Raw genomic sequence first — 113,489 nt, 5'->3', positions numbered from 1 at the left:
CGCCTCCATCTCCTGCACGGACGCGATCTCGAAGTCGCATCCCGCCTCGCGCAGCGTGCGCAGGACGCCGGCGTGGGTGTTGCACTTGGTCGCGTAGAACGGCCGTACGCCCGGGAACGCGGCCCGGAAGGCGGCGAGGGCGGCGACGATGCGGTCCGCCCGCATCTCCAGCACGGGTCCCGGCCGCGTGCCGGCGCGGGGTCCGATGAGGAGGCGGGGTGAGGGCTGGCGCAACGGAGGCCCCTTACTCTAAGTGGTCTCATCAACGCGGAGCGTGCGCTACTCAGTATGCACCGGTCTGGCGGAAAGGTCGATGAATCGTCGGTGAGCTGCGCTTATATGCATTCGGGGCGCCCCGTGGGGCGCCCCGGAATGTGGTGTGCGGAGCCGCTGACGTGGACTCTTTCACCATCTTGAATAGATCTTGCACCCTCGGGAAGTTGACTTTGAGTATCCACTTCCCATCTGTGAGTACAGATCGGTAATCTCTCAGCGGTTGTTGTCGAACTCGCCGTCCTGCACCGAGTTCACGAACTCGGTCCAGTGCGCCGGGTCGAAGAAGAGAGCGGGACCGGAAGGGTTCTTGCTGTCGCGTACGGCAACGGCTGTGTCGAGGACTGCGACCTCGACACAGTTGTTGCCGCCGTTTCCGTTGCTGCGGCTGCTCTTTTTCCAAACGGCAGCGTTGAGATGGTGCGCTGGCATGCCATGCACCCCCCTTCGATATGCGATTGTGCGTGCAACGTCCCCTACGCGCGCAGGAGACTTTCGATCATCTTAAGGCTCAGGCGGGGGTCCAATGCCCGTGCGCTCAGTCGCTCGAACTCCGCACGGTAACGAGCGACCTCTGAATGTTGCTCTTCGTAGAGGTCGCCCGCAAGACCCTCTAGGTAAACTACATCCAAATGAGTGGTCTCGGAGAACTCCAAAAGCGCAGCTGAACCCCCGAGGAAGGGATGTTCGCCGGCGTCGAAGGGCAAGATCTGCAGCGTCACGTTCGGTGATTTAGCGATGTCGATGAGATGCCGGAGCTGTTCGTCCATGACGTCGGGGCCGCCTACCGAGCGTCGGACGACCGACTCGTCGATGATCGCGACGAGCTGCAACGGGTTGGTGCCGGTGAGCCGGTCCTGCCGCTTGAGCCGCAGCGCGACCCGCCGGTCGATGTGCTGCGGGGAGTCGGTAGCCCGGCCCGTACGCATGAGCGCCCGGATGTACGCCTCCGTCTGCAGCAGCCCCGGCAGGATGATCGGCTCCCACGCGCGCAGGGACGACGCCTCCGCCTCGAGGCCGACGAAGTTTCCCGGCCGCATGATGTCCCGGTAGTCCGTCCACCAGGTCTTCTGGCGGGACGAGCGGGCCAGTTCCATGAGGGCCTCGCGATACTGCTCGTCCTCCACGCCGTAGAGGCTGAGCAGGTCGCGGACGTCGCGAGGGGTGACGGCGACCCGGGCCGTCTCGATCCGGGTGACCTTGGCGGCGTGCCACTCGAAATGCCGCGAGACATTTTCCTGGGTGAGTCCGGCGCGCTCCCGGCACCGTTTCAGCTCGGTGCCCAGACGGCGTCGGCGCAGCGTGGGTCCTTCGTCTGTGGACACCCTGACTCCCTCGATCTTGCGGCCTCGACGCCGGTCGGCATCGGCCCGCGATCCATCGTAGACAAGGCCGATGCGATTGCGAGTCTAGTACTTCTTGCATTGACCTCGGAGCCAGGTACATGATGCACCGGACAGCGAGTTATTGCCTCTGTACAGGCAGTTGTTGCCTGTCGGCTAATCGGGCCGATGTGTCAAAGGAGTCGCGGCGTGCTGGCTGACCAGTTCTTCCTGATCGCGCACGAGGACCGGACCGGTCGGTCCCGTCTGCACCCCCGGGCCACCGGCCTGGGCCTCGCCGCCGCCCTCCTGGGCGAGCTGATGCTCGAGGGGCGGCTCCGGATCTTCGACGGTGAGCTCTACATCGAGAGCCGTCAGCCGCCGCGGGACTCGCTCTCGCATTCCGTTCTGGAACTGCTCATCGCCCAGCCGCAGCACCGCGAGGTGCGGACCTGGCTGGCGTACCTGTCGCAGGACGCCGCCGACCGGGTGGGGGAGCGGCTCATGCGGGTGGGCGCCGTCGAGTCCGTGACCCGCCGCCGCATGCTGAGCACCCAGACCTTCTATATGCCGAACAACGAGGTGCAGCGCAACGCCGCCGCCTGGGCCCCGATGCGGCTCGCGAACATCATGGTGCGCGGCCTCGAGATGTCCACCAGCGACCGGCTGCTGGCCGGCCTGGTCGTGGCGACCGGCCTGACCCGGCACGTGCTGTGGGACTTCGAGGTGCACCGGCACGCCCTGACGCAGCTTCCCACCGCCATCGGGACGCTGCCCGAGGACTTCCGGCAGTTGATCGAGCAGACCGAGGCGTCCGTCGGCTCGGTGCTCGCCGTCGGTCGGCGGTGAGCGCCGTCGGCCGTCACCACCGCCGGCGGGACAACATCGATCAATGGGCTGGGAGGCTCTTGATGGCGAGCAAGGACGTGTCCGAACCCGATATCGTGTCCACCGCACTGGCGCGGAATCGGCTCGGCGTCCCGTCGGTGGTGTTCTTCGGTGTTGCCGGAGCGGCCCCGCTCACCGTCGTCATCGGCGCCATCACGACGATCTACGCGGTCGTCGGCAACACCGCGGTGCCCGTCGTCTACCTGGTCGTGGCGGGCATCCTGTCCATCTTCACGGTCGGCTTCGTCGCCATGAGCCGGCACATCGTCAACAGCGGGGCGTTCTACTCGTACATCAGTCACGGGCTGGGGCGGGTCCCGGGCGTCGGCGCGGCGTTCGTGGCGCTGCCCGCGTACGCGATGATGCAGACCGGCCTGTTCGGGCTCTTCGGCGTGGTCGCCTCGGGGGTCCTCGACGGGCTCGGCTTCACGGTCGGCTGGTTCGCCTGCGCGGTCGCGGCCTGGGCGCTGGTCGCCGTGCTCGGCCTGCTCTGGGTCGACCTCAGCGGCAAGGTGCTCGCCGTCCTGCTGGTCGCCGAGATCGTCATCGTGCTCTTCTACGACCTCGTGATGGTCGCCAACCCGGCGGACGGCTCGGTCTCCTTCGCCACGCTGTCCCCGGTCCAGGTGTTCACACCCGAGGTCGCCGCCATGATGGTGCTGGCGATCGCCGGCTTCGTCGGCTTCGAGGCGACCGTGGTGCTGTCCGAGGAGGCGAAGGATCCCAAGCGGACGATCGCGCGGGCCACCCACTGGGCCGTCATCCTCGCCGGCCTGCTCTGCGGGCTGTCGGCCTGGGCCATGTCGGTCGGCGCCGGCCCGGACAACATCGTGGCCGCGGCTAAGGCGGAGGAGACCGACCTGGTCTTCACGCTGGTCAGCCCGCACGTGCCCGAGGCGCTGATCAACGTCGGCTACGTCCTGTTCATGACCAGCATCTTCGCCGCGCTGCTGGCCTTCCACGCCGCGGTGGCGCGCTACCAGTTCGCGCTGGGACGCGAGGGCGTGCTCCCGCGCGCCTGGGGATACACCCATCCCCGTACGGGCGCGCCCATGGTCGGCTCGCTGACCCAGAGCCTGCTCGCGATCGGCGTGCTGGTCGTCTACCGGATCACGGGAGCCGACCCGCTGGTCTACCTGTTCGCGTGGCTGACCGTCGTCGGCGGCCTGGGCGTGCTCATCCTCATGTGGAGCGCCTCCGCCGCCGTGATCGCGTTCTTCGTCCGGCATCCGCACCAGGAGAACGTCTGGCGCGCCAAGGTCGCGCCGATCATCGCCTTCGTGCTGCTCAGCATCATCCTTGCGGCGACCGTCTACGGCCTCGGCGACCTGTTGCAGGTGGAGCCAGGCTCGATGTTCCACTGGCTCTTCCCGACCGGGTACGCCGTCTTCGCCGTCGTCGGCTTCATCTGGGCGGTCGTCATGCGCGCGGCGCGCCCCGAGGTGTACGCGGCGATCGGCCGCGGCGCGGACGGCGGCTTCATCGCCGACGCCCCGCGGCTCAAGGGTTCCCACACCGAGCCGATCAGCGCCCGTGCCATCCTCGCGGCCGCCCGTGAGCAGCAGCCCGGGCACCAGAACCTGCCGATGCCCCGGGCTCCGGAGCCGCCGACCCTGCGGGACGTGCGGGAGACCCCGCCCGACCAGTCGCAGTGGGAGACGCCGCCGGAGCCTTCCCGCTGGCAGTGACCGCAGCCCTACCGGAGAACACGCCGAACCGCCCGCCGGACCTTCAGGAGAAGAGGAGGAGGTGCAGAGGTGCCGGCCGATCCGTCCGCCCCCCAAGAGCGCGGATCCGGCCGAAGCGGCGGGCGGTGCCGGCGTGCTCAGGCGGCCTGCGGGAACTGGTAGATCCAGAACTGCTGAGCGTCCATCATCTCCGCCTCGCAGTTGCCGGAGAAGCGCTGCAGCATCAGCCGGATGACCCGGCCCATCTTGCGCCGGTCGTCGTTGTGCTGGCAGAAGTCGAGCCCGATGATGCCGTTCTGCGCCGCCGCGAACAGGTACATGGCCTCGACGAGGTCGGAGAACGACGCATTGGCGCGGCCGGAGGGCAGCACGGCCACGAAACCGCAGTACCAGATCTTGCGCTGGGCGTAGAGCTCCGGCCAGCGCCGCTCGAAATACTGCGGTGAGATCAGCGGCATCGCGTCCAGATCATTGGTGTACGTCGACAGCCCGCACAACGTGCCCTCGTCGTCGAGACTCAGGTACTTCTGCACCCGGCCGTCGCGCATCACGTCCTCGAACTCGTGGCGGTACATCAGGTGACGCTGGACCGCGAGCGCGTTCAGGCCGCGGAACGACTCCTCGTACATCTTCCACGCGTACTCGATGAGCTCGTCGTCGTTGATCTGCTCGACAACCTTGATGACCATGCGATGCTCCCCGATGTGCTGATGGTCGAGGCCACCCGTTGTTCCTGGCACTCAAGCCGATCGATGGGCTTCTGAACACAGCGTACGGAGCGTGTTTGTCAGATTACAAGGCGTGATTTATGCCAAGGTCAACGTGTCCCGAAATGACATTTTCGCGTGATCCACTGGCCGGCTGGGCCGTAGTTCCCGCAGGTAAGGGCCCGGCAAGCGATCGAGCGCCCGCCGCGGGCGCACCGGGGTGGCCCTCGCCGCGATGTCGTCCATGACACCGAGTTCTGGACTCGTGTCTGATTTCGATCAGCCTTGTCGATCTCGTCTGAGGGGCCGCCGGACCTCAGGGATCGATAGTGGACGATAGGGTGGCCCCGAGATCCGAGCGCCGGAGGTTGTCGACGATGCGAACTTCCCGGAGCGGGGCGCGGCTGCTGGCCGCCGCCTGCGCCGCCGTCACCCTGCTCCTCCCCGCGGTGGCCGCCACCGCCGCCCCCGCCCGCGATGCCGGGGGCACCCAGCCCGTGTACGACTACACCCAGGCGATCCGCGAACAGGTGTGGGTCCAGACGCCGGTGGACAGCGACGCCGACGGTCAACCGGACCGGGTGGCGGTACGCATCATCCGCCCCCGGACCGAGGACGGCCGCAAGGTACCGGTCATCTTCCAGGCGAGCCCCTACTATGCCGGGCTCAACGACGTACCGAACCATGACGACATCGACCGCGACGGCGCCGCCGCCCGGCGCAGCGCGTCTCCCGGCACCGACCGCGCCGCCGAGACGATCGTCTTCTCCGGATACCTCGACAACTACTTCGTGCCCCGGGGCTACGCGGTCGCCTTCGCCGACAGCCTCGGCACCGGCGGGTCGACGGGCTGCCCCACCTCGGGCGGGCGCAACGAGACGCTCGGCATGAAGGCCGTCGTCGACTGGTTCAACGGCCGCGCCCGCGGCTTCGACGCCGCCGGCGCCCCCGCCCGCGCCTCGTGGTCCACCGGCCGCACCGGGATGATCGGCGTCTCCTACAACGGCACCCTGCCCAACGCGGTGGCCTCGACCGGCGTCCGCGGCCTGGAGACGATCGTGCCGATCGCGGGCATCTCCAGCTGGTACGACTACTACCGCGCCAACGGCGGCGTCGTGGCGCCCGGCGGCTTCCAGGGTGAGGACACCGACGTCCTGGCGAAGGCGGTGCTGACCCGGGAGCACCCCGAGGTCTGCGCCGATGTGATGGCGGGGCTGGAACGCGATCAGGACCGGGAGACCGGCGACTACAGCGCGTACTGGGCCGAGCGGGACTATGTGCGCGATGCCGGCAAGGTGCGGGCGAGTGTGCTGCTCGTGCACGGCCTGCACGACGACAACGTGCGTACGCAGCAGGCCGGGCAGTGGTGGGCCGCGCTGGCCCGCACCGGCGTGCCGCGCAAGATCTGGCTGCACCAGGCCGGCCACACCGACCCCTTCAACGTCCGCCGCGACGTCTGGCTCGACACGCTGCACCGCTGGTTCGACCAGTGGCTGTACAAGATCGACACCGGCATCATGCGGGAGCCCCTGGCCGACGTCGAGGTGGCGCCCGGCCAGTGGCGTACCGCCGCGACCTGGCCCGTCCCGGGCACCCGGCCCATGACGCTGGCGCTCGGCGGGCCCGCGGCGGACGGCCGCCCCGGCACCCTCCAGCCGTGGCCGGCCCGCCCCGGAGCGCGGCAGTCGTTCGTCGACGACCCGGCGCGCACGGCCGAGGACCTCGTCGCGGACGAGCTGACCACCGACCCCAACCGGCTCGCGTACCTGTCCGCACCGCTGACGACGGAGGCCCGGCTCTCCGGCACGCCCGAGGTCGGCGTCCGGGCGGATCTGGCCGGCAAGTCGCCGTACCTCACTGCGCTGCTGGTCGACTACGGCACCGCCGACCGGTACGCGGGGATACGCACCGTGCCGGGCCAGGACTGCATCGGCCCCGGCATCCCCGAGGATCCGGGCTGCTTCAACCGCCGCGAGTACGCCACGCAGTCCACGCCGCTGGAGATCGTGAGCCGTGGCTGGCTCGACGTGCGCAACCGCCTCTCGCCGTCGCGGACCACGCCGATCGAGGCGGGCCGGCCCTACACGTTCCGCTGGAACCTGCAGACCGAGGACCACGTGTTCGCGCCGGGGCACCGGATCGGGCTCGTGCTGATCTCCACCGAGCGCGACCACACGCTGCGCTACCCGGCCGGCACCGAGGTCGGCGTGCGCCTGGGCGTCTCCAAGGTGGTCCTGCCGCTGTCCCGCTGACTGCCCCATCCGCGCTCTACCCGCTGCGCCGTGCCCGTCCGGGCGCGGCGCAGCGGCCTTTCGGGCAGCCTACTTTCTCCTCAAACGACAAAAGTTAGACATGCGCACCAAGAAAGTTCTGGTGTGACCGTCGATCGTGGACCACGATATTCACGTCCCTGAATCGAGCCGGTAACACCAGTTCGAAGGAGCAGCATGGTCCGTCCCCTCGTCCTCGCCCTGGTCGCCGGCTGCGCGGCGGTCGTCGCCCAGCCGGCCGCCGCGTACGCCGCTGACCTGCCACCCCAGGAGCCCGGCGTCACCCTGCGTACGTTCGACACCCGCGTACCCCTCACCGAGATCTGCACGCTGAAGCCCGGCCAGACGCCCAGCGTCGACAAGCTCGTCCCCACCGTCGACCTGCGGACCGCCGGCGACTTCGGGTTCGAGGACAACTTCGTCGCCCACGTGCTCGGCAACCTCGACGTCCCGGCCGACGGCTCGTACACGTTCCGGCTCACCAGCGACGACGGCTCCCGGCTGGCGATCGACGGCACCCGCGTGGTCGACAACGACGGGCTGCACGGTGTCGAGTCGAAGGACGGGACCGTCACGCTGACCGCCGGGTACCACTCGCTGTTCGCCGAGTACTTCGAGGCCGGCGGCGGTCAGCAGCTCACCCTCTCGTGGCGGCCGCCGGGCGCCGACGACTTCTCGCTCGTGCCGAGCTCGGTGCTCAGCACCGATGCCGGGGTGGTGCGGGTGACCGCCCCCGGGCAGAAGCAGTGCGAGGGCCAGAACGACACCCCGGGCGACGGGCTGCCGCTCGACGCGGTCAACCCCGGCTACACGCTGACGGACCTGCGTCCCGACGGGTTCCAGCCCCAGGTCTCGGCGATGGCGTGGATGCCCGACGGGCGGATGGTCATCACCACCTGGGGCGGCAGCGACAAGACCGACGGCGAGGTCTACCTGCTGGACCACGTGACCGGCCGGACCGACCCGAGCCGCGTCACCTACCGACGAGTCGCCGGGGGTCTCAAGGAGCCGATGGGCATCGCCGTGGTCGACGGCCTCATCTACGTGTCGCAGAAGCACGAACTCACCGAGCTGCGCGACACCGACGGCGACGACGTGGCCGACCAGCGGCGCACCGTGGCGACGTGGCCGTTCGGCGGCAACTTCCACGAGTTCGCGTTCGGCCTGCTCTACCAGGGCGGCGACTTCTACCTGAACCTGTCCGTCGCCATCGACTACGGCGGCGCGACGACCAACCCGCAGCCGGCGGCGAACCGGGGGACGAGCATCCAGGTCAATCGGCGCACCGGCAAGATCACCTACGTCGCGGGTGGCCTGCGCACGCCCAACGGCATCGGCTGGGGACCCGGCGGCGGCCTGTTCGTCGCCGACAACCAGGGCGGCTGGCTGCCCGCCTCCAAGCTCGTGCGGATCAAGCAGGACCGGTTCTTCAACCACTACACCAACCCGGCCGGCCCGTTCGACGCCGAGGCGGTCACCAAGCCGGTGCTGTGGCTGCCGCAGAACGAGATCGCCAACTCGCCGAGCACGCCGGTGCTGCTCAAGCAGGGGCCGTTCCAGGGGCAGATGCTCTTCGGCGACGTCACGTACGGGGGCCTGCAGCGGGCGTACCTGGAGAAGGTGCACGGCGAGTACCAGGGCGCGGTCTTCCGCCACACCCAAGGGCTCGAGTCCGGCGTCAACCGCACCACGATCGGGCCGGACGGGGCGATCTACATCGGCGGTCTCGGCGCCGACGGCAACTGGGGCCAGGCCGGCAAGCTGCGGTACGGCCTGCAGAAACTCACCCCGAACGGCACGACCGCGTTCGACATGAGGTCCGTGAGCGCCACCCGGACGGGCTTCGTCGTCGAGTACACCAAGCCGCTGTCACCGGAGACGATCGCCAACCTCGGCGCGGCGTACCAGGTGGAGCAGTGGCGGTACGCGCCGACCCCCGCGTACGGGGGACCGAAGGTCGACGAGCAGAAGCTGACGGTCACCGCCGCGAAGGTCTCCGCCGACCGGCGGAAGGTCACCCTGACCATCGACGGCCTCCTGCGGGACCGGGTCGTGCACCTGCGGTCGCCGCGGCCGTTCAGCGCGGCGAGCGGCGAGCAGCTGTGGAGCACCGAGGCCTGGTACACGCTGAACGCCATCCCCGGCGCGCAGCCCGACCAGGTCTTCTACGAGGCGGAGGAGGGCCGCCGCCAGGGCGGTGCCGGCCTCGGCACCGACCACCGCGGCTTCTCGGGCGTCGGCTTCGTCGACAGCTTCGGCACCCTCAACGCCTCCACCACGCTGCACGCCGACGTGAGCAAGGCGGGGGAGTACGAGGTCGGGCTGCGCTACTCCAACGGCCCCAACCCGTTCCAGGGCGACAAGAGCGTCAGCGTGTACGTCAACGGGCGCAAGATCCGCCAGACGGTGCTGCCCACGACCGTGACCTGGGACGACTGGGCCACCAAGACGGAACGGCTGAAGCTGCGCCGCGGTGACAACACGATCGAGTACAGGGTGGACACCGGCGACACCGGGCACGTCAACCTGGACCTGGTCACCGTGCGCCGGCCGGGGGAGCGCATCACGCTCTTCGACGGCACGAACCTCACCGAGTGGCAGCACACCGACGGCCGCACGGCGAGCTGGCCGCGCCTGCCCGGCGGCGCGATGGAGGTGTGCTGCGGCGACCTGCGCACCCGCCAGGCGTTCGGCGACTACCGCCTGCACGTCGAGTTCAAGGTGCCGTTGCTGCCCCCGGACGTCACCGGCCAGAACCGTGGCAACAGCGGGGTCTACCAGCAGGAACGCTACGAGGTCCAGGTCCTTGACTCGTACGGCGACAGCACGCTCGACACCAACGAGGCCGGAGCCATCTACCTGCAGAAGGCCCCGGACGTCAACGCCGCGACCCCGCCGGAGACGTGGCAGACCTACGACATCGACTTCCGGGCGGCCCGCTACGACGCGACCGGGACGAAGACCGCCAACGCCCGGATCACGGTGGTGTGGAACGGTGTGAAGGTGCACGACGACGTGGAGATCACCGGGCCCACCGGCGGCAGTATCGCCGAGGGCCCGGCGACCGGGTCGATCCGCCTGCAGGACCACGGCAACAAGGTCCAGTACCGCAACATCTGGATCGAACCGGCGAACTGAACGAGGCGAGGACGCCCGTCAGAGCGTGCCCTGGCGGGCGTCCTTCCACAGATCCACCGAGGCCGTGCCGCCCTCCAGGATCTTCTCGATCGTGGTCAGCTCGTCGGCGGAGAAGGCGAGGTTGTCCAGCGCGGCCACGTTCTGCTCGAGCTGGTGCACGCTGCTCGCCCCGATCACCAGCGAGGTGACCCGTGGATCCCGCAGCGCCCAGGCCAGGGCCAGCTGGGCGAGGCTCTGCCCGCGGCCCTGGGCGACGTCGTTCAGCTCGTTGAGCCGGGCGACCATCGCCTCGTCGATCGTCTCCGGGTCGAGCGACTTGCCCTGCGTGGCCCGCGACCCCTCCGGGATGCCGCCCAGATACTTGCCGGTGAGCAGCCCCTGCGCCAGCGCGGTGAAGCCGATGACGCCGGCGCCGACCTCCTCGGCGGCGTCGAGCAGGCCCTCGGTCTCGATCCAGCGGTTCAGCATCGAGTACGACGGCTGGTGGATCAGCAGCGGAGTGCCGAGCTCGCGCAACAGCGCCGCCATCCGCCGGGTGTGCTCGGCGTCGTAGGAGGAGATGCCCACGTACAGCGCCTTGCCGGCGCGCACGGCGGCGTCGAGGGCGGAGGCGGTCTCCTCCAGCGGGGTTGTGGGATCGAACCGGTGCGAGTAGAAGATGTCGACGTAGTCCAGGCCCATCCGGCCCAGCGACTGGTCCAGGCTGGCGAGGACGTACTTGCGGCCGCCGCCACCCTGGCCGTAAGGGCCGGGCCACATGTCCCAGCCGGCCTTCGTCGACACCACGATCTCGTCCCGGTACGCCCGCAGGTCCTCGCGCATCAGGCGGCCGAAATTGATCTCCGCGGCGCCGTACGGCGGCCCGTAGTTGTTGGCCAGGTCGAAGTGGGTGACGCCGAGGTCGAACGCCCGGCGGACGATGGCCTGCTGCTGCTCGTACGGCCTGTCGTCGCCGAAGTTGTGCCAGAAGCCGAGGGACAGCAGGGGCAGGTCGAGGCCCGAGCGCCCGGTGCGGCGGTACTGCATCTTGCCGGAGTATCGGTCGGCAGCCGCGAGGTAGCTCAACTCCGGCCGTCCCGGACCGCCGCCTTCACGGTCTGCACGTCCCGCTTGGTGCTGTCGACCGCCGCGGTCGGCGCCGGCGGGACCGCCTGCTCCACCTGCTTCTTGCCCAGCAGGGCGGCGACGCCCGCCACGGCCAGCACCACCGCGGTGACCACGAGCGCGGCCACCCAGGCCGGCATGGCCAGCGCCAGCAGCGCGCCGACGGTCAGCAGCAGGGTGGAGACGCCGTACAGGGCCAGGACCCCGGCGCCGCCCAGCATCCCCGCGCCGGTCCCGGCCCGCTTTCCCTTCTCCACCATCTCCGTGCGCGCCAGCGCCAGCTCCTCGCGTACGAGGGTGGAGACCTGCTCGCTCATCCGGCTGACCAGCTCCGCGGTCGACGCCTCGGCGGACCCGTCCAGCCGCATCCGTGTATCGGTCATGGTTCACCACTACCCGAGGTCAGAGCGGATATGCGGTGCGAAAGCCTCAAGTGCCCCGGCTGCCTGCCGATGCCTGCGCCGCAAGGGGGAACGCGCACCGGCCGCGGCGCCGGAATCGGGCACCGGTCCCGCGGCCCCCGGCCCGCCACCCGGCGGGCCGCCCACCGGTCCGAGCCGCCTGGCGTCGTGGCTCGGGCCGGTCCGGGGCAGTCGGTCGCGGCTGCCCGGCGGAACCGGTGATCCCGCCGTATCGTGGATCCGTGTTCCTCATCTTCGGCCTGCGCACCAAGGACCGCTTCCACTCCTCGCCGGTGCACCGCTGCGACTTCTGCGGTGTGACGGCGGCGCAGTCCCTGATCGAACGGACGACGAAGTTCAGCCTGTTCTTCATCCCGTTGTTCCCGGTGCGCCCGTCACGCTGGATCCGGGCCTGCACCCACTGCGGCGGCTCCCGCGAGATCAGCCGCCGCGAGGCCGTCGCCGCCGCCTGATCAGTCGCCGTACTTCAGCGCCAGGAGGCTCGCGCCGGTCGGTTCGCTGGGAGTGGCGGGTCGTGCTTCGGACAACGGCCGGTCAGCTGTACAGACGGCCGGGCCGGAAGGCGGACGGCTCGCGGCGCGGCACGACCGGGTACAGGCTGGAGTGCACCTGCCACGAGGGCGGCTGCCGCGGCTCCGGCGTGGCCAGCGACCGGGCGAGGGCGCGCAGCATGTCCTGCAGCGCGGTGTGCAGCCGCGGGTCCGCGATGAAGCCGTCCTCACCCACGGCGTGAGGCGTCAGCGGGATGCGGATGCACGCGGACTTGAGCACCCTGGCGCCGGCGTGGCCGAGGACCGTCTCCAGCGTTGCGAGGGCGGCCTGGTCCTCGGCGGGCGGGGTGACCGACAGCCAGGCCGCCGGCTTGCCGCGCAGGTCGTCGCCGTCGACCAGCCAGTCGAGCAGGTTCTTCAGGCTGCCGGGCAGCGAGCCGGCGTACTCGGGGGTGCTGACCAGGACGGCGTCCGCCGCCCCGGCGCGGTGCCGCAGCAGGGCGACCGTGGCGGGCATGGCGGCCTCGCCCGGGACGTACGCCGCAAGGTCGCGCAGGCCGTCGTACCGGGTGACCGCGATGTCCGCCGGGGCCGACCGGACGGCGGTCCGCAGCGCGGCGGTGTGCAGGGACCCGTCCCGGGTGTCGCCCGAGATCAGGAGGATGCGCGTCATGACGGAGACGATAGGGCCCGGCACGCCCGTCGGCCGGTCACGACGCGGCGGCCGTCACGCCCTTTTCCGGGCCTGAAACACGGCGTCCCGGTGCGCGCCGCCCTTTGCCGGCTCGGCGATGCGCGTCGTGGCCTACACTGCGGGCCATGCCGACCGTGGCCGTCGCCCGTACAACGGGATGAGCGCGCCACCGGCCCGGATCCTGGTGTACGGGGTGACCGGCGCCGGGAAGACGACGCTGGCCCGGCGGATCGGCGAGCGGTTCGGCCTGCCCTGGCACTCGGTGGACGACCTGACCTGGGAACCCGGCTGGGTGCAGGTGCCGGTGGAGGTCCAGCGGGCCCGGATCGCGGCCGTGTGCGCGCAGGAGCGATGGGTGCTCGACCATGCGTACGGTGCCTGGCTGGACCTGCCCCTGTCCCGGGCCGACCTGGTCATCGGGCTGGACTTCCCGCGCTGGCTGTCGCTGGGCCGGCTGGTGCGGCGGACCGTCGTCCGGATGGTCCGCCGCGAGCGCGTCTGCAACGGCAACGTCGAGTCGCTGCGGGTGACGCTGTCGAGGGAATCAATCATCGTCTGGCACTTCCAGTCGTTCGCGCGCAAACGGCAGCGCATGCGCGCGTGGACAGCCGATCCGTACATGCCCGCCGTGCTGCTCTTCCGCCGGCCGAGCGAGGTGGAAGCCTGGCTTGAGCACTCGCTCAAAACGTCGTAGGCTCCGCGCAGTTGAGCGAACGCTCAACCGGGGGATGCGGGCATGCGAGGGATCTACGTCGAGACGGTGATCGCGGTACCCCTCGCCGTGGTCTGGGAGGCGACCCAGGATCCGGCCGACCACTGCCGCTGGGACGCCCGGTTCGGGCGCATCGAGCCCGTTGCCGGCACCGCCCCCGCCGAGTTCCGCTACACCACGGCGGTCCTGCCCGGCGTCGCGATCGGGGGGTTCGGCATCCATGCCGGGCAGCGCGACCGGCCCGACGGCTCCCGCACGTCGGCGCTGCGGTTCGGTTCCACCGACCGGCGCTCGTTGATCGCCGCCGGCCGCGGCTACTGGCGGTACGTGCCGGGCCCGGGTGGGGTGCGCTTCCTGACCGGGTACGCGTACACGCCGCGCTGGGGTCTCCCGGGCCGCCTGGCGGACCTCGCGTTCCGCCCCCTGTTCGGGTGGGCGACCGCGTGGTCGTTCGACCGGCTCCGGTTGCGGCTCGAACGCGGCGTGCCACCGGAGCGGGCGCTGCGCAACGCCTGGCGTCAGGTGACGCTGCGCGCCGCGGTGCTCGCGAGCGTCGCCGCCCTCGGGGCCGGCTGGGCCCTCGTCGCCCTCACCTCGCTCGTCCTGCTCGTTCTGCCACCCGGGCGCGACACGCCGGCCGCCCGCCGATGCCTGCGCCGCCCGCCCGACCGCCTCGCCGCCCGGGCGCCGTCCCTGCTGGAGACCCTGTGACCTCGATCTTCGAACGCGCCCTCGGTGCCGACTTCGCCCGCCTGCACCCGCGGCTGCAGGACCGCTTCGGCGAGCACCGCGGCTGCGTCGGCACCGGGGTCATGGACCGCATCTGGCGCGGGCCCGCGTACGTGAAACCGTTCCTTCGTCTGGGCACCGCCCGGCACGTCCTGTTCCCGGAGACCGGCACGGCGATCCCGTTCACCATCGAGAACTACGCCTACACCGACTCGTACGGCCGTCCGACGCTGACGTTCGTGCGTACCTTCGAGGTCGCCGCCGCCCGGCGGCGCCGGTTCGACGCCACGATGATCTGGAGCGAGCAGCGGCAGGTCCTCGTCGACTACCTCGGCACCCACCAGCACATCGCGGTGGACCTGCACCTGTCGGTCGACGCGGACGGTGGCCTGCACATCCGCAGCGGCCACCAGCGTTTCCGCGGCGGCGTCCCCTGCCCGCGAGCGCTGAGCGGCGACGCCCGGCTGCACGAGTGGTACGACGACACCACCGGCCGCTTCCGCATCGAGGTGGCCGTCGAGAACCGCCATCTCGGACCGGTCTTCGGATACTCGGGCAGCTTCACCGCCCAGTACGTCGACCACTCCGCCCCCGTGCCCGCGGCGGTCCGGCCGCTACGGGAGAATCCTCGCGAATGAGGGAGGGCCGTTGAGCGCCGACACCCGCGCGAAACTGATCGAGGGAAGCCTGGCGGCGTTGCGTGCCCACGGCATCGCCGGCGTGTCGGCTCGCACCATCGCCAAGGAGGCCGGGGTCAACCAGGCGCTGGTCTTCTACCACTTCGGCTCGATCGACCAGCTGCTCGCCGAGGCGTGCCGGTCGGCGACGGAGGCGCGCGTCGCGGCGTACCGGAAAAGGTTCTCGGCCGTCACCTCCCTGCGTGAGCTGCTGGACCTCGGCCGGGACCTGCACGCGGAGGAGCGGGAGCAGGGCAACGTGACCGTCCTCGCCCAGCTGCTCGCGGGCGCCCAGTCCGACCCGCGCCTCGTGCCGGCGGTGTCCGGGGCGCTCGCGCTGTGGACCGCCGAGATCGAGCAGGTCATCGCCCGGTTGCTCGTACGGTCGCCGATCGCGGAGCTGGCCGAGCCCGCCGGCCTGGCGAGTGCCGTGTCCGCCGCCTTCGTCGGCCTCGAACTGTTCGAGGGCGTCGACGAGCCGGCGGCGGCGTCGGCCTTCCTCGCCCTGGAACGCCTCGCCGTCCTCGCCGAGGTGGTGGACGACCTGGGCCCGGTGGCCCGGCGGGCATTGCGCGCGAAGCTGCGCACCCGCCGGAGCTGACCGGGCCGGCTCAGGCCTTGGCGTCCGTGACGGTGAAGCCGGGCAGCTCGGGCAGCAGCAGGTCGGCGGTACGCCCGACCCGGTCGACGACGGCGATCTCGCGGATGTGCCAGGCGCCGGCGGGGGCGTAGGCGGGCAGGGTGCCGACGAATTCGAGGATGCCGTCGTTGCGGGTGCCGGAGATCAGGCGGGGGTCCTGCAGGGCGATGAGGGGGCCGTCGGGGGTGGTGACCCAGACGGCGCCCGGGCCTTCGGCGACGCCACTGCGGTCGTCGGTGACGCGCATGCGCAGCCGCAGGATCCGCTGGGCGCTGTTGTCGAGCGTGGGCGCGCTGACCCACTGCACCGAGGACTCGTCCACCACCGGGGCCGCGAGGTCTGCCACTCCGGTCACGGTGAAGCCGGGTAGGTCCGGTTCCAGCAGGTCGGTGCTGCGGTCCACGCGGTCGACGACGGCGATCTCGCGGATGTGCCAGGCGCCGGCGGGGGCGTAGGCGGGCAGGGTGCCGACGAATTCGAGGATGCCGTCGTTGCGGGTGCCGGAGATCAGGCGGGGGTCCTGCAGGGCGATGAGGGGGCCGTCGGGGGTGGTGACCCAGACGGCGCCGCGGTTCTCGGCCACGCCGCTGCGGTCGTCGGTCACGCGTACGCGCAGCCGCAGCGTGCGCTCCACACTGTTGTCCAGCGTGGCGGCACTGATCCACCGCACCGAGGACTCGTCCACCACCGGTGCCGTGACGTCCGCCTCTCCGGTCACGGTGAAGCCGGGTAGGTCCGGTTCCAGCAGGTCGGTGCTGCGGTCCACGCGGTCGACGACGGCGATCTCGCGGATGCGCCAGGCGCCGGCGGGGGCGTAGGCGGGCAGGGTGCCGACGAATTCGAGGATGCCGTCGTTGCGGGTGCCGGAGATCAGGCGGGGGTCCTGCAGGGCGATGAGGGGGCCGTCGGGGGTGGTGACCCAGACGGCGCCGCGGTTCTCGGCCACGCCGCTGCGGTCGTCGGTCACGCGTACGCGCAGCCGCAGGGTGCGCTCGGCGCTGTTGTCCAGCGTGGGCGCGCTGATCCACTGCACCGAGGACTCGTCCACCTTCGGGGCGGCCAGGTCCGAGCACGAGGTCACCGGGGAGACGTCGGCGGCGTCCCGCCGGCAGGTGTCCAGCCCGGTGCCGCCCCGGATGTCGTCCGCGCCGTCGCCCCCGGTGAGCCGGTCGTCGCCGGGGCCACCGTCGAGCCGGTCGTCGCCGGGATCGCCGTTCACGACGTCGTTGCCGTCGCCGCTCTGCACCCGGTCGTCGCCCGTGCCGCCGTCGATGCGGTCGTTGCCCCGGTCGCCGGTGACGGTGTCGTTGCCGTCGCCGCCCTGGACGCGGTCGTTGCCGGCGCCGCCGTCGATGCGGTCGTTGCCCCGGTCGCCGGTGACGGTGTCGTTGCCGTCGCCGCCCTGGACGCGGTCGTCGCCGGCGCCGCCGCCGATCGAGTCGTCCCCTCGGCCGCCGACGATGATGTCGTTGCCGCTCCCGCCGTCGATGATGTCGTTGCCGTCGCCGCCGCTGATCACATCGTTGCCGCCGAGACCGCAGATGACGTCGTGGCCCGTGGTGCCGGTGAGCCGGTCGTTGCCGGAGGTGCCGACCACCGTGCAGGCGCGCGCCCGGCCGGTCTGCCCGGTGGTCGGCGCCGCTGCGGCGGCCCCGGGCACGGCGATGCCGGCGAGGACGGCGGCCAGGACGGGCACGGCGAGTCGGGAAGTGCGGATCACGGCGGGTCGCTCCAGGCGTCGGGCAGGCGTCGGCAACAGCACCCGAGGTAATCGGCAGCGCACGGTGCGTGGTGTAGAAAAAACCCGGCTGACGCGCCCGTTAGGATGCATCCATGGGGGACGATGTGATCGAGAAGGCGCTCGGACTGCTCTGCGACAGGTACATCTTCCCGGCGAAGGCCGCCGAGGCCGCCACCCTGATCCGGGCCAAGCGCGACGCCGGCGCCTACGACGGACTCGACGAGACCGCGCTCGGTGAGCGGCTCACCGAGGTCCTTCAAGGCATCTGCGCCGACAAGCACCTGCGGGTACGCCCTCGCGGCGAGGACGTGCGGGAGGCGCTCACCGAGGAACAGATCGTCGCCGCGTACGAACAGCAGCTGCGGCGCAACAACCACGGCATCGCGCGGGTCGAGCGGCTGGAGGGCAACGTCGGGTATCTCGACGTGCGGCAGATCCCCGACGCCTCGGTGGGTGGCCGCGCCATCGCCGCCGCCATGGAGCTGGTGTCGCACACCGCGGCGCTGATCGTCGACCTGCGGAAAAACCGGGGCGGCGCGCCCAACGGCGTCATCTTCTGGACCAGCTACTTCTTTCCCGACGACCAGACCCACCTCAACGACATCTACGACGGTGAGAGCGGCCGCACCAGGCAGTTCTGGAGCCTCGCGCACCTGCCGGGCGAGCGCTACCTGGACCGGCCGGTGTACCTGCTGACCAGCGACGTCACCTTCTCGGCGGGCGAGGAGCTCTGCTACAACCTGCAGGCACAGGGGCGGGCCACGCTCGTCGGTGCCACGACGCGCGGCGGGGCGCACCCGACGGAGTACTTCCCGCTGTCGCCCACGATGGAGATCACCGTGCCGGTCGCGCGCTCGGTCAATCCGGTCACCGGCACGAACTGGGAGGGCACCGGGGTGGTCCCGGACGTCGAGGTTCCGGCTGAGGACGCTTTCGCGTACGCGTACCGGAAAGCCCTCGACCATGTGCTGGCCACCGGAACCTCGACGGCCCTGCTGGACGAGGCGCGGGCGGCTGTTGCCGGGCTGCCGTCGGCCTGACGCCATGGCCTGCTACCAGCGGATGACGTTCCACCTCGACACCGAGCGCCTCATCATGAGGCCCTGGGACGTGAACGATGCCGAGAGCCTCCGGGCCCTCCACGCGGAGCGAGGAGACGGCACGCCGTCCATCGAGGACGCTCGGCGACTCATCGCCGACATGCTGGCCGGGACGGAACGGACGGGGATCGCGCTGCTGCCGGTCCGGTGCCGCGGTTCGGAGGAGCTCATCGGCTACTGCGGCCTCATCGTCGGCCGGTCCGGCATCGACGAACCCGAGATCGCGTACGAGTTGTTCGGACGAGCGCACGGCCGCGGCTACGCCACGGAGGCCGCCAGGGCGGTGGTCGACGCGGCCGCCGCCACCGGACGGACACGGCTGTGGTCGACGGTACGCGCGTGGAATGCGCCTTCGTTCCGTGTTCTCGAGAAGCTGGGATTCCAGCGGGATCACGTCACCACCGACGACCGCGGCGAGCTGGTGTGGCTCACCCGTACGTTGCCCTGAGCGCTCACAGGATGGTGCCGCTGACGTAGAGCGGGGTGAGCACGAGCAGCGTCATCGGGAGGCTGATGTGCAGCATCGCGGGGCCCACCGGCGGCAGCGTCGACGAACCGGACGCCTGCTGGCCGAGCGGCAACCATGAGGTGACGCGATGGCCCTGCGTGCAGACGAGCACCAGGGCCACGATTACCGCGAGCCCGTAGCCCAGGAGGAACAGGTCGGGCGGCTCCTGGCTGGCGACGCCGAGGACACCCCAGACGACGGTCAAGCCGAAAACCGCGACGGTGGTGACGACCAGTCCGGGCCGGCTCAGCCGCCGGACGCCGAGGCGCCAGGCCAGGACCACCAGCAGGAGGCACAACACCGCCGCCAGGCCGGCGCGGACGGTCAGGAGCGTGTCGGCGTTCGCCGCGGTGTCCCGGATGCGGTCGGGGTTCAGCACACCCTGCGAGACCAACGTTCCCGGTATCCGCTCACCGGGGACCATGGCGGGCTCGCTGTAGTCGGTGTTCCGGTCGTATGCATCGGGCGCGACCACCGTCACCGACAGCAGCGCGGACGTGCCGAAGAGGGCGGCGAGGGCCCGGAGGGCGAGCAGGGCGCGGCGCACCGCTGCCGGGCCGGCGAACCGGTCGAGCGCGTGGGGCGGCCCGGCCGGCGGGCCCGGCGCCGTACCGGTCAGCCAGGCCACCCGGCGGCTGAGGGCCGTCACGTCGCCGTCGCGGAAGTCCAGCCATTGCAGTCGTTGCAGCTCATCGGCCGCTTCGGGGGGCCGGACGCTCGAGCCGATCACCGCGACGGACCGGCCGGAAGCCAGCTGGTCCGCGGCCCACCGCCAGTCGGTGACGTTGGTGACCACGACGACCTGCAGATCCGCGTCGGCCTTACCGACCGTCAGGCCGGCGGCGGTGAACGCCGTGGCAACCTGGTGCGCTATGGCCGCGTCGGCCGGCGCGTGGTGGACGACGGCCGTGCGGGCGTGCTGGAGCGCCAGGTGACGCGGTCGCCGGTCGGGTGCGTCGCGCAGCGCCCGGCGGCGGATCCACTGGGGTGCCTCCCCGGCGGGCAGCCACCGGAAGGTGGACCGCGACGCCAGCAGGCAGGCCAGTGCGGCGACGTTGAGGGGCAGCAGGAGCAGCGTGGCGATGACGTAGTAGCCACCGGACAGGTCGGACTCGGTCTCGGTGAGGTCCACGTTCCAGTCCACGCCGTGGGCCAGCGCCGCCACCATGGTGTTGAGCAGGTTCCCGGCGTACTGGTAGAACGGCACGGCCAGCAGCAGCGTGACCCACAGCGGCGTGAACCGGGCCTGGCGCCGCCGGAACTGTCGGAGCACCTGCCACAGGAATCCGGCGAAGACGCCGGCGACCGCCGGGGCGGTGACCGCCCGCACGATCTGCAACGGCTCGGCCAGTGACCAGTCCATGTCCACCATGATCAGTTCGGTGGGGTAGACGAGCAGGTTGCCGAGGACCGCCACCAGGTTCATCAGCAGCGCGGCGCTCACGGTCGCGATCGCCGCCGGCCGTCGTCGCCATGCCGGACGATCCGCACCGGTCGCGGGCTCGCCGCCGGCGATCATCCGGCCGAGTGCCGCGGCGCCGGCCTCGAAACGTACGCGGACGTCGACCCGCGGGGCCCCGGACAGCTCCGGCGGCAGATCCACGGTGTCCACGACCGCTACGAGCACCGGCGTACCGGCCTGCAGGGCCCGCCGCCACTCCCGCTGCGTGTACGCGGACGCGAGCGCCTCCGGCGAGGCGAGCAGCACCAGCACGTCCGCCCGGTCCACCGCCTCCTCGATCGCCCGGGTCCAGTCGTCCCCCGCGGCGAGGCGCTGCACGTCGAACCACACGTCCGAGCCCTGACCGGCCAGAAGTGCGGCCAGCTGCTCGGCGGCGTGGAACTGCCGGCGCGAGTAGCACAGGAACACCCGCTTCGTGTCGATCTCGCTCACCCCCCGGCCTTCAGGCTCTCAGCCGCCGCGCCGCCCTGATCGGACACTTCGTGTGCGGGGGCGGCCGGTCTGCCATCATCGCGGGCATGCGCCTGCTCGGAGCCTTGCACGACCCCGCGGACCATGCGAGCGCCGTCACCGCGTCCGGGATGACGATGTCGCGGCACGAACTGCTCGGGCGGGCGGCTGCCCTCGCGGGGGAGCTGCACGGCGTACCGATGGCCGCTGTTCATGCGGTGCCCGGCCTTCCCTCGATCGTCGCCGTGACGGCCGGCCTGCTGGCCGGCGTGCCGGTCGTGCCCGTGCCGCCGGACGCCGGTGAGCTGGAACGCGCGCACGTCCTGCGCGACTCCGGCGCGGCGCTCATGTTGTCCGACGATCCCGCGGCCGGTGGTGACAGCGGCGTGCCCGTCGTGCCGGTCATGCGGCCCGGCCACGGGACCGTGCCGGCCGAGCCGCCCGCCGGTGCGCCGGCCCTGGTGCTCTACACGAGTGGCACCACCGGCCCGCCGAAGGGTGTCGTGCTGTCGCGTGCGGCGATCGCGGCCGACCTCGGCGCGCTCGCCGAGGCGTGGCAGTGGACGGCCGGCGACACCCTCGTGCACGGACTGCCGCTCTACCACGTGCACGGTCTCGTTCTCGGGGTCCTCGGTGCGCTGCGGACCGGGTCGCCGCTGGTGCACACCGGACGGCCCACCCCGCAGGCGTACGCGGAAGCCGGCGGCACCCTCTACTTCGGCGTACCGACGGTGTGGTCCCGGGTGTGCGCCGCCCCGGAGGCCGCGCGGGCGCTGCGGGGCGCGCGGCTGCTCGTCTCCGGCAGTGCGCCGCTGCCCGTCCCGGTGTTCGACGACCTCGTGACGCTCACCGGTCAGGCGCCGGTCGAGCGCTACGGGATGACCGAGACCCTGATCACGGTCAGCGCCCACGCCGACGGTGACCGGCGCCCGGGACACGTCGGCGTCCCGCTCGCCGGTGTGCAGACCCGGCTGGTGGGTGACGCCGGGGAGCCGCTGCCCGGCGACGGCACCACCATCGGCCACCTGCAGGTGCGCGGCGCCACGCTCTTCGACGGTTACCTGCAGCCGGACGGCAGCGCCGCCGCGCCGCTGACCGACGGCTGGTACGCCACCGGCGACGTCGCCACCATCGGCCCGGACGGGTGGCACCGCATCGTCGGACGGGCGTCCACCGACCTCATCAAGACCGGCGGCTACCGCGTCGGTGCGGGCGAGGTGGAGGACGCGCTGCTGCTGCACCCGGCCGTGCGGGAGGCCGCCGTGGTGGGGACCCCGCACCCGGACCTGGGCGAGCAGGTCACCGCGTACGTGGTCGCCGACGGCCGGCCCGCCGCCGAGGAGCTCGTCGCGTTCGTCGCCGGCAAGCTCGCCGCGCACAAGCGCCCCCGGGTCGTCCACATCGTCACGGAACTGCCCCGCAACGCCATGGGCAAGGTGCAGAAGACGCGCTTACGATGACCCATGGGCGCATACCGGCAGGCGTACGAGCGCAGCATGCACGACCCGGAAGGTTTCTGGCGCGACGCCGCCACCGCCATCGACTGGGTGATGCCGCCGGGGGAGATCCTCGACCGCAGTGCCGCGCCGCTCTACCGCTGGTTTCCCGATGCCCGGCTCAACACCTGCCACAACGCCCTGGACCGGCACGTCGACGCGGGGCGCGGTGACCAGCCGGCGCTGATCCACGACAGCCCGGTCACGGGGGTGCTGCGCACGTACAGCTACCGCGAGCTGCGCGACGAGGTGGCCCTGTTCGCCGGGGCGCTGCGCCGGCTCGGCGTCGGCGTGGGTGACCGGGTCGTGCTGTACATGGCGATGGTGCCGCAGACGGTCGTGGCCATGCTCGCCTGTGCCCGGCTCGGCGCGGTGCACTCGGTGGTCTTCGGCGGGTTCGGGGCGCGGGAGCTCGCCGCGCGCATCGACGACGCCCGTCCCACGGTGATCGTCGCGACGTCCTGCGGGGTCGAGCCCGGCCGGATCGTGGCCTACCAGCCGATGCTCGACGCGGCGCTGGCCGAGGCCACGCACGTACCGGCGCACGTGGTCGTCCTGCAGCGGCCGCAGGGACCCGCCGAGCTGGTCCGCGACACCGACCTGACCTGGGACGACGCGCTGCTGGGCGCCGTACCCGCGGAGTGTGTGCCGGTGGCCGCGACCGACCCGCTCTACATCCTCTACACCTCGGGCACGACCGGGCGCCCGAAGGGCGTGGTCCGCGACAACGGCGGCCACGCGGTCGCCCTGCGCTGGTCCATGGAGGCCGTCTTCGCCACCGGGCCGGGCGACGTCTTCTGGGCCGCGTCCGACGTCGGCTGGGTCGTCGGGCACTCCTACATCGTGTACGCGCCACTGCTCACCGGCGCCACCACCGTCCTCTACGAGGGCAAGCCGGTCGGCACCCCCGACGCCGGCGCGTTCTGGCGGGTGGCCGCCCAGCACGGGGTGACCACGATGTTCACCGCGCCGACCGCGATCCGGGCGGTGAAGAAGGAGGACCCGGACGGCAAGCTCGCCGAGGGGTACGACCTGTCCCGGCTGCGGCTGCTCTTCCTCGCCGGCGAACGGCTCGACCCGGAGACGTATGCGTGGGCGGGGCGGCTGCTGGGCGTACCCGTGATCGACAACTGGTGGCAGACCGAGACCGGCTGGCCGATCGCGGCCTCGCCGCGCGGCCTGGAGACGTTGCCCACCAAGCCGGGCTCGCCGTCGGTGCCGGTTCCCGGTTTCCGGGTCCGGGTCGTCGACGGTACGGGCGCAGACGTGCCACCCGGCGAGGAGGGCTCGATCGTCCTCGGCCTGCCGCTGCCGCCGGGCTGCCTGCCCACCCTCTGGGGCGACGACGAGCGCTACGTCTCCTCCTACCTGTCGGCGTTCCCGGGCACCTACCTCACCGGCGACGGCGGGCACTTCGACACCGACGGCTACCTGTACGTGATGGGCCGCACCGACGACGTGATCAACGTGGCCGGGCACCGCCTGTCGACCGGCGCGATGGAAGAGGTCCTGGCCGCCCACCCGGCCGTCGCCGAATGCGCCGTGATCGGCGTGCTCGACCCGCTCAAGGGCCAGGTGCCGCGGGGTTTCGTGGTGCTCAAGGCGGGAGCGGACGTCGACCCCGCCGAGCTCGTCGCGCTGGTCCGCGACCGCATCGGGCCGGTCGCCGCGCTGCGCCGGGTGGACGTGGTGAAGGGGCTGCCCAAGACCCGTTCCGGCAAGATCCTGCGGCGGACCATGCGGGGCATCGCCGACGGCCGCACCGAGCCGGTGCCCTCCACCATCGACGACCCGGCCGTGCTCGACAGACTGCGCCCCGTCCTGTCGGATAGGGGACATGACGATCACCATCGCCGACGTCCGTGATGCTGCCGAGCGGCTCGACGGGGTCGCCCACCGTACGCCGGTGCTGCGCTCGCGCACCCTCGACGCGCTCGTGGGCGCCGAGGTCTTCCTCAAGTGCGAGAACTTCCAGCGGATCGGCGCCTTCAAGTTCCGCGGGGCGTACAACGCGTGCTCGCGGCTGAGCGCCGAGCAGCTGGGGCGGGGGATCGCCGCGTACTCGTCGGGCAACCACGCGCAGGCCGTCGCCCTCTCCGCGCGGGAGCTGGGCAGCAAGGCGGTGATCCTCATGCCCGAGGACACGCCGCCGTCGAAACGGGCGGCCGCCGAGGGCTACGGCGCCGAGGTGGTCACCTACGACCGCTACTCCGGCGACCGGGTCGCTCTGGGTGCCGCGCTCGCCGCCGAGCGGGGGCTGACGCTGATCCCGCCGTACGAGCACCCGCACGTGATGGCCGGCCAGGGCACCGCGGCGCTCGAGCTGATCGAGGAGGTCGGTGAGCTCGACGCCCTGCTCGTGCCCGTGGGTGGCGGCGGGCTGATGGCCGGCAGCGCCACCGCCGCGAAGGCCCTGCTGCCGCGGATCCGGATGATCGGCGTGGAACCGGTCGGCGGGGACGACACCCGGCGCTCGCTCGCGGCCGGCGTTCGGGTGAGCGTCCCGGTGCCGAAGACCATCGCGGACGGCCAGGCGGCGCCGACCCCGGGGGAACTGACCTTCGCGGTCAACCGCCGCCTCGTCGACGAGATCGCGCTGGTCAGCGACGACGACATCCGCGACGCCATGCGGTACGCCTTCGACCGGATGCGCATCGTCGTGGAACCCAGCGGCGCCACCGGCATCGCCGCGCTGCTCGCGGGCCGGGTCACCGCCGGCGGCCGGGTCGGCGTGATCATCTCCGGGGGCAACATCGACGTCCCGAGGTTCAGTAATCTGCTGTCGCGATGACCTGTGCGGCCACTACTGTCGGGTAGCCGCCGCGAGGCTGGTCGAACACGGCGCTGGTCAGCAATGTGGATGACCGTTGGAGGAGCTTCGGCGGCTTGGGGGGCCACGATGACGACGACTGTCGCATTCGACCGGGGTGGGGTGCAGAGCAGCGCCGATCTGCTCCGCGCCGAACGCCTGCGGATCGCCACGGACGAGCCGGGCCTGGTGCCGAAGGGACGAGGGTGGGAGCCGGCGTCGCATGCGATGGCTGAGCTCTGCGCCGACTGCCCGGACACCATCGGCGACGTGCTCCGGATGCTGACGCGCACCCAGGAGATCCTCAACGAGCTGCCGCCGCCGGCCGCGAACCGGGTCGCGTCGTTCAACTCGCTGTACTTCACGATCACCGACCGGGTCGCGCAGGCCCTGAAAGGGTCGGACGTCAAGGACCGCGACTTCCTCGAGCTGCTCGACGTCGAGTTCGCCAAGCGCTACTTCGAGGCGCTGCGCCTGTGGGGCGAGGAGGACCTGGCCACCCCCGACGCCTGGGAGATCCTCTTCCGCCGCGCCCAGGACCGCAAGGTCAGCAAGCTCGCGGCGGCGATGCTGGGCGTCAACGCACACATCAACCACGACCTGGCGCTCGCCCTGACCGCCACCTGGGAGCGCCTCGGCGCACCCCGCGACGAGGTGGTCCACCCGGACTACCTGCTGGTCAACAAGATCTTCTACCAGGAGATCCCGAAGCTGCGCCGCCGGTACTCGACCCGCTGGCAGCTACGCATCGACAGCCTGCTCGGCGACCTCGACGACTGGAGCCAGCGGGTGCTGGTCGCGGCCACCCGGGCGCACGCGTGGGAGCAGGCGCAGCGCCTGTGGGCCCTGCGCGACGACGAGGACGACCTGGCCCGGGCCCGCCTGGTGATGGACCGCGCGTCGGCGTACGTCGGCGAGCTCCTGATCACGGGGGACGGCATCGTGAACCGGGTCGGCGACGTCCTGCGCACGGGACGCAACACCGCCCGGGCCGGCCTGGGCCGCGTCCGGGTGCGTCGCACGAGGGTCTAGTCCCCGCAGACCTTGCCGAGGTCGAGGATCCACCCCGAGTTGTCGGGGCTCAGCTCCGAGAGGTCGGGGTCGTCGATGTAGTACTTCTGCACGTTGTCGGCGTACCTGGCGAAGGCCTTGCGAGCCCTGCCCTCCTTCGCCTCGTCCGCCGCGGACCGGAGCGCGGTGACCAGGTCCGGCGCGGTGTCGTGGAGCTTGTCGAGCCACTCCTGCGGCGGCTTCTCGCCGTCGCGCCACATCGGAGCGTCGTCGAAGGCCGCCTTGAAGAACGGGGCACCGGCCTTCCCGACCTCCTTGCACGCCGCGACCGTCGACTTCTTCCGCACGGGCGCAGCGGTGGTCGCGCCGGCCGCGGGCGTCGCACTGGACGTGGGCGCCGCGCTGGTGGTGGGCGCCGCGCTGGTGGGGGCCTCCGTGCCGGCGGCGGGCGCCGCCGGGCTGGTGGCGGCAGGTGCCGAGGTGGCGGCCGGCGCGGCCACCTGATCCTCGTCCGTGCCGCACGCTGCGGCCGAGAGAAGGGCGGTGCTGCATGTCGTGAGGACGAGCGCCGATCGGATCAGGATTCGCATGGGCCCGACCGTAGGGGGACATCGCCCATCGGGCCCGTATTCGGATTGCTCGAGGGCCGGTCGGCCGCGAGCCTTGCCCCGATGCACCGCGGCGGCATCCGCGACAACCTGGACCGCATCGGAGAGCGGAGATCCGTCCTGACGATCGTCGAGCTCTCCCGGAAGGTGCAGCCATCGACGGCACATCGCAGCGGACGTTCGCCACGCACGCCCACCGCCGACGGTGGGCGTGCCTCGTCACGCTACGACGGAGGCGCAGCCCTGACGGTCCCGCTTCGCTCGTCGGGGCTCAGTGCACCGCGCTCACCGGTCGTGCCGAGCGCCACCGCCGCCTCGTGAACCGGTGGGCCGTCAGGGTGCGGCCGGCGCCCCCACCAGGCAGAGGACGTGACCGTCGGGGTCGGTGAGGACAGACTGCCGCTCGCCCCAGGGCTGGTCCGCCGGGGCGTCGATGACCTCGGCGCCCGCCTTCTCCGCCGCCGCCGTGGTGGCGTCCACGTCGGCAACCAGGAAGCTCACGGCGACACCGGCCGGCCCGGGCGTCGGCGGGCGTTCGTGCAGCAGCAGCTCGGTTGCGGCGCCCGGGACGGTGAGGGCCACGACCTCGCCCACGGTGTACTTCTCGGCCAGTCCGAGCGCATCACGGTAGAGGGCCAGCGCCCGCTCCCGATCGGCCACCGACACCACGATCCGCTGCAGTCCCCGTACGGTCATGCGCCGACCATAACGAACCGCCCGCGCGGCCGACCATGAGCTACGAGCGCTGGGCGTCACTCCACTCTTCCTGCGCGGCGCCTACGGGTTAGACAGCTGCTGCGTCAGCGTGTTCAGGCCGCTTCTGATGAGCCGTCCGTACTCGTCGTCGCCGAGCGCATCGATTCCGGTCCGGGCGTGCTGCAGGTGCTCGCGAGCGCGGTCGAGATCGCCGAGTCTGCGGTGGCAGTCCGCGATGTTGAGGTGCAGCGACGGATACAGGGCGGCGATCGGCAGATCTACACCGGCTTCTGCGCTCTGCACGGGTGTGAGGAGGCCGGCTGCGGCGAGAGCACGGTGATCCCAGAGCAGTTCCTGGCGTACGTCCTCCTGAACGTCGGCCATGGCGTGCGCGAGGACACAGACGTGCAGGGGGTTGCCTCGCTCGCCACCGATCTCGTCCCAGATCTCGCCGAGCAGTCGGCGGGCAGTGTCACGCTGACCTCGGTGATGGTGCAGCTGCGCCGCCGCCCCGATCCGGACGAGCACGGGAGCGATGATCATCGGCGTCTGCCTCCGCGCATTTCGTCAAGACGGTGACACGGATCGCATCTGCGCGGGTCCGCTGCCTGCGGGGACATCGCGGCGATCCTTTCTGGTCCCGGCCACCTGGTTCGGGCCCGGCTGGTTCGGGCCCGATCAGAGGACGGTGCGGCCCGGCGTGGTTGCGATCCTTACTGGCCGGGGCCCGGTCAGGGGACGCTGCGGCCCAGCATGGCGGCGAGCCGGTCCAGGGCCGGGGCGGTGTCCGGGATCGGCTGAGGGGGCGCGAACGGGCTGCGTTCCGGGGGCACCGATGACAGCGCCTGAACGGTGAACGCCAGCTCCTGGGCGGCGAGGTCGTCGGGGAAGTCCGGGCGCCGGCCCGTCGCCCGGGCCAGGTCCCAGCCGTGCACCAGCATCTCTGTCAGCTGCAGATGGAGGGCGACCGCGCCGGGCACGCGCCCGAACGGGACGTCGACAATCTTCTCCAGCGCTCCCGGGGTGCCGAAGGCGCTGACCAGGGCGGCGGAGTTGCGGGCGAAGGCGCCGGGCAGGTCCGCGCTGTCGGGCGGGGGAGCCTGCGGTGCGCCGGTGATCGCGGCGGTGAAGCGGGCGGTTCCGGTGACCACGTGCGCGACGAGGTCGCGCACGTTCCAGTCGGCACAGGGTGTCGGGCTCGACCACTGATCGGCCGGCACCGCGGCCACCAGCCTGCCCATGCGGTCCGCTGCATCGGCGAGCTGCATCGTTGTCGCCTTGTCCACACGCCCTCCCGGAGTCGAGTGGTGCCACGCTAACAGCGCCCTACGACAACTTTCCGCCGGACGTGAGCGCGGCTCGCCGGGCGGCGGTGCCGTGTCCGGCCGGGGATGGGAGAGCGAGGCTTGCCGGGGACTAAGGCAGGCGGATTTTGTGTCCGGCCGGGCGGGCGGGCGCGGCTTGCCGGGCGTGGGAGACGGCGGTGCCGTGTCCGGTCGGGGACGGCAGAGCGCGGCTTGCTGGGGCCAGGGGAGGCGGGTTCCGTGTCCGGGCGGGCGGGAGGCCTTCAGGAGGGATGCGGGTTGTCGTTCTGGCCGGGATGGAGCGCGGCCTGCCGGGCGCGGAGGACGCAGGTTCCGTGCCCGGCCGGCCGGGTAGCGCGCCCGCCGGGCCGCGGGTGCGCTGGAGGAGTCACCGACGCGGGGCCGGTGAGGGGCGGTGGCCGCCGAGGCCACCGGTGGGCACTCCGGAACGGGCGCATCGCCCGTGCCGCGGAGTACGTGGGCGCACCGCCCACGCCGGGGGACTGTCCGGGAGTGCTGTCGGGGCAGGCGCACCGCCTGCCCCGGCGTGGATCGGTTACGACGAGATCGCCGTGCGCTCCTGGGAGGTGCCCTCGAGCACCTGCGAGTCCTTGCCGAGGGCCTGGGAGTCCTTGCCCCGCACGATCTCGATGCGGCGCGGCTTGGCGGCCTCGGCGACCGGGATCGTCAGGGTGAGGACGCCGTCCTGCCAGGTCGCGGTGATGTGCTCGACGTCGAGGCCGTCGCCCAGGGTGAGGCGGCGTTCGAAGGTGCCGGTGACGCGTTCGCGGCGCAGCCACTGGACGTCGGAGTCGGTGCGGGGCGAGCGCTCGGCCCGGATGGTCAGGACGTGGTTGTCGACGTCGACCTGGACGGAGCCCGGGTCGATGCCGGCGAGGTCACAGTGCAGGACGAAGTGGTCGCCGGAGCGGTAGAGGTCCATCGGCATGGCCAGGGTCGCGTTGCCGCCGGTGCCCGACGCGGGGCCGAAGACCTGGCCGGCCATGCGGTCGAACTCACGGAAAGGATCGAAGGTCAGCACCACGGATCCACCTCCTCGTGCGGCCCGCCGGCCGTTCCGGCGGGCATGTGGCGCTCGGCGTTCGGATCATCTCTGCCGAGAGTCGTGCAGCGCGCCCCGAGGTGGTTCATCACCGCGGTTGAGCTGCAGCGACAACTCATGTTTTAGCACTGTCGGTCCGAGAGTGCCAAGAGAGTCGCCAAGATTTTCTGCGAGGATCGAGGCATGACAGCTCTCGTGGACCGGGCCGGCCGCCGGTACCCCCTGCACGGGCCGCGGTGGTGCGGCGACGACGGCTCGCCGCTGCTGGTCACGCCGCTGCCCGGCATCACCCGCGACGACGTAGACACCGCCGTACGGTCGCAGTGGCGCTATGCCGCCGCGCTGCCGGCGCCGGTCGAGCGGCCGGTGAGCCTCGGTGAGGGGCTGACGCCGCTGCTGCCGTTCGGCCTCGACGGGGTGGAGCTGCTGGTCAAGCTGGAGTGGATCAATCCCACCGGCAGTTTCAAGGACCGCGGGACCACGGTCATGATCTCCACCCTGCGGGACCAGGGCGTCGGGGAGATCCTGGAGGACAGCAGCGGCAACGGTGGCTCGTCGATCGCGGCCTACGCGGCGGCGGCCGGCATGCGGGCCACGATCCTCGCCCCCGGGTCCACCTCCGCGGCGAAGATCCAGCAGAGCCGGGTGCACGGCGCCACGGTCGAGCTGGTTCCGGGCAGCCGCCAGGCCACCGCGGACGAGGCCGTGCGGCGGTCCGCCTCGACGTTCTACGCCAGCCACAACTGGCACCCGTTCTTCCTGCAGGGCACCAAGCTTCTCGCGTACGAGATCTGGGAGGACCTCGGGTTCGACGCGCCGGAAGCCGTCGTCCTGCCGTGCGGCGCCGGCAGCCTGGTCCTGGGTCTGCACCTGGGCTTCGGTGAGCTGCTGGCCTCCGGCGCGATCCGCCGGCGCCCGCGGCTGCTGGTGTCGCAGCCTGTCAACTGCAGCCCGCTGGTGGCGGCGTTCGCTGCCGGATCCGAGACGGTCGCGCCGGGTGAGTGGACGGCAACGATCGCGGAGGGTACGGCGATAGCCCGGCCCGTGCGCGACCGGGAGGTGCTGGCGGCGATCCGGCTCTCCGGAGGCGACATGGCAGCGGTGCCGGAGGCGGACCTCGGGCCGGCCACGTTCGAGCTGGCCGGCCGCGGCCTGTACGCCGAACCGACCAGCGCCGCCGTCCTCCCCGCGGTCCGCGAGTTCCTGCGCCGGGGTGTGCTGCGCCCCGGCGGGACGACGGTCGTGGTGCTCACCGGTACGGCGCTCAAGGCGGCGGACGCCGTCGCCCGGCTACTCGACGGGCGGTAGCGTCGGAAGGATCGTGCGGCTGCGGCCCGGACGGGGGTACGCCTCCGCCGCGGCGGCGAGCCGGGCGGCATGGTCGCGCTGCTTCTGCCAGTGCCCGTAGAGCGCGCCCCGCCGCGACAACCGGTCCACCTCGGAGATCGTCGCCGGGTCGACGTCGCCGGGCGGGGCGTCCCGCCACGGGGTGCCCGGCAGCGGCATGAAGGTGTGCGCGTGGATGCGGGCGCCCAGGTCGGCCAGCTCGCGGGCCAGCTCGAGGGAGTCACTGACATCCTGCTCGTCCTCGCCGGGCATCCCGAAGATCATGTCCACGTTGATCCGGAAGCCTTCCTCGATGCCGAGCCGGGCCGCACGCTTGACCTCTTCCACGCCGTGGCCTCGCTTGGCCGCCTGGAGAACACGGTCCGAGCCCGACTGGGCGCCCACGATGATGTTGTTGTTGTCGCAGTACTTCTTGACCAGGCGGAGAGCCTCCCGGGAGACGTGCTCGGGACGGATCTCGCTGGGGAACGAGCCGAAGAAGACCCGCCCGTGCGGCCCGATGCCCTCCCGGCACGACGCCAGCAGCTCCTCGACCGCCGCCAGGTTCGGCTCCTCGGTCTGGCTGCCGTACGACAGCGCGGTCGGCGTGATGAAGCGAACGTCGCGCAGGCCACGCTCGCGCATCCGGTCGACGTGCCAGCGGACGTTGGCGACGCTGCGGTGGCGGAACCGCGCCGAGAACATGAACGGCGTCTGGCAGAAGCGGCACGCGTACACGCAACCGCGGGTGATCTCCAGAGCGTTGAACCGGTCCCACTTCAGCGAGAAGCCGCGGAAGTCGTCGAGCGGGCGCCCGCGCGCCTTGCCGGTCCGGACGATCTCGCCGTCGGCGCCGCGATAGGCCAGCCCCGCGATGCCGGCCGGATCGCCGCCCGCGTCGACGAGCGCCAGCAGCGTGGACTCCCCCTCGCCGATCGCGGCCACGTCCCAGCCGGCGTCCAGCGTCTGCACCGGCTCCGCGGTCGCATGGACACCGCCGGCCAGGTGGGTGACCTGAGGGCCGTCGGCGAGCGCCCGGATGGCCGCCAGCTCCTCGGCGAGGGCGGCGGCGTCGGGGGAGTAGAACGACCACAGCACGAGCACGCGCTTCGCGGTCGCCTCGCGGATGTGCGCGGCGGTCGCCTCGGGGGTCTCGCCGAAGCGCACCTCGTAGCGGGTGGTGGTCGGGTGCTCCTCCAGCGCGCCCAGCAGGACGTGGAAGCCGTACGTCACCGCCTTGCGGTAGCGCAGGATCAGGACCAGGTCCGGGCCGCTCATGCCGCGATTTTGCCAGGCAGCCGGTGGTGCGACTCACAGTGGGATGGCATGCGCCGAGGCCTCGTCCTCCAGTCGAACCGGAAGTTCACCGCTTTGCAGGCGGAGCGCTCCGCCTCCGAACGCCACGAGGCCGTGCGTACCTGCGGAGGGACTCGAACCCCCAACATCCGTCTTGTAAGGACGGCGCTCTCCCGGTTGAGCTACACAGGTGAGAAGCTCCGGCGGGTGGACTCGAACCACCACCGTACGGATTAACAGTCCGCTGCCCTGCCGATTGGGCGACGCCGGATCGTGCTGCCCTGACGGGCATGTGCAGCGCGGACGGGACTCGAACCCGCACACTCCCGGGTGAAAGCCGGGTGACTCTACCTGTTCGTCCACCGCGCCAGGTGGATGCGCACCCCGAGCAGGACTCGAACCTGCGGCCTTCCGGTTCGTAGCCGGACGCTCTCTCCGCTGAGCTATCGGGGCATGTCTCGCCGGGTGGAGTCGAACCACCGCCCTCCTCGTTATCAGCGAGGCGCCCCTACCACCTGGGCCACGGCGAGGTGAAAGCGGAGGGATCTCACCCTCCTTGCGCGCCGACGGCGGGACTCGAACCCGCGGCCTTCCGCTCGACAGGCGGTTGCTCTCCCGCTGAGCTACGTCGACGAAGTGGACCCGGTCGGACTCGAACCGACAACCCTCGCTGTGCAAGAACGGCGCTCTACCAGTTGGAGCTACAGGCCCTTCGATGGTGCTGCGTACCCGGGACGCGATTCGAACGCGCACTGTGCTGGTTCTAAGCCAGCCGCCTCCTGCCAGTTGGGCTACCCGGGCGGGTCGTACGTGCCCTCGGCGCGATTCGAACGCGCACTGGACGGTCCCTCAGACCGTTGCCTCTGCCGTTGGGCTACGAGGGCGGGTGAGCTGCGAGCGGAGGATTCGAACCTCCATCGTCCGGGTCAGAGCCGGGTGTGCTGCCGGTTGCACCAGCTCGCATCGGCCGGCCGGCGGGGGTAGCGGTCCCGCCGGCCCGGCCCTTCAGCGCCTGATGAGGACGCTGGTCGCGGCCGCCGGGTGGGCGGCCGCGGGGTGGGTCGGAGTGGCTACGGGGAGTCGAACCCCGGTCTCCGCCATGGCAAGGCGGCGCACTGACCGTTGTGCTACAGCCACGAGTGATCTGCGTCGCCCGTCCGGGGGTCGAACCCGGTCTTCCGGATCGAGAGTCCGGTGGTCTACCCACCTCAGCCTCACGGGCGATCTCCCGGCGCCGGCCCGAAAAGGCGGACGCCGGGGAAATGCATGCCATCCACTGTTGAGTTGCCAAAGTGCAATTCCCTGAAACGTATTCAGGGCACGCACGGGTGGCAGGATTCGAACCTGCAACCGTCGGTGTTGGAGACCGGTGCTCTAGACCGTTGAGCTACACCCGTAGGAACAAAAAAGCCGCCCGGTCCTCGCTGGCGCAAGGTGGGCGGCGTACGCGCAGACGCTGCGCTACCCGCCCCATCGCTCCAGGTCACGACTCAGCTCGCAACCTCGGACCCACAGCTGCGCGGCCACGAGGGAGATGGCGGACCCGTTCGCGATCGCGCAATTCTGCTGCCACGACATGACGGTTCATCTCCTTTCGAGCTCTGGTGCGGTGCCGGGATCCATGATGACCGAGCCGCATCGTTTTCGTCAACGCTTTTCCGCCGGCGAATTCGGCGTTGACGAGGATTCTGCCCACTGTGCGGGGCACGTGTCACCCCATTAATGGCGGTGACCCTCTCAGGCCGGCCCGCCGCCGAAGTGATACCGCGTTGACACCGGGGAAACATGGGGGTCCCAGGACCGTAACGGCTGGTAGCGAGCATCGGTGCCGTGAATCCCGATCAGAACGCCGATGCCGCGGGCCCGCTTGCCGGGTTCACCGTCGCCGTCACCGCCGAGCGCCGGCGCGAGGAGCTGGCCGCCCTGCTGGAACGGCGTGGGGCCCGGGTCGTCGTCGCGCCCGCCATCACGATCGTGCCGCTCGGGGACGACGAGGCCCTGCACGCCGCCACCGAGGCCTGTGTCGGGCTCGCTCCCGACATCGTGATCGCCACCACCGGAATCGGGTTCCGGGGGTGGCTGGAGGCGGCCGAGGGCTGGGGGATGGGTGACACGCTGCGGGCCGCCCTGGGCCGGGCCCGGCTGATCGCCCGCGGTGCGAAGCCGTGCGGGGCGATCCGGGCCGCCGACCTCACCGAGGACTGGTCGGCGGCCACCGAGTCGTCGGAGGAGATCCTGGAGCGGCTGCTCGCGCAGGGCATCGCCGGGCGGCGGATCGCGGTGCAGCTGCACGGCGGGCCGCAGGCCGAGTTCACCGCCGCCCTGCGGGCGGCCGGGGCCGCCGTCGTGGAGATCCCGGTCTACCGGTGGACGCTGCCGCCGGACGTCGCTCCGGTACGCCGCCTCGTCGGCCAGCTCGCCGCCGGGCAGGTCGACGCGGTCACGTTCACCAGCGCCCCGGCGGTCCAGGCGCTGCTGGAGATCGCCGGGCCCGCGGCCGGTGAGGTGCTCGAGGCCTTCCGGGGCGGCACGATGGCCGCCTGCGTCGGGCCGGTCACCGCCGCCTCGCTGGTCGAGCAGGGGGTGCCGGTGGTCACCCCGCACCGGTCGCGGCTCGGGGCCCTCGTGAAGGTCGTGACCGACGAGCTGCCGCGCCGGGCACCGAAGCTGTCCGTGGCCGGCGACGAGCTGGAGATCCGCGGGCACGCCGTGCTCATCGACGGCCGGCTTCAGACGCTGGCGCCGGCCGCCATGGCGATCCTCGGCTCCCTCGCCGACCGGCCGGGTGCGGTGGTGTCCAAGGAGAAGCTGGTCGAGGCGCTGCCCCGGGGCACCGACGCGCACGCGGTGGACGTCGCCATCGCCCGGCTGCGGACGGCGCTGGGCGGCGGTGCGCACATCGAGACGGTGATCAAGAGGGGTTACCGGCTCCGGGTGGACGAGGTGGCCGCATGAAGAGGTTGCTGGCCGTCGCGCACGGGACCCGGTCCGCCGCCGGCCAGGCCCAGATCCGGGACCTCGTCGACCGGGTCGCCTGTCGCAGGCCGGATGTCGACGTGCGCCTGGCCTATGTGGACGTGCAGCATCCCCGGGTCGCGGACGCCATCGAGGAGTCGGACGTGGTGGTGCCGCTGCTGCTGTCAGCGGGATACCACGTGCGGGTGGACATCGCGCAGGCCGCGGCGGGTGCCGGCGCGGTCGTGGCGCCACCCCTGGGACCGGACGCGGTGCTCGTGGAGATCCTGCGTCGGCGGCTCCCGGCCTGCGACGCGGTCGTGCTGGCAGCGGCCGGCTCGTCCGATCCGGCGTGGCGGGCCGACGTGGACGCCGTCGCCGCGGAGCTCGGTGCCACGGTCGGCTACGCCTCGGGGAACGAGCGGCTGGTGCCCGACGTGGTCGCGCAGTTGAGACACGACGGCAGGAGACGAATCGCCGTAGCGGCGTACCTGTTGGCCGACGGGCTGTTCTACCGGTCGCTGCACCGGGCCGGGGCCGACCACGTGACCGCGCCGCTGTGCGAGGATCCCGCGATCGCGGACCTGGTGCTGACCCGTTTCCGCGATCTCACAATGGCCGCGAGCGGGTTGTAGGGAAATCAGAACGTCGGGGCAATCGTTGCGCGCCCGTGAACGAAACGCCGGGCCGCGACGATCGATCTCGTGACGGTGACCGAGACGCATTGCCCGTACTGCGCGTTGCAGTGCGGCATCCGGTTGACGCCCGAGATCCCGCGGGTGCGGCTGGAGCCCGCCGACTTCCCGGTGAACCGCGGCGGGCTCTGCGCCAAGGGCTGGACCGCCGCCGAGCTGCTCGACCACAGGGACCGCCTGCTCACCCCGCTGGTGCGCAAGACCGCCGGGGACCGCAGCAGCCCGCTGCGGGAGGCGACCTGGGACGAGGCCCTGGAGCGGATCGTCACCGCGATCCGCGCCAGCCAGGAACGGTACGGCCCGGACAGCGTAGGCGCGTTCGGCGGCGGGGGGCTCACCAACGAGAAGGCGTACACGCTGGGCAAGTTCGTCCGGGTGGCGCTGCGCTCGGCGGCCGTCGACTACAACGGACGGTTCTGCATGTCGTCGGCCGCCACCGCCGCCAACCGGGCGTTCGGCGTCGACCGTGGGCTGCCGTTCCCGCTCGAGGACCTCGCGCAGGCCCGTACCGTTCTCCTGGTCGGGGCGAACCCGGCGGACGCGATGCCGCCCTCGATGCAGTACCTCGACGCCGGGCGCGCCGAGGGTGCCCGGCACATCGTCGTCGACCCGCGGCTGACGGCCACCGCCAAGGGCGCGTACCGGCATCTGCAACCTCTGCCCGGCACGGACCTGGCGCTGGCCAACGGCCTGTTGCACATCGCGATCCGCGAGGGCCTGGTCGACGAGGACTACATCCGGGACCGGACGACCGGCTTCGAGGCGGTCCGCACCGCGGTCACCTCCTACTGGCCGGGGCGGGTCGAGCGGATGACCGGCGTGTCCGAGGCGCACCTGCGCGAGACGGTCCGGCTGCTCGCCACCGAGCGCCCCGCGATGATCCTCACGGCCCGCGGTGCCGAACAGCACAGCAACGGTACGGACACCGCTCAGGCGTACCTGAATTTGGCCCTGGCCCTGGGCCTGGTCGGCCGGCCGTACTCGGGCTACGGCACGATCACCGGCCAGGGCAACGGCCAGGGCGGCCGCGAGCACGGGCAGAAGGCGGACCAGCTGCCCGGGTACCGCCGCCTCGACGACCCCGCCGCCCGCGCGCACGTGGCGAAGGTGTGGGGCATCGACCCGGCCGAGCTGCCGATGCCCGGGAAGTCCGCGTACGAGATGCTCGACCGGCTCGGCACCGACGGCGGTGTGCGGGTGCTGCTGGTGCTGGCCAGCAACATCGCGGTCTCCGCGCCGCACGCCAACCACGTCATCGACCGGCTGCGCGCGCTCGACCTGCTCGTGGTCTCCGACATCTTCCTCTCCGAGACCGCCGCGCTCGCCGACGTCGTCCTCCCCACCGCCCAGTGGGCCGAGGAGGAGGGCACGATGACCAACCTGGAGGGCCGGGTCATCCGTCGCCGCAGCGCGCTGCCGCCGCCCCCGGAGGTCCGCACCGACCTGCGGTTCCTCAAGGACCTCGCCGAGCGCCTCGGCCATGGGAAGTTCTTCAGCGACGAGCCGCGCGAGGTCTTCGAGGAGCTGCGCCGGGCCAGCGCCGGCGGGATCGCCGACTACGCCGGCATCACCTACGAGCGGGTCGAGGCCGAGCAGGGGGTGTTCTGGCCCTGCCCGTCCGAGGACAATCCCGGCACTCCGCGGCTGTTCGCCGACGGCTTCCCGACGCCCGACGGGCGGGCCCGCTTCGTGCGGGTCGAGCACCGCGACCCGCACGAGGTCCCCGACAGGCATTTCCCGTACGTCCTGACGACCGGCCGGACGATGCAGCAGTACCAGAGCGGCAACCAGACCCGCCGCGTCGCCGCGCTGAGCGTGGCCATGCCGGAGCCCCGCGTCGAGCTGCATCCCGACCTGGCACGCCGGCACGGGATCGCCGACAGCGACATGGTCGAGCTGCGCAGCCGCCGCGGCCGCGCGTTCTTCCGGGCCCGGCTCAACCCCGGCATCCGCCCGGACACCGTTTTCGCGCCCTTCCACTGGGGCGGCGACAACGCCGTCAACGCCCTCACCGACCCCGCGCTCGACCGGCATTCGAAGATGCCCGCTTTCAAGGCGTGCGCGGTCGCCATCTCGCGTACCGAAGAAGAAGGGAGCTGCTGACGTGCAGCAACCACGTCTGGTGGTCATCGGCAACGGCATGGCCGGCGCCCGCACGCTCGAGGAGATCCTCGCCCGCGGTGGTGACTTCGCCATCACCGTGTTCGGTGACGAGCCGTACGGCAACTACAACCGGATCATGCTCTCCAACGTCCTCGCGGGCGTGGAGGACGAGTCCGGGATCTTCCTCAACGACCTCTCCTGGTACGCCGACAACGGCATCACCCTGCACGCCGGCACCCGCATCGCGCGCATCGACCGCCGCAGGAAGAAGGTGTACGCCGAGGACGGCACCGCCACCCCGTACGACAAGCTCATCATCGCCACCGGCAGCCGCGCGTGGGTGCCGCCGATCAAGGGCATCCACCGCCCCGGCCGCGGCTACCACCAGGGCGTCTTCGCGTTCCGGACGCTGGACGACACCCGGTCGATGATCCGATACGCCCGCGACCACGAGCGTGCGGTGGTGATCGGCGGCGGCCTGCTCGGCCTGGAGGCGGCCCGCGGCCTGCAGAACCACGTGAGCCACGTGACGCTCCTCCACGCCATGGGCCACCTGATGAACACGCAGCTGGACGCCCAGGGCGGCGCGACCCTGCAGCGCAGCGTGGAGCAGCTGGGCATCGAGGTGATCACCGACGCGATGACCACCGAGATCCTCGGCAAGCACTCCGTCACCGGGGTGAAGCTCGCGGACGGCCGCACCATCCCCTGCGACGTCGTTGTCGTCGCCGCCGGCATCCGCGCCAACGCCGAGGTGGCGCAGGCGAGCGACCTGCCCGTCGACCGCGGCGTTCTCGTCGACGACCAGATGCGCGTGCAGGACGAGGCCGACATCTACGCTGTCGGCGAGTGCGCCCAGCACCGCGGCCAGGTGTACGGCCTCGTGGCGCCCCTGTGGGACCAGGCGAAGGTGCTCGCCGACCACCTCACCGGGCGCGACCCGGAGGCGGCGTACCACGGCTCCCGGATCGCCACCAAGCTCAAGGTGGCCGGCGTGGACGTGGCCGCGATGGGGGTGCAGACGGCCGAGCGGGACGACGACGAGACCCTGACCTTCAGCGAACCGGCCAAGGGCATCTACAAGAGCCTCGTCATCCGGGAGGGACGGCTGATCGGCGCAACCCTCGTCGGCGACGTCGGCAAGGTCGCCTTCCTCATGCAGGCCTTCGACCGCGGGCTGGCGCTGCCGGAGAACCGCGTCGAGCTGATGTTCGACCTCGGCGGGCCGCCCGCCGAGGTCAGCGCCGCCGACATGGCCGACGACGCCCAGGTCTGCAACTGCAACGGCGTCTGCAAGGGCACGATCGTGGAGACGGTGCAGAGCGGCTGCCGGACCGTCAACGGCGTCATGGACAGGACCCGGGCCGGCAAGGGCTGCGGCACCTGCAAGGGCCTCGTCCAGCAGATCGTCGAGTGGGCCGCCGGGGGAGAGGTCGAGGAGGACCCGAGCGCTTCCTGGTACGTCCCCGGCGTACCGATGCCCAAGCCGGAGCTGATGCAGGCGATCCGCACCCACGGGCTGAAGTCGGTGTCTTCGGTCTTCGCCGCGCTGGTGCCGGGCGGTGAGGAGGACGCGAAGAGCAAGATGGGCCTGGCCTCGCTGCTGAAGATGATGTGGGGCGACGAGTACGTCGACGAGCGCGACGCCCGCTTCGTCAACGACCGGGTGCACGCCAACATCCAGCGCGACGGCACGTTCTCCGTGGTGCCGCAGATGAAGGGCGGCGTCACCACACCCGCCCAGCTCAAGCGGATCGCGGAGGTCGCCGAGCGGCACGCCGTACCGATGGTCAAGCTGACCGGTGGGCAGCGCATCGACCTGCTCGGCGTGCCGAAGGAGAACCTGCCGCAGATCTGGGCGGACCTCGACATGCCGTCCGGGTACGCGTACGCGAAGAGCTTCCGCACCGTGAAGACCTGTGTGGGCTCCGAGTTCTGCCGCTTCGGGGTGGGCGACTCCACCGCGCTCGGCATCGCGCTCGAGGAGCGGTACCAGGGCATCGAGGGCCCGGGCAAGATGAAGCTCGCCGTCACCGGGTGCCCGCGCAACTGCGCCGAGGCGTACGTGAAGGACCTGGGCGTGGTGGCGATCGACGGCGGCCGGTGGGAGATCTACGTCGGCGGGGCCGCCGGGGCGCACGTGCGCAAGGGTGACCTGCTGGCCACTGTGGACTCGCCGGACGAGGTCATCATCCTCACCGGGCGTTTCCTGCAGTACTACCGCGAGAACGCCAACTGGCTGGAGCGCACGTACGCGTGGGTCCCGCGGATCGGCATCGAGCGCATCCGCGAGGTCGTGGTGGACGACGCCGACGGGATCGCCGCCGACCTCGACGCGGCGATGGCAGCCTCCGTCGCCGCTTACTCCGATCCCTGGAAGGAACGCGCCGAACCCGCGACACCGGGCCAGTTCCGCACCTCCCTGCCGCTGACCGTCCTGCCCCAGGTGCCGGTCCGATGAGCACCCGGCTCGGTCCAGTGGACCAGATCCCGGTCGGCGAGGGACGCGCGTTCGCGGTGGACGGCGAGATGGTCGCCGTGTTCCGCCTCCGCGACGGCTCGCTGCGCGCCCTGTCCGCCGTGTGCCCGCACAAGGGCGGCCCGCTCGCCGACGGGCAGATCGACAACAAGATCGTCGTCTGCCCGCTGCACCTGAGCGCCTTCGACCTGACCACCGGCTGCTCGCTCAACGGGCAGCCCGACCTGACCGTCTACCCCGTCGGCGTCGACGACGAGGGACACATCGTGATCTATTCGGAGGTATCCGCGTGAGTGCTACCACCTTGGAACGTCCCGCCCTGACCGTCCGGGGGCACTGGATCGACGACTGGCGGCCCGAGGATCCGGCGTTCTGGGCGAACGGAGGCGCCGCCATCGCCCGGCGGAACCTGGTCTACTCGATCTTCTCCGAGCACATCGGCTTCTCGGTGTGGACGATCTGGTCGGTGCTCGTGCTGTTCCTCGGGCCTGCGTACGGCATCGACCCGGCCGGGAAGTTCCTGCTCACCGCCGTGCCCGCGCTGGTCGGGGCGGCGCTGCGGATCCCGTACACGTTCGCCGTGGCCCGCTTCGGCGGCCGTAACTGGACGATCATCAGTGCCTCGATGCTGCTCGTCCCGGCCATGCTCGCCGCCTTCCTCATCAAGCCCGGCGTCTCGTACACCACGCTGGTGGTGCTGGCGGCGGTCGCCGGCGTCGGCGGCGGCAACTTCGCCTCCTCGATGACGAACATCAACGCCTTCTACCCGGACCGCCTCAAGGGCTGGGCGCTCGGCATCAACGCCGGCGGCGGCAACATCGGCGTGGCCGCGGTACAGCTGGCCGGCCTCTTCGTGCTGGCGGTCTTCGGCGCCGGCCACCCGGGCATCGTGGCCGGCATCTACATCCCGCTGATCGTCGCGGCCGCCGTCGGCTCGGCCCTGGCCATGGACAACCTCAGCCACGTCCGCAACGAGAAGCGAGGCGTGCGCGACGCCGCTCGCGAGCCGCACACGTGGATCATGGCGCTGCTCTACATCGGCACGTTCGGCTCGTTCATCGGCTTCGGCTTCGCCTTCGGCCAGGTGCTGCAGGTGCAGTTCAGCGACGTGTTCAGCACCCCGGTGAAGGCCGCGTACCTCACCTTCCTCGGGCCGCTGCTCGGCTCCCTGATCCGCCCGGTCGGCGGGGCCCTCGCGGACCGGCTCGGAGGCGCCCGGGTCACCTTCGTGAACTTCCTCGCCATGGCGGCCGGCGCGAGCATCGTGCTGCTCGCCTCCCAGCTCAAGTCCCTGCCGCTCTACCTCGTCGGCTTCATCGCGCTGTTCGTGTTCAGCGGCATCGGCAACGGGTCGACGTACAAGATGATCCCGCGCATCTTCGCCCTCAAGAACCCGGACGACCACCACGAGGCCCGGCGGCTGTCCGGAGCGGTGATCGGCATCGCGGGTGCGGTCGGGGCGTTCGGCGGGGTGCTGGTGAACCTGGCGTTCCGGCAGTCGTTCCTGGAGTACAAGACGGCGGATGCGGCATACGTCGCCTTCATCGCCTTCTACGCGCTGTGCGTGCTGGTGACCTGGGCGGTGTACCTGCGGCCGGACCGCAGGATCGGGGCGGTCTGACCGCCGCCCGGGCAGGCGCCATCGCGGCACATTCGCGAGATCCGGACCTTGACCCTGACCTTGGGGGAGACTGCACTCTGACTCGCGGACGGCGTGGGTGCGCCGCCGGGACGGGAGGTTGTCATGGTCGAGATCCGCCTGCGCGACGTGCCAGAACAGCAGGTCGTGACGGAGACGGGCACGGTCGACCAGGCCGGGCTGCAGGCCTGGATGCCGGGTGCGATGGCCCGGGTCGCGCAGCGTGCGCGGGCGGCCGGCGGCCTGCTCGGCACCACGGACTGGCCGTTCGTGGAGCGGCCCGGGCCGGACGAGCCGGTGTTCGTCACTATCTACGAGGGCAACCCGAACGAGGGGCCGACCGAGGTCGAGGTCTGCGCGACGGTTGCGGCCGGCGGTGACCGGACCGTCCCGGCGCACCGGGAGGCGTACGTCCGGGTGACCAAGTCCCAGGTCATGTCCGGCGAGCTCGGCGGCGTCTACGAGGCGATCGAGAAGTGGATCTCCGACAACGGGCTCGCCGTCGCCCACGCGCCTCGCGAGGTCTACTGGACCGACTTCCACGCCGCCGCGCCGGGCGACGAGGTGTTCGACATCGCGTTCCCGGTCAGCTGATGGCCGCCGCGCCCGGGTTGCTGACCATCGGCGAGTTCGCCCGCCGGTCCGGGCTGTCGATCCGGGCGCTGCGGCTGTACGACCGGATCGGGCTGCTGCGGCCGGTCGAGGTGGTCGACGGCAGCGGTTATCGGCGGTACGCGAGCCGCCAGCTCTACGCCGGCCGGCTGATCGCCCTGTTGCGCCGCCTCGACATGCCGCTGACCGAGATCACCGAGGTGGTCGGCGCACCGGGCCCGGAGGCGGCCGAGCGGCTCGCCGGGTACTGGACCGCGGTGGAGCGGCGGCTGGCGGCTCAGCGGGAGCTCGCCGACCGGCTGGTGCGCAACCTGGCCGGCGAGACACCCGCGCCCGACGACGGCGCGTGGCAGGTCTCGGTCCGTGAGGTCGCCGAACAGCACGTCGTCAGCGAGATGCGCTATGTCACCGCAGCCGAGCTGGGGTGGATCGGCGACGCGACCGCCCGCCTGACCGAGCTGGCCGACCGGTCCGGCGGTGCGGCGGGGCCGCGGTTCGTGGTGTTCCACGGCGAGGTGAACGAGGACGCCGACGGGCCGGTCGAGGTGTGCCTGCCGGTGCGGGCCGAGGCGGCCGGTCGTGCCGAGCCGGCGCACCGGGAGGCCTACATCCCGGTGGTCAAGGGGCATTTCGAACCGCCGCAGATCCTGTCGATCTATGACGCGGTCCGGCGCTGGGTACGCGATCACGGGTACACGGCGGTCGCCTCGCCGCGCGAGGTGTACGGCTACGCCGCCGACCCCGACGCTGCCGCGCCCGGCGACCTGGTGTGTGACGTCGCCCTGCCGTTCCGCTGAACCGTGATTTACAGGCGTCTATATCGATGCGAGGATCGGGCCCTGAGATCATCCGGTGTCCGCGGGCCGCCGATCCGGCCGCGGCACCTGAACGAAAGGGATCCTTGATGCGCCTTCGTCGTGCGCTCACCCTCGGCGCCGCAGTCCTCGCCTCCGTCGGTGGCCTGCTGGCCGGCCCGGCCCCCGCCCAGGCCGCCCCCCGCGCGGTCACCCTGGCCTCCACCATCAAGCTCAGCAACTGTTCCGCCTCCCTGGTCCGCTACCCGAGCTCCGTCAGCACCGACCGGGCGATGATGCTCACCAACGGTCACTGCTACGAGGGTGGCTTCATCGCGGCCGGGCAGGTGCTGCTGAACAGGGCCAGCAGCCGCTCCGGAACGCTGCTCAACAGCTCCGGTGGATCCCTGGGGACCGTCCGCGCCGACCGCGTGCTGTACGCGACGATGACCGGCACCGACGTCACCCTGTACCGCCTCACCAGTACCTTCGCGACGCTGCAGAGCCGCTACGGGGTCACCGCCCTGACCCTGTCGAGCACCCGCGCGGCGGCCGGCACCTCGATGAGCATCCCGTCCAGCTACTGGAAGCGGATCTGGAACTGCAAGGTCGACACGTTCGTCGACACGCTCCGCGAGGACCAGTGGACGTGGCGGGACTCCATCCGCTACGACTCCGCCTGCGACACCATCCACGGCACCTCCGGGTCGCCGATCGTCGACGCAGGCACCGGCCGGATCATCGGCATCAACAACACCGGCAACGACGACGGCGAGATGTGCACGATCAACAACCCGTGCGAGGTGGCGGCCGACGGGACCACCCGGGCGTACCAGGGTCAGAGCTACGGCCAGCAGACGTACTGGTTCACGACCTGCCTGGACGCGAGCCGGGCGATCGACCTCACCATCTCGGGCTGCCTGCTCACCAAGCCGTGACCGAGAGCTTGCGGGGATGTGGAGCTGGCCTTGCGCCGGTCTTGAGGTGGCACTGCGAATCTGGGTTCAGTAGCCGTCCGGGTCGGTGTGGCTGAGATCCCCTGGCCCGGCTGAGCACACAGCGGCCTTCCTGCGGGAAGGCCGTCGTGCTGTCCGGCTCCGGGGTCGTGCACCTGGCGGGGTGGTGGTTCAGCCCCGCCAGCCACTCGAGCCCGCACTGCGGACCGACCACCCGGCACGAGCCCCAACGAGCCCGGATCCATCGGCTTACGCCCACCTCGGGTGCGGAGAACCGCCGTGGTTCGACTTCCGGCTCCAGCCCTGCGGCGCTGTCGGCCCCCCCGCCGAGTCACCAGAAGTGACTATGGTCAGTGCCGATGGACGAGCCCGGGCGGGTGGGGAAGATGCCGACCGTGTGTCATATGCGGCAGACCAAAGCGTTCGATCTCGTGCCCTGTTCCCTGTTTAGCCGTGCCGGACATGCGGGGCTCGTCCAGTCGGTTCCCGATGATTTCCTGATATGAAATATCGGTGATGGGCATCGTTCTATCCGGGCGGTGTCGGGGATAATGGGGAAATGGCGCAGCTTGCATTGTTCCCTACGAAGAATATGCAAGACCGGACGCTGCGTCGTCGCTATTCACCAGCGGCTGAGGAGTTCCGGCGTAAGCATGAACGGCACCGCTCGTGGGGCTTGACGCAACGTCATTCCTGGCGCCTGCATCGGCTGCGCCACGCCACAGATCACGTCGCGGGCCCGCAGCCCGTCCCTGACGACCGGCGGCCCGGCATGCCGCATCCCGGTGAAACAACCAATCATCGGGAGCGGCCGAAAAGGCCAGAACCACACGACGAGCCGGGGCGCGGCGCCGCATATCACGACGCCGAAGATTCTAGCAGTGGCGCGGAAGACCGCCGGTGCGAAACGGTGGCTACGGAGCGGCCGTGGATGACCGGCTCCCTTATGCCGCCGCGCGTCCCATGCGGCCAGAAAGCGGGCAGGGTCGAAGTCCGCCGGCCGCGTGCGTGCGCTCAAAAATGCGGGCGCAATCGAACCACCGGCCATTGTCATACCGGACCGGCGAGGCGGCCTCCCCCATCACGACGGAAAGGCAAACGAGACCGAAGCCGCCCTGGTTCTGGTGGTCGAAGACCACGCCCGACGGCGCCGGAACGACTTACCCCGACGCGCGTGCGTCGCGGATCTTCGAAACCTCCGTGCAACCGGGCCCTCGCCAGCGCGAGCACTACAACGCAGCTGACCCGCTCACGAGGCTCCCGCAACCGGCACACCGCCAAGTGCCACGACATGCGGACTCATTCTGATCACCGGCCAAGCCCCATCAGGGCCCGGCCGAACCGGTGGGCCGGCAAGCTGAGCGGTCCGGCGTCAGGACGAGACCGCATGCCGGTCAGGCGAGATGCTCGTCCACCGCCGTCGCCACCATTGGCCACAGCGGTACGCGGGCGCCCAGCGTCGCCTGGAAGGCGTGGTAGAGGTCCGCCTTGCCCGGCCAGACCGTCGCCGTCGGCGTGTTGGACGGGTCGAGCTGGTGGAACCAGGAGCCGTACTCGTGGTCGATCAGGTGCTCGTCCGTGTAGTCCCACCAGGTGCGGTACCAGTCGGCGTAGGCCTGGTCGCGGGTGTACGCGTACAGCGCCGCCGCCGCGTTGATGCCCTCGGCCGCGACCCAGTGCATGCGGTCGCGGACGACGGGCCGGCCTTTCCAGTCGGTCGTGTAGACGAAGCCGGGCTCGCCGTCGACCGCCCAGCCGTCGGTGACCGCGCGGGCGAAGAGCTCGCGGGCGGCGGTGGCGAGGCCGGCCGGCTCGCCGACGCCCGGGGCGGCCGCCGCGTGCAGCAGCAGGCGGGCCCATTCGAGGCCGTGGCCGATCGTGGCGCCGTACGGCTTGAAGGGGTGGTCGGGCTGGTCGTGGTGGTACTCGGGGAGCGGCTGCCAGCCGGGGCCGTAGTGCTCGGGGATGCGCCACTGGTGCGCCTCGGCGGTCGCCACCACGAAGCGGCAGATGCGCATGGCGCGGGTGATCCAGCTGCGGTCGCCGGTCACGCTCGCCACCGAGAGCATCGCCTCGACGGCGTGCATGTTGGCGTTGACGCCGCGGTAGTCGTCGAGGGTCGTGAAGGCGGTGTCCCAGGTGTCGACGCACATGCCGGCCTCGTCGTCCCAGAAGCGCTCGAGGAACGTCTTCTCCGCCTCGGCGAGCAGGTCCTCGGCGCCGGGCAGGCCGGCCTGGACACCGGTGGAGGCGGCCAGCATGACGAACGCGTGGTCGTAGCCGGACTTGCCGTCGGCGCCCTCGGCGGAGAACCAGCCGCCGTGCTCGGTGTCGCGGAGGCGGCCGGTGAGCCCGGCCATCGCCTGCGCGGCGATGCGGCCGGCGCCCGGCACGCCGAGCAGCGCGCCGATGCCGTACACGTGGGTCATCCGGCTGCTGATCAGGGCCGAGACCGGCCGGTCCGGCTCGGGTTCGCCGCGGTCGCCGAGCCAGCGGGCGCCGCCGCCCGGGTCGGCGGTGCGGCGCCCGAAGGCCAGCAGGTCGCGGCTGTGCTGGTCGAGCCAGCGGTGATGGGCGGGACTCGTCGGCCAGGCGGACATGTCGATCACTCTAGGTCAGCCGCGGAACCGGCCCGCACCCGCCGTCGGTCTGTCCAACCCGTGGTCAGCTCGGTTAAGTAGAGGTTTCGGAGCGGGCCGTCAGAAACATCTCGGCCAGATCGGCGAATTCGTCGGCCCGTTCGATCTGCGGCATGTGCCCGGTGTCGGGGAAGAGCTGCCAGCGGGCCTCCGGGAACGCGACCCGGGCCGCCGCCAGCTGAGTCGCCGGCAGGATGAGGTCCTTCTCGCCCCAGACGATCAGCGTCGGGCGCGGGTGCCGGGCGACCTCCTCGAGCAGGGTCCTGCGCCACGGCGAACGGATGCCGCGGAACGTGCCGAGGGCCTGGGCGGTCTCGAGGAACACCAGGGCATGCTCGGGTCGGGCGGCGACCCGCAGCGCGAAGTCGACGCGTTCCTGCGTGACATACGCCCGGTCGAAGAACAGCGCGCGCTCCACCCGCCGGGCGACCCGGGCGTCGACCCGGCGCAGCAGGCGCCGGCCGAGTCCCGGGATCGCCAGGGCGCGCAGGAAGAACGCCACCTCCTTGCCGAAGCCGGCACTGTTGACCAGGGTCAACGTGGACACCCGGGCGGGCGCGAACGCGAGCAGCTGCATCGCCACCGCGCCGCCGAGCGAGTTGCCCATGACGTGCAGCGGCCGCTCCTCGCCGAGCGTGTCCAGGGTGGCCAGGACACCGTCGGCCAGCGAGGCGAGGGTGATCGGCCCGGGCATCCGGTCGGACAGCCCGAAGCCGGGCAGGTCCACGCTGATGACGCGCCAGCGGCCGGAGAGCCGCTCGTGCTGCGGCGACCAGTCCTCGAGGCTGCGCCCGATGCCGTGCAGCAGCAGGATCGGCGGATCGCCGGGGTCGCCGGTCTCGTGCACGCGGACCGTCGCACCGCGTACGGTCAGCTCCCGGGTCATCCGCGCACCGGGGCCTTGACCGCGCCGCGCCGGGCGACCGCCGCGGTGAGCCGGTTGAGCAACCGCATGTGCGAGACCGGCATCAGCCGGGCGAGCAGGTCGGGCACCTTCGCGCTGGCCGCGATCAGCACCCGGCCCCGTCGCCGCCGGACGCCCTCGAGGATCTCCTCGGCCGCCTTCTCCGGCGGGTAGGTCAGCATCGCGGCGAACATCCGCTGGTGCCGCTCGACGTCGCCGGTGGGCACGGCGGTGCCGATGCGCGCGCTCTCGGCGATCCGGGTACGCACACCGCCCGGATGCACCGTGGTCACTCCGACACCGTTCTCGAGCAGCTCCCCGCGCAGCACCTCGCTCAACCCGCGCAGGGCGAACTTGCTGGAGCTGTACGCCGACTGCCCGGGCGGCGCGATGAGCCCGTACAGGCTGGAGACGTTGACCAGATGCGAGCCGGGCTCCGCGGTCAGGGCCGGGAGCAGGTGATGGATGAGCAACATCGGCGCGGTGAAGTTGACCGCCATGACCCACTCGAACTCCTCGACCTCGACCTGGTCGAAGCGGCCGCCGAGGGCGACGCCGGCGTTGTTGACCAGCAGGCCCAGCCGGGGATGCCGCTCGCGGATGCCGGTCGCCAGGGCCACCACGGCGTCGCGGTCCGCGAGGTCGACGACGTGGGCTTCGACGGTACGGGCGGGGTGCGCGGACCGGATCGCCTCGGCCACCGCGTCGAGGCGCAGCGCGTCCCGGTCGGCCAGCACCAGGTCGCTGCCGCGGGCGGCGAGGCCGTGGGCCAGCTGTTCGCCGATGCCGCTGGCCGCGCCGGTCACGACGGCGGTCCTGCCGGTGAACCGGTACGGGCTCAGTCCTGTCATGCGATCTCCTCCAGCACGGGGGCGGGCTTGCGGCTGAACGTCATGTCCCGGCGTACGTCGGCGCGCGGGGTGGTGAGGACGTCCCGCAGGTAGTTCTGCCGGACGGTCCACGGGTCGCGGTCGCCCTGGCTCGGGAAGCGGTCGAGGGCGCGCTGGACGTACCCGGAGGTCAGGTCGAGCAGCGGCCGGCGCGGTCCCGGCTTCTCCTGCGGGGTCGCGACGGTGTAGCCGTTCCTGGCCATGTAGGACAGCAACCGGCAGACGTAGCGGTGGGAGAGGTCGGCGCGCAATGTCCACGACGCGTTGGTGTAGCCGATGCAGTACGCGAAGTTCGGCACGCCGCTGAGCATCACGCCGCGGTAGGCGACCTTGCGGCCGGGCTCCACCGGCACGCCGTCCACGGTGAGCTCGATGCCGCCGATCGCGAGCAGCGACAGCCCGGTCGCCGAGACGATGACGTCGGCCTCCAGCACGCGACCGTCGGTGAGGCGGATGCCCTCCGGCACGAACCGGTCGATGTGGGCGGTGACGACCGACGCCGTGCCCGCCTTGATGGCGTTGAACAGGTCGCCGCCGGGCACGACGCACAACCGCTGGTCCCACGGCTGGTAGGTGGGGGTGAAATGCGCGTCCAGGTAGGCCGGGTCGGCCAGGTGCTGCAGGGCGAACCGGCGCAGCAGCGCCTTGGCCCGTTCCGGCCGGCGCCTCGCGAGCTGGTAGAAGCCCTGGGTCAGCACGATGTTCTTGGCCCGGACGAGCTTGTGCGCGACCTTCGCGGGCAGCCGCTTGCGCAGGGCGTCGGCGATGGCGTCGCGCTCGGGCAGGGCCGTCATGTAGGTGGGGGAGCGCTGCAGCATGGTCACGTGCGCGGCGGTGCCGGCCATCGAGGGCACCAGCGTGACCGCCGTGGCGCCGCTGCCGATGACGACCACCCGCTTGCCCGCGTAGTCGAGGTCCTGGGGCCAGAACTGCGGGTGCACCAGCGTCCCGCGGAAGTCCTCGTGGCCGGGGAAGTCCGGCTGGTAGCCCTGCTCGTAGTCGTAGTAGCCGGCGCACGCGTACAGGAAGGAGCAGGTCAGCGTGCCCTGGCTGGTGGTGACGGTCCAGCGGGAGTCCGCCCAGCTCGCGGTCAGCACCTTCGTGCCGAAGCGGATGTGCGGGGTGATCCGGCCGGCCCGCGCGGTGTCGCGGATGTAGTCGCGGATCGCGTCGCCGTCCGCCAGCGCCTTGTCGCCGCGCCAGGGCCGGAACGGGTAACTGAGCGTGAACATGTCGGAGTCCGAGCGCACGCCGGGGTAGCGGAACAGGTCCCAGGTGCCGCCGATCTCGGAGCGGGCCTCGAGGATCGCGTACGTCGTGCCGGGCCGCTCCTGCTGCAGCCGCCACGCCGCGCCGATCCCGGACAGGCCGGCGCCGATGATGAGGACGTCGAAGTGTTCGGCCATGAGTCCAGTGTTCGCCCGGATGCGGTGCGTGACTTGCCTTTGCGCGACAGGGATTTATCCTTGCGCGCCATGGACTCGATGGTGCGCGCGGCCGGCCTGCGGGGTCTGCCCGCGCTCGTGGACAGCCTGGGCGGCGACGGCGCGGAGCTGCTCGCGCGCTTCGACGTGACCTGTGCGGCGCTCGACTCCGAGGACGCGGTGATCCCGGCGGAGGCGGCCGGGATGCTGCTCGAGGTGGCCGCTGCCGAGCTGGCGTGCCCCGACCTGGGCCTGCGCCTGGCCGGGATGCAGAACGCGTCGGTGCTGGGCCCGCTCGCGCTGGCCATCGAGAACTCCGCCACCATGGGCGAGGCGCTGGAGACCACCAGCCGCTACCTGTTCGTGCACAGCCCCGCGCTGACCGTCTCGCAGATCCCCGACCCGTCGGGACGGCCGGGCGTGGTCGGCCTGCTCTACCGGGGTACGGACGCCGAGCCGCTGCCGCCCCAGGTCATCGACATCGGGCTGGGCCTGTTCCACCGGATCATCACGTTGCTCAACGGCGGCCCGTACGGGCTGCGCTCGGTGCATCTGCCGCACCCCGCGCTGGCGCCGGTCGAGGCCTACACGCGCTTCTTCGGTGCGGAAGTGCGTTTCGGCCGTCCGGATGCGGTGCTGCGAGTGCCCGGCGGCCTGGCGGGGACACCGGTGCGCGGCGGCAACCAGGCGCTGCGGGACATCGCCGTCGACTACATCACCAGCCACTTCCCGGAGCCGGGACAGACCACCGCGGGCCGGGTGCGCATGCTGCTCACGCAGGGGCTGGGCTCCTCGCCGGTGGAGGTGGGCGCGGTGGCGAAGCAGCTGCGGACCCACCCGCGGACGCTGCAGCGCCGGCTCGCCGCCGAGGGGACCACCTTCGAGGCGATCCTCGACGACGTCCGCCGGGTCGCCGCGCACCGGCTCATCACCCAGACCGATCTGCCCCTCACCCGGGTGACCGCGATGATCGGGCTGGCCGAGCAGTCGGCGCTGAGCCGGGCGGTGCGGCGCTGGTACGGGCTCACGCCCCGGGCGTTGCGCCGCTCCAGGGCGGCCGGCCCACCCCGGTGAGGCGTACCCCGCCCCACGGGTCCGGCTCGCCCAGCCGGGCCGCCGCCTCCCGCTCGCCGATCCGGACGGTGACGTCGCGCGCCCCGGCCCGCAGCTGGGCGCTCAGGGTCTCGTCGGGTGCCGCCCGGCCGGCCCAGCGGTAGCGGCCCTCGACCGGCTCGAACCGCACGGCCAGGCGTACGGTCACGGTCACCTCAGCGTCTCCGGCCTGGATCAGGGCCTCGCCCCGGTACTCCTCGTCGGCGTCGGTCACAGCGTCGCTCCCAGTCCACCCGGTTGGTCGGCGGCGGCGCGCACCCCGATGACGCCGCCCCAGAGGAACGTGGTCAGGTACTCCGCGAGCGCCTCGCGGCTGATCGGCTGCTGATGGCGCAGCCACCAGTCGCCGACCGTCTGGACGTAGCCGACGGCCCCGTACGCCCACGGCAGCGCCGGGCCCGAGTCCAGGCCGAGGGCGCGGAGGCGGTCGCCGAGGATGCGGGCCAGCACGCTGGCGACCGTGTCGATCGCCTCGGCGACCACGTCACGGTCGCGGGCGATGCCGCGCTGGTGCACGACGAACCGGTACAGCAGCGGGTCGGAGTCGATGTACGCCAGGTACGCGTCGACCGCCGCGAGCACCACGTCGCGGTCCTCGCGGACGGCTGACACCGCGGGAGCGACCGCCTCGACGACCGCGGTGGCCGCCCGGCGCGCCACCGCTTCCCACAGGCCCGACTTGTCGCCGAAGTAGCGGTAGAGCACGGGCTTGCCGACGCCGGCGTGCGCGGCGACCGCGTCGATGCCGGGTTCCGGGCCCAGCTCGCGGATCGCCGCGATGACGGCGTCTACGAGCTCCTCCCGGCGGCGCTCGCGGTGGTCGGCCCACCGCTTGCTGCGCCCGTCGGGGCGGTTGACGGTCTCGTCGGCGGAGTTCATAGTACGAGAAGTAGCTGTTACTTCCGGTAACGTCAATCCCCCCGCGGAGGTTCGACGTGGTTCTCTCCGACCGTTCCCCGACCGCCACGCGACTCCTGACCTCGTCGGCGTCGCACTCCTACGACCCGTCCGTCGAGATCGACTGGGAGGCCCCGCTGCTGCCGGACGCCTGGTTCGTGCCCGAGCGGCGCTCCTCGCTCTACGGCACCGAGCTGTGGGAGCGGCTCACGCCCGAGCAGCGGCTGACGCTCACCCGGCACGAGGTGGCCAGCATCGCGAGCCTCGGCGTCTGGTTCGAGACCATCCTCATGCAGCTGCTCATCCGCGAGTACTACAAGCAGGACCCGACCACCCCGCACGCCCAGTACGCGCTCACCGAGGTCGCCGACGAGTGCCGCCACTCGGTGATGTTCGGCCGCATGATCGCCAAGCTGGAGTGCCCGGTGTACCGGGTCGGCGCCTTCGACGACGGCCTCGGCAAGTGGATCGCCGCGACCGCCACCGGCCCCCGCATGTACGCCGCCATCCTCATCGCCGAGGAGATCCTCGACGCCCTGCAACGGGAGGCGGCGGCCGACGAGACGGTGCAGCCGCTGGTCCGCATGGTGTCGCGCATCCACGTGATCGAGGAGGCCCGGCACGTCCGCTACGCCCGCGAGGAGCTGGCCCGGCAGGTGCGGGCGGCCGGGCGCAAGCGGCTGGCGTACGACCGGGTGGTGATCGCCCGGGCGGCGTACCTGACCGGGCGGCGCCTCATCGCCCCGGAGGTCTACCGGTCGGTGGGCATCGACCCGCAGGCCGGGGTGCGGGCCGCCCGGGCCAACCCGCACCACCGCGAGACGATGCGGTGGGCGGGCGCGAAGGTCGTCGCCTACCTGCGGGAGCTCGACCTCATCGGCGGCCCGGGAACGGCCCTCTGGCGCCGCTCCGGCCTTTTGTGATCGGCCTTCAGTCCGTTCTTGGGTGGCGGTGGGGTGGTCGGACGGGACTACTTGGTGAACCGCAGGTAGTGCCAGGAGCCCGCCGCCGCGGCGTTGAGGGTGTCGCCGGAGAAGGTGGCGCGCATCCGGTAGCGGGTGCCGGCCACGTGGGTACCGAAGATCTTGCCGCCGCCCATGCTGTCCCCGTTGAGCGGAACGCACCGGGCGGTCGGCAGGGACCACCACTTGCGCTGGTAGTAGCCCTGAGCCTCGAAGTTGATGCAGCCGTACGCGTGGCTCGGGCTCACCATGGCGATCAGGAACGGGTCGACGCTCGCGTGGTAGAGCTTGTCCTTGCCGGACGTGCCGTAGTAGTCGTCCAGCACGGAGTCGATCCTGGCGCGTGCCGTGACCGTCCGGGTGGTGCTCACCGGGGCGTACCACTGGTCGCCGGCGAAGGTGGCGCTGAACGTGGTGCGGCGGGTCGGGGCGTACGCGGCGGTGACCGTACCCGTGCCGCACTTGACCTTGGTCTTGGTCCCGCCGCGCGGGGTGGCCCAGATGCACACCGCCCGGGAGTCGTGCGTGGTGCCGAGCCGGGCGGTGATCGTCGCCTTGCCGTGGTACGCGAACACCGAGGCGTTGGTGCTGATGGTCAGCTTCGGTGTCCGCCGCGTGACGGCGACCTGGGCCTGAACGCTCGCGGCGCCCGTGGTGTCGTCGCCGGCCCAGCTCACCGTGTACGTGTTGGTGCCGCCGACGGGAGGCTTGTCGTGGACCACGAAGTCGCCCGCCGCGCCGGAGACCACCTCCGGGAGGGTGTGCGTGCCGGCCAGGTCCTTGCGGGTCACGGTCAGGGTGGCCGGGCCGGCCGAGAAGGTGCCGGTCAGCGTGACCGAACCCAGCCGGGCCGCCGAGTTGGGGGCGCTCAGCGTCAGCGTGGCGGGTTCGGCGGCCGCGACCGCCGCCACCGGCACGGCCAACGCGGCGGCACTGCCCACCACGACGGCCGCCAGCAGGCCCCATCCCTTGATCAGCACCTGTGACCTCTCCGTTCTCGCCCAGGACCACCCCGGATGTCGAGGCGCAACGTCGGCGGGCCCGCCACATTTGTGAGGCTTATCCGGCTTCATGTGTCCCATTCCACCGCCGGCCGCCGGGTCGGCTAGCGTCGTCGGGTCGGGCCGTCACCGGAGCGTGCGAGGAGGGGCTGTGGCGAAGGCGGGGGGCGTGTTCTGCGTCGAGGGCCAGTGGGAGGACGATCTCACCGAACGGGGATCGGTCCTGCCCACGCTCGAGCTGCTCGAGCGCCTCGGCAGCATCCGCTTCATCCACCGCGACACCGCCACCGTCGAGGAGCTGCACTACTACCTCGACACCTGGCTCTCCCGGAAGTACCAGGACTACAAGGTCGGCTTCTTCGCCCTGCACGGGCAGCCGTCCCAGCTCTGCCTGACCGCCAAGACCACGGTCGAGCTGGACGAGATCGCCGCCTGGATGTCGGGCCGCTGCGCCGGCCGCACCCTGTACTTCGGCAGCTGCTCGGTGCTGCGCGCCTCCGACCGGGTGCTCAAGGAATTCCTGCACGAGACCAAGGCCGCCATGCTGTGCGGCTTCACCAAGGCGATCGACTGGGTCGAGTCGGCCGCGTTCGAGACCGTGGTCCTCAACGCCCTGGTCAACGGCGGTCGCATCGACAGCGTCGAGCGGCTGGTGCGTTCCAGCCGCTGGGCGGCGCTCGCCGACCACCTCGGCTTCCGGGTCGTGTACGCCAACGGCCGCACCGGGTAGCGAGCCGCGTTCCGCGGATTGGCCCGCGCCGCACCGGGCCGGGCGCGGCTACGGTACGGCCATGGCGTACAGCAAGATCGTCGGGTTTCTCGGGCTCGGGGTCATGGGCGAGCCCATGGCGCTCAACCTGGCGCGCGCCGGCACGCCGCTGGTCGTCTGGAGCCGCCGGCCCGAGCGCTGCGCCGCCGTCCGGGAGCACGGCGCCACGGCCGCGGCGAGCCCGGCCGAGGTGCTCGAGCAGGCCGGCATCGTGCTCATGATGCTCGCCGACGGCGCCGCGATCGATGCCGTGCTGGGCCGCGGGACGCCCGCGTTCGCTGCCGTGGCGGGCCGGCTCCTGGTGCACATGGGCACCACCTCGCCGGAATACTCCCGGGAGCTGGCGGCCGACGTGGTCGCCGCCGGCGGCCGGTACGCCGAGGCGCCGGTGTCCGGGTCGCGCAAGCCCGCCGAGGCCGGTCAGCTGGTCGCCATGCTCGCCGGGGAGCCGGCCGACCTCGCCGCCGTCCGGCCGCTGCTGGCGCCGATGGTGCGCGACGCGGTCGAGTGCGGCCCGGTCCCGCAGGCGCTGCTCATGAAGCTCTCCGTCAACCTGTACCTGATCAGCATGGTCACCGGGCTCGCCGAGGCCTACCACTTCGCCGAGCGGCACGGCGTCGACCTGGACCGGCTCACCGCCGTGCTCGACGCCGGGCCGATGGCCAGCGACGTGTCCCGGATCAAGGCCGCCAAGCTGCTGAGCCGCGACTTCGCCGTGCAGGCCGGCCTGCGGGACGTGCTGATGAACAACCGGCTCATCGCCGACGCCGCCCGGGCCGCCGGGATCGCCTCCCCGGTGCTGGACGCCTGCCACGCCCTCTACGCCGAGGCCGTCGCGCTGGGGCACGGCGCCGAGGACATGGCCGCCGTCGTACGGGCACACGAGGCTCGCACGGGCTCGTAGGCTCCGCGGGTGGACTCTCTCGACAGTGTGGACGGAACCCGGCTCGCGTATCACCGGACCGGCGCCGGGCGGCCGCTGGTCTGCCTGCCCGGTGGGCCGATGCAGGCCTCGGCGTACCTGGACGACCTCGGTGGGCTGACGGCGTACCGCGAGCTGGTCCGGCTGGACCTGCGCGGGACCGGCGACTCCGCGGTCCCGGCGGACGCGGCGACGTACCGGTGCGACCGGCAGGTGGCCGACGTCGAAGCCTTACGGGCGCATCTCGGGCTCGACCGCTTCGACCTGCTGGCGCACTCGGCCGGTGCGGCGCTCGCCCTGCTCTACGCGGCCCGGTATCCGCAGCGGGTCGACCGCCTGGTCCTGGTGACGCCGAGCCCTCGCGTCACCGGCCTCGAGGTGAGCGACGGCGACCGCCGGGAGGTGGCCGAGCAGCGGCGGGACGAACCGTGGTTCGCCGAGGCCTTCGCAGCCTTCGAGCGGATCTGGGCAGGCCGGCCGGCCGAGGCCGACTGGTCCGCGATCGCGCCGTTCCTGTCCGGCCGATGGGACGATGCGGCCCGTGCGGCCCACGCCGCCGGTGCCGGGACGCGCAACGGTGAGGCGGCCGGCGTCTACTACTCCGAAGGCGTGCCCGCGCCGGAGACCGTCCGGGCGTCGCTCTCCGCCCTGCCGGCCCGGGTGCTGCTCGTCGCCGGCGAGTACGACGTCTCGCTGCCCCCGAAGCGCGCGGCCGAGTACGCCGCCCTGTTCCCGCACGCGGAGCTGGTCGTCCAGCCGGGCGCCGGGCACACGCCGTGGCTCGACGATCCGCGGTGGCTGGTGGCGAGGCTCGCCACATTCCTGCGCTGAGCTGCTCAGGGAAGGGTCCAGCGCTGCTCCGCGGCGCCGGTGCAGGCCTCGGCGCGGACGGTGGCGCCGGCCGATCCCGGGTCGGTCAGGCAGTGCCCGGTGGCCGGGTTGACCAGGGAGCCGCCGGGACCGGCCCGCCACTGGGCGTTCTCGCGGCCGTCGCAGCCGATGGTGCGTACCTCGCCGTCGCCGGTCAGCTGCGCGCAGCGGCCGGCGACGCGCAGAGTGCCGTCCGTGGCCAGGGTGAACGACTGGGCGCTCCCGCCGCCGCAGCCGGCGACCTGGATCGGGCTGCCGTCGAGGCCGAGCAGCCCGCCCAGCGTGAGGCAGCGCCCGGCCGCCGAGGTGATCGCGCCGGTGCGGTCGGCCGCGGGCGGTGGGGCGAGGGTGGCGGACGGCGGTGCCGCCGTCGGTGCCGGTGGCGCGGGTTTCGGCGCGCCCGTGCTCGCGGCGGCGGTGGTGGTGGCCGTTCGGGCCCGGGTGTGGCTTGTGGCCCGGGTGCCGGGGATTGACGATGCGGACGGCCGGGCGGCATGGCTCGGCGCCGGGCTGCCGCCGAGGGAGCCGGTCGCCGGCAGCGCCTGCTCGGGCAGCGTTCGCCGCTCGTGGCCGTCGCGGGAACCAGCGACGACGAGGCCGGCTCCCACGAGGGCCAGCACGGCGACTCCGGACAGGACGATCAGGCGCTGGCGCCGGAGTGCCGACGTCCGCTCCTGTGCCTCATCGGGCAACGTCGCCTGCACGTTCATACCTGTGCCGGCGTGCTCGTCGCCCGGCGGCCCGGCCGGTTCCGGCCAGGTCTCCTCCGGACGGTCGTCGTGCCCGGCCGGGGTGCCGCCCGGCTCGGTGCGGATGTACGGCCTGACCAGCACCGGATCCTGCCGCTCGTCGGGTGTCTCAGCCATCACGTCCCTGCCTCGGTGGTGCGCGACCGGTACGTGAAGATACGCACCGTTCCGCCGCAGAGATCACCCGTGTCCGCTACGGGGTGTAGAGCTCGGCCATCTCCACCACGCGCCCGTCCTCGGTGCGCAGCTTGACCAGCAGGTCGCCCCCGTCGCGACGGAGCATCATGCCGAACGTCTCCGGGGTCACAGGGCACGTTCCCGCGCCGGTCCCCTGACCGATGCACGCTGGGTCGCCGGCGCCGTGCGACAGCAGGCGCACGTCCTCTTCCACCGGCAGCGTCACCTTGGTGTGGCTGTCCTCAGTGGTCCACTCCTGGTCGCAGCGCGGGTCGTCCTCCGGCAGACGGAATGCCGTACAGAAATCCGGGCCCTGCATGAACACGGTCGGCTCCACCACGGCGGATCTCGCGGCCGGGTCGTAGGCCCGCAACCGCACCACCGAGTCGGTGTCCCCGCGGCTCACGTCGGCGAACGAGGGCTGCGGAGCCGCCGCGGACGGCGACGGACCGGGCTGCGGCTTCCCCGGCGTGCTGCATCCCGCGAGCACCGCGAGTGCGATCAAAGGCAGCAACCGTCTCACAGCGACCGGATCTCCGCGCCGGCGAACAACACCGTGCCGCGGCCCTGCTCGGGGTCGCTGCTCACGCCGAACACCACCTTGCCCGCGACCAGCGACTTGTCGGTGACCGGCGCCTGGAAGACCGGCGCGTCGCCGATCGTCACCGTGGCGACCTGGCCGCGCAGGTCGATCCGCAGCCGGTGCCGGGCGCCGGGCCGGAACTCCTGGGTCACCACCCGGGTCAGCGTGACCTCGTCGTTGTCGTCGACCAGGTCCATTCTCACCAGGCCCGGGCACGCCGAGAGCAGGTATCCGCTGCGGCCGGTGTAGCGGAACCAGACGAGCGCGCAGCTGCCCGGGTCCACCACGGTCACATCGGCGGCGATCGTCTGGTCGCCCGCGAAGGTGTCCTCCGGGCCCGGGCACTGGTGCTCGCTGCTCTCGCCCGTACGCATGCGCAACCCGTCGGCGGTGAACACGCACGAGCCGCTGGAGTCGTCCGTGACCGATTGCCACTGGCCGGGCCGGTCGAGCGGGTCGATGACCGACGGGCCACGGACCTGGCGCGGCGCCGGCGGGGCCACCGACAGCTGCGCGACGGCCGTGGTGTCCGGGGTGCTGCCGCTGGTCAGGTAGTGCATTCCCAAAAGGCTGAGCACCGTCGCGGCGGCACCCCCGGCGATCAGCGTGGCGAGGCGCCGGCGTCGGCGGGGCCGGGGGACGTCGGTCAGGGTACGGGTGCGCCGCCGGGGCTGCCGGTCGCCGGCCGAGTGCCGCCTCGAGTGCTGCACCGCCTCGGCGGCGTGCCGCAGCTCGGGCCGCTGCGCCAGCGTCATCGTCTCCTGCGGCCCCGCGGCGAGAAGCATGTCGAGCAGCTCATGCGCGGTGGGCCGCTCGACCGGATCCTTGGCCAGGGTGAGCGCCACCAGGTCCCGCAGCGGCGCCGGCAGCCCGGACAGCTCCGGCGGCTGGGTGAGGATGCGCGCGGCGGTCGCCGCGGGGGAGTCCGCGGCGAAGGGGGTACGGCCGGTGCCGGCGTACGTGACCACGGCGCCCCACGCGAACACGTCGGCGGCGGGCCCGGTGGTCCGGCTGTCGGAGTCGAACCGTTCCGGCGCCATGTACGCCACCGTGCCCACCATCTGGTCGGTGCGGGTGTGCTGGCTGGTCACCTCGAGCGCCCGGGCGATGCCGAAGTCGATGACCTTCGGCGTGCCGAGCGAGAAGAGCACGTTGCGTGGCTTGAGGTCGCGGTGGATGACCCCCGCGCCGTGGATCGCCGCGATGGCCGTGGCGACACCGATCGCGACGCTGTGCAGGTTGCCGGCGGTCAAGGGACCCTGCTCCTGCACCACCTCGGCCAGGCTGGGCCCGTCGACGTACTCCACGACCAGGAACGGCGTCGGGTGCTCCGGGTCGGCGTCGAGGACCTCGGCGGTGCAGAACGGCGGGACCTGGCGGGCGCGGTTCACCTCGCTGCGGAAGCGGGCGCGGAACTCGTCCTCGTACGCGAACTCCGGCCGGATGACCTTGACCGCGACCAGCCGGCCGTCGGGGCGGCGGGCGAGGAACACGGAGCCCATACCGCCCTCACCGAGCCGCTCGAGCAGCTCGTACTCGCCCAGTTGCTGAGGGTCACCAGGTCGCAGCGGCTTGCTCACCGCGACGTCCGTGCCGAGACGCGGGAGCACATGGGCACAGAGATTACGCCCGCCCGGCCGCGCTCCGCGAACGGCGGGGCAGCCGCTCACCGCCTAAGCTCGGCTGCCATGGACCTGACCGCGCTGCTCGGCGACATCGAGGCGCTGGTGAGCTGCGAGTCGCCGTCCAGCGACCCGGCCGCCCTCGCGCGCAGCACGGAGGTGGTGGCGGCCCTCGGCGAGCGCCGCCTGGGCGCCGCGCCCGAGCGGGTCGCGGTGGACGGGCGGATCCACCTGAGGTGGCGGTTCGGCAACGGCCCGCGGCGGGTGCTCGTGCTCGGTCACCATGACACGGTGTGGCCGCTCGGATCGCTCGCCGCCCATCCGTACGGGATCAGCGACGGTGTGTTGCGCGGACCCGGCTGCGTCGACATGAAGGCCGGGCTGGTCCTGGCGATGCACGCCATCGCCGGGCTGCCCGACCGGTCCGGGGTCACCCTGCTGATCACCTGCGACGAGGAGCTCGGCTCGCCGACCTCCCGCGAGCTGGTGGAGTCGGAGGCCGCCGGCTGCGCCGCGGCCCTGGTCCTGGAGGCCGCGGCCACCGGGGGAGCGCTCAAGACGCAGCGCAAGGGCGTCTCCCGTTACCGGGTACGCGTCCACGGCCGCGCCGCGCACGCCGGTCTGGAGCCCGAACGCGGCGTCAACGCCACTGTCGAGCTGGCCCACCAGGTGCTGGCCATCGCCGCCCTCGCGGACCCGGCGCGCGGCACCACCGTGACGCCGACCCTGCTCACCGCGGGCGCGTCGGAGAACACCGTACCGGCGGCCGGGGAGGTCGCCGTGGACGTCCGCGTCGGGGACGCCGCCGAACAGCAGCGGGTCGACACCGCGATGCACGCCCTGCGCCCCGTCCTCCCCGACGCCACCCTCGAGATCCTCGGCGGCCCCAACCGCCCGCCGATGGAAGCCTCCGCGTCGACATCACTCTTCGCCCGCGCCGTCGAGGTCGCCCGCGACCTCGGCCTTCCCGAGCCCGCGGCCGCATCGGTCGGCGGCGGCTCCGACGGCAACTTCACCGCCGGCATCGGTACGCCCACCCTCGACGGCCTGGGCGCCGTCGGCGGCGGCGCACACGCCGACGACGAGCACGTCCTCGTCGCCGGGCTGCTGCCCCGCGCGGCCCTGGTCGCCGGCCTGATCACAGATCGGCTGCGGGCATGAGCGTCGAGGTGCGCACGGTGACCGAGGTCGCGGAGCTCGCCGCCATCGACCGCCTCTTCGGCACGATCTGGCAGCAGGACCCCGGCACGCCGGTGCTGAGCACCGAGCTCCTGCGAGCGCTCGCCAAGTCGGGCAACTACGTGGCCGCGGCCTATGAGGGTGCCGCCCTGCTCGGCGCGTGCGTCGGCTTCTTCGGCCCGCCCGGCACCCGGGAGCTGCACAGCCACATCGCCGGGGTCGCGCCCGGGACCACGGGCCGCCACATCGGGTACGCCCTCAAGCAGCACCAGCGGTCGTGGGCCCTCGACCAGGGCGCCACCACCATCAGCTGGACCTTCGACCCGCTGGTGGCCCGCAACGCCTACTTCAACCTGGCCAAGCTGGGCGCGGTCCCGGCGGAGTACCTGCCCGACTTCTACGGCCGGATGCACGATCGGATCAATGGCGACGACGCGTCGGACCGGCTCCTCGTACGCTGGGACCTGACGCGGCCGACACCGCTGCGCGACGACACGTCGGGCGCGGTGGTGGCCCTGGACCGCACCGGGGTGCCCGGCAGCCTCGACGGCACGAAACTGCTCGTCGCCGTGCCGGAAGACGTCGAAGCGCTGCGGTGGCGGGATCCGGCGGAGGCCGCGCGGTGGCGGACCGCCGTCCGGGAGACGTTGTCAGCGCTGCTGGCCGGCGGCGCCCGGGTCACCGGGTTCGACCGCGCCGGCTGGTACGTCCTGAGGAGGCCGTCGTGAAGCTCTTCGTCAGGTCGCCCTTCGGGAGGTGCTCATGAAGCTCGAGGGCATCGAGCTGCGCCGCGTCGCCATGCCTCTGGTCGCGCCCTTCCGCACCTCGTTCGGTACCGAGACCAGCCGCGACGTGCTCCTCCTGCGGGTGGTCACGGACCGGGCCGAGGGCTGGGGCGAGTGCGTGGCGATGACCGACCCGCGCTACTCACCCGAGTACACCGAGGCCGCCGCCGACGTGCTGCGCCGCTACCTGGTGCCGGCGCTGGCGGCGGCGTCCCGCCTGGACGCCAACGCCGTCGGGCCGGTTCTCGCACCCTTCAAGGGCCACCGCATGGCCAAGGCCGCCCTGGAGACCGCGGTCCTCGACGCCGAACTGCGGGCCGAGGGCCGCTCCTTCGCCCGCGAGCTGGGTGCCGTGCGCGACCGCGTGCCGTGCGGGGTGTCCGTCGGCATCATGGGCTCGGTCGACGAGCTGCTCGACGCGGTCGACGGCTACCTCGAAGCCGGCTACGTCCGCATCAAGCTCAAGATCCAGCCGGGCTGGGACGTCGAACCGGTCGCCGCCGTCCGCCGGCGCTTCGGCGACGACGTCCTCATGCAGGTGGACGCGAACACGGCGTACACGCTCGCGGACGCCCGGCACCTGGCCCGCCTCGACCCGTACGGGCTGCTGCTGATCGAGCAGCCGCTCGATGAGGAGGACATCCTGGGCCACGCGGAGCTGGCCAAACTCATCGCCACGCCGGTGTGCCTGGACGAGTCGATCACCTCCGCCCGCGCGGCCGCGGCGGCGATCACCCTGGGCGCATGCTCGGTGATCAACGTGAAACCCGGCCGGGTCGGAGGCTACCTGGAGGCGCGGCGGATCCACGACGTGTGCGCGGCGCACGGCGTACCGGTGTGGTGCGGCGGCATGCTGGAGACGGGTCTGGGCCGGGCGGCGAACGTCGCGCTCGCCGCGCTGCCAGGCTTCACCCTGCCGGGCGACACCTCGGCCTCGGACCGCTACTTCGCCACCGATCTCACAGCGCCGTTCGTGCTCGAGGACGGTCACCTGCCGGTGCCGATCGGGCCCGGCCTCGGCGTGGAACCGCTGGCCGGGGTGCTCGAGTCGGTGACCATGGCGACGGAGTGGATCCCGCTGTAGGCGTCGCGGCCCTTGTTTCTCCGCCGCGGCGGGCAACCTTCGCGCGGCCTACGGCCACTGACAGGGCATGAACCGACGATTCTTCCGCTGCGACGCGCAGCGTGTCTGGCGCCGGGACCCGTTCCTGGTGATCGCGGCCGTCCGGCTGAGCCCGCGGCTGCTCGACGACGCCCATGACCTGTTGCGCAGCTTCGATGCGGTGATCGGGCCCACGACCGACGGCGGGTGGTATGCGCTGGGGCTGCGGGAGCCGTCGCGGGCGGCGGAGCTGGAGAGGCTGACCGACTCGGGGATGCTGACGCTCGCCGCGCTGCGGCTCGGGCTGCGCGTGGCCCTGCTGCCGACCCTGCCCGCACCCTGACTCGCCGGTGCGGTCCGTCGGCCGGCCGGGGCCCGGTCGTGCCGCGTCCGGGGGCAGGGATCGCGAAGTTCGCTCTTGGCGATGGCCCGGCCCCTACGCTGGGCTTGAGGAGGCCAGAATGACGAATCTCACGGGCCACGCGGCAGTCCTGATGGTCGACGACGACGCCGACGTCCTTGAGACCACCGCGCACATGCTTGCCGTCCGTGGCTTCCGGGTGTTCACCGCGCTGGACTCGGAGTCGGCGATGCAGGTGTGCCGGGAGCAGGAGGGACGCATCGACGTGCTCATCGCCGACCTCTCCCTGCCCGGCGACAGCAGGGGCGATCTCGCCCGGTCGATCACCAGCGTCTACCCCGCCATGCACGTGATCTACATCAGCGGGATCCCGCGCCACGTCGCACTCACGCAGGGCCTCGTGGATCCTCAGGCGCCCTACCTCGAGAAGCCCGCCCAGCCGGCCGTCCTGGCGAGCATCGTGCAGAGCCTGCTCACCGAGCAAGTCAGCGCCCCCGCGAACAAGTCCGGTTGGTGGGACGAGTAACGGTTCGTCACTGCGAGCTCTGCTAGCGCGGCCGCGGAGTGATGCGGCGCGACGAGTGACCGTGGGTCGCTACGAACGCGGCTGGAGCTCGGCCGCGATGCGCGTGCACACCGGGGCCACCCGCTCGTAGGCGATCCGGATGCGGTCCAGGGCCGCCGCCGGATCGGGTGGCAGATCGCCTTCGCGGGCCGCGTCCTCCAGGTCGGCGAAGATCGTCGTGAGGGCGTCCGCGCCGATGTTGGCCGCCGAGCCCTTCAGCGAGTGTGCCAGATCCTGGACGGCCGCCGGGTCGCCGGCGTGCAGGGTCTCGGCGAAGCGGTCCAGCGCCGCCGGCGTCTTCGTCGTGTACGAGGTCAGCAGCCGGGCGAGCAGGGCATTCTCCGGCGCTCCGGGGTCCGGGCCGGCGATCTCGTCGAGGCGGGCGCGGATGGCGACAGCGGGATCCTCCATGATCCAACGGTACGACTGCCGGGTCCGGTTCGCCCCGTTTTGATGCACGATCAGTTCGATCATCAAGGTGTAAACAACGTCACCTTCGGGCCCGGAAGTTTGTCGTCGGCCCCTGCCGAGTGGTTAACGTCGGCCGGTCCGCTGACGCGGGCCCCGCGGTCGGTAACGCCGAATCCTGCCGCCGACCGGGCCGGGACCTCAATCGACAGGCATGGAGCGGGGGACCCACAGGTTCCACGGCGCGCTCGTCGCGCCTCGGGGTGAAGCCGCCACGCGCGGCCGGGCTCCTCGGCCCGAACCCGACAGCTGACCTCGCAGGCGTGGAGGTTTCCTTTCATGGCACAGATCCGCAAGCAGTCCCTGCGTGCCCTCGGCCTGGTGGTCGCGGGTGCGGCGGGCACCGTCGCCCTGCTGGGCCCGGGGTCCGCGGCCCAGGCGAAGTCCAGTGTGAACTGGGACGCCGTCGCGCAGTGCGAGTCCGGCGGCAACTGGAGCATCAACACCGGCAACGGCTACTACGGCGGCCTGCAGTTCAGCCGCAGCACCTGGAAGGCGTACGGCGGCGGCAAGTACGCGAGCACGGCGAACAAGGCGAGCCGCTCGGAGCAGATCCGTATCGCCGAGAAGGTGCTGGACGGCCAGGGCATCGGCGCCTGGCCGGTGTGCGGCAAGAAGGCCGGCTCGACGAAGTCCTATCAGGGCAAGAACACCTCCGGTGCCTCGAAGCACAAAAGCACCAAGCACAAGAGCACCAAGCACAAGAGCACCAAGCACAAGAGCACCAAGCACAAGAGCAGCAGGACCACGACGCACAAGAGCACGGTCAAGTCCTCGAAGGGCACTCCCGCGCGGGCGACCGGCAAGTCCTACACGGTGCGTTCGGGCGACACCCTCGCGAAGATCGCGAGCAGCCACCACGTCAAGGGCGGGTGGCGCGCCCTGTACCAGCTGAACCGCGGCGAGATCGGTGGCAACCCGAACCTGATCCTCCCGGGGCAGCGCCTGGCCCTCTGAGGCCTGTCGGAGACCGGCCCGGTCGCCCTTCCCCCGTGGGGCGGCCGGGCCCCCGCCGATAGCATCGACTGGCATGACAACCTCACCGCGCTGGCTGCGTACCGCGCCGGGCCGGACGCCGCGCATCGAGTACGGCGCCGACTACAACCCCGAGCAGTGGCCGCGTGACGTCTGGGACGACGACGTGCGCGCGATGCGGACCGCCGGCGTCACGATCGTGTCGCTCGCCATCTTCTCCTGGGGCCGGCTCGAGCCCGCCGAGGGCGAGTACGACTTCGGCTGGCTCGACGAGGTCATGGACCTGCTGCACGCCGGCGGCATCGCGGTGGACCTGGCCACGGCGACCGCCTCCCCGCCGCCGTGGCTGACGGCGAAGCATCCGGAGATCCTGCCGGTCGATCATGAGGGCCGGACCATCTGGCCGGGCAGCCGCCAGCACTGGCGGCCCACGTCGCCGGCGTTCCGCGAGCACGCGTTGCGTCTCGTCCGGCAGATGGCGGGCCGCTACGGCGACCATCCGGCGCTGGCCGCCTGGCACGTGTCGAATGAGCTCGGCTGCCACAACGCCTACGACTACTCCGACGACGCCGCCGCGGCCTTCCGCGTCTGGTTGCGGCGACGGTACGGCGAGCTGGCCGCCCTGAATGCCGCGTGGGGCACGGCGTTCTGGTCGCAGCACTACTCCGACTGGTCGCAGATCCTGCCGCCGCGCCGCGCGGCCACCCATCCGAACCCCACGCAGCAGCTGGACTTCACGCGTTTCTCGTCCGACGCGCTCAAGGACTACCTGTGCGCCGAGCGTGACGTGCTGCGGGAGCTCACCCCGGACGTGCCCGTGACCACCAACTTCATGATCATGGGCCGGCTGCGGCCGCTCGACTACGCCGACTGGGCCGCCGAGGTCGACTTCGTCGCCAACGACCACTACGTGCAGCGCACGTCCCGGCCGTTCGACGAACTGTCCTTCTCGGCCAACCTCACCGGCAATGTGGCCGGCGGCCGGCCGTGGTTCCTCATGGAGCATTCGACCAGCGCGGTGAACTGGCAGCCGATCAACGTACCGAAGAAGCCGGGTGAGTTGGAGCGCGACTCTCTCACCCACGTGGCGCACGGTGCGGACGCCGTGTGTTTCTTCCAGTGGCGGCAGTCGCGGGCCGGGGCCGAGAAGTACCACTCGGCGATGGTGCCGCACGCGGGGGAGGACAGTGCGGTGTTCCGCCGGGTCACCGAGCTGGGAGAGACGCTGCGGCGGCTGGCCCCGGTCGCGGGCGCCGGGCGCACGCCGGCCCGGGCCGCCGTGCTGGTCGACTGGGACTCGGCATGGGCCGCCGAGCTCGACTCGCACCCGACGAACCGGCTGCGCTACCAGCAGGAGGCCCTCGACTGGTATTCGGCGTTCCTCGACCTCGGGGTCCGCGCCGACGTGGTGCCGGTGCGGACCGGCCTCTCCCGCTACGACCTCGTCGTCGCTCCCATCCTGTACGTCGTGCCCGAGGCGCTGCGCCGGCGGCTGGAAGCGTACGTGCGGGGCGGCGGTCACCTGGTGACGACGTACTTCTCGGGCAACGTCGACGAGCACGACCACCTGTGGCCCGGTGCCCATCCCGGCGCGCTCCGCGACCTGCTCGGAATCCGTATCGAGGAGTTCGCCCCGTTGCCCGATGGCGACCAGGTGGTGCTCGACAACGGCAGCGTAGGAACACTGTGGACGGACATGATGGAGGTCGCCGACGCGGGCGTCGAGGTGCTCGCACGGTACGCGGACGGCAGCCCCGCTGTCACCCGTAAGGCGTACACCGCCGGCTCTGCCGCGTACGTGTCGACCCGGCTCGGGCCCGACGGCCTCGCGCCGCTGCTCGGTGATCTGCTGCGCCGCGCCGGCGTGGAGAGCGAGCTCCCGCCCGGCCTGCGCGGGCGGGTGGAGCTGGTCGTACGCGGGGACTTCCGGTTCTACGTGAACCGCACGGACGAGCCGGTGGACCTGACCGGCGTGCCGGGTGAGGCGTTGCACGGCAGCGCCGAGCGGCTGGAGCCGAGGGGCGTGGGGGTCTTGCGCGGCCCGGCATGATGTGCGCATGAGGCTGGTCCCGCCGTCCGGGGCGCTGGTGGACTCGGCGGCACCCTGGTTCGACCATCCCCAGGTGCAGCGCTACCTGGGCGGGCGGGACTGGCTGCCGCGGATGCTCGCGATCGCGGAGCGCGGCGGCGGCGAGGTGTTCCGGGGCCACCTGGTGCTGCGCTGTCACGCCTGGTTCGGCGTCGACGCGGCGGGCGAGGTGGGCTTCATCGGCGGTGACGTGTACGCCGACGGCCGCGGACGCCGGTCCATGGGGCTCGCGTTCGTGGTCGATCCGCGACGCTGGCGCGAGGGCCGCGGCCGGGCGCTGCTGCGCGCGGTGACCGTCCACCCTGCGGTGTCGGATGTGGACGAGTTCTTCTGCGGGGTCGAGGTCGACAACGAGCCCGGCCATGCGTGCTGCGCCGCCGCCGGGTTCGTCCCCGACGGCGGCGTCACCCGTGAGGGCTTCGTGTACTACCGGCTACGCCGGGATCAGTGACAGGTGCCCGTACCGCTGTCGCTGTAGGTCTTGCCCGCGACCGGCACGAACTGCCAGTCGTAGCTGTTCGCGTGCAGGGTGAGCTTCAGGACGCCGTACGTGTCGGCGTTGCGGGCCTCGCTGTTCGGTTGGATCGTGCCGAACGTGTAGTGGTTCGCCCCGCCCATGCCCGCCACGAACGGGCGCAGGCCCCGCGCGGTGTCCAGGGCGCCGGCGGGGTTCATCGGCCCGAAGCGCTCGTAGACGTGGTTGTGCCCCCACACCGCCACGTCGGCGTTGTAGTCGTAGAGCGCCTGGTACAGCGGCCGGGTGGCGGTGGAGGGCGCGTGGTTCGCGCTCGAGGTGAACAACGGGTGGTGCCAGTACGCGAGCGTGCACGGCTTGGTCGACGCGGCCAGGTCGGCGCGCAGCCACTGCTCCTGTGCCGAGCCGGCGACCATGGAGATGTTCGAGTTCAGCGACACGACGTGCCAGCTGCCCAGGTCGTACGAGTAGTAGCCGCGGCCCGACGGACCCGCGGCCGCGCCGAAGTAGCCGTAGTAGCCGGTGGCGCCGGAGGTGTTGTAGTCGTGGTTGCCCGGCGAGGGCCGGGTCCGTGCCTTGTGCCGGCCCCAGGTGGGCGCGTAGTAGGAGGTGAACTCGGCGGCGGTGCCGTTGTCGTAGACGTTGTCGCCGATCGTGAAGACCGTGCCGGCGATGCCGTCGAGCAGCGCGGCGGTCTGGGTGTCGCCGGAACCGGAGTTGGCGATGTCGCCGGCGCCGACGAGCACCGGGTCGTCCGCGGGCGTGGTCCCGGACGTGACGACGAGCTGCGGGGCGTCGGCGCCGCTCTCGCGGGTGTCGTAGTAGGCGCCGTCGGAGTCGGTGGAGGTGGCGCCGAACGAGAACGTGCCGGTGCCGGTCACCACGGAGGTGACGTCCAGCTCGTACCAGTTGTCGGCGGTGACCGCCCCGATCGAGCCGACGGATGCGCCGTCGGTGGCGGGCTGGTTGTTCCAGGTCGTGCCCGTCTCCGACCACGTGGTGTTCGACATGGCCCGGAACGCGCCGCCCTGGGGGCTGCCGTCGTTCGTGCCGATGGTCCGCAGCCGCAGCTTGGCGCTGGTGACCGGGCCGCTCAGCCCGCTGACCGAGAACCGCAGGAAGAGCCGTCGGACGGGGGAGTTGTCGACCACGACCTGCGTCGAGGTGCCGTAGTTCGTGGTGGCCGTGTCGCTCTGCACGTACGTGTCGGCGACGGGGGTGAAGGTGGTGGCGGCGGCCGAGGCCGCGCCGGCGGGGGTGAGGACGGCCGCGGCGGCGCCGGCGACCAGCAGGGCGGCGCTGAACGCCGGCCCGAGCTTGCGAGTACCCATGGCGGTGACGCTAGGCAGCACGGGGGGCGGTCGGCTGTTCACTGTCTGGACGTTTACTGAACACTCATCGTTGTCGATGCAAACGCGACGATGGCGGACGTGTACCTCTCCACCGTCAGCCACCCCGCGGTCGGCCGCCGCGGCTTCGCGCTCGTCTCCGGCAACGTCCTCGCGCTGGGCACGGTCAGCCTGGTCACCGACGTGTCCGCCGAGATGGTCACCGCCGTCCTGCCCCTCTACCTGGTCCTCGGCCTGCAGGTGAGCCCGCTCGGCTACGGCGTCGTCGACGGCCTGTACACCGGCGCCACCGCCGTCCTGCGCCTGGCCGGCGGCTACCTCGCGGACCGGGTGGGCCGGCCCAGGACGGTCGCCGGATTCGGGTACGCCCTCAGCGCCGTGGCCAAGCTCGGCATGCTCGCGGCCGGGGCGTCCGTGGCCGCCGTCGGCTCGGTGATCGCGGTGGACCGGCTGGGCAAGGGCGTCCGTACCGCCCCGCGCGACGCGCTGATCACCGCCTCCGTGCCGCCCGAGGCCCTCGGCCGGGCGTTCGGCGTGCACCGCGCGATGGACAGCGCCGGCGCGTTCCTCGGGCCGCTGGTCGCGCTGGCGGTGCTCGGGGCCACGGCGTCGTCGTACGACTCGGTCTTCGTCACCAGCTTCTGCATCGCCGCGATGGGCGTGGTCGTGCTGGTCCTGTTCGTCCGCGACCGCCCGGTCCGGGCGCCGGCGGCCCTGCGAGGGGCCCGGGACCTGCTGCGCGACGGCCGGGTCCGCCGGCTCGTCGCGGCGGCGTGCCTGCTCGGCCTTGTCACCGTCGGCGACGGCTTCGTGTACCTGCTGCTGCAACGCCGCGAGGACCTCAGCCCGCTCTGGTTCCCGCTGCTGGCCGTCGGGACGAGCCTCGCCTACCTGCTGCTGGCGGCGCCGCTCGGTGCGCTCGCCGACCGCATCGGGCGCCTGCCGGTGGTGGTCGGTGGCCACGTCGCCCTCGCGGCGACGTACCTGCTGGTCGGCGGCCCCTCCGGCGGCCTGCCGCTGATCGTCGCGGCGCTCGTCTGCTACGGCGCCTTCTACGCGGCGACCGACGGGGTGCTCATCGCCCTCGCCGGGCCGGTGCTGCCGCCGGACTGGCGCACGACCGGCATCGCGCTCATCCAGACCGGGCAGGCGCTGGCCTACCTGGTGTCGTCCGTGCTCTTCGGCCTGGCCTGGCAGGCATGGGGGCCCGCGACCGCCATCCGGGTCGCCGCCGTGGCGGTCGCCGCCGCCCTCTGCGGCGGGGTGCTGCTGCTGAGGGGCAGGACCGCATGAGCCTGCGAGCACGCATCGCCGCCCTGGTCACGGCTTTGGTGGTCCTCGGCGGCATCTCCGTCACGTACGTCATGCTCGCGGGCCGCCGGTCCACGGTCGCCGCTTCCGCGCCCACCGGCTCCCTCGATCCGGGACGCCGGCTGCTCGTCGTCATCGACCGGCATCTGGCGGTGGTCCCGGCGGGCGACGACACGGGTACGGTCGCAGCCGTCGAATGCGTGCGCGCGTACGCCGCCGCGGGGACCGGCGTGTGCCTGCGACAGCGCAACCCCTGGGCGTACGAGGTGGTGGTGCTCGACGGCGCCTACCGGCCGCGACGGACGCTGGAGATCCCCGGCCTGCCTAACCGGGCACGGGTGTCGGCGAGCGGGCGGATGGTTGCGTGGACCACCTTCGTCGGCGGCGACTCGTACGCCGGCGGCGGGTTCTCGACGCGTACCGGGGTGCTGGACACCCGTACCGGGATCTCGGTCGGCACCCTGGAACAGTTCGCCGTGATCCGGGAGGGCAGGCCGTACCGCAGCGCCGACCTCAATTTCTGGGGCGTGACGTTCGCGGCCGACGACAACCGCTTCTACGCCACGATGGCCAGCCGCGGCGGGCGCTACCTGGTGCGGGGCGACTTCGCCGCGCGTACGGTGACGGTCCTGCGGGGCAACGTCGAGTGCCCGTCGCTGTCGCCGGACGGCACCCGCGTCGCGTTCAAGCAGGCGGTCGGCGGCGACCCGGCCCGCGGCTGGCGGCTGTCGGTGCTGGACCTGGCGACGATGCGTACCGTTGCCACGGCCGAGACCGCCAGCGTCGATGACCAGGCCGCATGGCTCGACGGCGCGACGCTCGCCTACACGCTGCGCACCAGCGACGGCACGCCGGCCGTGTGGGCCGTTCCGGCGGACGGGACGGGCCGGCCCCGGCTGCTCGTGCCCGGCGCGGAGTCGCCCGCGCCGCTCGGCTGAAGAAATCCGGGGAACGCGGGCAACCTTTCCGGCCCGGCGGAGCACTGAAGGGTTGTTCGACCGCGGGGAGGCCGTTCCCGGACCTCACCGGCCTCCCCGCGGCGATCGACCGCTCCCTCCCGCGACGCTGCCGGCGGCCGCCGCCGCGGTTGGCGTCGCGCTGCGCCTGGGCGCTAAGCCGCCGTGCAGCTCGCCGTCGGTGCGGCGTTGGTGCCTGACCAGCTGGCGGTGAAGCCCCAGCTGGTGCTGCCACCCGCCGGCAGCGAGCCGTTGTACGACAGCGAGCGGGCGGTGACCGTGTCGCCGGAACTCGTCACGGCGGCGTTCCACGAGGTGGTGAAGCGCTGGCCGTTCGGCCACGCCCAGGTCACGGTCCAGGAGCTGATCGGGGCGGTTCCGGCCTTGACCGTGACGGCCCCCTGGAAGCCGCCGCTCCACTGGCCGGTGACCGCGTATGTCGCGGTGCACGTCTTGCCTGGCGATGGCGTGGGGCCGACTCCGTAGACGGTTGCCTCGCGGGAGGTGGCCTTGATGCCGTTCGGGCCGTTGAAGAGGCGCTCGCCCCAGGTGGTCAGCCGGGTCGCGTCGAAGTCCGTGACGAGGTCGAGGTACTCGACGCCGCCGCCGTTGCCGCTCCAGGACCAGCCGAGGTAGCCGATGCCCTGCGCCTCGGCGGTGGCCAGGATGGTGTCCTCGTCGGGGTCGCCGTCGGAGTGGGCGTGCCCGAACTCGCCGACGACGATGGGCAGGCCGGCCGCCCGGAACCGGCCCAGGTAGTCGGTGATCTCGGCGGCCGTGTCCCAGACGCCGTACATGTGGATCGAGAAGATGGTGTTGCGCCGCGGGTCCGCGGCGAAGAGCGAGGCGGCGTTGTCGCGCATCGTGAAAGACCAGTCCTGGCCCCAGTTGGGGGCGTCCACCATGATCGAGTGCTCGAAGCCGGCCGCACGCAGGCGGGTGATGGCGTTCCTGGTGTCCGTGACCCAGCCGGCGGTCCCGGTGTTGCCGTACGGCTCGTTGCCGATGTTGAGGATGACGTAGCGCTCCTGGCCGGCCAGGGCGTCCTTGATGCTGATCCAGTAGTCGGCCGCGCGGGCGAGGGTGGTGGCCGCGCTCTCCTCGCCGTAGCCGGTGGTGTCGTGAACCTCCAGGACGCAGATCAGCCGGTTGACCTTGCAGTGGTCGATCACCCGTGTCACGTCGGCGGCGTCGTTGCGGGTCCAGCGGTCGCCGCTGCTCAGCACCACCCGTACGGTGTTCGCGCCCAGCGCCTTGATGTCGGCGAGCGAGCCGAGCTTGTCCGGATACCAGGTGTGGGCATGGTTGACGCCACGCATCACGAACGCGTTGCCGTTGGCGTCGAAAATCCGGGAACCGCTGACCGTGAAACCGGCGGCGGCCTGGGCCGGTGCGGCTGGCAACGTTGTCATCGCGGCGACCGCGGCCATGACGGCCGTCAGGCCACCGAGCAATCTCCGTCTCGTCACGAGAAGTCCTCCTTGGGTGAGCGGGTGCGGACGTGGACCGACGCCGGCCGACGGGGTGCAGCACGTGGTCACGCCGGTGCCGCGGGCGGGAGCGCTCCCAAAGCTGGTGGTCCTGTGTCTACCTACTCGGTTCAGTGCTGTCAACATCGGTATTCGCCGATGTCTTGCCGCCGCCTCTTGACTTCCGGGTAAACGCGGCCCACATTCATGGGAGCGCTCCCATAACAGATGTTCGTCTATGGCCGAACGGCCCCGGCGCCGCGGGAGGATCCCCGACCGACCGCGTTCGCCCTGGTCGGCGCCGTGCCGTCCCCCTCACCTGCAGCCCGTCCGTCCAGAGAGGAAGCCCATGAGACGCAAGGCAAGGAGGGCCTTCGTGGCCTGCGGTGCCACGCTCCTCGGCACCGGCCTCGTCATCACCGCCGCGCCGCCACCCGCGCAGGCAGCCGCCGGCTGCACGGTCGTGTACCGCGTGCAGAGCCAGTGGAGCGGCGGGTTCACCGGCGACATCGCCATCACCAACACCGGCGACCCGGTCACCGGCTGGCGCCTCGAGTACGACTTCCCGGACGCCGGCCAGCGGGTCACCCAGGGCTGGAGCGGCACGTACGCACAGAGCGGCGCGCACGTGACCGTGACCAACGCCGCGTGGAACGGCAACCTCGGCACCGGCGCGAGTGTGAGCACCGGGTTCAACGGCACCTTCACCTCGGCGAATCCGGTTCCCACCGCGTTCACCCTCAACGGCACGCGCTGCAACGAGACCGCGGCCGCGCCCACGGTGGCGATCAGCAGCCCGGCGGCGAACACCCGCTACACCGCACCGGCCTCGATCCCGGTCACGGCCACCGCCGCGGCGGCGAGCGGCCGGACCGTGAGCAAGGTGGAGTTCTACCACGACGGGCTGCTGCTGGGCACCGACTCGTCTGCGCCGTACGGTTTCACCTGGAGCGGCGTGCCCGCCCAGACCGCGGCGTACCACCTGCAGGCGGTCGCCTACGACTCGGCCGGCGTACGGAGCGAGACGGCCGACGTGCCGGTCTTCGTGGACGCCTCGGCGAACCCGTCGGTGGTCGCGGACGCCACCTCCGTCACGGTTTCGCCCGGTAGGACCGCGACGTTCAAGGTGGCGCTGTCCAAGGCGCCGGCCGCGAACACGACCGTGACGATCGCGCGTACGGCCGGAGCCGCCACCGTGTCGGCCAGGCCGGCGTCGCTGACCTTCACGCCGTCCACCTGGGACACCGGTCAGACCGTGACCGTCGAGGCCACCGCCGCGGCGGAGCCGAACACGTCGGCGACGTTCACGGCCGGCGGCACCGGCCTGACCGCGGCGACCGTCACGGCGCTGGTCGCGGCCGAGGGCAGCGCCAACGCCCGGTTCACGCAGCTCTACAGCGACATCAAGAACCCGGCCAACGGTTACTTCAGCCCCGAGGGCGTGCCGTACCACTCGGTCGAGACGCTGATCGACGAGGCGCCCGACCACGGCCACGAGACCACGTCGGAGGCGTTCAGCTACTGGCTGTGGCTGGAGGCCGAGCACGGCCAGGTCACGGGGGAGTGGGCGCCGTTCAACACCGCCTGGCAGACGATGGAGAAGTACATCATCCCGTCGCACGCCGACCAGCCCACCAACGACAAGTACGACCCGTCGAAGCCGGCCACGTACGCCGCCGAGCACCCGCAGCCCTCGTCGTACCCGTCGCAGCTGGACGGCAGCGTCTCCGTGGGCCAGGACCCGCTGGCGAACGAGCTGAGGACCGCGTACGGCACCTCGGACATCTACGGCATGCACTGGTTGCTGGACGTGGACAACACGTACGGCTTCGGCCGGTGCGGTGACGGCACCACCCGCGTCGCGTACATCAACACCTTCCAGCGCGGCCCGCAGGAGTCGACGTTCGAGACCGTGCCCCAGCCGTCCTGCGACACCTTCAAGTACGGCGGCCCCAACGGCTACCTGGACCTGTTCACCAAGGACGCGTCGTACGCCAAGCAGTGGAAGTACACCAACGCGCCGGACGCTGACTCGCGCGCGGTGCAGGCGGCGTACTGGGCGCTCACCTGGGCGACCGAGCAGGGCAAGGCGTCGCAGATCTCCGCGGCCGTGGCCAACGCCGCCAAGATGGGTGACTACCTGCGCTACTCCTTCTACGACAAGTACTTCAAGAACCCGGGGTGCACGTCCACGTCCTGCCCCGCGGGTACGGGCAAGAGCAGCTCGAACAACCTCATGTCCTGGTACTACGCGTGGGGCGGCGCGACCGACACGCAGGCCGGCTGGGCGTGGCGGATCGGCTCCAGCACCAGCCACTTCGGCTACCAGAACCCGATGGCCGCGTACGTACTGGCCAACGTCGGCGCCCTCACGCCGAAGTCGCCGACGGCCAAGGCCGACTGGCAGGCCAGCCTCTCCCGGCAGCTGGAGTTCTACCAGTGGCTGCAGTCGGCCGAGGGCGGCATCGCCGGTGGCGCGACGAACAGCTGGAACGGCTCCTACCAGGCGCCGCCGGCCGGCACGCCGACGTTCTACGGCCTGGCGTACGTCGAGGCACCCGTCTACGCCGACCCGCCGTCGAACCGCTGGTTCGGGATGCAGACGTGGTCGCTGGAGCGGCTCGCCGAGTACTACTTCACGACCGGCGACGCCAAGGCCAGGTCCGTGCTCGACAAATGGGTCCCCTGGGCGCTGGACAACACCACCATCTCGGCGGACACGTTCGCGATCCCGTCCGACCTGGCGTGGTCGGGCAGGCCGAACACCTGGAACCCGTCCGCGCCGGCCGCCAACACCGGCCTGCACGTCGAGGTGACCAGCCGCGGCCAGGACCTCGGCGTGGCCGGCTCGTTCGCCAAGCTGCTCACCTACTACGCGGCCAAGTCCGGCAACGCCCGGGCGAAGACGGCCGCCAAGGCGCTGCTCGACGCGATCTGGGCGGACAAGGACGGCAAGGGCGTCTCGGTGACCGAGACCCGCGCCGACTACAACCGCATGGACGACGTCTACGACCCGGCCACCGGCCAGGGCATCTACATCCCGCCGGGCTGGAGCGGCAGGATGCCCAACGGCGACGTCATCAGGCCCGGCGTGTCGTTCGTGGATATCCGGTCCTTCTACAAGCGGGACCCGGACTGGCCGAAGGTCCAGGCGTACCTGGACGGCGGCCCGGCGCCCACCTTCACCTACCACCGCTTCTGGGCCCAGGTCGACGTCGCCACCGGCTACGCCGACTACGCCCGCCTCTTCCCCAACGGCTGAACGGCAAGGAGTTGACGATGCGAAAGGCGAGATGGGCGGCGGCCGCCGTCCTGGTGCTCACCGGCGTCGGCGTCGCGGTGCTGCAGGCCCAGCCGGCCTCGGCGCACGGCGCGATGATGGCACCCGGCAGCCGCACGTACCTGTGCTGGAAGGACGGGCTCACCGCGACCGGGGCGATCCAGCCCAAGAACGCGGCGTGTGCCGCCGCGGTCGCTCAGAGCGGGACCACGTCGCTGTACAACTGGTTCGCCGTGCTGCGGTCGGACGGCGGCGGTCGCACGAGCGGGTTCATCCCGGACGGGCAGCTCTGCAGCGGCGGCACCGGGGGACCGTACGACTTCACGGGGTTCAACCTGGCCCGGGCCGACTTCCCGGTGACGCACCTGACGTCGGGCGCGAGCATGCGCTTCGACTACAACAACTGGGCCAAGCACCCGGGCACCTTCTCGCTGTACATCACCAAGGACAGCTGGAGCCCCACCCGCCCGCTGGCCTGGAACGACCTCGAGGCCACGCCGTTCTCCCAGGTGACGAACCCCACCTCGGTGGGCGGCCCGGGCACCGAGGACGGCCGCTACTCGTGGACGGCGAACCTGCCGGCCGGCAAGAGCGGCCGGCACCTCATCTACTCGGTGTGGTCGCGCTCGGACAGCCAGGAGACGTTCTACGGCTGCTCGGACGTCGTCTTCGACGGCGGCCACGGTGAGGTCACCGGCGTGGGCGACGGCACCACCCCGCCGCCGCCGACCGACCCCACCGATCCGACGACCCCGCCGCCGGGCGACGGGGGCTGCTCGGCGATGTACAGCACCACCGGTGGCTGGGGCGGCGGCTTCCAGGGCGAGATCATGGTGCACGCCGGCAGCACCGCGGTGGCCGGCTGGACGGTGTCCTGGCGGTTCCCCGGCGATCAGACAATCAGCCAGGTGTGGAACGGCCGGTACGCCGCGACCGGCTCCACGGTGACCGTCCGCAACGAGACGTACAACGGCTCGATCGCGGCGAACGGCCACGCCACCTTCGGCTTCCTGGGCTCGGGCACCGCGCCCACGGCCCTGACCGATCTCACCTGCACGACCGGCTGACCGGCTTCACCGCATAGCAGGCCCGGGACGCGGCTCCATCCCCGCGTCCCGGGCCGCCGGCGCATCTTCCCCTTGCCTTCCGCCGCGTTTGCCCGGACCATGTCTGAGCGCGTTTCGCGTCCGCCGCCCCCCGGAACGGAAGTGCATGTCCACAGAGGATGAGTACCGCCCGCACCTTCGCGTGGGCGGCTGGGTTCCCCCGCCGCGTCCGGTCTCGGGTGCGCCCGCCCCGCTGCCCGAGTCGTTCCTCGCCTCGGCGGCGGTCCCGGTGCCCGAGCTGCCTCTGGCGCCCGAGCCGCCGGCGCCGTCCGGTCACCGCACCGGCATCGTGGCAGGTGCCGCGCTCGCGGTGCTCGTCGTCGTGGGCATCGCTGTCCTCCAGGTGAACCACTCGACGGCAGCGGGCCCGGCCCTCTTCGTCGCCCCGTCGGTCGCCGCGTCGCCGGTGCGTCCACCGTCCGCGTCGCCGGCTCCCTCGGCTCCGGTCGTCCGGCGCTCGTTCACCGAGCGGACCCGGGCGGCCGGCCCGTCCGGCGCCGCCTCGTCCGCAGCCACGCCGTCCGGCGCCGCGTCGCCCAGCGCCAACCCGTCCACCGCCGCCCCGCAGCAGCGCGGTCCGTTCACCCTCGGCGCCTCGGTCGGCCTCGAACCGGCCGGCCTGCCCGGCTTCCGGGTGCGGCACCGCGACTACCGGGCCCGGGTGGACCGGATCGGCGCCGACAGCTCCGCCCTGGACCGGGCCGACTCGACGTTCACCGTGCGGGCCGGGCTGGCGGACGGCTCCTGCGTGTCGTTCGAGTCGGTCAACTACCCCGGGCACTTCCTGCGGCATCGCGACTCACGAGTCTGGCTCGACGGGCGCGACGGCTCGGCGCTCTACGCCGCGGACGCGACGTTCTGCCCTGTCGACGGCCGTCACCCCGGCACGGTCGCGCTGCGCTCGCAGAACTACCCCGACCGCTATCTGTCGCTGCGCCGCTCGCGCCTGGATCTGGGTCGCCGTCAGGTCTCTTTCACCGTACGGCCACCGCTGTGACCCGCACGGCTCACCGTGGCGGCGGGGCGGTGCTGCCGCGGACCACGAGCTCGGGGGAGACCACGATGTGCGCGGGCGGGCCGGGATCCTCCGCGTCGCCCATGTGCTCCAGCAACAGGGTGAGGCTGCGGCGCCCCATCTCGGCGAAGTCCTGCCGCACGGTGGTCAACGGGGGAAGGAAGTAGCCCGAGTCCGGCATGTCGTCGAACCCCACGACGCTGACCTCTTCCGGTACTTTGCGGCCGGCCTCGTGCAGGGCGCGCAGCACGCCCAGGGCGATCCGGTCGTTGGCGCAGAAGATCGCCGTGACCGACGGGTCCTGTGCCAGCTCCTGTCCGCGGCGGTGACCCCACTCGGCGTTCCACGAGTCGAAGGCGACCGGCGGCACCGGCGCGCCCGCCTCGTACAGCGTGTCGCGCCAGCCCGTGACCCGCTCCTGCGCCTCGGGCCAGTCGGACGGACCCCCGACGTGGTGCACGGTCCGGTGGCCCAGGCCGAGGAGATGCTCGGTGGCCAGCCGCGCGCCGGCAGCGTTGTCGATGCGTACGGTCGGCACGGCGTCCGGCTCCCCGCCTCCGCCGACGGCGACGCAGTAGAGCCCGGTCGGCGCCTGGAGCAGGCCGTTGGTGACCGAGGGCTTCGGCGCGATCGCGATGATGCCGTCCACCGCATGCTGGGACAGCCGGTCCACCGCGTCGAGCACCTCCCGCCGGTCCAGGTTGCGGATCGTGGCGATGCTGACGAGGTAGCCGGCGGTGCGGGCCGCGTCCTCGATGCCGTAGAGCATGGAGGCGGGCCCGAACAGCGTGGTCTCGAAACCGATCAGCCCCAGCGTGTGCGACCGCCGGGTGACCAGCGTGCGGGCCGCGAGGTTGCGCCGGTAGTTCAGCGACTGCATCGCCTCCAGGACCCGGGTGCGGGTCTCCTGCTTGACGTTGGGATGCTCGTTCAGCACCCGCGACACGGTCTGATGGGACACACCGGCGAGCTTGGCGACGTCACGCATGACCGTGACCCGCTTCTTCGATGGCACGCGGCCCCCCTGTCGATCTCACGTCGTGGCCGGTCACAGTCTAGATCCGTCTCACCCGCCCGGCGGCGACAATGTGAACGTTAACACGTGCCGTATGGGATCTGCTCCGTGACCACAGTGGATGCCGACCGCGCCGACGCCGACCCCGACTCGCCCCGGCCGCGTGACTACGCCGCCGAGCAGCGGGACCTCCTGCGGATCAAGCAGGCGTCCACGATTATCTGAACGCCGCGCCCCGTGACTCGCCGGAGTCCGAACCGGCGATGCACAGCAGCAGCCAGGCACTTCCCGTCTGCAGAGGCCAGGCGTCACGCCGCCATCCGGTCGTGGCCTTCGGGTCGGTGCTGCGCCGGGCCATGACGCCGGCCGAGCACGCCACGGCGACGTCCGGGCGGTCGATCAGCTTCTCCTGGCGTACGCCGGAGGCATCGGACGGCAGAGGGAGGGCCGCGAAGGTCTCCCAGTAGTGGTCGCCGGTGCAGTCGGCCTCACCCGGCGGCATCGCCTTGCCGCTGATAGCGACCATGCCGCCGAAGCAGAGCGGGGTCGCCGGGCACAGGCCCGCGTCGCAGGCGGCGAAGCCCGCCGGAGGACTCGCTGCCGCCGGGGTGGGGCCGTTCCCACCGGATCCCGCATGACCATCATCCAGGGCGGACCAGGCGACGAGTCCGCCGATGGCGAGGATCACCGCCCCCGTGGCAGCGAGCAGCGCTCGGCGAAACCGTGGCACGTTCCGCGCCGGCGGCGTGGGCGACGGAACGACGGTGCCGGCGGCCGCGGCCCGGGCGGCCGCCGCGAGATCCGCCGCGGAGGGCCAGCGGTCGGCCGGCTGCGGTGCCAGCGCCCGCTCGACGACCGCGAGGACCGGGCCCGGCACGTCACCGGTCAGCGTCCGCGGCGCGCTCTGGATGCGTTGCAGCGCGACGGCGTACGGGTTGTCGCCGACGAACGGCCGATGACCGGCGAGGCACTCGTACGCCGTGAGCCCCAGGGAGTACACGTCGCTGAGCGCCGTGGCGGGCTGCCCCAGCACCTGTTCCGGAGCCAGGTAGGTCGGGGTGCCCAGGATCGCCCCGCCGGTGGTGAGCGGCGTGGCACCGTCCATGCGGGCGATGCCGAAGTCGGTGATCAGCACCGAGCCGTCCCGCCGGATCAGCAGATTGGCCGGCTTGATGTCGCGGTGCACGATCCCCCGCTCGTGCACCGCCCGCAGCCCGTCGGCCGCCCGGGCGACCAGCTGCATGGTCTGCGCCGCGGGCAGCCGCCCGTGGCGGGTGAGCAGCTGCGCGAGCGACTCCCCGTCGACGAACTCCATGACCAGGTACGGCGACCCGTCGTCGGTGCCGTAGTCGTGGATGGCGGTGACCGCGGGGTGGTTCACCCCGGCCATAGCCTTGGCCTCGGCCAGGAACCGCCGGGCGAGCGTGGGGTCGGCACCCGCCCCGGCCAGCATGACCTTGACCGCCACGACGCGCCCGAGGACCTCGTCGGTCGCGCGCCACACCTCACCCATCCCGCCGGCGCCGATGCGGGCGTCGAGGCGGTAGCGGTCGCCGAGTCGCCGGCCGGGCTGCAGCACCCGGGCATCATGCCATGGGTGTGCGCCGCGCGGTCGCTCGTAGACTCCGCACATGCCGGAGATCGTGGAGTTGCTGGCTTCGCCCGTACATCGTTTCGAGGGCCGGCCCGCGGACGGCCCGGCGCCGGCTCCGGAGCAGGAGCTGGTCGGCGTCGTGCGGATCCGGGCCGGCCTCGGCATCGTGGGGGACCGCTACTTCGCCCAACCGGCGCACCGGGACGCGAGCATCACCGTGATCGCCCGGGAGTCGCTGCCGGCCGGTGTCGGACTCGCCGGGACGCGTCGCAACATCCTGATCGCCGGGGTGGCCGTGGACGACCTCGTGGGCTGCGTGCTCAGCCTCGACTCGGGGGCGGGGCCGGTCCGGCTGCACGTCCGCCGGCGGGCCAACCCGTGCGCGTGGATGGACGTGACCGTCGGTCCCGGCGCCTTCAGGGCGCTGCGCGGCAAGGGCGGGGTGCGGTGCACGCCGCTGGACGACGGGGTGCTGCACACCGGACCCGTGCGGGTGGAGATCAGTCCCGCGGGATGACGGGGTTGCCGGCGACGAGGCGGATCGTCCAGCCCTCCACGCCGGTCCACGCGGCCACGTGGTCGCAGGCCTGGTGGGTGATCCACAAGCCGCGGCCGCCGGTGGCCGCCTCGGTGGTCGGCAGCAGGCCCGCGAACGGGTTCTTCGGACCCGGGCCGGCGTCGGTCACGGTCACCACGATGCGGTCGTCGCCGGCCCAGACCCGCAGGTGGACCGGGGGACGGCCGTACCGTGAGGCGTTGGTGACCGTCTCGCTCACCGCCACCACCAGGTCGTCCACGTGTGCCGCCGGCAGCCGTCCCCGGTCCGCCGCGTGCACCGCGCGCCGTGCCTCTGCCGGGGTCGGGCCGGTCAGGCTCACCGTCGGCGGCCCGTCCTGCAGCGGATCGGGGACCGGCGGCCGGTTCTCGCTCAGGTAGAGCCGGGGCTCGACGTAGCCGGGACTGTCGACGTGCCGTCCGCCGCCGACCGCGTATCGGGGGTGGGTGCGCGCCACGTCCGCGAGCACCTCGCCCGGCGTGATCCGCGAGTCGTACGCGCACATGCTCCACAACGGGAAGTCGTCGTACGCGTGGTTGATGGCCGACTCGTAGCGCGCCCACCAGTCCCAGGTGTTGCCGAACGCGGACACCGGCATCTCGCCGATGATCCGGATCTGCCCGGCGCCGGCCGCCACGTGCCGCTCCAGCAGCTTGCGGTACGCCCGGATGGCCGCGCTGGGGCGGGCGTACATGTCCCCGCCGGCCAGGAACTCGACGCCGGAGCCGGCCGGCAGCGCGGCGCGGACCAGCCCGGCGGTCCGCTCCCCGAAGGCCACGATCGACGGCTCGCCGTTCGCGACGCCGTCGAGCAGGAAAGGCACGGTCACCTCGAGCAGGTCGTCGTCGCTGTCGTACTCCACGGCCGCGTGGAAGTAGCCGGGGTGCCCGGCCGCGGCACCCGTTCTCATCGGCCGCCCTCCACCCGCAGGGCGGTCAGCTCCAGCAGGTCGGCGAGGTGCCCCGGGCTCCAGAGCCGGGTCCGCAGGACCGCGGTGACACCGTGGCGGCGGGCGTACTCGTCGAGGTCGAGCAGCGAGTTGTGGTCGATGAAGGCCAGCTCCTCGCCGTCGATCACCAGGTCACCGGCGGCCGGGCGGAGCTCGGCCCGGTCCAGGGCGCGGGCGAAGAGCCCGCGGGTCGCCTCGTCGAGATCACCGGCCAGCCCGGCGTCGCCGAGCGCGGGCGGCGGGGCGAAGAGCCGGAACGGCGCGTCCGACTCCGGGTGCAGGCACGCCAGCTCGTCGACGGCAGCGCCCAGCTCGGTGCGGTCGAAGGCGCACAGGGCCGAGAAGGGATGGGTCCGCATGTACCGGTCGACGAGGTGCTCGTAGCGGGCGAACGCGTCCAGCTGGGCCGGGGTGCGCACCAGGGGCGTCGCCTCCGCGGCGACCCGCAGCCCGGAATACCCGTCCGCGAGGGCCCGGCGGGTGGCCGCCGCGTACGCCTCGAGACCCTGTTCCGGATCGATGACGCTGCCCTCGGGATAGTGGTCGCCGAGCCGGATCAGCTCGGGCCGGAAATCCCATCCGCGCGGCGCTTCAGGCGCTATGTACCAGATCCGTTCGCCTGCCGCGGCGCCTTCGGCGAGAAAGTCGCGAGCGGCCGTCTCGAAGGCGACCGGATCGTCGTACGCGAGGCAGACGTGTCCGTACCGCTGTCCTGGCCGGTCACCGGTCTTCTCTGCCATTCTCCGAGCATAGTGCCTCGAACGGGGGACACCGTCCGGCCGGTTGAACCGGCGCGGGCCGTAGGAGAAAAAGTTGAGATTGACCCCGCTGAAATTGAACCGGGAGAAATTCGCGGTCGTGCTGAACCGCGTCGTGCTCGTGTCCCGTATCGACTCCCGAACGCACATTGATGTTCGATGACGAGGAGTGGTGATGAGGCTGCGTCAGCGACGGGGTACCGGATACAACCGCAAGGCGATCGGTGCCGCAGTCTTCGCCGGTGTACTGGTCGCGGGCGGGATCACCGGCCTGCAGTTCGCCAGCGCCGGCGAGCAGACGAAGGCCGCGGAGATCGTGGTGGTCGACGGCCAGAACTTCGACGTCGCGGGGTGCGAGAAGCTGGAGGTCAACGCCGGCGCGGTCATCTGCGACGGCGAGCCGCTGCAGCCGGAACAGGAACAGGGTGCGGCCGACGCCGCCGCCGCGTCGGCGGAGCTGCTCGAGGCGTCATGTGCCCAGTTCGCCGTCGACCAGGCCGCCGCCGATGCGGAGGCCGGGGGACAGCAGGCCGGTCAGGACGAGGCCGGAGCCGGTGACGAGGCCGGTGCCGCCGGGGACGACGCGGGCGCCGCGAAGGCCGCGAAGCCCAGGTCGAAGAAGCTGAAGAAGGCCATCGCCAAGCGGTGGGCCAAGCGGATGGGCCAGGGCCAGGGTGCCGCTGCCGGTGCCGGCAACGCGGGCGCCGACGACAACGCCCAGGGCGACGACAACGCCCAGGGTGACGACAACTCCCAGGGTGACAACGCGGGTCAGGGCGACAACGCCGGTCAGGGCGACAACGCCGGTCAGGGCGACGCCGGGCAGGGCAACGCCGAGGACCTCGACGCGGCGGTGACCGCGGCCCGCGAGGGCCTGCTGACCGCCTGCCTCACGCTCGCCGACGCGAAGGCCGCCGCAGCCGCCGCGGGTGCGGGTGACGCCGGTGCGGGTGACCAGGCCGGTGACCAGGGTGGAGACCAGGCCGGTGACGAGGCCGGTGCCGGCGACGATGCGGGTGCCGGTAAGGACGCCGGCAACGGCGAGCAGGCCGACGACGCCGGTGCCGCCGACGAGGCCGGCGCTCAGTCCGGGAAGTGACTCCCGGGTAGGGGTAGGTGGCGCGGTCCTGGGCGAGGGCCGCGCCACCGCGCTTTCTCCGGCCCGGTCACGACCCGGGCCGCGCCGGGACGGCGTCGCCGAAGACCTTGTGCCGCAGCACCGGCGCCGCGTCCCGCTTGCTCCACTCGCGGGGATAACCCAGCGACACCTCCCGGAACGGTACGCCGTCCTGCCACGTCACCCGCGGGATGTGCAGATGACCGTAGACGGCCGCCGCCGCCCGGAAGCGCACGTGCCAGTCGTCGGTCAGCTCGGTGCCGCACCACTGGGCGAACTCCGGATACCACAGCACCTCGGTCGGATGGCGGTGCAACGGCCAGTGGGTGACCAGCACGGTCGGCATGCCGGGGTCCAGCGCGGACAGCCGCCGCTCGGTCGCCGCCACGCGAGCCCGGCACCACGCCTCCCGGGTCGGGTACGGGTCCGGGTGCAGCAGCTTCTCGTCGGTGCACACGACACCCGTGCGGTACGCGTACGCGAGTGACTCCTCCCTGGTGGACGTGCCCGGAGCGCGGAACGTGTAGTCGTACAGCAGGAAGAGCGGCGCCACGACCGCCGGCCCGCCCTCGCCCTGCCACACCGCGTAGTCGTCCTCGGGCGTACGCACACCGATGTCACGGCACATCGCCACCAGCGCTTCGTAGCGCTCCACACCGCGCAGCCGCACCGGGTCGTTGGGGTGCGTCCACAGCTCGTGGTTGCCCGGCGCCCAGATCACCTCGGCGAAGCGGGACCGCAGCACCCTCAGGGTCGCCTCGATGTGGCTGAACGCCTCGGCGACGTCGCCGGCCACGATCAGCCAGTCCTCCGGGGAGTCCGGGTGCAGGCCGTCCACCAGCGCCCGGTTCTCCGCGTACGTGACGTGCAGGTCGCTGACGGCGTACAGGGTCCCCGCCACGGGCGCCTCCTCGTGCTCCTTCGATGGGCCTCTATCGCGATCTTGCCAGCCGCGGTCACGGCGGCGTGGCCTACTGTGGAGGGACGTGAGAAAAAGAATCTTGATCACCGCTGTCACGCCGGCCCGCTCCGCGAGACCTATCTAAGGGGAGTTCGACGGCGAACGGAGGCTTTCGGTGGTCGACGCGCAGGATGCGCACGACGTGGACAGCGACGATCCGGCGCCGCCGCGACCGCGCATCCCGAGCCCGCGCATCCCGAACCCGCCGCCGGCGGCCGAGATCGAGGAGTTCTTCCGGCGCTACTGGGAAGGGCTCGTCCGCAACCTGCTGCGCGAGGGCGCGAACCGGTGGGAGGCCCAGGACGCCGTCGCCGAGGCCATCCGGGAGGCGCTGCGGCGCTGGACGGAACTGACCCACCCGGTCGCGTGGGTGCGCACTGCCGCCCGCTCCCACTGGCTCAAGCAGCGCCGTGCCACCGGGCAGGGCGACGTCGAGGTGCTCGTCGCCGACGTCGCCGAGCTGGACGAGGGGCGGGCCGACGATCCCGAGCTGCTGGCGTACGAGTTGGAGGAGTGGTTCTCCGGCGTGCTCGCCCAGCTCCCGCCCGCCCGCCGCGAGGCGCTCCAGCTGTCCGCCCAGGGACTGACGCCCTCCGAGATCGCCGTCCGGGTGGGCAAGACGCCCGAGGCGGTCCGCACCGCCCTGAAGCTGGGCCGCAAGCAGGCCGTCGCGCTCTGGCGGGCTGCCCCGGGCCAGCGCGCCGCCCGCCCGGCCGGCTCCGAGGCAGGCGAGAACTGATGACGCGACCCGGCTCCCACGAGGACCCGTCCGGACAGGACGAACCGGCCCTCACCCACGCCATGATGATCTCCGCGCTCAACGAGATCCTGGCCGACTGCGGATATCCGCCGGTCGACGAGGAGGACGTCGATCCGGCCCACGTCCCGGGCGTGCACCCCGCGGACCGGCTCATCGAGGACGCCCGGCACCGCGCCGACGGCATCGTGGCGGCCGCCCTGGAGACCGCGGTGCAGTACACCGACGCGGCCCTGGACCAGGCGGCCCGCACGGTGCTCAGCGCGCGGCGGACCATCGCCGGTGCCGCACCCGCGCCGGTGGATCTCGCGCCGATGCCCGCCGAAGCGGACGCCGGGCAGTCGGTCGGCGAGCGCTGGCTGGCGGCTGTGATCGCGGCCGGCGTCTACCTGCCCATCGCCGAGCCGGTCGCGGCGCAGACCCTCGACGTGTTCGCGTCCTGCCTGCGCGACGCCGCCGTGGCGGTCCCGGCCGACCTCGACGCGGCGTACCGAGTCGGCAAGGAGGTCGTCGCGCTCGGCATCGGCCGCCACGAGGCGCTGCCCGCGACGATGAGCGTCATCCTCGACCACCTGGCCGACGGGGACGCGGTGCGCCGCCCGGCCCGCCAGATCGCCGCCACCTTCGCCGCCGGGTTCGCCGCCGCGCTGCAGGCCCGCACGCTGGCCCAGCAGGAGTCGCTGCACCGCGCCACCCAGCGGGCCGCGCGCGAGTTCCAGCTGGCCCTGCAGCACAGCGAGGCCCGCTACCGCCGCCTCGCGTACTACGACCCGGTCACGGGGCTGGCCAGCAAGGCGCGACTCGTGCAGCGGCTGCAGCAGGCGGCGCACGGCGACGACCCCACCCGGCACGCCGGCGTCTGCCTCGTCGAGCTCGGCGGCTACCGCGCGGTCTGCGAGCAGTTCGGCGCGGACGCCGGCGACCACGTGCTCGCCGAGGCGGGCCGCCGCCTGCAGGCGGTCGCCCAGCACCCCGACTACCTGATCGCCCGGCACGGACCCCATTCCTTCGCGGTCCTGGTGCAGGACAGTGGCGGCGTCGTCCACCTTGCCGAGCTCGCCGAGCGGATCACCGGCGCGCTCGGCGAGCCGGTCGCGCTGCCCGGAGCCGGACCGGCCGCATCGCTGCTCGCCCACGTCGGCGTCGTCGACGTCCCCACCGGCGGCCTGGACCCGGCACGCGTGCTGGTCGACGCGGAGATCGCCCTGCGGCAGGCCCGCGTCGCCGGCAGCGGCTGGGCGGTGTACGACCCGCAGCCCGTCCTCCCCGGGCACGCGGGCGGCTCCAGCGTCGCCGGGCTGGTCACCGGCCCGCCCACCTACCAGCCCATCGTGCGGCTCGCCACGGGGCGCATCGCCGGCCTGCACACCCGCATGGCGTGGCGCCACCCGCACCTGGGCACCCTCGACCTGAACCGGATCGGCCAGCTCACCGGCGACCGGGACACCACCACCCGGCTGGCCGCCGACCTGCTGCACCAGGCGTGCCGGCAGGCGATGCAGTGGGACGGCGGCAAGAAGGGCCCGTTCATCGGCGTCGACCTCCCGGTGCACCAGATCGGCTACCCCGACGTCGCCGACCTCGTCCGCGAGGCCCTGACCGGCAGCGGCCTGCCTCCGAAGCGACTGCACCTGCACCTCGCCGGCATCGACGCGGTCCCGGCCGGGGCGCACAGCCACGCCGTGCTGAGTGCGCTGGCCGCGCTGGGCGTGCGGCTCGTCCTCGACGATTTCGGTACGGGGCACGGCAGCCTCGCGTATCTGCGGGACCTGCCCGTGCACGGTCTGCGTACGCCGGCCGGCCTGCTGCACCCGATGGCCGCCGGCGCCGAGGCGGACCGCGAACTGGTCGCGGGCATGGCGCGCGTCGCGCACGCGCTCGGCCTCACCCTCACGGTGCACGGCGTCGACGACGAGGTCCGCGCGGCCACCCTGGTAGGCACCGGCTGCGACGGCGCCCAGGGTCTGCGCTACGGTCCGCCCACGACCCCGCACCAGGTGCCGATCCTGCTGCGCGGTGCCGGCACGCTGGCCTCCCTCGCCGGCCGGGAGAACGGATTGGTGGCCTCGTGACCGACCACAGTGGAGTAAGCTTCCTCGGCATGGCGAACGCCGACACCGACCCTTCCCAGCGGCCCAGCAGCGCCCGCATCTACGACGCCCTCCTCGGCGGCAACCACAACTTCGCCGCCGACCGCGAAGCCGCCAAGAACCTGCTCGCGGCGATCCCCGGCGCGGGCGAGATGGCGCGCGCCAACCGTGCCTTCCTCAACCGGGCGGTCGGCTTCCTGCTCGACCGGGGCGTGCACCAGTTCCTCGACATCGGCAGCGGCATCCCCACGGTCGGCAACGTCCACGAGATCGCCCAGCGGCGCGTCCCCGAGGCCCGCGTCGTCTACGTCGACATCGACCCGGTCGCGGTCGCCCACAGCAACGACATCCTCAAGGACAACCCGCGGGCGCTCGCGGTGCAGGCCGACATGCGGTTCCCCGAGGCGGTCCTCGACCACCCGGCCGTCCGCGACCTGCTCGACCTCGGCAAACCCGTCGGCCTGCTGCTGGTGGCGATGCTGCACTTCGTCCCGGACGACGACGCCTACCCCGCCGTCGAACGCCTGCGCGCCGCCCTGCCCCCGGGCTCGTACATCATCATCTCCCACGGCGTCACCGACACCCCGGCGGACGCGGTCCTCGACCAGGTGACCGCCCTCTACCGGCGCACCGACGTCTCCACCGCCCACGGCCGCACCCGCGCCCAGATTCTCCGGTTCCTCGGCGACGCGGAGCTGATTCCACCCGGCCTCGTCTGGGTCCACGAATGGCCCGACGGCGGTGACGGCGACCCGCACGGCATGGCAGTGGTGGCGGCGGTCGGCCGGATCCCCGCCAACCCCTGAGACCTTCCTCCTCCCGCACCCCACCCCTCCGCCGCCCCCGCAGGGGTGGGGTGCGCCCTCCTTCCGCAGCCCCTCTGAGTGCCAGCCTCCGGCACCCCTTCAGCTTGCCGTTCAGCCAGGTCGGCGGGGTCGGGTGCCCTTCTTGTGATGAGCCGGCCGCTGGTTTGCCCGCGCCAATGCCCAGGACGGTGACCTCCTGCTTGGCACTTGCTCGAGACCGGCCTGCGGGGCCCGCGTGACGTCGCTCCGTCTTCTGTGGATCGTCTCAGGGTGGCTCAGCCCCGGCACAGGTTCGGGGACGAAGACTGCCGGTATGCGATTCAAGGTCGGGGTTGCGAGGGCGACCGCCGCATCCACTGCTGTGTTCGGCATCGGCACGGGCATCGGCGCCTTCGCCGGCCACGACCAGTTCGCCGGCTTTCCGCATGCGGCGTGGCCCGGCGCGGCGGTCTTGCTGCTCGCGAGCGCCGCCGTGATCACTCGTCGCCGATGGGCGGCATGGACGATGGCCGGCGTGCTGCTCGCCGGTAGTTGCTGGCTGCTGCTCAACCTCGTCGAGCTCGCACTCACGGGCATCGTCACCGACCGCCACGGCGACCCTGCCTGGCTCGCGTTCCTGGAACGCCTCGGACTGACGGCCGCCGGTGCCCTCCTGGTCGCGACCACGGTGCGGCGCCGCGCCGGTGGCCTCCGGCCGCTCCCGCACGCCGCCCCTGCGCGGATCCGCCGGATCGCCTACGCCGGCTGCGCGGCGTGGTTACCGTACGGAGGCGTTCATCTGCTCTCCGCGTTCGGGGTTCCCGGCCTCGAGCCCGGGGGCTTCCGCCCCAGTACCAGCATGGCTGTCGCGCTCTGCGTCGGGCTTGGCCTGGCCGTGTTCCTGCTGCTCGGCCTGGTCCATGCATGGGGCATGGTGTTCCCCCGCTGGACGATTCTGCTGGCCGGCCGGCGCGTTCCCCGCTTCCTGCCGATCGTCCCGGTGTGGCTGATCGCCCCCACGTTCGTGCTGTACGGGCTGGGCGCCGGGGTCTACGTCATGCTGGTGGTGGGCGGTGTGCTGCAGTGGCACGACCGCACCGGCCTCGATGCGCTGGGCTATATCGGCGTGGCCCAGCCGATATCGTTCGCCGGCTACGGGCTGGCGCTCACCGCTTGTGCGGTCTCGTACCAGCTCAGGACTCGACCGACTCCGGTGACAGTTCCGTCGACGCTGGAAGCGGACTCGGGGGAGCACCCTCGCCCGCGCGCAGAGCGGCAGCGAACTCAGGCGGCGAGCAGCTCGCGCACGCGGGGGATCACCTCGGTGCCGTAGAGGTGGATCGCCGTCATCAGCTCCTCGTGCGGCAGCGTGCCGGCCGAGTACTTCAGGTCGAACCGCTGGATGCCCAGCTCGCGTACCGTCCGGGCGATCTTGGCCGCCACCGTGGCCGGGGATCCGACGTGCCAGGCGCCCTCGGTGATGTCCGCCTGGAAACGGTCGCGGGTCAGCGGGGGCCAGCCGCGCTCCGCGCCGATCCTCGTGATCATTGTCCGGGCGTGCGGCCACAGCAACCGCCTGCTCGGTCAGCAGCTCCGCCATCAGATCCGCCTTCTCGGCGAAGAGCCGCTCGTAGTCGGCGAGGTCGTAGCCGAAGAGCGGGAACGACTCGGTGAAGGAGCCGCGGCCGAGGGTGATCTCCGCGCGGCCCTGCGACACGGCCGCAAGTGTGGCGAAGCGCTCGAAGACGCGGACCGGGTCGTCGGAGCTCAGCACGGTGACCGCGGTGCCGAGCCTGATCCGGCGGGTCCGGCTCGCGATGGCGGCCAGCACGATCTCCGGTGCTGACACCGCGTAGTCGTCGCGGTGGTGCTCGCCGAGGCCGAACACGTCGACCCCGACCTCGTCGGCGAGGACGGCCTGGTCAACCACGTTGCGGATCACCTGACCGTACGGCAGCGGCTCGCCGTCCGGGCCGGCGGTGACGTCACCGAACGTGTCGAGGCCGAACTCCAGGGAGGTCATGCCGTGATCTTAGATCGCCGGTCCTCCTCAGGTGGGTGCCCCGGGCGCCGATCGAAGCGGCGTGCGACGGTCGGGCGGCGGGTCGGGGTACGGGCGCGATCCCGTGCTCCTGAGCCTGGCCGCGCTGGGCGTTCTCGCCGTGTCCTGGTTCCTCGCGGGGCCGTACTCGCCGGTGGCTCCGTGGGTGCTGCAGACCGGCCTGGACGTCATGATCCTGCTGTCCGCGCGGCGGCTCGCGGCGGTGACCCGTGCCGAGCGGCATGCCCGCCGGTTCTGGCGCGCCATGGCGGCCGCGATGCTGCTCTGCACGGTGGGAGACTCCTACCAGACGGTCCTGCTGCTGGCCGATCCCGGCCGGCCCGGGGTGAGCGTCGTGCAGACCGCGCTCGTGGTCGCCGGTATGTCGATCATGGCGGTGACCATGCTCTGTCACCCGCTCGCCGCCGCCGGACGGGAACGGTTGCGCCTGTGGCTGGACGCCGTCACCGTGCTCACCGGTGTCGCGGTCTTCCTGTGGTACTTCTCCCTCGCGGGCCAGCTCAGCAGCGACCAGGTGGCCGACCGGTACGCGGCCGGTGCCAGTGCCGCCGTCATGCTGGTCGTCGTCTTCGGCGTGCTCAAGCTCGTCTTCAGCGACCTGGCGCCGTTCACGCGCACGGCCGGCATCGTCGGCAGCCTCGGCGTCGCGGGGACGGCGCTGGGCACGTCGGTCGGCATGATGCTCGGCGGCGCCCACGACCCCCGGGTGCTGGCCGTCGCGCAGGTGGTGCCGTGCATCCTGATGCCGGTCAGCCTGCGTCTGCAGGAGGTGCGGGCGCGCCGGCAGGGCGGGAGGCGTCCGGGGGAGCGGCGCGCCCGGTTCAGCCGGACCCCGTACGTCGCCGTCATCGCCACCGAGGTGCTGCTGGTGACCGCGTTGCCGGCCGCCGGTCCCGGGGCACGGATCTGGGGCGTCACTGTCGGCGTGGTGATCATCACAGCGCTCGTGGTGGGCCGGCAGCTGGTGGCCTTCACCGACAACGACCGGCTGCTCACCAGCCTCGACCGCAGCATGACCGAGCTGCACCGGCAGAAGGAATGGTTCCAGTCGCTGGTCCAGCACGCCTCCGACCTCACCCTGGTCGTCGAGCCGGGCGGGACCATCCGGTACGCGAGCCCCGCGGCCGCCCGCGTCCTGGGCACCGAGGCGGAGCAGGCCGTGGGTGAGCGCGTCGACATCCGGATCCACCCCGGCGACCTGCCTGTCTTCCAGGCGCTCAACGAGCGGCTGGCCGCCGAGCCCGGCACGGACGCGTCCGCGCAGGTGCGGCTGCGGCACGCCGACGGCTCGTACCGGTGGCTCGACATCGTCGGGGCCGACCTGACCGCCAGCCCGAGCGTGTGCGGCATCGTCTACAACGCCCGGGACGTGACGGAGGCCATGGAGCTGCAGGACCGGCTGCGCCACCGGGCAACCCACGACACCCTGACCGGCCTCGCCAACCGCACGCTCCTGGGCGAGCGGCTGCTCGCCGCCGGTGACGCCGAGGTCGGTGTGCTCGTCGTCGACCTCGACGGCTTCAAGCAGGTCAACGACGGGTACGGCCACCACGCCGGCGACGAGGTGCTCGTGGCGGTCGCCGCGCGCCTGGGCGCCGCGCTCGGGCCGGGGGACCTCGCCGTACGGCTGGGCGGCGACGAGTTCGCCGTGCTGCTGGACCGCGGCGGCGCCGGCCGGGCACGCGAGGTCGCCGACCGGATCGTCACGGCGATGGGCCGCCCGATCGAGGCCGCCGGGACACTGCTGGCCGTCGGGGCGAGCGTCGGGATCGCGACGGGTCGCGCGGACGATCCGGACCGGCTGCTGCGCGACGCGGACGCGGCCATGTACCGGGTGAAGCAGGACCGGGCCGCTGTTTAGACATTCATGATCATTGGGCTCACCGCGCCCTTACGCATCGACCGGCATTCTCCTCGCGTACCGCTGACGAGGGGGAGGAATGCCGACAGTGGGGCGTTACCGGAAATTGGCCTATGGCCTGGGCATCGCGACAGTGACCGCGGTGACCGCCTTCGGCGTGGCCTCGTGGCAGGCGAACGCCGCGCCGGGGCCGAGCACGCCGCCGGGGGCCGCGGCCGAGCAGCCGAGGGTGTCCGATCCGGCACCGGGCCCGGCGCCCGCGACCGGCGTGGGCAGCGACCCGCTGACCAGCGGCGAGGTGGGCAAGGCCCGCCAGGTCGCGGAGACCGCGGAGCTCAAGGCCGGCGCTGAGGACGTGACCGGGGCGACCGGCCCCGAGTACCTCGAAGCCGACATCGTGGAGGCCGGGAAGGGTCGCCGCGCCGAGCTGTACTACTACGACTACAAGGGCGACAAGCTGGTCAAGCAGGTCGTCGACCTGACCACCGGCAAGCTCACCGGCTCGTACTCGGCCGCGGGGATGCAGCTGCCGGCCGCGGACCGCGAGGTCGCGACGGCCCTGGACGTGCTGCTCGCCGACCCGCTCGGCGCCGAGCTCAAGGACGCGTACCGCAAGGCCACCGGCGATCAGTTCGCGGGCAAGGACGGCCTGGTCACCACCGCGCACGTTTACAAGGCGAAGCCGGCCGACAGCGGGGCGAGCAAGTGCGGCAAGCACCGGTGCCTGCAGCTGATCGTGGAGACCAAGGACGGCCACATCATCGACCTGGACAAGATCATCATCGACCTCTCCGGGCGCACGGTCGCCCGCCTGAGCTAGACGGGGAACCGGCAGCATGACGTACCGAAAGACAGCGGGCGCCGCTGCGCTCCTGACGATCGCCTCGCTCGGGCTCGCGGGCACGCCGGCGGCCGCCAAGGCACCCGCGCCGGCCCAGTGCGCGGCGTCCTCGATGGTCAAGGAGACCCTGCCGAACGGCACCACGTGGCAGCTCTGCTGGCGCATCGACGAGCGGGCCGGGCTGATCCTGGACAACGTCGCGATCGCCTCGAAGAACTACCCGCAGCAGGTGCAGGTGCTCGAGTCGATCCGGCTCGCGCAGCTCAACGTGCCCTACGACTCCGGTGAGACGGAGTACAACGACCTCAGCGACTTCGGCTTCGGCGGAGGCGACCTCGAGACGCTCACCGGCGACGACTGCAAGGGCGGCTCGGCGCGGGAGGGTTCCGACGGCGGACCGCAGGCGACGCGCCGCAAGGTGCTCTGCGTCAGCGCGGAGCCGTCCGGGCTCGCGTACCGGCTGCACAGCTACAACTTCGACACCGGCGCCGAGAAGGTGTACTCCAAGCAGGGCCACGACCTGGTGCTGCGCACGATCAGCAAGGTCGGCTGGTACGAGTACGTGACCGAGTTCCGCCTGGCCGACGACGGTCAGATCTCGGCGCGGCTCGGCGCGACCGGCGACCTGTCGCCCAGCGACTACGTCAGCGCCGACAAGGGCTGGCCGATCGGCAAGGGCGCCCGCGACTACGCCTCGATGCACTACCACAGCGCGTTCTGGCGGGTGGACTTCAACATCGACGGCAAGGGCGGCGAGAAGGTCGAGCAGTACGACACGAAGGTCGACGGGCGCGGCTCGATGGCAGCCAAGCTCAAGACCAGCAAGACCGACATCGCCAAGGAGGGCACCTTCTCCAAGGTGAACCGCCGCTGGTGGCGGCTGGTCAGCCCGACCAGCAAGAACAAGGACGGGCACAAGCGCTCGTACGAGCTGGTCACCGGCGCCGACGACCGCTACGAGGCGCACCCGGAGACCACCCCGGACGTGACCTTCACCGAAGCGCACGAGTGCGAGAAGTTCGCCACCGGCAACGCCGATCCGCAGTGCGCGACGAAGAAGACCATCCTGGACTACGCCAAGGACAAGGAGACGCTCAAGAACCCGGTGATGTGGGTTCGGGTGGGCTTCCACCACGTCCCCCGCGACGAGGACCAGAGCCCGATGCCGCTGCACTGGCAGGGCTTCGACCTGCTGCCGCGCGACTTCACCGAGATGAACCCGCTGACCCCGGCCGACCGCGCCGGCGTCAACGGACGGCCCAACTGAGCCCCGGCCCGGCCCGGTCACCGCGACCGGGCCGGGCCCGCTCGCCGAAAGGGACAGCCTTGCCCGTACGCCGCCTCGCCGCCGCGCTCGTGCTGGCGGCCACCGCGCTGGTCGTGATCGCCTTCGCCGCGCGCGGTGACGAGGAGAAGAAGCCGGATCGGCGCCCCGTGGCGGTGGCGTCCGTGACACCGCCGTCGCGTGCCGACGTCGCGTACGCACAGATGATGGTCGCCCACCACGCCCAGGCCATCCGGATGAGCCGGAACCTGCTCACCAAGCCGGGCCTGCCGGAACGCATCCGCCTGATCGCCGACTTCATCGCCCACGACCAGCAGCGTGAGATCGACGAGACGAACGCCTGGCTCGCGGCGTGGAACGAGCAGCCCGGCAGCGGCCACGGGCACCACCACGGCCCCGGGGCGGCGGCGCAGGGCATGCTCACCGAGGCGCAGCTGCGCGAGCTCGAGCGCGCGAAGGTGAAGGAGGCGGTGCCGCTGTTCCTGCGCCGCATGATCGAGCACCACCGCGGTGCCGTCGTCTCGTCCCGCGCGCTGCTCGATGGCGACGGGCGCAACGTCTACATCCACGGCCTGGCCAAGCACGTCATCAACGAGCAGACCGCCGAGATCGACGCCATGACCGCCCTGCTGCCGCCCGCGAAGGTCAGCGGGGCAGCGGCCGGGTAAGGTGCCGGCGCAGCAGGCGGGCCGCCGGGCGTTCGACGTAGCGGTGCAGCAGCCACGCTGCCGCCATCACGAGGGCCACGACGATCGCCAGGGTGGCGTGCCGAGGCAGAAGCGGGTGCAGCGCCGCGATCAGCGTCCAGCCGATGTACTCGTGCAGCAGGTACAGCGGGTAAGTCAGCGCACCCGCCACCGTCAGCCAGCGCCAGCGCACCCCGGAGAGCCGGCCGGTGGCCACCACCGCCATCGTCGCGAAGATGCCGGTGACCAGCACCAGCGCCGGCAGCACCGGAAGCGGGCGGCCGAGCACGTCGCGGGCGACATGGACGGTCTGCGCCGCCACGTGGTGCTGAGCCATGAGGAACGAGGCCCCGAACAGCGCCCACAGCGTCAGGTGGCTGCCGCTGCGGTGCACGAGGAACAGCGCGATCCCCGCGACGAAGTACGGCGCGTGCTCCGGCATCACCACCACGTTCAACGCCGGCACGTCGGCCTGCTCGGCGAGGGCCGACGCCACCAGCCAGCCGTAGCCGAACAGCGTCGCGCGGCGCAGGGTGAGGCCACGCCACACCACGAGGGCGAAGAGCAGGTAGAAACGCGCCTCCACCCACAGCGTCCAGTAGACGGCGTCGACCGGGCGTACGCCCAAAGGCTCCTGCAGCATCGTCAGGTTGACGAGCAGGTCGCTGGGCCCGACCGGCCGGCGCACCACCGGCCACAACGTGAGCACCGCGAAGGTCAGCAGCGCGGCCGCCCAGTATGCCGGATACAGCCGGACCACCCGTGAGCGCAGGAACTCACCGGGCGTGCGGTCCCACGCGCTCAGGCAGATCACGAAGCCGCTGATCAGGAAGAACATCGGGACGCCGAGCCAGCCGTACGACGCGGGCAGCGACAGCCACGGGAACACCCGGTCGGCGGCGGCCCCCCACGGCAGGACGGTGCCGCGGTCGTACGCGACGAAGTGGTAACCGACCACCATCAGCGCGGCGACGAGCCGCAGTCCGTCGAGCACCGCGATCCGGGCCGGGCGCGGCCGCGGGACCGCGGTGCCGGCGGACCGACGTTGCAGGGGCGTGACGAGTACAGCCATGCAGGGGACAACCCGCGACGCCCGCCGGAGGTTATCGGCGCGGTCACACCTCGTCGCTGGACGAGGAGGCCACGCCGCCCGCGCAGGTCACCGTCATCCGCAGCCGGTCGTTGCCCTTCTTGAACAGCACCCAGGGGGAGGCGGCGGGGCCGGCGGCGTTGTCCTGCACCTTGTAGGGCTTCGTCGCCTCCCACGAGAGCAGCTCGGCCTGGTCGGGCCCGGTGCAGGTGGCGCGGACCGTGCCCGCGTACGAGGAGAAGGACCACTGCTGGGGTGCGGTGGCCGTGGGCTCCGGGGGGTTCGCCGGGGTCGTGGTGGTGGCCCGGGGCCGCGGGGTGGTGGTCGCCGGTGCCGGGTGCCCGGCCGCGGGAGGGGCCGCCGGGGCGGTGGTCGAGGCGGCCCGGCCGCCGGGCTCATCGTCGGCGGGCGCGGAGGTGGGGGCGCCGGCGCTCGTCTCGACGGAGGCGTTGGTCGTCGTGCGGGCGGACGGCGTGGCTCTCGACGGTGCTGCGGCCGGCTGGGCGCCCGCCGGGGGCTCCGTGCGGTGCTCGCGCGGGAGCACCGCCCACGCCACGGCGCCGAGCGCGATCAGCACCGCGAGCACGGCGACGAGCCACGGCCGCCGGCTCGGGCGGCCGTTCCGCGCCCCCGGAGCTGCGGAGACGTCATCGGGCGGCACGTCGCCGGGCGGGAGGGACGTCCGCGTCGCAGCCGCCGGCGTCGGCGGCGCGGCAGGAACGGCGGTCGCCGGGGTCGGCGGCGCGGGAGGCGCGGCAGCCGCCGGCGTCGTGGGGAGGACGGCGGCCGCCGCGACCGCCTCCTCCCGGCGGATGAGGACGGACGGTGTCGGATCGGCCGCGTGGCCCGCCGGCGCCGGTGACGGCTCGTCGGCGACCACTCGCAGGCCGGCCGCCTGGGCGAGCAGGGCGGCCGCCTCCCGGGCGCTCGGCCGCAGGGTGACGTCCTTGGTCAGGCAGCGGTTGCACAGCTCCGTGATGTACGCCGGCACCTCCGGCAGCGGCGCCAGCGGCTCCGGCTCGATGTAGATGTGCGCGGTGAGCATCTGGGTCGTGGTGTCCGCCGTCCACGGGGAGTGCCCGGAGAGCAGGCGGTAGAGCAGCACGCCGAGGGCGTACACGTCGGAGGCCGGGTCCACCGCGTCGTCGACCAGCCGCTCCGGCGCCAGGTAGGCGGGGGTGCCGTAGATCTCGGCGTCCGGGTCGCCGGAGCCCGACGGGTTGATCGCCGCCGCGATGCCGAAGTCGACAACCTTGGCGCCGGCCTCGGTGAGCATGACGTTGGCCGGCTTGATGTCGCGGTGCACGAGGCCGTCGGCGTGGGCCGCGGCGAGGGCGGCGGCCACCTCGGCGCAGACCCGCATCGCGAACTTCGGGGGCACCGGACCGGCCATCCGCTGCTGCAGGGTGCCGCCGCGGACCAGCTCCATCACCACGTACGGCGTCGTGGTGCCACCGGTGGGCTGCTCACCGTAGTCGTACACCTGGGCGATGTTCGGATGCGACAACGCGGCCGCGGCCCGGGCCTCGTGGCGGATGCGGGCCCGCGACTCCGGGTCGCCCGCGTGCCGGGCGGCCAGCACCTTGACCGCGACGGTACGCCCGAGCACCTCGTCGCGCGCCCGCCACACCACGGCCATGCCGCCGTGCCCGAGCGGGTCGAGCAGCGAGTATCGGCCGCCGAGCTTCCGGTGCTCCTCCATGCCGAGGCAGTCTGCCAACATCGACGCCGATCTGCATCCCCGTCCGTGATCAGTTGCGCCGGCCGGGTCCTCCGGGGCCGCCCGGGCCACCCGGCGCACCGGGGGCGCCCGGCTGCCCGCCGGGTGCGCCGCCGCTGATCTGGATGGTGACGAAACCGCCCTTGATCGTGGTGCCGGACGGCTCGGTCCCGGCCGCCTGGCCCGCGGGGCAGGTCGACGCCACCTCGGAGCCGCGCGACGCCGTGAAGCCCGCACCCTCCACCCGGTCGATGGCCTCCTCGACGCTCAGGCACTGCACGTCCGGGATCGAGCGCTGCTCACCGCGCGCGATCTTCGTGCCGGACGGCCGCTTGAACTGGACCTCCGGCTTGCCCTCCATGATGTCGTGCAGGGCGTGCTGGACCGCCGGGTTCACGATGCCGTGGCTCATGTGGTACGGGTGGTTCTGGTAGTCCGGGTTCACGAGATAGCCGGCCACCACCACGGACGTCGTCCCGACGATCAGGGATGCCGTCTTCTCCGCGTCGGTGGTGCCGGTCTTGCCGAAGACCGGGTGCCCGACGATCCCGTGGGTGTCGCCGGCCGTGCGGTGGGAGCCGCAGCTGCCGAGCCGCGGCGAGTCGCCGACCGGGCAGCGGGCCGCGTCGATGGCCGCGCGGGCCACGTCCTTGGAGGTGGCGCGCCGGCACTGCGGTTTGCCCACGTCGAGCTTCTCGCCGCTCATCGTGGTGATCTGCTGCACCGGGGTCGGAGTGCAGTACATGCCGTCGCCGGCCAGGGTCGCGTACGCGTTGGCCATCTCCAGCGGGGTGGACGAGGAGACGCCCAGGGTGAAGGAACCCCAGTCGTGCGCGTACTTGGTGGCGAGCTCGTGGTCACGGGGCGTACGGAAATGGATACCGAAGCGCTGCGCGACGTCGACGACCTTCTCCGCGCCGACGGCCTCCTCGAGCGGGACGAAGTACGTGTTGACCGAGGCGCTGAAACCCGACCACATGTTGTACGGGCCCTTCTCGCCCTTCGACGCGTTGGTGGGGCAGTAGTGCCCGCCGCACTCGGCCGGCGCGCCGGAGTCGCGGTACGTCGGCGAGATGTAGCGGTACGTGGTGTTGATCGGGTACGCGAGCGGGAACCCGTTCTCCAGCGCCGCCACCATGGTCAGCATCTTGAACACCGAGCCGGCCTGGTAACCGGTGATGTCGCCGCCGCCCGTGAGCAGGGGGTTGGTGGTGTTCGGGTAGGTGCCGCGGATCCCCCGCTTCGCCAGCTTCGGGTCCGAATGCGGCTTGTTCTGCGGATGGGCCGGGTCGTCGAGCTTGTACCGACGGTTAGCGCCCAGCGCCCGCACCCGGCCGGTCTTCGGTTCGATGGCGGCCAGCAGCAGCGCGTCCCGGTTCTTGACGCTGATCCGCTTACCGATGTTCTTGCGCACCGCGGCCTGCGCGTCGATGTCCAGCGACGTCTGGATGCGGTAGCCGCCGCTCTTGAGCCGCCGCTCGCGCTCGTACTGGGTCGCACCGAACTCCGGCCGGCCCAGCCACCAGCGGTAGAAGTAGTCGCAGAAGAAGCCCCAGCTGTTGGTCTTGACGGCGCTGCAGCCGTTGCCGCTGCGCTGCACGGTCTTGCCGAGCTTGACCTTCATCGCGTCGGTCGCCTGCTGCGGGGTGATCATGCCGAGGTCGCGCATGTTGCCGATGACCCAGTTGCGCCGGTCCAGCGCCTTCGGGTAGCCGATCGCCGTGGTCGGGTCGAAGCCGGACGGGGCCTTCACCAGGCTGGCGAGCAGCGCCGCCTCGGGGACGGTGAGCTCCTTGGCGCTCTTGCGGAAGTAGACCTGGCTGGCGGCCGCGACGCCGTACGCGTTGTTGCCGTACGGGGCGGTGTTCAGGTAGCGCTCGAGGATCTGCTCCTTGGTCAGCTCCTTCTCCACCTGCAGGGCGTACTTCATCTCGGTGATCTTGCGCTTGGAGGTGTCCTCGGTGGCGTCCACGACCTCCTGGGGAGAGCTCGCGGAGTAGGCGAGCGACATCTTCACGTACTGCATCGTCAGGGTGGAGGCACCCTGCCGGCCGTTGGACTTGCCGCTGTTGCTGACGAACGCCCGGGCGACGCCCTTGAGGTCGACACCGTTGTGCTTGTAGAACTCGTGGTCCTCGGCGGCGACGATGGCGTTCTGCATGTTCTTCGAGATGTCCTTCAGCGGCACGTTGCTGCGGAACTCGTCCCAGAAGACCGCGACCTGCGTCTTGCCGTCGGCCGCGACCGCGCGGCTCACCTGCGGCGCGGTGGCCTGCTTGAGCTCGCTGGGCAGGCTGGCGAACGACTCGCTGCCCGCCTTGGCCGCCAGCCCGGACATCGCCACCGCCGGGAAGGCGGCGGCCGCCACGACGATCCCGGACAACAGCCCGCAGATCAGCAGGGTGCCCGCGTTGGTGAAGATCGAGTGCTCGCGTACGCGCATCGGGGTGCCGTGTCCAAACTGAGATGACCGTCAACGTCCGGGGCGCACGGTAACGATCACGCGCAACCCCTTCACCCGCGGGCCAGGTCGGCGAACAGCCGCTCCCACTGCCGCGCCACCGCGGGCATCGCGTAACCGGTGCTGGTTTCCCGCGCCGCGCACCCCATGCGTTCGCGGGCGTCAGGGTCCTCGATGAGCCGGCAGATGCCCTCGGCGAGCGCGGCCGTGTCCTCCGCCGCCACCAGCAGGCCGTTGCGGCCGTCCACGACCACCTCGGCCGGCCCGGTGGGGCAGTCGAACGCGACGACCGGCACGGCGGCGGCCATCGCCTCGAGCAGCACCATCGGCAGCCCCTCGTACCGCGAGCTCAACGCGAAGATCGACGCGGCGGCCAGCTCGCGGTCGAGGTGCCGGGTCAGCCCGCGCAGGTGCACCTGGCCGCCGAGCCCCCGGTCCTGGATCTGCCGGGTGAGCCGGCCCCGGAGCTTGCCCTCCCCGAAGATGACGAGCTGCCATCCGGGATGCCGCTCGTGCACGGTCGCGAACGCGTCGATGAGCAGGTCGAACCCCTTCTGCCGGCCGAGCCGGCCCGCCGCCAGCACGGTCGGGGTCCGGGCCCGCTCCGGTCCGGGCGGACGTGGCGGGATGCCGTTCGGGATCCGCTCCAGGCGGACCCGCGGGCCGAGGGCCTCGCGGTAGGCGGCCAGGTCCGCCCGGGTCAGCACGCAGACGGCGTCGAGCCGGGGGTACGCCCGCAGCAGCGCCGAGCGCAACGCGGGCTTGTACGCCCCGAGATTCATGTGGTCCTGCCCGACGCGTACGAGGCGGCGAGGGGCGAACCAGGCGGAGAGCAGGTTCAGCGCCGGCCGGGTCGTCACAAGCACCCCCGAACGCTCCGCCCGGAAGTACCGGACGATGGTGGCGTCGACGACCGGGTCCCACCGCTTGTACCGGAAGTCACGGCCGTGCGGCAGCCGGTTACGGAACCACCGCGTCTTGCGCATCAGGCGCGAGTTCGTGCCCGGCGGGTCCGTCCACCGTGAACCGTCCTCGCGCAGGCCGGTGAGGGTGACCAGGCGTACCCGGGGGTCGAGCGCGAAGACGGGCTTCTCCCCGGTCCGGTAGACGCTCGCGATCTCGACGTCATGCGCGGCACACAACGCGTTCGCCTGGTTCACGACCGTACGGATCGTCCCGCCGGCCCCGTAGGCGTTGTGGAGCACATACCGTATCCGCACCCCGCACACCGTATTGCCCGAGATCAATAGCCGTGAGGAACCGGAAGCCGGCCCGATCTCGTCCGACGGCTATGAGGAGAATCGCTGCCGGTGCCGCTGCGCTCACAGCTGTCCTCGTGCCGTCCGCCGGGTGTGATCGTCCGGTTCCGCCGGTGCCGCGCGCGACCGCGACCGTGGGCGCTCTGCCGCAGCTGTCCCCGGCTGAGGCAGCCGGGTTGACCAGCCTGCGATGGATCTCAGCAGGGGTGATGCCGACGGGGCGCGAGATCCTGGTCACTGTGCCGGATGGGCGATGCCATGACGTTGTCGGAGCCAGGACGGAGAGCTCGTTGCGCGCCATGACGGTCACGGTTCTGGGGAGGCCCGCGACGTGCGGACCGACACCGGAGAACATCACGGCTGTGGTGGAGCTTCCCGAACCGATGGGGGGTCGCGACCTGGTCCACGCACCGGTCACCGCCGCCGGAAGCGAACGGCGTGGTGCATAGTTCTCCCGTGATCCCCTGGAGCGACCACGACGTGACGATCCGGCCCGTGGCGGGCGCCGACCTGCCGGCCGTGGCCGAGATCTACGGGCACTACGTCACCGGCAGCGTGGCGACCTTCGACGAGATCGTTCCCACCGCTGCGGACTGGGCCGAGAAGCTGCGGGTCGTCGAGGAGCGGCGGCTGCCGTTCGTCGTGGCCGCGGCCGCGGGGGAGGTGCTGGGTTTCGCGTACGCGTCGGCGTGGCGTCCCAAGCCCGCGTACCGCTATACCGTGGAGGACACGATCTACCTCGCTCCGGGCGGCACCGGCCGGGGTCTGGGGCGCCGGTTGCTGGAGGCCGTGCTGGCCGGTTGCCGCGACGCCGGGGTCCGCAGTGTCATCGCGGTCGTCGCCGACACCGGCGACCCCGCCTCGATGGCCCTGCACCGCCGGGCGGGTTTCCGGGAGGTGGGGCGGCTCGCCCGGGTGGGCCGCAAGCACGGCCGGTGGGTGGACACCGTCCTTCTTCAGCTCGACCTCGCGCCCGCATAATCGCTGGACGGCGGGGTCATCATGATCTCGTGCGAGTCAGTGTGTCGGGCGGTGTCGCCGTGCGCCCGGACCAGCGGATCAGTTCCGCCGGTCCGGAGCCGGAGACTGCCTCGCCGGCTCCCGGGACGCCGGTCGTTGTGGGCCCGGCCGACGCCCCCGAGTCCGACCGCGTGCGGGCCGTCGCCTTGCTGGCCGCCCTGGTCGAGGCCGGGGGAGCGGTCGCCGCGGACGCCGGGGCGGACCTCGGCGGCGGGTTCTGCAGCGCCCGCGTCGACGGCGGTACGGGCGACCGCCGCGACGCCGTCCTCGCCGCCCTCGCGGTGCCGCGCTTCGCCGATCGGCTGGGCCCGCCCGCGGCGGTGCTGACCGCCCTGTTCGGTCCCACCGCGACCAAGCCGCTCGGCGCCGCCACCCTCGACGCGATCCGCGCCGGCCGTACGCCGGTTCTGCGCTATGCCGTCGCCGCGTCGGACCTGCTCGGCCCCGAGCAGCTGGTCCGTCTTCTCGCCCTGCGGGCCCCGGACGGCGTCGACCCGTTCCCGGAGGGGCTGCCGTCCGTGGTGGGCCGCCACCTGGACCGGGTGCTGCGCCCGCTGCCCGGCCCGCGGCGGCTGGCCCTGCTCACCGACCTCTGGGAGCAGGCCTGCGCCGCGGCGGCCAAGCGGCAGCGCACCGAGCGCATCGTGCGCTCGCAGCGCGGTCCGGAGCTGGTCGACGCGCTGAGAGAGCGGCTGGAGCACTACGAGGAGCAGCAGGTGGTCGGCGCGCTCGGCCGCCGGCCGACCCTCGCCCGGGCGGCGCTGTGGTATCCGCCCCGCACCTTCTGGACCGCGCGCTTCCGCGGCGTGCTGCATGACGCGCTGGCCGCCACCGTGCTGGCCCGGGTCGCGGCCGCCGCGTTCGAGGACGGCACCGAGGAGGCGCTGCGCGGGCACCGGTCCGCGATCGAGGCGGCCGCTGCCATGCTGACGAAGCGCGAGGCCGCGTCCGCCGCCCAGCGGGTGAAGGGCCTGACCGGCCATCCCGCCCGGCCCGGCTCGTACCTGCGGGAGCTCGCGCGGCTGGCTCCGGGCGTCGAGCTCACCGCCAAGCAGGTCGCAGGGGCCCGGGAGCGGCTGGCCACGGCCCGGGCGTACGGCGAGCTGGCCCTCGAGCGGGCCACCGAGTTCGTGCAGGACGCGCCCTACCTCGAGGCGCCCAGTGCGCAGGAGGCCCTGGCGGACTGGCGGTGTGCCGGGCTGGCCGACTGGCGGTCGAAGGCCGGCTACTTCAGCCCGGGCCGGCTCGCCGACTGGGAGCAGCCGCGGCCCGACGCCCTTGCTCCGCTGGCGCAGCGGCTGCGCGCCGAAACGGATCGCGAGCCCGCCGAGGTCGAGACCGTGGGCGACCTGCTCTGGATCGCGGAGCTCGCCGACGCGGTCGCCCGTCTGTACGGGCACCCCGCCGCCGAGATCATGCACGAGACGGTCGGGGTGGAGGCGGTCACCCGCCCCGTCTCGGATGACACCTTCCTTCCGCTGGCCGGATCCGTCGCGCTGACTGCCGCGCGCACCGCCCAGCTCGCCGAGCTGGGCGGCAGCGTCCCGGCCAAGCCGCGGTCATGGGCCGACCTGGTGGCCGGGCTCGCCGCCGGGGCCGAGGCCGCGGAAGCGCTCGTCGGGCGGTTCCCCGTGCCCGCCGCCGTCGAGGTCTTCGACGGCGGCCTGCTGCCCGGCACCGAGACGCGGATAGAGGTGGCCCGGACCGGCAGCACGCTCACCGCGTGGGCGGCCTACATGGGCAACTGCATCGCCGGCCCGTACTACTCCGATGAGGCCGCCAAGGGGCGCAGCGTTCTGATCGCGCTGCGCGACCCGGACGGCCGGATCCTGGCCAACGCCGAGCTGCGCCCGCCCGGCAAGGGGTGGCGCGTCGCGGAGGTCAAGGCGCGGTTCAACGAGGAGCCGGAGCCGGCGCTGCTCGAGGCCGTACGGGAATGGGTGCGGAGCCTGCCGGTCCCGCGGGAGTCGCCCGCCGAGCCGGATCCTGCGCCTCCGCCCGCACCGCGCCGTGGCCGCCGTCCCTCGCCCGCGGATCGCCTCACCGCGGAGATCGGGGAGCAGCTCGGTGCCCTCGCCGCGGTAGCGGTGCGTCCCGATTCGACGCTGACCGGCCTGATCGGTGCGCCGGCGAGCGCCGAGGGTCTCGTCGCTCTGCGCCGTCTCGCTCCGGCCACCCTGGAGCGTGCGGTGCGGTCGGCGCTCGCCGCTCCGGCGGCGGCCGGCCGGCTGTGGGAGGCCACGGCGACCCGTCCGCTCGCGGCCGCGGTCTCGGCGATGCCCCCGGAGGTGCACCACCGGCTGGAACCGCTGCTGCGCGATGAGCCGCTGCCCGGTGCGCTGCGCAAACTCGCCCGGCTGGAAGGGATCGCCGACGCGCGGGCGGCGGACCTGATCGCCCTTCGGGTGCGGGCCGCGGTCGGCGGGCTGCTCCGCGCGGACGCCGCCGAGCTGGCCGCGGCCGTACGGATGCGACCGCACGCCGGGCTGCTGCGTGCCGCGACCCTCGCGGTGACGTCGTGGGGCGGGCTGCCGGCCGCCCCGGTCACCGCCGTCGCGGCACGCCGTCGCGTACGGCTGCCGGGCTTCCCGGAGTCGTCGCTGCGGGACGAGCGCTGGCAGGGCTCCTGGCCGGATGCGGTGGAGCTCGGCGGTGTGCCGGGCGCGTTCTGGAACGCCATCGCGGCGCACGGCCTGCTCGTGCCGTCGTCGTGGCTGCCACCGGGCGGATGGCCGGTGCTATGGGCGCGTGCGTGGCCGCCCCCCGCGCGGAATCCCATTCAGATACGTTGATCCCCTGCGCGAGGGGGGCGATGTGTCGGGAGCGACGGCGAAGGAGGCCGGCAGGCTGCACGCCGTCGCCCGGCACGAGTGGACGGTGGCGGGTGCCGGCGCGCTCGTCCTGGCCGTCCTCATGATCTGGATTCTGCCGCCCATGCTGCTGCGGGTCACGTCGGCGGGCATGATCCGCAGCGGTTTCGCCGACCCCGTGCACACCATCATCGGCGACAGCGCCGACCCCACCGGGCAGGCCTGGCTGCTGGCCTGGACCGGGTACGCGATCCGCCACGAACCGTCGCGGCTCTGGGACACGAACGCCTTCTACCCGGACCACGACGGGCTCGCCCTCAACGACACGCTCCTGGGGTACGCGCCGGCCGGGCTGGTCGGTGCCGGGGTGCCGGCCGCGGTCCTGCGCTACAACATCCTGTTCGTGCTGGTGTTCGCGCTGGCCTCGTGCGGGGCGTACGCGCTGGTCCGGCAGCTCGGTGCGAACCGGATCGGGGCCGCTGTCGCCGGGGCGGCCTTCGCCTACGCGCCCTGGCGGTACGGCCACGAGGGACATCTCAACATCCTCTCCACCGGCGGGATCGCGCTGGCGCTGGCGATGCTGGCCCGCGGCCACGGCTGGTCGCTGCGGCACGGCTACCGTCCCGAGCGGGTGCGGCCGGGCTGGGCCGCCGCGGGCTGGCTGGTCGCCGCGTGGCAGATCTCCCTGGGCTTCGGCGTCGGCCTGCCGTTCTTCTACGTGCTGGCGGGGGTCTGCGTGGTGTCGGCGGGCGGCTGGCTGCTGACCGGCCGGCCTCGCCTGCCGCGCAGGCTGGTCGTCGCCGATCTCGCCGGCGGGCTGGTCTTCGCGGCGATCTCCGGTTCCATGGCGTACGCCTACCTGCGCGTGCGGGCGGCGCACCAGGAAACCCAGCGCTCCTGGGACTACATCTCGATGTTCTCGCCGCCTCCGCACGGCTTCGCGGTCGCCCCGCACTCGTCGCTGTGGTGGGGATCCTGGCACGACTCCGCCCGCGCCGCGCTGGGCGAGGTGCCGCCCGAGAAGACCCTGCTCTGCGGCTACGCCCTGTACGCCCTGGCCGGCGCCGGGCTGCTGGTGTCGGCGTGGACCGTCCGCCAGCGGGTTCTGCTCGGCGCCGGGCTGGCGGCCGGGGTGCTGCTCGTGCTCGGCACCAACGGGCCGCTGTTCGGGCTGCTCTACCGCTACCTGCCCGGCTTCGACGGCAGCCGTACACCGGGCCGGCTGATCGTGTGGCCCACCCTGCTGCTCGGCCTGCTGGCGGCCGGCTGCGTGACCGAGGTGGCCCGGCGCGTGCGCGAGGCGACGCTACCGGAGATGCGGCGGGTCGCCGTACGCGTCGTGACGGTGCCGCTGCTGCTCGCCGTACTCGTCGAGGGTCTGCCCAAGATGGACCACATCGGCGTGCCTGCCGCCCCGGCGGCGATGGCCGCCGCTCCCGCCCCCTTGCTGGTCCTGCCGACCGACGAGCGCAACGACCTCAACGTGATGCTCTGGTCGGCCGACGGTTTCCCGGTCATGGCGAACGGCGCCAGCAGCTTCGTGACGCCGGTGCGGCAGGACCTGCGCTACGTCATGCAGTCCTTTCCCAGCGTGCCGAGCGTGGCGCGTCTGCGTGAGCTGGGGATCCGCAGTGTCGTGGTGGTCCGGGAGCGAGTCGTGGGCAGTGCCTTCCAGGCCGCGCTGGTCGCGCCGATCGACGGGCTCGGTATCACCCGGCAGGAGATCGGGCCGGACCTGCTCTACACGATCACGCCGTGATGGGAGCGCTCCCAAAAATTCCCGGATGATGCGAAAGTTCCGGCGATTGCCAGTCCCTTCGTCATGCTTTGACCCGGTATTTGGGACCGACGACGCAATGACGACCGTTGATGCTCCGGGAAAGTATCGATAACGTCCGGCCACCCCCATTCCCCTCCGCGAGGAAGGTTCCCCATGGGCAAGCCCGCACGGATTCCTCTGCTCACCGCCGTGGTCGCCGTCGCCCTCGGCGGCGTGGCCGTCGCCGCCACGGCGGCCGACGCCGCCACCACGCTCGGAGCGTCGGCGGCGGCCACCGGCCGGTACTACGGCACCGCGGTGGCGGCGAACAAGCTCTCCGACAGCACGTACGCCGGCATCCTCGACCGCGAGTTCGACATGGTGACGCCCGAGAACGAGATGAAGTGGGACGCCACCGAACCGGCCCAGAACTCCTTCAGCTACGGCGGCGCCGACCAGATCGTCAGCCACGCCCGGGCACACGGCCAACGGGTACGCGGCCACGCGCTGGCCTGGCACTCGCAGCAGCCCGGCTGGGCGCAGAACCTCGGCGGCACCGCGCTGCGCTCGGCGATGGTCAACCACATCACCCAGGTCGCCACCCACTACCGAGGACAGATCTACGCCTGGGACGTGGTGAACGAGGCTTTCGCCGACGGCGGCAGCGGCGCCCGGCGCGACTCCAACCTGCAGCGCACCGGCAACGACTGGATCGAGGTCGCGTTCCGTACCGCCCGCGCGGCCGACCCCGCCGCCAAGCTCTGCTACAACGACTACAACACCGACGGGCAGAACGCGAAGAGCAACGCGGTGTACGCCATGGTGCAGGACTTCAAGGCGCGGGGCGTACCGATCGACTGTGTCGGCTTCCAGTCGCACTTCAACGCCGCCTCCCCGGTGCCGGGTGACTACCAGGCCAACCTGCAGCGCTTCGCCGCCCTGGGCGTCGACGTGCAGATCACCGAGCTCGACATCGAGGGCTCAGGCCAGGCGCAGGCCGACAACTACGCCCGCGTGGTGCGCGCCTGCCTCGCGGTGACCCGCTGCACCGGGATCAGCGTGTGGGGCATCCGGGACACCGACTCCTGGCGGGCCGGTGGCACCCCGCTGCTCTTCGACGGCAACGGCACCAAGAAGCCCGCGTACACGTCCACTCTGAACGCCCTCAACGGCGGTGCCGCCACTCCGAGCACCCCTGCCGACCCCGGTCCGGGCGCATGCACCGCCTCGGTCTCCCTCAACTCGTGGCCCGGCGGCTTCGTGGCCACCGTCCGCGTCACCGCCGGCGGCGCAGCCCTGACCGGATGGACCGTCACGACGACCCTGCCGTCCGGCGCCGCCGTCACCAACGCCTGGAACGCGCGGATCAGCAGCACGACCGGGACGGTGCGGTTCACCGACGCCGGCTACAACGCCTCCGTGCCGGCCGGCGGCAGCACCGAGCTCGGCTTCCAGGGAACCGGCAGCGGGCCCGCCTCCGCCACCTGCGCGGCGAGCTGAGGAGGCCGACGATGCGAAGACTCATCACCGCCCTCGCCGCACTCACGGCCGTCGCCGCGGGCATCCTCCTGCCCGCCACGGCGGCCCAGGCGGCTCCTTGCAGGAGATCACGGGCTTCGGCGCCAACCCGAGCGGGCTGCGGATGCACCTGTACGTCCCCGACCGCCTCGCCGGCCGGCCCGCCCTGCTCGTCGCCGTGCACTACTGCACCGGCTCCGGGCCGGCGTTCTCCTCGGGCACCGAGTTCGCCTCGCTGGCCGACCGGTACGGGTTCATCGTCGTCTACCCCTCGGCCACCCGGTCGGGCAACTGCTTCGACGTCTCGTCCCCGGCCGCGCTGCGTCACGACGGCGGCAGCGACCCGGTCGGCATCGTGTCCATGGTGCGCTACGTCCAGCAGCGGTACGGCACCGATCTCGCCCGTACCTTCGTCACCGGCGCCTCCTCGGGCGCCATGATGACCAACGTCCTGCTCGGCGACTATCCGGACGTGTTCGCCGCCGGCTCGGCGTTCATGGGCGTCCCCTTCGGCTGTTTCGCCACCGCCGACGGCTCCGGCTGGAACAGCGCCTGTGCGAACGGCCAGGTCACCAGGACGCCACAGGCATGGGGAGACCTGGTCCGGGCCGCGTACCCGGGTCACATCGGCAGCCAGCCGCGGATGCAGCTGTTCCACGGCACCGCCGACGACACGCTGCGGTACCCGAACTTCGGCGAGGAGATCAAGCAGTGGACGAACGTGCTGGGCGTCAGCCAGACCCCGGTGCAGACGGACACGCCGCAGCCCGGCTGGACCCGTACCCGATACGGCTCCGCCACGGCGCAGGCCCCGGTCGAGGGGATCGGCGTCGCCGGCGTCGGGCACTCCCTGCCGCTGAGCGGCATGGCCGCGATGGCGATCGCCTTCTTCGGCCTGGACGGGACGTCCCCCGATCCGTCACCACCGCCGCCGTCGGGCCCGTGCCGCGTCGCGGTCACCACGAACGCCTGGGCGACGGGACTCACGGCGTCGCTGTCCGTCACGAACACCGGCGCCACGACGATCGGCGGCTGGACCCTGGGCTTCACGCTGCCGGCCGGGCAGCGCATCACCTCGGGCTGGAACGCCGCCTACTCGCCGGCGTCCGGCCAGGTCAGCGCCCGTGACGCCGGCTACAACGCGACCCTGGCGCCGGGATCGTCCACGGGTATCGGTTACCAGGCCACGCACACCGGCGACGCCGGAGCCCCGAGTGGCTTCACGCTGAACGGCGCCGCCTGCTCGGTCGTGCTCAGTTGATGCCGTTCTCCTCGCACAGCGTGGCGAACCGTCCCGTGCAGACGGCCTTCTTGGTGACGAACCCGTCCCGGATCACCTTGACCACGTCCGCCTTGAACACGGGGATCGGGTCCAGCAGCACCGCCGGCACGTACGCGCCCGACTGCGGGTCCTTGATCCGGCGCTCCGGCTCGTTCTTCTGACCCTTGAAGAGGCTGATCGCCAGCTTCGCCGCGGCGTCCGCCTCCTTCTTGATCGGCTTGTAGACGGTCATGCACTGGTCACCGGCCAGGATGTTCTGCAGCGCCTGCGTCTCGGCGTCCTGGCCGGTCACCGGCACCTTGCCGTTCTTGCGGCGCTCGCGCAGCACGCTGATCGCCGCGTTGCCGAGGCCGTCGTTGGCGGCCAGCACCCCGTCGACCTCGTCGTGGAACTGGTCGAGCATCTCGACGAAGATCGAGCGGCCCTCCTTGTTGTCCCACTTGTCGACGGACTGGTCGGGGCCCTTGAGATAGGTGCCGTCGTCGTACTTGGGCTGCAGCACCGAGTCGTAGCCGGTCTTGAACAGCAGGGCGTTGTTGTCGGTCGGCGCGCCGTTCAGGTACGCGATCCGCGGCGGCCGGTCGCCGCGCTCGGCCTTCGTCTCCGCCAGGCACCGCACCAGCCCCTGGCCCTGCAGCCTGCCGACCGCCTCGCCGTCGAAGCTCACGTAGTAGTTCGCGCCACCGTCCAGGGTGAGCCGGTCGTAGTCGATGGTCCTGACGCCGGCCGCGCGCGCCTTGTCCAGCACGTACTTGCCGCTGGCCGGGTCGAGGTTGGCGATGATGAGCACGGTGGCGCCCGAGGCGATCATGCGGTCGCCGATGCGCTGGAAGTTCGCCGCGTCACCCTGGGCGTTCTCGATCTCCACCGGCACGTCGGCCTTGTCGAACGCGGCCTTGAGCAGCTTCGGGTCGTCGCTGCCCCACCGCTGCGAGGTGGTCGTGTCGGGCAGGATCACGCCGACCTTGCCGGTGCCGTCGCCGCCCCGGACCGCGACCTTGCCGCCGCTGGTCTTTCCGTCGTCGTCGGTGCAGGCGGTGAGCCCGCCCGCGGTCAGCACTCCGACCGCCACAAGAGCCAGCAGATTCCGGCGCACGTCTTCTCCTCCATGGGCGAAAAGCGCGGCAAGGGTATCAGTGGCAGGGGCGTGAGACTTCCTCGGAGTCAAGCGTCGTGATGGAAAAGTTGTGTGACGGTGATCGATGGTCAGGCGAGCGCGGCCCGGGCCGGGCGGCTCGTGCGGGCGCTGCGGCCGGGGCCGGCCACCGGGCGGGCCGAGCGGGTGACGGCCGCGGCGGGCCGCACGACCCGTGCGGACGCCGGTCGTCCACCTTGCACCGGTACCGCACGCAGGACGGCAGTGACCTCTTCGGACGCAACGACGGGCCGGGCGGCGGCGCGCACGACGCGAGCCGTGCCGCGGGCCGGCCGCAGGACCGGCGAGACGCCGCGGGCACTCGTCAGGGCAGGGACGGCGGGGCGGGCGGCGGTCAGCAGCACCCAGCAGACGACCAGGGCGCCGGCCAGGCCGGCCGCCGCGGACAGCCAGACGGCCGGCTGGGCGGTGCTGAGGCCGTACGTCATCCAGGAGGCACAGGCCGCGGCGCCCAGGCGCCAGCGCAGCGGAGAGAGACCCGCGAGGTCCTGGGTGCGGTCGCGCAGCAGCGACATCGGCTGAGGGATGGCGGACAGCGTGGCCGTGACCGCGAGCACCGTGCCGAGGAGAGCCGCGACGTGAGCGCCGGTGGTCCCGGTCGCCGCGGCGAAGGCGGCGCTGCCCGCGGAGGCGGCCAGCACACCGGCGGCACCGCCCGCGCTGACCAGCAACGCCCGCCCGGTGCGCAGGTCCCTCTGCTTGACCAGTACGGCGACCAGCACGGTCAGGCCCGCGACGCACGTCACGCAGTTGGTCACCACCTGCACCGTCTCACCCGTCAGGAGTCCATACGTGATCCAGCCCACCGGCAGCGCCACACCCATCCAGCAGGAGGTGGCGGAGAGGCCGCGGGTGTGGCCCCGGGCGCACGAGCGCCAGACCTGGGGCCAGGGGAGAGTCATGGACAGTGCAGCGCCGAGCCAGCCGAGCAGTACCACAGAGGAGTGCATGATCCGATTCCGGTCGTGGAGGTCAGGACGGCCGGAGTCATCACGGCCACCTGCCCCATCGGCCCGCGGCACCGCCGGATTTACAAGATCCATCCGTGAGAGGCGACACGGCCGGAAATCACCGTTCCGCAACCAAGAGCCACGTGGGCCTCAGCGGGCGCAGCTGTCCCACTTGAGGATTTCGCCGGGCCTGAACCGAACGGCAACCGTCGTACGCCCGTGGTGCACTCCCCGGTCCCGGCGGGGGCCCGAAGAGGATGGCATGACGGACACGCAGATCGT

General features: G+C 72.2%; 98 protein-coding genes, 13 tRNA genes, 1 pseudogene and 1 riboswitch (1 of these 113 running past the window's edge). Of the genes and pseudogenes, 58 read left to right on the top strand and 54 right to left on the bottom strand.

Features of this window, described 5'->3' with window-relative positions; translation table 11 throughout:
• The 3 genes from AB0J80_RS20910 to AB0J80_RS20900 form a co-directional block, all read right to left on the bottom strand.
• A protein-coding gene (locus tag AB0J80_RS20910; protein ID WP_364707214.1) for a type III PLP-dependent enzyme crosses the window boundary here: on the bottom strand, window positions 1-234 show its 5' portion. The gene continues 888 nt to the left of window position 1, outside the view; the window shows 234 of its 1,122 coding nt (coding positions 1-234); its start codon is at window positions 232-234; its stop codon lies beyond the left edge, outside the window.
• Between the two features lie 255 nt (window positions 235-489).
• Entirely contained in the window at window positions 490-705 is a 216-nt protein-coding gene (locus AB0J80_RS20905; RefSeq protein WP_364707213.1) for a DUF397 domain-containing protein, read from the bottom strand.
• Between the two features lie 44 nt (window positions 706-749).
• Window positions 750-1,598, bottom strand: coding sequence for a helix-turn-helix transcriptional regulator (locus AB0J80_RS20900; protein ID WP_364707211.1), 849 nt, complete (start codon window positions 1,596-1,598; stop codon window positions 750-752).
• A 207-nt stretch (window positions 1,599-1,805) separates the two neighbouring features.
• Between AB0J80_RS20900 and AB0J80_RS20895 the strand changes: the two genes are divergently transcribed.
• Together AB0J80_RS20895 and AB0J80_RS20890 are read left to right on the top strand one after the other, a co-directional pair.
• A complete protein-coding gene (locus AB0J80_RS20895; protein WP_364707209.1) occupies window positions 1,806-2,444 on the top strand; it encodes a GPP34 family phosphoprotein in 639 nt (212 codons plus the stop codon).
• Window positions 2,445-2,506: 62 nt separating this feature from the next.
• Entirely contained in the window at window positions 2,507-4,171 is a 1,665-nt protein-coding gene (locus AB0J80_RS20890) for an APC family permease (protein WP_364707207.1), read from the top strand.
• Between the two features lie 137 nt (window positions 4,172-4,308).
• Here AB0J80_RS20890 and AB0J80_RS20885 read toward each other — a convergent pair whose 3' ends face one another.
• Window positions 4,309-4,860, bottom strand: coding sequence for a hypothetical protein (locus tag AB0J80_RS20885; protein WP_364707206.1), 552 nt, complete (start codon window positions 4,858-4,860; stop codon window positions 4,309-4,311).
• A gap of 395 nt (window positions 4,861-5,255) precedes the next feature.
• Here AB0J80_RS20885 and AB0J80_RS20880 point away from each other — a divergent pair, with 395 nt between their 5' ends.
• Entirely contained in the window at window positions 5,256-7,130 is a 1,875-nt protein-coding gene (locus AB0J80_RS20880) for a Xaa-Pro dipeptidyl-peptidase (RefSeq protein WP_364707204.1), read from the top strand.
• A gap of 195 nt (window positions 7,131-7,325) precedes the next feature.
• Entirely contained in the window at window positions 7,326-10,286 is a 2,961-nt protein-coding gene (locus AB0J80_RS20875; RefSeq protein WP_364707203.1) for a family 16 glycoside hydrolase, read from the top strand.
• An 18-nt stretch (window positions 10,287-10,304) separates the two neighbouring features.
• Here AB0J80_RS20875 and mgrA read toward each other — a convergent pair whose 3' ends face one another.
• Window positions 10,305-11,351 (bottom strand): L-glyceraldehyde 3-phosphate reductase, encoded by a 1,047-nt coding sequence (mgrA, locus tag AB0J80_RS20870; RefSeq protein WP_364707201.1) that lies wholly within the window; start codon window positions 11,349-11,351, stop codon window positions 10,305-10,307.
• Complete coding sequence (locus AB0J80_RS20865) at window positions 11,348-11,773, bottom strand: phage holin family protein (protein WP_364707199.1); 426 nt, start codon at window positions 11,771-11,773, stop codon at window positions 11,348-11,350. Before AB0J80_RS20865 ends, mgrA begins: the two co-directional genes overlap by 4 nt.
• Before the next feature lie 260 nt (window positions 11,774-12,033).
• On the opposite strand from AB0J80_RS20865, the gene AB0J80_RS20860 reads away from it, so the two are divergent.
• Complete coding sequence (locus AB0J80_RS20860; protein ID WP_364707197.1) at window positions 12,034-12,264, top strand: zinc-ribbon domain-containing protein; 231 nt, start codon at window positions 12,034-12,036, stop codon at window positions 12,262-12,264.
• A gap of 82 nt (window positions 12,265-12,346) precedes the next feature.
• Here AB0J80_RS20860 and AB0J80_RS20855 read toward each other — a convergent pair whose 3' ends face one another.
• A complete protein-coding gene (locus AB0J80_RS20855) occupies window positions 12,347-12,976 on the bottom strand; it encodes an NAD(P)H-dependent oxidoreductase (protein ID WP_364707195.1) in 630 nt (209 codons plus the stop codon).
• Between the two features lie 127 nt (window positions 12,977-13,103).
• Between AB0J80_RS20855 and AB0J80_RS20850 the strand changes: the two genes are divergently transcribed.
• From AB0J80_RS20850 to AB0J80_RS20835, 4 genes are read left to right on the top strand one after another with little or no spacing between them, the layout of a single operon-like run.
• Window positions 13,104-13,691, top strand: a complete 588-nt coding sequence (locus AB0J80_RS20850; protein WP_364707194.1) for an adenylate kinase — start codon at window positions 13,104-13,106, stop codon at window positions 13,689-13,691.
• Window positions 13,692-13,733: 42 nt separating this feature from the next.
• Window positions 13,734-14,420 (top strand): hypothetical protein, encoded by a 687-nt coding sequence (locus tag AB0J80_RS20845; protein ID WP_364707192.1) that lies wholly within the window; start codon window positions 13,734-13,736, stop codon window positions 14,418-14,420.
• Window positions 14,417-15,076 (top strand): DUF4166 domain-containing protein, encoded by a 660-nt coding sequence (locus AB0J80_RS20840; RefSeq protein WP_364707190.1) that lies wholly within the window; start codon window positions 14,417-14,419, stop codon window positions 15,074-15,076. The genes AB0J80_RS20845 and AB0J80_RS20840 overlap by 4 nt, the downstream gene beginning before the upstream one ends.
• A gap of 10 nt (window positions 15,077-15,086) precedes the next feature.
• Window positions 15,087-15,716: a TetR family transcriptional regulator gene (locus tag AB0J80_RS20835; RefSeq protein ID WP_364707188.1), complete on the top strand. Its 630-nt coding sequence runs from the start codon at window positions 15,087-15,089 to the stop codon at window positions 15,714-15,716.
• A gap of 10 nt (window positions 15,717-15,726) precedes the next feature.
• On the opposite strand, the gene AB0J80_RS20830 is transcribed toward AB0J80_RS20835, so the two are convergent.
• The gene (locus tag AB0J80_RS20830) at window positions 15,727-17,475 is read right to left on the bottom strand and encodes a calcium-binding protein (RefSeq protein ID WP_364707186.1); all 1,749 of its coding nucleotides are present in this window, start codon (window positions 17,473-17,475) and stop codon (window positions 15,727-15,729) included.
• Window positions 17,476-17,588: 113 nt separating this feature from the next.
• Between AB0J80_RS20830 and AB0J80_RS20825 the strand changes: the two genes are divergently transcribed.
• Together AB0J80_RS20825 and AB0J80_RS20820 are read left to right on the top strand one after the other, a co-directional pair.
• On the top strand, window positions 17,589-18,536 hold the full coding sequence (locus tag AB0J80_RS20825) for a S41 family peptidase (protein ID WP_364707184.1): 948 nt from the start codon (window positions 17,589-17,591) through the stop codon (window positions 18,534-18,536).
• Between the two features lie 4 nt (window positions 18,537-18,540).
• Window positions 18,541-19,044 carry a GNAT family N-acetyltransferase gene (locus AB0J80_RS20820; RefSeq protein WP_364707181.1) on the top strand — a complete coding sequence of 168 codons (504 nt, stop codon included), beginning with the start codon at window positions 18,541-18,543 and terminating at the stop codon, window positions 19,042-19,044.
• Window positions 19,045-19,048: 4 nt separating this feature from the next.
• Here the strand turns inward: AB0J80_RS20820 and AB0J80_RS20815 are convergent, their stop codons facing one another.
• The gene (locus AB0J80_RS20815) at window positions 19,049-20,998 is read right to left on the bottom strand and encodes a toll/interleukin-1 receptor domain-containing protein (protein ID WP_364707179.1); all 1,950 of its coding nucleotides are present in this window, start codon (window positions 20,996-20,998) and stop codon (window positions 19,049-19,051) included.
• A gap of 86 nt (window positions 20,999-21,084) precedes the next feature.
• On the opposite strand from AB0J80_RS20815, the gene AB0J80_RS20810 reads away from it, so the two are divergent.
• From AB0J80_RS20810 to AB0J80_RS20795, 4 genes are all read left to right on the top strand, one after another.
• Window positions 21,085-22,476 carry an acyl-CoA synthetase gene (locus tag AB0J80_RS20810; RefSeq protein WP_364707176.1) on the top strand — a complete coding sequence of 464 codons (1,392 nt, stop codon included), beginning with the start codon at window positions 21,085-21,087 and terminating at the stop codon, window positions 22,474-22,476.
• A gap of 3 nt (window positions 22,477-22,479) precedes the next feature.
• Window positions 22,480-24,378: a propionyl-CoA synthetase gene (locus tag AB0J80_RS20805; RefSeq protein ID WP_364707174.1), complete on the top strand. Its 1,899-nt coding sequence runs from the start codon at window positions 22,480-22,482 to the stop codon at window positions 24,376-24,378.
• The gene (locus AB0J80_RS20800) at window positions 24,350-25,303 is read left to right on the top strand and encodes a pyridoxal-phosphate dependent enzyme (RefSeq protein ID WP_364707171.1); all 954 of its coding nucleotides are present in this window, start codon (window positions 24,350-24,352) and stop codon (window positions 25,301-25,303) included. Before AB0J80_RS20805 ends, AB0J80_RS20800 begins: the two co-directional genes overlap by 29 nt.
• A 108-nt stretch (window positions 25,304-25,411) precedes the next feature.
• The gene (locus tag AB0J80_RS20795; RefSeq protein WP_364707168.1) at window positions 25,412-26,353 is read left to right on the top strand and encodes a DUF5995 family protein; all 942 of its coding nucleotides are present in this window, start codon (window positions 25,412-25,414) and stop codon (window positions 26,351-26,353) included.
• Here AB0J80_RS20795 and AB0J80_RS20790 read toward each other — a convergent pair.
• The 5 genes from AB0J80_RS20790 to AB0J80_RS20770 form a co-directional block, all read right to left on the bottom strand.
• A complete protein-coding gene (locus tag AB0J80_RS20790; RefSeq protein WP_364707165.1) occupies window positions 26,350-26,922 on the bottom strand; it encodes a hypothetical protein in 573 nt (190 codons plus the stop codon). The two genes, AB0J80_RS20795 and AB0J80_RS20790, sit on opposite strands and share 4 nt — an antisense overlap.
• Before the next feature lie 351 nt (window positions 26,923-27,273).
• Window positions 27,274-27,636 (bottom strand): VOC family protein, encoded by a 363-nt coding sequence (locus AB0J80_RS20785; protein ID WP_364707163.1) that lies wholly within the window; start codon window positions 27,634-27,636, stop codon window positions 27,274-27,276.
• 81 nt (window positions 27,637-27,717) lie between these two features.
• Window positions 27,718-28,179 carry a hypothetical protein gene (locus AB0J80_RS20780; protein ID WP_364707161.1) on the bottom strand — a complete coding sequence of 154 codons (462 nt, stop codon included), beginning with the start codon at window positions 28,177-28,179 and terminating at the stop codon, window positions 27,718-27,720.
• Between the two features lie 188 nt (window positions 28,180-28,367).
• A complete protein-coding gene (locus tag AB0J80_RS20775) occupies window positions 28,368-28,922 on the bottom strand; it encodes a TIGR03086 family metal-binding protein (RefSeq protein ID WP_364707158.1) in 555 nt (184 codons plus the stop codon).
• Window positions 28,923-29,496: 574 nt separating this feature from the next.
• Window positions 29,497-29,985 (bottom strand): Hsp20/alpha crystallin family protein, encoded by a 489-nt coding sequence (locus AB0J80_RS20770; RefSeq protein ID WP_364707156.1) that lies wholly within the window; start codon window positions 29,983-29,985, stop codon window positions 29,497-29,499.
• A 201-nt stretch (window positions 29,986-30,186) separates the two neighbouring features.
• Between AB0J80_RS20770 and AB0J80_RS20765 the strand changes: the two genes are divergently transcribed.
• Window positions 30,187-31,311: a pyridoxal-phosphate dependent enzyme gene (locus AB0J80_RS20765; protein WP_364707154.1), complete on the top strand. Its 1,125-nt coding sequence runs from the start codon at window positions 30,187-30,189 to the stop codon at window positions 31,309-31,311.
• Here the strand turns inward: AB0J80_RS20765 and AB0J80_RS20760 are convergent.
• From AB0J80_RS20760 to AB0J80_RS20695, 14 genes are all read right to left on the bottom strand, one after another.
• Window positions 31,294-32,607: a TIGR04013 family B12-binding domain/radical SAM domain-containing protein gene (locus AB0J80_RS20760; RefSeq protein WP_364707152.1), complete on the bottom strand. Its 1,314-nt coding sequence runs from the start codon at window positions 32,605-32,607 to the stop codon at window positions 31,294-31,296. The two genes, AB0J80_RS20765 and AB0J80_RS20760, sit on opposite strands and share 18 nt — an antisense overlap.
• Before the next feature lie 137 nt (window positions 32,608-32,744).
• Window positions 32,745-32,817: transfer RNA gene (locus AB0J80_RS20755), tRNA-Val, on the bottom strand.
• A 6-nt stretch (window positions 32,818-32,823) separates the two neighbouring features.
• Window positions 32,824-32,896, bottom strand: a tRNA-Asn gene (locus AB0J80_RS20750).
• Between the two features lie 24 nt (window positions 32,897-32,920).
• Window positions 32,921-32,994 (bottom strand) — tRNA-Glu (locus AB0J80_RS20745).
• An 11-nt stretch (window positions 32,995-33,005) separates the two neighbouring features.
• Window positions 33,006-33,078 (bottom strand) — tRNA-Arg (locus AB0J80_RS20740).
• Window positions 33,079-33,081: 3 nt separating this feature from the next.
• Window positions 33,082-33,155, bottom strand: a tRNA-Ile gene (locus AB0J80_RS20735).
• 31 nt (window positions 33,156-33,186) lie between these two features.
• Window positions 33,187-33,258: transfer RNA gene (locus tag AB0J80_RS20730), tRNA-Asp, on the bottom strand.
• 4 nt (window positions 33,259-33,262) lie between these two features.
• Window positions 33,263-33,336: transfer RNA gene (locus AB0J80_RS20725), tRNA-Ala, on the bottom strand.
• Window positions 33,337-33,351: 15 nt separating this feature from the next.
• Window positions 33,352-33,426, bottom strand: a tRNA-Leu gene (locus AB0J80_RS20720).
• 10 nt (window positions 33,427-33,436) lie between these two features.
• Window positions 33,437-33,509 (bottom strand) — tRNA-Leu (locus AB0J80_RS20715).
• A gap of 7 nt (window positions 33,510-33,516) precedes the next feature.
• Window positions 33,517-33,588, bottom strand: a tRNA-Gln gene (locus AB0J80_RS20710).
• 102 nt (window positions 33,589-33,690) lie between these two features.
• Window positions 33,691-33,762 (bottom strand) — tRNA-Gly (locus tag AB0J80_RS20705).
• Window positions 33,763-33,774: 12 nt separating this feature from the next.
• A tRNA-Glu gene (locus AB0J80_RS20700) sits at window positions 33,775-33,848 on the bottom strand.
• Window positions 33,849-33,948: 100 nt separating this feature from the next.
• Window positions 33,949-34,022: transfer RNA gene (locus AB0J80_RS20695), tRNA-Trp, on the bottom strand.
• Between the two features lie 433 nt (window positions 34,023-34,455).
• Between AB0J80_RS20695 and AB0J80_RS20690 the strand changes: the two genes are divergently transcribed.
• The 9 genes from AB0J80_RS20690 (at window position 34,456) to AB0J80_RS20650 (ending at window position 44,840) form a co-directional block, all read left to right on the top strand.
• On the top strand, window positions 34,456-35,580 hold the full coding sequence (locus tag AB0J80_RS20690; RefSeq protein WP_364707150.1) for a uroporphyrinogen-III synthase: 1,125 nt from the start codon (window positions 34,456-34,458) through the stop codon (window positions 35,578-35,580).
• A complete protein-coding gene (locus AB0J80_RS20685; protein ID WP_364707149.1) occupies window positions 35,577-36,215 on the top strand; it encodes a CbiX/SirB N-terminal domain-containing protein in 639 nt (212 codons plus the stop codon). Before AB0J80_RS20690 ends, AB0J80_RS20685 begins: the two co-directional genes overlap by 4 nt.
• A gap of 69 nt (window positions 36,216-36,284) precedes the next feature.
• Window positions 36,285-38,378 (top strand): molybdopterin oxidoreductase family protein, encoded by a 2,094-nt coding sequence (locus AB0J80_RS20680; protein WP_364707147.1) that lies wholly within the window; start codon window positions 36,285-36,287, stop codon window positions 38,376-38,378.
• Window position 38,379: 1 nt separating this feature from the next.
• The gene (gene nirB / locus AB0J80_RS20675) at window positions 38,380-40,839 is read left to right on the top strand and encodes a nitrite reductase large subunit NirB (protein ID WP_364707145.1); all 2,460 of its coding nucleotides are present in this window, start codon (window positions 38,380-38,382) and stop codon (window positions 40,837-40,839) included.
• Complete coding sequence (locus tag AB0J80_RS20670; protein ID WP_364707142.1) at window positions 40,836-41,150, top strand: Rieske (2Fe-2S) protein; 315 nt, start codon at window positions 40,836-40,838, stop codon at window positions 41,148-41,150. Before nirB ends, AB0J80_RS20670 begins: the two co-directional genes overlap by 4 nt.
• Window positions 41,147-42,478, top strand: coding sequence for a nitrate/nitrite transporter (locus AB0J80_RS20665; protein WP_364707139.1), 1,332 nt, complete (start codon window positions 41,147-41,149; stop codon window positions 42,476-42,478). Before AB0J80_RS20670 ends, AB0J80_RS20665 begins: the two co-directional genes overlap by 4 nt.
• Window positions 42,479-42,601: 123 nt before the next feature.
• Window positions 42,602-43,090: a GyrI-like domain-containing protein gene (locus AB0J80_RS20660; protein ID WP_364707136.1), complete on the top strand. Its 489-nt coding sequence runs from the start codon at window positions 42,602-42,604 to the stop codon at window positions 43,088-43,090.
• A complete protein-coding gene (locus tag AB0J80_RS20655; RefSeq protein WP_364707133.1) occupies window positions 43,090-43,905 on the top strand; it encodes a MerR family DNA-binding transcriptional regulator in 816 nt (271 codons plus the stop codon). Before AB0J80_RS20660 ends, AB0J80_RS20655 begins: the two co-directional genes overlap by 1 nt.
• A gap of 107 nt (window positions 43,906-44,012) precedes the next feature.
• Window positions 44,013-44,840: a serine protease gene (locus tag AB0J80_RS20650; RefSeq protein WP_364707131.1), complete on the top strand. Its 828-nt coding sequence runs from the start codon at window positions 44,013-44,015 to the stop codon at window positions 44,838-44,840.
• Between the two features lie 1,412 nt (window positions 44,841-46,252).
• On the opposite strand, the gene AB0J80_RS20645 is transcribed toward AB0J80_RS20650, so the two are convergent.
• From AB0J80_RS20645 to AB0J80_RS20630, 4 genes are all read right to left on the bottom strand, one after another.
• Window positions 46,253-47,458 carry an AGE family epimerase/isomerase gene (locus AB0J80_RS20645; protein ID WP_364707129.1) on the bottom strand — a complete coding sequence of 402 codons (1,206 nt, stop codon included), beginning with the start codon at window positions 47,456-47,458 and terminating at the stop codon, window positions 46,253-46,255.
• 73 nt (window positions 47,459-47,531) lie between these two features.
• Window positions 47,532-48,383, bottom strand: coding sequence for an alpha/beta fold hydrolase (locus AB0J80_RS20640; RefSeq protein ID WP_364707126.1), 852 nt, complete (start codon window positions 48,381-48,383; stop codon window positions 47,532-47,534).
• Window positions 48,380-49,243 (bottom strand): SDR family oxidoreductase, encoded by an 864-nt coding sequence (locus AB0J80_RS20635; protein WP_364707564.1) that lies wholly within the window; start codon window positions 49,241-49,243, stop codon window positions 48,380-48,382. Before AB0J80_RS20635 ends, AB0J80_RS20640 begins: the two co-directional genes overlap by 4 nt.
• Before the next feature lie 5 nt (window positions 49,244-49,248).
• The gene (locus AB0J80_RS20630; protein WP_364707123.1) at window positions 49,249-50,697 is read right to left on the bottom strand and encodes an NAD(P)/FAD-dependent oxidoreductase; all 1,449 of its coding nucleotides are present in this window, start codon (window positions 50,695-50,697) and stop codon (window positions 49,249-49,251) included.
• A 69-nt stretch (window positions 50,698-50,766) separates the two neighbouring features.
• Here AB0J80_RS20630 and AB0J80_RS20625 point away from each other — a divergent pair, with 69 nt between their 5' ends.
• Entirely contained in the window at window positions 50,767-51,789 is a 1,023-nt protein-coding gene (locus tag AB0J80_RS20625) for an AraC family transcriptional regulator (protein WP_364707121.1), read from the top strand.
• On the opposite strand, the gene AB0J80_RS20620 is transcribed toward AB0J80_RS20625, so the two are convergent.
• A complete protein-coding gene (locus tag AB0J80_RS20620; protein ID WP_364707119.1) occupies window positions 51,740-52,042 on the bottom strand; it encodes a DUF4873 domain-containing protein in 303 nt (100 codons plus the stop codon). The genes AB0J80_RS20625 and AB0J80_RS20620 overlap by 50 nt on opposite strands.
• Window positions 52,039-52,707, bottom strand: coding sequence for a TetR/AcrR family transcriptional regulator (locus AB0J80_RS20615; protein WP_364707116.1), 669 nt, complete (start codon window positions 52,705-52,707; stop codon window positions 52,039-52,041). Before AB0J80_RS20615 ends, AB0J80_RS20620 begins: the two co-directional genes overlap by 4 nt.
• 56 nt (window positions 52,708-52,763) lie before the next feature.
• Between AB0J80_RS20615 and AB0J80_RS20610 the strand changes: the two genes are divergently transcribed.
• Window positions 52,764-53,648, top strand: coding sequence for a diiron oxygenase (locus AB0J80_RS20610; protein ID WP_364707113.1), 885 nt, complete (start codon window positions 52,764-52,766; stop codon window positions 53,646-53,648).
• Window positions 53,649-53,695: 47 nt separating this feature from the next.
• On the opposite strand, the gene AB0J80_RS20605 is transcribed toward AB0J80_RS20610, so the two are convergent.
• The gene (locus AB0J80_RS20605) at window positions 53,696-54,667 is read right to left on the bottom strand and encodes a hypothetical protein (RefSeq protein WP_364707110.1); all 972 of its coding nucleotides are present in this window, start codon (window positions 54,665-54,667) and stop codon (window positions 53,696-53,698) included.
• Window positions 54,668-54,839: 172 nt separating this feature from the next.
• Here AB0J80_RS20605 and AB0J80_RS20600 point away from each other — a divergent pair, with 172 nt between their 5' ends.
• The 3 genes from AB0J80_RS20600 to AB0J80_RS20590 all read left to right on the top strand — a co-directional run bounded on the left by AB0J80_RS20600 (window position 54,840) and on the right by AB0J80_RS20590 (window position 57,210).
• Window positions 54,840-55,418, top strand: a complete 579-nt coding sequence (locus AB0J80_RS20600; RefSeq protein WP_364707107.1) for a hypothetical protein — start codon at window positions 54,840-54,842, stop codon at window positions 55,416-55,418.
• 61 nt (window positions 55,419-55,479) lie between these two features.
• On the top strand, window positions 55,480-56,361 hold the full coding sequence (locus AB0J80_RS20595; protein WP_364707105.1) for an NAD(P)-dependent oxidoreductase: 882 nt from the start codon (window positions 55,480-55,482) through the stop codon (window positions 56,359-56,361).
• Between the two features lie 9 nt (window positions 56,362-56,370).
• Entirely contained in the window at window positions 56,371-57,210 is an 840-nt protein-coding gene (locus tag AB0J80_RS20590; RefSeq protein ID WP_364707103.1) for an alpha/beta hydrolase, read from the top strand.
• Between the two features lie 5 nt (window positions 57,211-57,215).
• On the opposite strand, the gene AB0J80_RS20585 is transcribed toward AB0J80_RS20590, so the two are convergent.
• From AB0J80_RS20585 to AB0J80_RS20575, 3 genes are all read right to left on the bottom strand, one after another.
• Window positions 57,216-58,115, bottom strand: coding sequence for an RICIN domain-containing protein (locus tag AB0J80_RS20585; protein ID WP_364707102.1), 900 nt, complete (start codon window positions 58,113-58,115; stop codon window positions 57,216-57,218).
• A gap of 76 nt (window positions 58,116-58,191) precedes the next feature.
• Window positions 58,192-58,680, bottom strand: a complete 489-nt coding sequence (locus AB0J80_RS20580) for a hypothetical protein (RefSeq protein WP_364707099.1) — start codon at window positions 58,678-58,680, stop codon at window positions 58,192-58,194.
• Between the two features lie 14 nt (window positions 58,681-58,694).
• On the bottom strand, window positions 58,695-60,338 hold the full coding sequence (locus AB0J80_RS20575; protein WP_364707096.1) for a serine/threonine-protein kinase: 1,644 nt from the start codon (window positions 60,336-60,338) through the stop codon (window positions 58,695-58,697).
• Between the two features lie 108 nt (window positions 60,339-60,446).
• On the opposite strand from AB0J80_RS20575, the gene AB0J80_RS20570 reads away from it, so the two are divergent.
• From AB0J80_RS20570 to AB0J80_RS20550, 5 genes are all read left to right on the top strand, one after another.
• Entirely contained in the window at window positions 60,447-61,541 is a 1,095-nt protein-coding gene (locus AB0J80_RS20570; RefSeq protein ID WP_364707094.1) for a M20 family metallopeptidase, read from the top strand.
• The gene (locus tag AB0J80_RS20565) at window positions 61,538-62,287 is read left to right on the top strand and encodes a GNAT family N-acetyltransferase (RefSeq protein WP_364707091.1); all 750 of its coding nucleotides are present in this window, start codon (window positions 61,538-61,540) and stop codon (window positions 62,285-62,287) included. Before AB0J80_RS20570 ends, AB0J80_RS20565 begins: the two co-directional genes overlap by 4 nt.
• Before the next feature lie 34 nt (window positions 62,288-62,321).
• Complete coding sequence (gene menC, locus AB0J80_RS20560; RefSeq protein ID WP_364707088.1) at window positions 62,322-63,428, top strand: o-succinylbenzoate synthase; 1,107 nt, start codon at window positions 62,322-62,324, stop codon at window positions 63,426-63,428.
• A 67-nt stretch (window positions 63,429-63,495) separates the two neighbouring features.
• Window positions 63,496-63,789 (top strand): DUF2064 domain-containing protein, encoded by a 294-nt coding sequence (locus AB0J80_RS20555; RefSeq protein ID WP_364707086.1) that lies wholly within the window; start codon window positions 63,496-63,498, stop codon window positions 63,787-63,789.
• Window positions 63,790-63,907: 118 nt separating this feature from the next.
• Window positions 63,908-64,333, top strand: coding sequence for a response regulator (locus AB0J80_RS20550; RefSeq protein ID WP_364707083.1), 426 nt, complete (start codon window positions 63,908-63,910; stop codon window positions 64,331-64,333).
• A gap of 69 nt (window positions 64,334-64,402) precedes the next feature.
• On the opposite strand, the gene AB0J80_RS20545 is transcribed toward AB0J80_RS20550, so the two are convergent.
• On the bottom strand, window positions 64,403-64,783 hold the full coding sequence (locus AB0J80_RS20545) for an Hpt domain-containing protein (protein ID WP_364707081.1): 381 nt from the start codon (window positions 64,781-64,783) through the stop codon (window positions 64,403-64,405).
• A 156-nt stretch (window positions 64,784-64,939) separates the two neighbouring features.
• A riboswitch (cyclic di-AMP (ydaO/yuaA leader) is annotated at window positions 64,940-65,118 on the top strand.
• 1 nt (window position 65,119) lies between these two features.
• Between AB0J80_RS20545 and AB0J80_RS20540 the strand changes: the two genes are divergently transcribed.
• From AB0J80_RS20540 to AB0J80_RS20530, 3 genes are all read left to right on the top strand, one after another.
• Complete coding sequence (locus AB0J80_RS20540; protein ID WP_364707078.1) at window positions 65,120-65,797, top strand: transglycosylase family protein; 678 nt, start codon at window positions 65,120-65,122, stop codon at window positions 65,795-65,797.
• A gap of 73 nt (window positions 65,798-65,870) precedes the next feature.
• A complete protein-coding gene (locus AB0J80_RS20535; protein WP_364707076.1) occupies window positions 65,871-67,865 on the top strand; it encodes a beta-galactosidase in 1,995 nt (664 codons plus the stop codon).
• A 7-nt stretch (window positions 67,866-67,872) separates the two neighbouring features.
• Window positions 67,873-68,355: a GNAT family protein gene (locus tag AB0J80_RS20530; protein ID WP_364707074.1), complete on the top strand. Its 483-nt coding sequence runs from the start codon at window positions 67,873-67,875 to the stop codon at window positions 68,353-68,355.
• Here the strand turns inward: AB0J80_RS20530 and AB0J80_RS20525 are convergent.
• Window positions 68,349-69,710 carry a DNRLRE domain-containing protein gene (locus AB0J80_RS20525; protein ID WP_364707072.1) on the bottom strand — a complete coding sequence of 454 codons (1,362 nt, stop codon included), beginning with the start codon at window positions 69,708-69,710 and terminating at the stop codon, window positions 68,349-68,351. The genes AB0J80_RS20530 and AB0J80_RS20525 overlap by 7 nt on opposite strands.
• A gap of 99 nt (window positions 69,711-69,809) precedes the next feature.
• Here AB0J80_RS20525 and AB0J80_RS20520 point away from each other — a divergent pair, with 99 nt between their 5' ends.
• Both AB0J80_RS20520 and AB0J80_RS20515 read left to right on the top strand, forming a co-directional pair.
• A complete protein-coding gene (locus AB0J80_RS20520; RefSeq protein ID WP_364707070.1) occupies window positions 69,810-71,021 on the top strand; it encodes an MFS transporter in 1,212 nt (403 codons plus the stop codon).
• Window positions 71,018-71,977: a hypothetical protein gene (locus tag AB0J80_RS20515; RefSeq protein ID WP_364707068.1), complete on the top strand. Its 960-nt coding sequence runs from the start codon at window positions 71,018-71,020 to the stop codon at window positions 71,975-71,977. The genes AB0J80_RS20520 and AB0J80_RS20515 overlap by 4 nt, the downstream gene beginning before the upstream one ends.
• Before the next feature lie 173 nt (window positions 71,978-72,150).
• Here AB0J80_RS20515 and AB0J80_RS20510 read toward each other — a convergent pair whose 3' ends face one another.
• Window positions 72,151-73,425, bottom strand: coding sequence for a cellulase family glycosylhydrolase (locus AB0J80_RS20510; RefSeq protein ID WP_364707561.1), 1,275 nt, complete (start codon window positions 73,423-73,425; stop codon window positions 72,151-72,153).
• 388 nt (window positions 73,426-73,813) lie between these two features.
• Here AB0J80_RS20510 and AB0J80_RS20505 point away from each other — a divergent pair, with 388 nt between their 5' ends.
• The 3 genes from AB0J80_RS20505 to AB0J80_RS20495 all read left to right on the top strand — a co-directional run bounded on the left by AB0J80_RS20505 (window position 73,814) and on the right by AB0J80_RS20495 (window position 78,847).
• Complete coding sequence (locus AB0J80_RS20505) at window positions 73,814-76,726, top strand: glycoside hydrolase family 48 protein (RefSeq protein WP_364707065.1); 2,913 nt, start codon at window positions 73,814-73,816, stop codon at window positions 76,724-76,726.
• A 17-nt stretch (window positions 76,727-76,743) separates the two neighbouring features.
• Window positions 76,744-77,811 carry a lytic polysaccharide monooxygenase gene (locus tag AB0J80_RS20500; RefSeq protein WP_364707064.1) on the top strand — a complete coding sequence of 356 codons (1,068 nt, stop codon included), beginning with the start codon at window positions 76,744-76,746 and terminating at the stop codon, window positions 77,809-77,811.
• 145 nt (window positions 77,812-77,956) lie between these two features.
• A complete protein-coding gene (locus AB0J80_RS20495; protein WP_364707062.1) occupies window positions 77,957-78,847 on the top strand; it encodes an AbfB domain-containing protein in 891 nt (296 codons plus the stop codon).
• A gap of 10 nt (window positions 78,848-78,857) precedes the next feature.
• On the opposite strand, the gene AB0J80_RS20490 is transcribed toward AB0J80_RS20495, so the two are convergent.
• Both AB0J80_RS20490 and AB0J80_RS20485 read right to left on the bottom strand, forming a co-directional pair.
• Window positions 78,858-79,853, bottom strand: a complete 996-nt coding sequence (locus AB0J80_RS20490) for a LacI family DNA-binding transcriptional regulator (protein ID WP_364707559.1) — start codon at window positions 79,851-79,853, stop codon at window positions 78,858-78,860.
• Between the two features lie 244 nt (window positions 79,854-80,097).
• Complete coding sequence (locus AB0J80_RS20485; RefSeq protein ID WP_364707059.1) at window positions 80,098-81,459, bottom strand: serine/threonine-protein kinase; 1,362 nt, start codon at window positions 81,457-81,459, stop codon at window positions 80,098-80,100.
• Window positions 81,460-81,511: 52 nt separating this feature from the next.
• Between AB0J80_RS20485 and AB0J80_RS20480 the strand changes: the two genes are divergently transcribed.
• Window positions 81,512-81,991, top strand: a complete 480-nt coding sequence (locus AB0J80_RS20480) for a molybdenum cofactor biosysynthesis protein (protein ID WP_364707057.1) — start codon at window positions 81,512-81,514, stop codon at window positions 81,989-81,991.
• Here the strand turns inward: AB0J80_RS20480 and AB0J80_RS20475 are convergent.
• Both AB0J80_RS20475 and AB0J80_RS20470 read right to left on the bottom strand, forming a co-directional pair.
• Entirely contained in the window at window positions 81,975-82,940 is a 966-nt protein-coding gene (locus tag AB0J80_RS20475; RefSeq protein ID WP_364707054.1) for a sensor histidine kinase, read from the bottom strand. The two genes, AB0J80_RS20480 and AB0J80_RS20475, sit on opposite strands and share 17 nt — an antisense overlap.
• A complete protein-coding gene (locus AB0J80_RS20470; RefSeq protein WP_364707052.1) occupies window positions 82,937-83,719 on the bottom strand; it encodes an MEDS domain-containing protein in 783 nt (260 codons plus the stop codon). Before AB0J80_RS20470 ends, AB0J80_RS20475 begins: the two co-directional genes overlap by 4 nt.
• A gap of 193 nt (window positions 83,720-83,912) precedes the next feature.
• On the opposite strand from AB0J80_RS20470, the gene AB0J80_RS20465 reads away from it, so the two are divergent.
• Window positions 83,913-84,836 carry a hypothetical protein gene (locus AB0J80_RS20465; protein WP_364707049.1) on the top strand — a complete coding sequence of 308 codons (924 nt, stop codon included), beginning with the start codon at window positions 83,913-83,915 and terminating at the stop codon, window positions 84,834-84,836.
• A 67-nt stretch (window positions 84,837-84,903) separates the two neighbouring features.
• Here the strand turns inward: AB0J80_RS20465 and AB0J80_RS20460 are convergent, their stop codons facing one another.
• Entirely contained in the window at window positions 84,904-85,755 is an 852-nt protein-coding gene (locus AB0J80_RS20460; protein WP_364707046.1) for a metallophosphoesterase, read from the bottom strand.
• A gap of 175 nt (window positions 85,756-85,930) precedes the next feature.
• On the opposite strand from AB0J80_RS20460, the gene AB0J80_RS20455 reads away from it, so the two are divergent.
• The 4 genes from AB0J80_RS20455 to AB0J80_RS20440 all read left to right on the top strand — a co-directional run bounded on the left by AB0J80_RS20455 (window position 85,931) and on the right by AB0J80_RS20440 (window position 90,780).
• The gene (locus tag AB0J80_RS20455; protein ID WP_364707043.1) at window positions 85,931-86,554 is read left to right on the top strand and encodes a sigma-70 family RNA polymerase sigma factor; all 624 of its coding nucleotides are present in this window, start codon (window positions 85,931-85,933) and stop codon (window positions 86,552-86,554) included.
• Window positions 86,554-88,644, top strand: a complete 2,091-nt coding sequence (locus AB0J80_RS20450) for a bifunctional diguanylate cyclase/phosphodiesterase (RefSeq protein ID WP_364707040.1) — start codon at window positions 86,554-86,556, stop codon at window positions 88,642-88,644. The genes AB0J80_RS20455 and AB0J80_RS20450 overlap by 1 nt, the downstream gene beginning before the upstream one ends.
• Window positions 88,641-89,468, top strand: coding sequence for an SAM-dependent methyltransferase (locus tag AB0J80_RS20445; RefSeq protein WP_364707039.1), 828 nt, complete (start codon window positions 88,641-88,643; stop codon window positions 89,466-89,468). The genes AB0J80_RS20450 and AB0J80_RS20445 overlap by 4 nt, the downstream gene beginning before the upstream one ends.
• A gap of 313 nt (window positions 89,469-89,781) precedes the next feature.
• Window positions 89,782-90,780 (top strand): hypothetical protein, encoded by a 999-nt coding sequence (locus AB0J80_RS20440; RefSeq protein ID WP_364707580.1) that lies wholly within the window; start codon window positions 89,782-89,784, stop codon window positions 90,778-90,780.
• On the opposite strand, the gene AB0J80_RS20435 is transcribed toward AB0J80_RS20440, so the two are convergent.
• A complete protein-coding gene (locus AB0J80_RS20435; RefSeq protein ID WP_364707579.1) occupies window positions 90,732-90,995 on the bottom strand; it encodes a hypothetical protein in 264 nt (87 codons plus the stop codon). The genes AB0J80_RS20440 and AB0J80_RS20435 overlap by 49 nt on opposite strands.
• 70 nt (window positions 90,996-91,065) lie before the next feature.
• Window positions 91,066-91,470 (bottom strand): annotated as a pseudogene (locus tag AB0J80_RS20430) (LLM class flavin-dependent oxidoreductase); the annotation flags it as partial.
• Window positions 91,471-91,531: 61 nt separating this feature from the next.
• Here AB0J80_RS20430 and AB0J80_RS20425 point away from each other — a divergent pair.
• From AB0J80_RS20425 to AB0J80_RS20410, 4 genes are all read left to right on the top strand, one after another.
• The gene (locus AB0J80_RS20425; protein WP_364707036.1) at window positions 91,532-93,370 is read left to right on the top strand and encodes a diguanylate cyclase; all 1,839 of its coding nucleotides are present in this window, start codon (window positions 91,532-91,534) and stop codon (window positions 93,368-93,370) included.
• Window positions 93,371-93,512: 142 nt separating this feature from the next.
• Window positions 93,513-94,190, top strand: a complete 678-nt coding sequence (locus tag AB0J80_RS20420) for a hypothetical protein (protein WP_364707033.1) — start codon at window positions 93,513-93,515, stop codon at window positions 94,188-94,190.
• Between the two features lie 16 nt (window positions 94,191-94,206).
• Complete coding sequence (locus AB0J80_RS20415) at window positions 94,207-95,478, top strand: primary-amine oxidase (RefSeq protein ID WP_364707030.1); 1,272 nt, start codon at window positions 94,207-94,209, stop codon at window positions 95,476-95,478.
• Between the two features lie 59 nt (window positions 95,479-95,537).
• Window positions 95,538-96,164, top strand: coding sequence for a DUF305 domain-containing protein (locus AB0J80_RS20410; RefSeq protein ID WP_364707027.1), 627 nt, complete (start codon window positions 95,538-95,540; stop codon window positions 96,162-96,164).
• Here AB0J80_RS20410 and AB0J80_RS20405 read toward each other — a convergent pair.
• The 4 genes from AB0J80_RS20405 to AB0J80_RS20390 all read right to left on the bottom strand — a co-directional run bounded on the left by AB0J80_RS20405 (window position 96,142) and on the right by AB0J80_RS20390 (window position 102,673).
• Window positions 96,142-97,254 (bottom strand): acyltransferase, encoded by a 1,113-nt coding sequence (locus AB0J80_RS20405; protein WP_364707025.1) that lies wholly within the window; start codon window positions 97,252-97,254, stop codon window positions 96,142-96,144. The two genes, AB0J80_RS20410 and AB0J80_RS20405, sit on opposite strands and share 23 nt — an antisense overlap.
• A gap of 43 nt (window positions 97,255-97,297) precedes the next feature.
• Window positions 97,298-98,974 (bottom strand): serine/threonine-protein kinase, encoded by a 1,677-nt coding sequence (locus AB0J80_RS20400; RefSeq protein ID WP_364707024.1) that lies wholly within the window; start codon window positions 98,972-98,974, stop codon window positions 97,298-97,300.
• A gap of 49 nt (window positions 98,975-99,023) precedes the next feature.
• Window positions 99,024-101,435, bottom strand: a complete 2,412-nt coding sequence (locus tag AB0J80_RS20395; protein ID WP_364707022.1) for a transglycosylase domain-containing protein — start codon at window positions 101,433-101,435, stop codon at window positions 99,024-99,026.
• A gap of 71 nt (window positions 101,436-101,506) precedes the next feature.
• Window positions 101,507-102,673 (bottom strand): glycosyltransferase family 4 protein, encoded by a 1,167-nt coding sequence (locus AB0J80_RS20390; RefSeq protein WP_364707019.1) that lies wholly within the window; start codon window positions 102,671-102,673, stop codon window positions 101,507-101,509.
• A gap of 495 nt (window positions 102,674-103,168) precedes the next feature.
• On the opposite strand from AB0J80_RS20390, the gene AB0J80_RS20385 reads away from it, so the two are divergent.
• The 5 genes from AB0J80_RS20385 (at window position 103,169) to AB0J80_RS20365 (ending at window position 111,080) form a co-directional block, all read left to right on the top strand.
• On the top strand, window positions 103,169-103,693 hold the full coding sequence (locus tag AB0J80_RS20385) for an N-acetyltransferase family protein (protein ID WP_364707016.1): 525 nt from the start codon (window positions 103,169-103,171) through the stop codon (window positions 103,691-103,693).
• A gap of 29 nt (window positions 103,694-103,722) precedes the next feature.
• The gene (locus tag AB0J80_RS20380) at window positions 103,723-106,524 is read left to right on the top strand and encodes a hypothetical protein (RefSeq protein WP_364707014.1); all 2,802 of its coding nucleotides are present in this window, start codon (window positions 103,723-103,725) and stop codon (window positions 106,522-106,524) included.
• A 22-nt stretch (window positions 106,525-106,546) separates the two neighbouring features.
• A complete protein-coding gene (locus tag AB0J80_RS20375) occupies window positions 106,547-108,301 on the top strand; it encodes a hypothetical protein (protein ID WP_364707011.1) in 1,755 nt (584 codons plus the stop codon).
• Window positions 108,302-108,475: 174 nt separating this feature from the next.
• Window positions 108,476-109,801: an endo-1,4-beta-xylanase gene (locus tag AB0J80_RS20370; RefSeq protein WP_364707008.1), complete on the top strand. Its 1,326-nt coding sequence runs from the start codon at window positions 108,476-108,478 to the stop codon at window positions 109,799-109,801.
• Window positions 109,802-109,898: 97 nt separating this feature from the next.
• Window positions 109,899-111,080 (top strand): PHB depolymerase family esterase, encoded by a 1,182-nt coding sequence (locus tag AB0J80_RS20365; RefSeq protein ID WP_364707005.1) that lies wholly within the window; start codon window positions 109,899-109,901, stop codon window positions 111,078-111,080.
• On the opposite strand, the gene AB0J80_RS20360 is transcribed toward AB0J80_RS20365, so the two are convergent.
• Together AB0J80_RS20360 and AB0J80_RS20355 are read right to left on the bottom strand one after the other, a co-directional pair.
• Entirely contained in the window at window positions 111,073-112,197 is a 1,125-nt protein-coding gene (locus tag AB0J80_RS20360; protein ID WP_364707003.1) for a substrate-binding domain-containing protein, read from the bottom strand. The two genes, AB0J80_RS20365 and AB0J80_RS20360, sit on opposite strands and share 8 nt — an antisense overlap.
• Window positions 112,198-112,307: 110 nt before the next feature.
• Window positions 112,308-113,207 (bottom strand): SemiSWEET transporter, encoded by a 900-nt coding sequence (locus tag AB0J80_RS20355; RefSeq protein WP_364707000.1) that lies wholly within the window; start codon window positions 113,205-113,207, stop codon window positions 112,308-112,310.
• Between the last annotated feature and the right edge of the window lie 282 nt (window positions 113,208-113,489).

Origin of the sequence: Actinoplanes sp. NPDC049548 (genome assembly GCF_040676695.1) — a bacterium.
Lineage (GTDB): Bacteria > Actinomycetota > Actinomycetes > Mycobacteriales > Micromonosporaceae > Actinoplanes.
The sequence above is the reverse complement of the archived record's forward strand: the minus strand, read 5'-3'. Positions and strand labels throughout refer to the sequence as shown.

Bases quoted from the DNA above. Each gene is read 5' to 3' on its own strand.
- AB0J80_RS20545 (WP_364707081.1), bottom strand. From the start codon at position 64,783: ATGGAGGATCCCGCTGTCGCCATCCGCGCCCGCCTCGACGAGATCGCC.
- AB0J80_RS20785 (WP_364707163.1), bottom strand. From the start codon at position 27,636: ATGACCGTACGGGGACTGCAGCGGATCGTGGTGTCGGTGGCCGATCGG.
- AB0J80_RS20555 (WP_364707086.1), top strand. From the start codon at position 63,496: ATGAACCGACGATTCTTCCGCTGCGACGCGCAGCGTGTCTGGCGCCGG.
- AB0J80_RS20805 (WP_364707174.1), top strand. From the start codon at position 22,480: ATGGGCGCATACCGGCAGGCGTACGAGCGCAGCATGCACGACCCGGAA.
- AB0J80_RS20795 (WP_364707168.1), top strand. From the start codon at position 25,412: ATGACGACGACTGTCGCATTCGACCGGGGTGGGGTGCAGAGCAGCGCC.
- AB0J80_RS20550 (WP_364707083.1), top strand. From the start codon at position 63,908: ATGACGAATCTCACGGGCCACGCGGCAGTCCTGATGGTCGACGACGAC.
- AB0J80_RS20440 (WP_364707580.1), top strand. From the start codon at position 89,782: ATGCGATTCAAGGTCGGGGTTGCGAGGGCGACCGCCGCATCCACTGCT.
- AB0J80_RS20760 (WP_364707152.1), bottom strand. From the start codon at position 32,607: ATGAGCGGCCCGGACCTGGTCCTGATCCTGCGCTACCGCAAGGCGGTG.
- AB0J80_RS20530 (WP_364707074.1), top strand. From the start codon at position 67,873: ATGAGGCTGGTCCCGCCGTCCGGGGCGCTGGTGGACTCGGCGGCACCC.
- AB0J80_RS20370 (WP_364707008.1), top strand. From the start codon at position 108,476: ATGGGCAAGCCCGCACGGATTCCTCTGCTCACCGCCGTGGTCGCCGTC.
- AB0J80_RS20845 (WP_364707192.1), top strand. From the start codon at position 13,734: ATGCGAGGGATCTACGTCGAGACGGTGATCGCGGTACCCCTCGCCGTG.
- AB0J80_RS20885 (WP_364707206.1), bottom strand. From the start codon at position 4,860: ATGGTCATCAAGGTTGTCGAGCAGATCAACGACGACGAGCTCATCGAG.
- AB0J80_RS20435 (WP_364707579.1), bottom strand. From the start codon at position 90,995: ATGATCACGAGGATCGGCGCGGAGCGCGGCTGGCCCCCGCTGACCCGC.
- AB0J80_RS20395 (WP_364707022.1), bottom strand. From the start codon at position 101,435: ATGCGCGTACGCGAGCACTCGATCTTCACCAACGCGGGCACCCTGCTG.
- AB0J80_RS20400 (WP_364707024.1), bottom strand. From the start codon at position 98,974: ATGGAGGAGCACCGGAAGCTCGGCGGCCGATACTCGCTGCTCGACCCG.
- AB0J80_RS20615 (WP_364707116.1), bottom strand. From the start codon at position 52,707: ATGAACTCCGCCGACGAGACCGTCAACCGCCCCGACGGGCGCAGCAAG.
- AB0J80_RS20405 (WP_364707025.1), bottom strand. From the start codon at position 97,254: ATGGCTGTACTCGTCACGCCCCTGCAACGTCGGTCCGCCGGCACCGCG.
- AB0J80_RS20625 (WP_364707121.1), top strand. From the start codon at position 50,767: ATGGACTCGATGGTGCGCGCGGCCGGCCTGCGGGGTCTGCCCGCGCTC.
- AB0J80_RS20525 (WP_364707072.1), bottom strand. From the start codon at position 69,710: ATGGGTACTCGCAAGCTCGGGCCGGCGTTCAGCGCCGCCCTGCTGGTC.
- AB0J80_RS20415 (WP_364707030.1), top strand. From the start codon at position 94,207: ATGACGTACCGAAAGACAGCGGGCGCCGCTGCGCTCCTGACGATCGCC.
- AB0J80_RS20865 (WP_364707199.1), bottom strand. From the start codon at position 11,773: ATGACCGATACACGGATGCGGCTGGACGGGTCCGCCGAGGCGTCGACC.
- AB0J80_RS20500 (WP_364707064.1), top strand. From the start codon at position 76,744: ATGCGAAAGGCGAGATGGGCGGCGGCCGCCGTCCTGGTGCTCACCGGC.
- AB0J80_RS20825 (WP_364707184.1), top strand. From the start codon at position 17,589: ATGGGGGACGATGTGATCGAGAAGGCGCTCGGACTGCTCTGCGACAGG.
- AB0J80_RS20780 (WP_364707161.1), bottom strand. From the start codon at position 28,179: ATGATCATCGCTCCCGTGCTCGTCCGGATCGGGGCGGCGGCGCAGCTG.
- AB0J80_RS20470 (WP_364707052.1), bottom strand. From the start codon at position 83,719: ATGGCAGAGAAGACCGGTGACCGGCCAGGACAGCGGTACGGACACGTC.
- AB0J80_RS20800 (WP_364707171.1), top strand. From the start codon at position 24,350: ATGACGATCACCATCGCCGACGTCCGTGATGCTGCCGAGCGGCTCGAC.
- AB0J80_RS20765 (WP_364707154.1), top strand. From the start codon at position 30,187: ATGACAGCTCTCGTGGACCGGGCCGGCCGCCGGTACCCCCTGCACGGG.
- AB0J80_RS20565 (WP_364707091.1), top strand. From the start codon at position 61,538: ATGAGCGTCGAGGTGCGCACGGTGACCGAGGTCGCGGAGCTCGCCGCC.
- AB0J80_RS20510 (WP_364707561.1), bottom strand. From the start codon at position 73,425: ATGGCCGCGGTCGCCGCGATGACAACGTTGCCAGCCGCACCGGCCCAG.
- AB0J80_RS20490 (WP_364707559.1), bottom strand. From the start codon at position 79,853: ATGCGTGACGTCGCCAAGCTCGCCGGTGTGTCCCATCAGACCGTGTCG.
- AB0J80_RS20480 (WP_364707057.1), top strand. From the start codon at position 81,512: ATGCCGGAGATCGTGGAGTTGCTGGCTTCGCCCGTACATCGTTTCGAG.
- AB0J80_RS20535 (WP_364707076.1), top strand. From the start codon at position 65,871: ATGACAACCTCACCGCGCTGGCTGCGTACCGCGCCGGGCCGGACGCCG.
- AB0J80_RS20905 (WP_364707213.1), bottom strand. From the start codon at position 705: ATGCCAGCGCACCATCTCAACGCTGCCGTTTGGAAAAAGAGCAGCCGC.
- AB0J80_RS20465 (WP_364707049.1), top strand. From the start codon at position 83,913: ATGAGGCTGCGTCAGCGACGGGGTACCGGATACAACCGCAAGGCGATC.
- AB0J80_RS20655 (WP_364707133.1), top strand. From the start codon at position 43,090: ATGGCCGCCGCGCCCGGGTTGCTGACCATCGGCGAGTTCGCCCGCCGG.
- AB0J80_RS20640 (WP_364707126.1), bottom strand. From the start codon at position 48,383: ATGACCCGGGAGCTGACCGTACGCGGTGCGACGGTCCGCGTGCACGAG.
- AB0J80_RS20585 (WP_364707102.1), bottom strand. From the start codon at position 58,115: ATGGCTGAGACACCCGACGAGCGGCAGGATCCGGTGCTGGTCAGGCCG.
- menC (WP_364707088.1), top strand. From the start codon at position 62,322: ATGAAGCTCGAGGGCATCGAGCTGCGCCGCGTCGCCATGCCTCTGGTC.
- AB0J80_RS20790 (WP_364707165.1), bottom strand. From the start codon at position 26,922: ATGCGAATCCTGATCCGATCGGCGCTCGTCCTCACGACATGCAGCACC.
- AB0J80_RS20875 (WP_364707203.1), top strand. From the start codon at position 7,326: ATGGTCCGTCCCCTCGTCCTCGCCCTGGTCGCCGGCTGCGCGGCGGTC.
- AB0J80_RS20355 (WP_364707000.1), bottom strand. From the start codon at position 113,207: ATGCACTCCTCTGTGGTACTGCTCGGCTGGCTCGGCGCTGCACTGTCC.
- AB0J80_RS20505 (WP_364707065.1), top strand. From the start codon at position 73,814: ATGAGACGCAAGGCAAGGAGGGCCTTCGTGGCCTGCGGTGCCACGCTC.
- AB0J80_RS20630 (WP_364707123.1), bottom strand. From the start codon at position 50,697: ATGGCCGAACACTTCGACGTCCTCATCATCGGCGCCGGCCTGTCCGGG.
- AB0J80_RS20685 (WP_364707149.1), top strand. From the start codon at position 35,577: ATGAAGAGGTTGCTGGCCGTCGCGCACGGGACCCGGTCCGCCGCCGGC.
- AB0J80_RS20515 (WP_364707068.1), top strand. From the start codon at position 71,018: ATGAGCCTGCGAGCACGCATCGCCGCCCTGGTCACGGCTTTGGTGGTC.
- AB0J80_RS20570 (WP_364707094.1), top strand. From the start codon at position 60,447: ATGGACCTGACCGCGCTGCTCGGCGACATCGAGGCGCTGGTGAGCTGC.
- AB0J80_RS20540 (WP_364707078.1), top strand. From the start codon at position 65,120: ATGGCACAGATCCGCAAGCAGTCCCTGCGTGCCCTCGGCCTGGTGGTC.
- AB0J80_RS20880 (WP_364707204.1), top strand. From the start codon at position 5,256: ATGCGAACTTCCCGGAGCGGGGCGCGGCTGCTGGCCGCCGCCTGCGCC.
- AB0J80_RS20810 (WP_364707176.1), top strand. From the start codon at position 21,085: ATGCGCCTGCTCGGAGCCTTGCACGACCCCGCGGACCATGCGAGCGCC.
- AB0J80_RS20595 (WP_364707105.1), top strand. From the start codon at position 55,480: ATGGCGTACAGCAAGATCGTCGGGTTTCTCGGGCTCGGGGTCATGGGC.
- AB0J80_RS20495 (WP_364707062.1), top strand. From the start codon at position 77,957: ATGTCCACAGAGGATGAGTACCGCCCGCACCTTCGCGTGGGCGGCTGG.
- AB0J80_RS20855 (WP_364707195.1), bottom strand. From the start codon at position 12,976: ATGACGCGCATCCTCCTGATCTCGGGCGACACCCGGGACGGGTCCCTG.
- AB0J80_RS20670 (WP_364707142.1), top strand. From the start codon at position 40,836: ATGAGCACCCGGCTCGGTCCAGTGGACCAGATCCCGGTCGGCGAGGGA.
- AB0J80_RS20650 (WP_364707131.1), top strand. From the start codon at position 44,013: ATGCGCCTTCGTCGTGCGCTCACCCTCGGCGCCGCAGTCCTCGCCTCC.
- AB0J80_RS20645 (WP_364707129.1), bottom strand. From the start codon at position 47,458: ATGTCCGCCTGGCCGACGAGTCCCGCCCATCACCGCTGGCTCGACCAG.
- AB0J80_RS20820 (WP_364707181.1), top strand. From the start codon at position 18,541: ATGGCCTGCTACCAGCGGATGACGTTCCACCTCGACACCGAGCGCCTC.
- AB0J80_RS20660 (WP_364707136.1), top strand. From the start codon at position 42,602: ATGGTCGAGATCCGCCTGCGCGACGTGCCAGAACAGCAGGTCGTGACG.
- AB0J80_RS20890 (WP_364707207.1), top strand. From the start codon at position 2,507: ATGGCGAGCAAGGACGTGTCCGAACCCGATATCGTGTCCACCGCACTG.
- AB0J80_RS20475 (WP_364707054.1), bottom strand. From the start codon at position 82,940: ATGAGAACGGGTGCCGCGGCCGGGCACCCCGGCTACTTCCACGCGGCC.
- AB0J80_RS20450 (WP_364707040.1), top strand. From the start codon at position 86,554: ATGACGCGACCCGGCTCCCACGAGGACCCGTCCGGACAGGACGAACCG.